Annotated in this window: 112 protein-coding genes, 4 pseudogenes, 2 riboswitches and 1 other annotated feature (2 of these 119 cut by a window edge); of the genes and pseudogenes, 24 read left to right on the top strand and 92 right to left on the bottom strand. The window is 33.9% G+C overall.

Features of this window, described 5'->3' with window-relative positions; all coding sequences use genetic code 11:
- A protein-coding gene (locus tag COI44_RS07930; RefSeq protein WP_098427441.1) for a glycine--tRNA ligase crosses the window boundary here: on the bottom strand, window positions 1–789 show its 5' portion. Its footprint begins 597 nt before the window's first position; the window shows 789 of its 1,386 coding nt (coding positions 1–789); the start codon lies at window positions 787–789; the stop codon falls past the left edge of the window.
- 80 nt (window positions 790–869) lie between these two features.
- Window positions 870–1,049 (bottom strand) — a binding site (T-box leader).
- 211 nt (window positions 1,050–1,260) lie between these two features.
- Here COI44_RS07930 and COI44_RS07925 point away from each other — a divergent pair.
- A complete protein-coding gene (locus COI44_RS07925; RefSeq protein WP_098427440.1) occupies window positions 1,261–1,689 on the top strand; it encodes a hypothetical protein in 429 nt (142 codons plus the stop codon).
- 519 nt (window positions 1,690–2,208) lie between these two features.
- Here COI44_RS07925 and COI44_RS07920 read toward each other — a convergent pair.
- From COI44_RS07920 to COI44_RS07870, 11 genes are all read right to left on the bottom strand, one after another.
- Window positions 2,209–2,916 (bottom strand): ABC transporter ATP-binding protein, encoded by a 708-nt coding sequence (locus COI44_RS07920; RefSeq protein WP_069032386.1) that lies wholly within the window; start codon window positions 2,914–2,916, stop codon window positions 2,209–2,211.
- A gap of 18 nt (window positions 2,917–2,934) precedes the next feature.
- The gene (locus COI44_RS07915) at window positions 2,935–3,705 is read right to left on the bottom strand and encodes an ABC transporter ATP-binding protein (RefSeq protein WP_098427439.1); all 771 of its coding nucleotides are present in this window, start codon (window positions 3,703–3,705) and stop codon (window positions 2,935–2,937) included.
- 16 nt (window positions 3,706–3,721) lie between these two features.
- Window positions 3,722–4,990 (bottom strand): ABC transporter permease subunit, encoded by a 1,269-nt coding sequence (locus COI44_RS07910; RefSeq protein WP_098427438.1) that lies wholly within the window; start codon window positions 4,988–4,990, stop codon window positions 3,722–3,724.
- A gap of 9 nt (window positions 4,991–4,999) precedes the next feature.
- The gene (locus COI44_RS07905; RefSeq protein ID WP_098427437.1) at window positions 5,000–5,983 is read right to left on the bottom strand and encodes a branched-chain amino acid ABC transporter permease; all 984 of its coding nucleotides are present in this window, start codon (window positions 5,981–5,983) and stop codon (window positions 5,000–5,002) included.
- Between the two features lie 141 nt (window positions 5,984–6,124).
- Window positions 6,125–7,306: a branched-chain amino acid ABC transporter substrate-binding protein gene (locus tag COI44_RS07900; protein ID WP_098427436.1), complete on the bottom strand. Its 1,182-nt coding sequence runs from the start codon at window positions 7,304–7,306 to the stop codon at window positions 6,125–6,127.
- A gap of 317 nt (window positions 7,307–7,623) precedes the next feature.
- The gene (gene parC / locus COI44_RS07895; protein WP_098427435.1) at window positions 7,624–10,056 is read right to left on the bottom strand and encodes a DNA topoisomerase IV subunit A; all 2,433 of its coding nucleotides are present in this window, start codon (window positions 10,054–10,056) and stop codon (window positions 7,624–7,626) included.
- Window positions 10,056–12,029 carry a DNA topoisomerase IV subunit B gene (parE, locus tag COI44_RS07890; protein ID WP_098427434.1) on the bottom strand — a complete coding sequence of 658 codons (1,974 nt, stop codon included), beginning with the start codon at window positions 12,027–12,029 and terminating at the stop codon, window positions 10,056–10,058. The genes parC and parE overlap by 1 nt, the downstream gene beginning before the upstream one ends.
- Before the next feature lie 542 nt (window positions 12,030–12,571).
- The gene (locus COI44_RS07885) at window positions 12,572–12,982 is read right to left on the bottom strand and encodes a CoA-binding protein (protein WP_098427433.1); all 411 of its coding nucleotides are present in this window, start codon (window positions 12,980–12,982) and stop codon (window positions 12,572–12,574) included.
- Between the two features lie 243 nt (window positions 12,983–13,225).
- Window positions 13,226–14,419: a S1C family serine protease gene (locus COI44_RS07880; protein ID WP_098427432.1), complete on the bottom strand. Its 1,194-nt coding sequence runs from the start codon at window positions 14,417–14,419 to the stop codon at window positions 13,226–13,228.
- A gap of 81 nt (window positions 14,420–14,500) precedes the next feature.
- Window positions 14,501–16,291 carry a sensor histidine kinase gene (locus COI44_RS07875; protein ID WP_098427431.1) on the bottom strand — a complete coding sequence of 597 codons (1,791 nt, stop codon included), beginning with the start codon at window positions 16,289–16,291 and terminating at the stop codon, window positions 14,501–14,503.
- 3 nt (window positions 16,292–16,294) lie between these two features.
- On the bottom strand, window positions 16,295–16,969 hold the full coding sequence (locus COI44_RS07870; RefSeq protein WP_098427430.1) for a response regulator transcription factor: 675 nt from the start codon (window positions 16,967–16,969) through the stop codon (window positions 16,295–16,297).
- A gap of 176 nt (window positions 16,970–17,145) precedes the next feature.
- Here COI44_RS07870 and plsY point away from each other — a divergent pair, with 176 nt between their 5' ends.
- A complete protein-coding gene (gene plsY, locus COI44_RS07865; protein WP_098427429.1) occupies window positions 17,146–17,748 on the top strand; it encodes a glycerol-3-phosphate 1-O-acyltransferase PlsY in 603 nt (200 codons plus the stop codon).
- A gap of 92 nt (window positions 17,749–17,840) precedes the next feature.
- Here plsY and COI44_RS07860 read toward each other — a convergent pair whose 3' ends face one another.
- Window positions 17,841–18,263: an acyl-CoA thioesterase gene (locus tag COI44_RS07860; protein WP_098427428.1), complete on the bottom strand. Its 423-nt coding sequence runs from the start codon at window positions 18,261–18,263 to the stop codon at window positions 17,841–17,843.
- Window positions 18,264–18,403: 140 nt separating this feature from the next.
- Between COI44_RS07860 and COI44_RS24075 the strand changes: the two genes are divergently transcribed.
- From COI44_RS24075 to COI44_RS07850, 3 genes are all read left to right on the top strand, one after another.
- Window positions 18,404–18,565 carry a hypothetical protein gene (locus COI44_RS24075; protein WP_165347184.1) on the top strand — a complete coding sequence of 54 codons (162 nt, stop codon included), beginning with the start codon at window positions 18,404–18,406 and terminating at the stop codon, window positions 18,563–18,565.
- A complete protein-coding gene (locus tag COI44_RS07855) occupies window positions 18,552–19,439 on the top strand; it encodes a prohibitin family protein (protein ID WP_179887045.1) in 888 nt (295 codons plus the stop codon). The genes COI44_RS24075 and COI44_RS07855 overlap by 14 nt, the downstream gene beginning before the upstream one ends.
- Before the next feature lie 316 nt (window positions 19,440–19,755).
- Window positions 19,756–21,042, top strand: coding sequence for a glycosyl hydrolase family 18 protein (locus COI44_RS07850; protein ID WP_098427426.1), 1,287 nt, complete (start codon window positions 19,756–19,758; stop codon window positions 21,040–21,042).
- A 54-nt stretch (window positions 21,043–21,096) separates the two neighbouring features.
- On the opposite strand, the gene tlp is transcribed toward COI44_RS07850, so the two are convergent.
- From tlp to COI44_RS24535, 10 genes and pseudogenes are all read right to left on the bottom strand, one after another.
- Window positions 21,097–21,330, bottom strand: coding sequence for a small acid-soluble spore protein Tlp (gene tlp, locus COI44_RS07845; protein WP_098427425.1), 234 nt, complete (start codon window positions 21,328–21,330; stop codon window positions 21,097–21,099).
- Window positions 21,331–21,373: 43 nt separating this feature from the next.
- A complete protein-coding gene (locus COI44_RS07840) occupies window positions 21,374–21,514 on the bottom strand; it encodes an acid-soluble spore protein N (RefSeq protein WP_069032371.1) in 141 nt (46 codons plus the stop codon).
- Between the two features lie 140 nt (window positions 21,515–21,654).
- On the bottom strand, window positions 21,655–21,798 hold the full coding sequence (locus tag COI44_RS07835) for an FbpB family small basic protein (protein ID WP_098427424.1): 144 nt from the start codon (window positions 21,796–21,798) through the stop codon (window positions 21,655–21,657).
- A 72-nt stretch (window positions 21,799–21,870) separates the two neighbouring features.
- Complete coding sequence (locus COI44_RS07830; protein ID WP_098427423.1) at window positions 21,871–22,422, bottom strand: TlpA family protein disulfide reductase; 552 nt, start codon at window positions 22,420–22,422, stop codon at window positions 21,871–21,873.
- Window positions 22,423–22,849: 427 nt separating this feature from the next.
- Window positions 22,850–25,576 (bottom strand): aconitate hydratase AcnA, encoded by a 2,727-nt coding sequence (acnA, locus tag COI44_RS07825; RefSeq protein ID WP_098427422.1) that lies wholly within the window; start codon window positions 25,574–25,576, stop codon window positions 22,850–22,852.
- 637 nt (window positions 25,577–26,213) lie between these two features.
- The gene (locus COI44_RS07820) at window positions 26,214–26,837 is read right to left on the bottom strand and encodes a class I SAM-dependent methyltransferase (RefSeq protein ID WP_098427421.1); all 624 of its coding nucleotides are present in this window, start codon (window positions 26,835–26,837) and stop codon (window positions 26,214–26,216) included.
- 394 nt (window positions 26,838–27,231) lie between these two features.
- Window positions 27,232–28,335, bottom strand: coding sequence for a GerAB/ArcD/ProY family transporter (locus tag COI44_RS07815; protein ID WP_098427420.1), 1,104 nt, complete (start codon window positions 28,333–28,335; stop codon window positions 27,232–27,234).
- A 341-nt stretch (window positions 28,336–28,676) separates the two neighbouring features.
- Complete coding sequence (locus COI44_RS07810) at window positions 28,677–29,717, bottom strand: acyltransferase family protein (RefSeq protein WP_179887042.1); 1,041 nt, start codon at window positions 29,715–29,717, stop codon at window positions 28,677–28,679.
- Window positions 29,718–29,985: 268 nt separating this feature from the next.
- Window positions 29,986–30,096, bottom strand: a pseudogene (locus tag COI44_RS24540) (peptidoglycan-binding domain-containing protein); the annotation flags it as partial.
- Between the two features lie 108 nt (window positions 30,097–30,204).
- Window positions 30,205–30,594: pseudogene (locus COI44_RS24535) on the bottom strand (M15 family metallopeptidase); the annotation flags it as partial.
- Window positions 30,595–31,038: 444 nt separating this feature from the next.
- Between COI44_RS24535 and sspO the strand changes: the two are divergent.
- The 3 genes from sspO (at window position 31,039) to COI44_RS07785 (ending at window position 32,175) form a co-directional block, all read left to right on the top strand.
- Window positions 31,039–31,185 carry a small acid-soluble spore protein O gene (gene sspO, locus COI44_RS07800; protein ID WP_069032362.1) on the top strand — a complete coding sequence of 49 codons (147 nt, stop codon included), beginning with the start codon at window positions 31,039–31,041 and terminating at the stop codon, window positions 31,183–31,185.
- A gap of 664 nt (window positions 31,186–31,849) precedes the next feature.
- Entirely contained in the window at window positions 31,850–31,984 is a 135-nt protein-coding gene (locus COI44_RS07790) for a small acid-soluble spore protein P (protein WP_084006741.1), read from the top strand.
- 32 nt (window positions 31,985–32,016) lie between these two features.
- Window positions 32,017–32,175, top strand: coding sequence for a YfhD family protein (locus COI44_RS07785; protein WP_286163817.1), 159 nt, complete (start codon window positions 32,017–32,019; stop codon window positions 32,173–32,175).
- Window positions 32,176–32,216: 41 nt separating this feature from the next.
- Here COI44_RS07785 and COI44_RS07780 read toward each other — a convergent pair whose 3' ends face one another.
- From COI44_RS07780 to COI44_RS07760, 5 genes are all read right to left on the bottom strand, one after another.
- Window positions 32,217–32,921, bottom strand: a complete 705-nt coding sequence (locus COI44_RS07780; RefSeq protein ID WP_098427415.1) for a DsbA family protein — start codon at window positions 32,919–32,921, stop codon at window positions 32,217–32,219.
- A 407-nt stretch (window positions 32,922–33,328) separates the two neighbouring features.
- Window positions 33,329–33,880 (bottom strand): NADPH-dependent FMN reductase, encoded by a 552-nt coding sequence (locus COI44_RS07775; RefSeq protein ID WP_098427414.1) that lies wholly within the window; start codon window positions 33,878–33,880, stop codon window positions 33,329–33,331.
- 695 nt (window positions 33,881–34,575) lie between these two features.
- Window positions 34,576–34,812, bottom strand: coding sequence for a hypothetical protein (locus tag COI44_RS23865; RefSeq protein ID WP_142329238.1), 237 nt, complete (start codon window positions 34,810–34,812; stop codon window positions 34,576–34,578).
- Between the two features lie 419 nt (window positions 34,813–35,231).
- Entirely contained in the window at window positions 35,232–35,381 is a 150-nt protein-coding gene (locus COI44_RS24070; RefSeq protein WP_098427412.1) for a hypothetical protein, read from the bottom strand.
- Between the two features lie 314 nt (window positions 35,382–35,695).
- Window positions 35,696–36,166, bottom strand: a complete 471-nt coding sequence (locus COI44_RS07760) for a hypothetical protein (protein ID WP_098427411.1) — start codon at window positions 36,164–36,166, stop codon at window positions 35,696–35,698.
- 186 nt (window positions 36,167–36,352) lie between these two features.
- Here COI44_RS07760 and COI44_RS07755 point away from each other — a divergent pair, with 186 nt between their 5' ends.
- On the top strand, window positions 36,353–36,784 hold the full coding sequence (locus tag COI44_RS07755; RefSeq protein WP_098427410.1) for a DUF2621 family protein: 432 nt from the start codon (window positions 36,353–36,355) through the stop codon (window positions 36,782–36,784).
- Between the two features lie 28 nt (window positions 36,785–36,812).
- Here the strand turns inward: COI44_RS07755 and COI44_RS07750 are convergent, their stop codons facing one another.
- Together COI44_RS07750 and COI44_RS07745 are read right to left on the bottom strand one after the other, a co-directional pair.
- The gene (locus COI44_RS07750) at window positions 36,813–37,292 is read right to left on the bottom strand and encodes a CcdC family protein (protein WP_098427490.1); all 480 of its coding nucleotides are present in this window, start codon (window positions 37,290–37,292) and stop codon (window positions 36,813–36,815) included.
- A gap of 198 nt (window positions 37,293–37,490) precedes the next feature.
- Window positions 37,491–38,198: a cytochrome c biogenesis CcdA family protein gene (locus COI44_RS07745; RefSeq protein WP_098427409.1), complete on the bottom strand. Its 708-nt coding sequence runs from the start codon at window positions 38,196–38,198 to the stop codon at window positions 37,491–37,493.
- 615 nt (window positions 38,199–38,813) lie between these two features.
- Here COI44_RS07745 and COI44_RS07740 point away from each other — a divergent pair.
- Window positions 38,814–39,554, top strand: coding sequence for an AzlC family ABC transporter permease (locus COI44_RS07740; RefSeq protein WP_098427408.1), 741 nt, complete (start codon window positions 38,814–38,816; stop codon window positions 39,552–39,554).
- On the top strand, window positions 39,551–39,856 hold the full coding sequence (locus tag COI44_RS07735) for an AzlD domain-containing protein (RefSeq protein WP_098427407.1): 306 nt from the start codon (window positions 39,551–39,553) through the stop codon (window positions 39,854–39,856). The genes COI44_RS07740 and COI44_RS07735 overlap by 4 nt, the downstream gene beginning before the upstream one ends.
- An 86-nt stretch (window positions 39,857–39,942) precedes the next feature.
- Here COI44_RS07735 and COI44_RS07730 read toward each other — a convergent pair whose 3' ends face one another.
- The 3 genes from COI44_RS07730 to COI44_RS07720 form a co-directional block, all read right to left on the bottom strand.
- Complete coding sequence (locus tag COI44_RS07730; protein WP_098427406.1) at window positions 39,943–41,832, bottom strand: S53 family peptidase; 1,890 nt, start codon at window positions 41,830–41,832, stop codon at window positions 39,943–39,945.
- A 703-nt stretch (window positions 41,833–42,535) separates the two neighbouring features.
- Entirely contained in the window at window positions 42,536–44,320 is a 1,785-nt protein-coding gene (locus tag COI44_RS07725) for an ABC transporter ATP-binding protein (RefSeq protein ID WP_098427405.1), read from the bottom strand.
- 1 nt (window position 44,321) lies between these two features.
- Window positions 44,322–46,073 carry an ABC transporter transmembrane domain-containing protein gene (locus tag COI44_RS07720; RefSeq protein WP_098427404.1) on the bottom strand — a complete coding sequence of 584 codons (1,752 nt, stop codon included), beginning with the start codon at window positions 46,071–46,073 and terminating at the stop codon, window positions 44,322–44,324.
- 245 nt (window positions 46,074–46,318) lie between these two features.
- On the opposite strand from COI44_RS07720, the gene COI44_RS07715 reads away from it, so the two are divergent.
- The 3 genes from COI44_RS07715 (at window position 46,319) to COI44_RS24065 (ending at window position 47,698) form a co-directional block, all read left to right on the top strand.
- Window positions 46,319–47,206, top strand: coding sequence for a type II toxin-antitoxin system SpoIISA family toxin (locus COI44_RS07715; RefSeq protein WP_098427403.1), 888 nt, complete (start codon window positions 46,319–46,321; stop codon window positions 47,204–47,206).
- Between the two features lie 71 nt (window positions 47,207–47,277).
- Window positions 47,278–47,475, top strand: coding sequence for a hypothetical protein (locus COI44_RS07710; protein WP_098427402.1), 198 nt, complete (start codon window positions 47,278–47,280; stop codon window positions 47,473–47,475).
- A 79-nt stretch (window positions 47,476–47,554) separates the two neighbouring features.
- Window positions 47,555–47,698: a hypothetical protein gene (locus COI44_RS24065; protein ID WP_179887041.1), complete on the top strand. Its 144-nt coding sequence runs from the start codon at window positions 47,555–47,557 to the stop codon at window positions 47,696–47,698.
- A 197-nt stretch (window positions 47,699–47,895) separates the two neighbouring features.
- Here COI44_RS24065 and COI44_RS07705 read toward each other — a convergent pair whose 3' ends face one another.
- The 28 genes and pseudogenes from COI44_RS07705 to COI44_RS07575 all read right to left on the bottom strand — a co-directional run bounded on the left by COI44_RS07705 (window position 47,896) and on the right by COI44_RS07575 (window position 77,016).
- Entirely contained in the window at window positions 47,896–50,187 is a 2,292-nt protein-coding gene (locus COI44_RS07705) for an FIMAH domain-containing protein (RefSeq protein WP_286163816.1), read from the bottom strand.
- 923 nt (window positions 50,188–51,110) lie between these two features.
- On the bottom strand, window positions 51,111–51,323 hold the full coding sequence (locus COI44_RS07700; protein WP_056476721.1) for a YneF family protein: 213 nt from the start codon (window positions 51,321–51,323) through the stop codon (window positions 51,111–51,113).
- A gap of 85 nt (window positions 51,324–51,408) precedes the next feature.
- Window positions 51,409–51,846 (bottom strand): sporulation inhibitor of replication protein SirA, encoded by a 438-nt coding sequence (gene sirA, locus COI44_RS07695; protein ID WP_056476717.1) that lies wholly within the window; start codon window positions 51,844–51,846, stop codon window positions 51,409–51,411.
- A 192-nt stretch (window positions 51,847–52,038) separates the two neighbouring features.
- Window positions 52,039–54,042, bottom strand: a complete 2,004-nt coding sequence (gene tkt / locus COI44_RS07690; protein ID WP_098427401.1) for a transketolase — start codon at window positions 54,040–54,042, stop codon at window positions 52,039–52,041.
- Between the two features lie 187 nt (window positions 54,043–54,229).
- Window positions 54,230–54,469 (bottom strand): DUF896 domain-containing protein, encoded by a 240-nt coding sequence (locus COI44_RS07685; RefSeq protein ID WP_098427400.1) that lies wholly within the window; start codon window positions 54,467–54,469, stop codon window positions 54,230–54,232.
- Between the two features lie 223 nt (window positions 54,470–54,692).
- Window positions 54,693–54,949 (bottom strand): annotated as a pseudogene (locus COI44_RS24530) (YneB family resolvase-like protein); the annotation flags it as partial.
- A gap of 447 nt (window positions 54,950–55,396) precedes the next feature.
- A complete protein-coding gene (locus COI44_RS07680; protein ID WP_098427399.1) occupies window positions 55,397–56,197 on the bottom strand; it encodes a HoxN/HupN/NixA family nickel/cobalt transporter in 801 nt (266 codons plus the stop codon).
- A gap of 213 nt (window positions 56,198–56,410) precedes the next feature.
- Entirely contained in the window at window positions 56,411–57,274 is an 864-nt protein-coding gene (locus tag COI44_RS07675) for a GHMP family kinase ATP-binding protein (protein ID WP_098427398.1), read from the bottom strand.
- A gap of 19 nt (window positions 57,275–57,293) precedes the next feature.
- Window positions 57,294–58,262: an adenosylcobinamide-phosphate synthase CbiB gene (gene cbiB / locus COI44_RS07670; RefSeq protein ID WP_098427397.1), complete on the bottom strand. Its 969-nt coding sequence runs from the start codon at window positions 58,260–58,262 to the stop codon at window positions 57,294–57,296.
- Window positions 58,263–58,403: 141 nt separating this feature from the next.
- Entirely contained in the window at window positions 58,404–58,940 is a 537-nt protein-coding gene (gene cobU / locus COI44_RS07665; protein ID WP_098427396.1) for a bifunctional adenosylcobinamide kinase/adenosylcobinamide-phosphate guanylyltransferase, read from the bottom strand.
- A complete protein-coding gene (gene cobD, locus COI44_RS07660; RefSeq protein ID WP_098427395.1) occupies window positions 58,937–60,040 on the bottom strand; it encodes a threonine-phosphate decarboxylase CobD in 1,104 nt (367 codons plus the stop codon). Before cobD ends, cobU begins: the two co-directional genes overlap by 4 nt.
- Window positions 60,040–60,597: a cob(I)yrinic acid a,c-diamide adenosyltransferase gene (gene cobO / locus COI44_RS07655; RefSeq protein WP_098427394.1), complete on the bottom strand. Its 558-nt coding sequence runs from the start codon at window positions 60,595–60,597 to the stop codon at window positions 60,040–60,042. Before cobO ends, cobD begins: the two co-directional genes overlap by 1 nt.
- Window positions 60,598–60,612: 15 nt before the next feature.
- Window positions 60,613–61,182, bottom strand: a complete 570-nt coding sequence (locus COI44_RS07650) for a nitroreductase family protein (protein WP_098427393.1) — start codon at window positions 61,180–61,182, stop codon at window positions 60,613–60,615.
- Window position 61,183: 1 nt separating this feature from the next.
- Entirely contained in the window at window positions 61,184–61,969 is a 786-nt protein-coding gene (cobA, locus tag COI44_RS07645) for a uroporphyrinogen-III C-methyltransferase (protein ID WP_098427392.1), read from the bottom strand.
- Window positions 61,970–61,988: 19 nt separating this feature from the next.
- Window positions 61,989–63,029, bottom strand: a complete 1,041-nt coding sequence (gene cobT, locus COI44_RS07640) for a nicotinate-nucleotide--dimethylbenzimidazole phosphoribosyltransferase (protein ID WP_098427391.1) — start codon at window positions 63,027–63,029, stop codon at window positions 61,989–61,991.
- Complete coding sequence (locus COI44_RS07635; protein WP_098427390.1) at window positions 63,022–64,542, bottom strand: cobyric acid synthase; 1,521 nt, start codon at window positions 64,540–64,542, stop codon at window positions 63,022–63,024. The genes cobT and COI44_RS07635 overlap by 8 nt, the downstream gene beginning before the upstream one ends.
- Window positions 64,535–65,905: a cobyrinic acid a,c-diamide synthase CobB gene (locus tag COI44_RS07630; protein WP_098427389.1), complete on the bottom strand. Its 1,371-nt coding sequence runs from the start codon at window positions 65,903–65,905 to the stop codon at window positions 64,535–64,537. The genes COI44_RS07635 and COI44_RS07630 overlap by 8 nt, the downstream gene beginning before the upstream one ends.
- 17 nt (window positions 65,906–65,922) lie before the next feature.
- Entirely contained in the window at window positions 65,923–67,044 is a 1,122-nt protein-coding gene (locus COI44_RS07625; RefSeq protein ID WP_098427388.1) for a cobalt-precorrin 5A hydrolase, read from the bottom strand.
- Window positions 67,044–67,817, bottom strand: coding sequence for a precorrin-4 C(11)-methyltransferase (cobM, locus tag COI44_RS07620; RefSeq protein WP_098427387.1), 774 nt, complete (start codon window positions 67,815–67,817; stop codon window positions 67,044–67,046). Before cobM ends, COI44_RS07625 begins: the two co-directional genes overlap by 1 nt.
- On the bottom strand, window positions 67,814–68,515 hold the full coding sequence (cobI, locus tag COI44_RS07615) for a precorrin-2 C(20)-methyltransferase (RefSeq protein ID WP_056465461.1): 702 nt from the start codon (window positions 68,513–68,515) through the stop codon (window positions 67,814–67,816). The genes cobM and cobI overlap by 4 nt, the downstream gene beginning before the upstream one ends.
- 2 nt (window positions 68,516–68,517) lie before the next feature.
- Complete coding sequence (gene cbiE / locus COI44_RS07610) at window positions 68,518–69,708, bottom strand: precorrin-6y C5,15-methyltransferase (decarboxylating) subunit CbiE (protein WP_098427488.1); 1,191 nt, start codon at window positions 69,706–69,708, stop codon at window positions 68,518–68,520.
- Between the two features lies 1 nt (window position 69,709).
- Complete coding sequence (locus COI44_RS07605) at window positions 69,710–70,813, bottom strand: cobalt-precorrin-5B (C(1))-methyltransferase (protein WP_098427386.1); 1,104 nt, start codon at window positions 70,811–70,813, stop codon at window positions 69,710–69,712.
- 3 nt (window positions 70,814–70,816) lie between these two features.
- The gene (locus tag COI44_RS07600) at window positions 70,817–71,464 is read right to left on the bottom strand and encodes a precorrin-8X methylmutase (protein WP_098427385.1); all 648 of its coding nucleotides are present in this window, start codon (window positions 71,462–71,464) and stop codon (window positions 70,817–70,819) included.
- The gene (gene cobK, locus COI44_RS07595; protein ID WP_098427384.1) at window positions 71,465–72,277 is read right to left on the bottom strand and encodes a precorrin-6A reductase; all 813 of its coding nucleotides are present in this window, start codon (window positions 72,275–72,277) and stop codon (window positions 71,465–71,467) included. It lies immediately after the preceding gene.
- Window positions 72,274–73,182, bottom strand: coding sequence for a sirohydrochlorin chelatase (locus tag COI44_RS07590; RefSeq protein ID WP_098427383.1), 909 nt, complete (start codon window positions 73,180–73,182; stop codon window positions 72,274–72,276). Before COI44_RS07590 ends, cobK begins: the two co-directional genes overlap by 4 nt.
- A 63-nt stretch (window positions 73,183–73,245) precedes the next feature.
- Entirely contained in the window at window positions 73,246–74,871 is a 1,626-nt protein-coding gene (gene cobJ / locus COI44_RS07585) for a precorrin-3B C(17)-methyltransferase (protein ID WP_098427382.1), read from the bottom strand.
- Between the two features lie 53 nt (window positions 74,872–74,924).
- On the bottom strand, window positions 74,925–75,308 hold the full coding sequence (locus tag COI44_RS07580) for a (2Fe-2S) ferredoxin domain-containing protein (protein ID WP_098427381.1): 384 nt from the start codon (window positions 75,306–75,308) through the stop codon (window positions 74,925–74,927).
- Between the two features lie 128 nt (window positions 75,309–75,436).
- A riboswitch (cobalamin riboswitch) is annotated at window positions 75,437–75,620 on the bottom strand.
- A 175-nt stretch (window positions 75,621–75,795) separates the two neighbouring features.
- Window positions 75,796–75,982, bottom strand: a riboswitch (cobalamin riboswitch).
- 374 nt (window positions 75,983–76,356) lie between these two features.
- The gene (locus COI44_RS07575) at window positions 76,357–77,016 is read right to left on the bottom strand and encodes a YneB family resolvase-like protein (RefSeq protein WP_098427380.1); all 660 of its coding nucleotides are present in this window, start codon (window positions 77,014–77,016) and stop codon (window positions 76,357–76,359) included.
- A 594-nt stretch (window positions 77,017–77,610) separates the two neighbouring features.
- Between COI44_RS07575 and lexA the strand changes: the two genes are divergently transcribed.
- Together lexA and COI44_RS07565 are read left to right on the top strand one after the other, a co-directional pair.
- Complete coding sequence (lexA, locus tag COI44_RS07570; protein WP_056476647.1) at window positions 77,611–78,258, top strand: transcriptional repressor LexA; 648 nt, start codon at window positions 77,611–77,613, stop codon at window positions 78,256–78,258.
- 105 nt (window positions 78,259–78,363) lie between these two features.
- Entirely contained in the window at window positions 78,364–78,990 is a 627-nt protein-coding gene (locus tag COI44_RS07565; RefSeq protein WP_098427379.1) for a GyrI-like domain-containing protein, read from the top strand.
- A gap of 114 nt (window positions 78,991–79,104) precedes the next feature.
- Here the strand turns inward: COI44_RS07565 and COI44_RS07560 are convergent, their stop codons facing one another.
- From COI44_RS07560 to COI44_RS24375, 3 genes are all read right to left on the bottom strand, one after another.
- The gene (locus tag COI44_RS07560; RefSeq protein WP_098427378.1) at window positions 79,105–79,545 is read right to left on the bottom strand and encodes a hypothetical protein; all 441 of its coding nucleotides are present in this window, start codon (window positions 79,543–79,545) and stop codon (window positions 79,105–79,107) included.
- Between the two features lie 360 nt (window positions 79,546–79,905).
- Window positions 79,906–80,322, bottom strand: coding sequence for a GNAT family N-acetyltransferase (locus COI44_RS07555; RefSeq protein WP_098427377.1), 417 nt, complete (start codon window positions 80,320–80,322; stop codon window positions 79,906–79,908).
- Window positions 80,323–80,455: 133 nt separating this feature from the next.
- A complete protein-coding gene (locus COI44_RS24375) occupies window positions 80,456–81,097 on the bottom strand; it encodes a glucosaminidase domain-containing protein (protein ID WP_098427376.1) in 642 nt (213 codons plus the stop codon).
- A gap of 196 nt (window positions 81,098–81,293) precedes the next feature.
- Here COI44_RS24375 and COI44_RS07545 point away from each other — a divergent pair, with 196 nt between their 5' ends.
- On the top strand, window positions 81,294–81,629 hold the full coding sequence (locus COI44_RS07545; RefSeq protein WP_098427375.1) for a L,D-transpeptidase: 336 nt from the start codon (window positions 81,294–81,296) through the stop codon (window positions 81,627–81,629).
- A gap of 117 nt (window positions 81,630–81,746) precedes the next feature.
- On the opposite strand, the gene COI44_RS07540 is transcribed toward COI44_RS07545, so the two are convergent.
- Entirely contained in the window at window positions 81,747–83,018 is a 1,272-nt protein-coding gene (locus COI44_RS07540) for a sensor histidine kinase (protein WP_179887040.1), read from the bottom strand.
- A 110-nt stretch (window positions 83,019–83,128) separates the two neighbouring features.
- Window positions 83,129–83,773, bottom strand: a complete 645-nt coding sequence (locus COI44_RS07535; RefSeq protein ID WP_098427373.1) for a response regulator transcription factor — start codon at window positions 83,771–83,773, stop codon at window positions 83,129–83,131.
- A gap of 171 nt (window positions 83,774–83,944) precedes the next feature.
- Here COI44_RS07535 and COI44_RS07530 point away from each other — a divergent pair, with 171 nt between their 5' ends.
- Entirely contained in the window at window positions 83,945–84,814 is an 870-nt protein-coding gene (locus COI44_RS07530) for a metallophosphoesterase (protein ID WP_098427372.1), read from the top strand.
- 499 nt (window positions 84,815–85,313) lie between these two features.
- Window positions 85,314–86,081: a divergent polysaccharide deacetylase family protein gene (locus COI44_RS07525; protein WP_098427371.1), complete on the top strand. Its 768-nt coding sequence runs from the start codon at window positions 85,314–85,316 to the stop codon at window positions 86,079–86,081.
- Window positions 86,082–86,114: 33 nt separating this feature from the next.
- On the opposite strand, the gene COI44_RS07520 is transcribed toward COI44_RS07525, so the two are convergent.
- The 12 genes from COI44_RS07520 to COI44_RS07465 form a co-directional block, all read right to left on the bottom strand.
- Window positions 86,115–86,666 carry a shikimate kinase gene (locus COI44_RS07520; protein ID WP_098427370.1) on the bottom strand — a complete coding sequence of 184 codons (552 nt, stop codon included), beginning with the start codon at window positions 86,664–86,666 and terminating at the stop codon, window positions 86,115–86,117.
- Window positions 86,667–86,842: 176 nt separating this feature from the next.
- Window positions 86,843–87,214: an iron chaperone gene (locus COI44_RS07515; RefSeq protein WP_098427369.1), complete on the bottom strand. Its 372-nt coding sequence runs from the start codon at window positions 87,212–87,214 to the stop codon at window positions 86,843–86,845.
- A gap of 163 nt (window positions 87,215–87,377) precedes the next feature.
- The gene (locus COI44_RS07510; RefSeq protein ID WP_098427368.1) at window positions 87,378–87,653 is read right to left on the bottom strand and encodes a DUF4190 domain-containing protein; all 276 of its coding nucleotides are present in this window, start codon (window positions 87,651–87,653) and stop codon (window positions 87,378–87,380) included.
- Between the two features lie 218 nt (window positions 87,654–87,871).
- The gene (locus COI44_RS07505) at window positions 87,872–88,108 is read right to left on the bottom strand and encodes a hypothetical protein (protein WP_098427367.1); all 237 of its coding nucleotides are present in this window, start codon (window positions 88,106–88,108) and stop codon (window positions 87,872–87,874) included.
- 68 nt (window positions 88,109–88,176) lie between these two features.
- Window positions 88,177–88,581, bottom strand: a complete 405-nt coding sequence (locus COI44_RS07500) for a DUF5412 domain-containing protein (RefSeq protein ID WP_483295472.1) — start codon at window positions 88,579–88,581, stop codon at window positions 88,177–88,179.
- Window positions 88,582–88,679: 98 nt separating this feature from the next.
- On the bottom strand, window positions 88,680–89,093 hold the full coding sequence (locus COI44_RS07495) for a hypothetical protein (protein ID WP_098427366.1): 414 nt from the start codon (window positions 89,091–89,093) through the stop codon (window positions 88,680–88,682).
- 88 nt (window positions 89,094–89,181) lie between these two features.
- Window positions 89,182–89,868, bottom strand: coding sequence for a Dph6-related ATP pyrophosphatase (locus COI44_RS07490; RefSeq protein WP_098427365.1), 687 nt, complete (start codon window positions 89,866–89,868; stop codon window positions 89,182–89,184).
- A 344-nt stretch (window positions 89,869–90,212) separates the two neighbouring features.
- Window positions 90,213–90,740, bottom strand: a complete 528-nt coding sequence (locus COI44_RS07485) for a dihydrofolate reductase family protein (RefSeq protein ID WP_098427364.1) — start codon at window positions 90,738–90,740, stop codon at window positions 90,213–90,215.
- A gap of 280 nt (window positions 90,741–91,020) precedes the next feature.
- Window positions 91,021–91,740 carry a metallophosphoesterase family protein gene (locus tag COI44_RS07480; RefSeq protein ID WP_098427363.1) on the bottom strand — a complete coding sequence of 240 codons (720 nt, stop codon included), beginning with the start codon at window positions 91,738–91,740 and terminating at the stop codon, window positions 91,021–91,023.
- A gap of 519 nt (window positions 91,741–92,259) precedes the next feature.
- Window positions 92,260–92,937: a DUF975 family protein gene (locus tag COI44_RS07475; protein WP_098427362.1), complete on the bottom strand. Its 678-nt coding sequence runs from the start codon at window positions 92,935–92,937 to the stop codon at window positions 92,260–92,262.
- Window positions 92,938–93,341: 404 nt separating this feature from the next.
- Window positions 93,342–94,220 (bottom strand): alkaline phosphatase family protein, encoded by an 879-nt coding sequence (locus tag COI44_RS07470; protein ID WP_098427361.1) that lies wholly within the window; start codon window positions 94,218–94,220, stop codon window positions 93,342–93,344.
- Window positions 94,221–94,431: 211 nt separating this feature from the next.
- Entirely contained in the window at window positions 94,432–95,688 is a 1,257-nt protein-coding gene (locus COI44_RS07465) for an alkaline phosphatase (RefSeq protein ID WP_098427360.1), read from the bottom strand.
- Window positions 95,689–96,219: 531 nt separating this feature from the next.
- Here COI44_RS07465 and COI44_RS07460 point away from each other — a divergent pair.
- The 4 genes from COI44_RS07460 to COI44_RS07440 all read left to right on the top strand — a co-directional run bounded on the left by COI44_RS07460 (window position 96,220) and on the right by COI44_RS07440 (window position 99,570).
- Window positions 96,220–96,627, top strand: a complete 408-nt coding sequence (locus tag COI44_RS07460; protein ID WP_098427359.1) for a hypothetical protein — start codon at window positions 96,220–96,222, stop codon at window positions 96,625–96,627.
- Window position 96,628: 1 nt separating this feature from the next.
- A complete protein-coding gene (locus COI44_RS07455; protein WP_098427358.1) occupies window positions 96,629–97,189 on the top strand; it encodes a VanZ family protein in 561 nt (186 codons plus the stop codon).
- Window positions 97,190–97,954: 765 nt separating this feature from the next.
- Entirely contained in the window at window positions 97,955–98,704 is a 750-nt protein-coding gene (locus tag COI44_RS24950; protein ID WP_483295471.1) for a YARHG domain-containing protein, read from the top strand.
- Entirely contained in the window at window positions 98,701–99,570 is an 870-nt protein-coding gene (locus COI44_RS07440; protein ID WP_286163815.1) for an N-acetylmuramoyl-L-alanine amidase, read from the top strand. Before COI44_RS24950 ends, COI44_RS07440 begins: the two co-directional genes overlap by 4 nt.
- Before the next feature lie 771 nt (window positions 99,571–100,341).
- Here COI44_RS07440 and COI44_RS07435 read toward each other — a convergent pair.
- From COI44_RS07435 to COI44_RS07410, 6 genes and pseudogenes are all read right to left on the bottom strand, one after another.
- A pseudogene (locus COI44_RS07435) lies at window positions 100,342–100,590 on the bottom strand (FGGY-family carbohydrate kinase); the annotation flags it as partial.
- Window positions 100,591–100,639: 49 nt separating this feature from the next.
- Complete coding sequence (locus COI44_RS07430; RefSeq protein WP_098427355.1) at window positions 100,640–101,302, bottom strand: DUF2642 domain-containing protein; 663 nt, start codon at window positions 101,300–101,302, stop codon at window positions 100,640–100,642.
- Window positions 101,303–101,338: 36 nt separating this feature from the next.
- Window positions 101,339–102,694 (bottom strand): arsenic transporter, encoded by a 1,356-nt coding sequence (locus COI44_RS07425; protein WP_098427354.1) that lies wholly within the window; start codon window positions 102,692–102,694, stop codon window positions 101,339–101,341.
- A gap of 416 nt (window positions 102,695–103,110) precedes the next feature.
- Window positions 103,111–103,776 carry a DUF2642 domain-containing protein gene (locus COI44_RS07420; protein ID WP_098427353.1) on the bottom strand — a complete coding sequence of 222 codons (666 nt, stop codon included), beginning with the start codon at window positions 103,774–103,776 and terminating at the stop codon, window positions 103,111–103,113.
- 227 nt (window positions 103,777–104,003) lie between these two features.
- A complete protein-coding gene (locus tag COI44_RS07415; RefSeq protein ID WP_098427352.1) occupies window positions 104,004–104,696 on the bottom strand; it encodes a DUF899 domain-containing protein in 693 nt (230 codons plus the stop codon).
- Window positions 104,697–105,045: 349 nt separating this feature from the next.
- On the bottom strand, window positions 105,046–106,281 hold the full coding sequence (locus COI44_RS07410) for a sulfite reductase subunit alpha (RefSeq protein WP_483295470.1): 1,236 nt from the start codon (window positions 106,279–106,281) through the stop codon (window positions 105,046–105,048).
- A gap of 188 nt (window positions 106,282–106,469) precedes the next feature.
- Here COI44_RS07410 and COI44_RS07405 point away from each other — a divergent pair, with 188 nt between their 5' ends.
- Window positions 106,470–107,744 carry an MFS transporter gene (locus COI44_RS07405; RefSeq protein ID WP_098427350.1) on the top strand — a complete coding sequence of 425 codons (1,275 nt, stop codon included), beginning with the start codon at window positions 106,470–106,472 and terminating at the stop codon, window positions 107,742–107,744.
- 121 nt (window positions 107,745–107,865) lie between these two features.
- Here COI44_RS07405 and COI44_RS07400 read toward each other — a convergent pair whose 3' ends face one another.
- The 8 genes from COI44_RS07400 to COI44_RS07365 form a co-directional block, all read right to left on the bottom strand.
- Window positions 107,866–108,039, bottom strand: coding sequence for a hypothetical protein (locus tag COI44_RS07400; protein ID WP_025671792.1), 174 nt, complete (start codon window positions 108,037–108,039; stop codon window positions 107,866–107,868).
- 360 nt (window positions 108,040–108,399) lie between these two features.
- Window positions 108,400–108,693 carry a putative quinol monooxygenase gene (locus tag COI44_RS07395; protein WP_098427349.1) on the bottom strand — a complete coding sequence of 98 codons (294 nt, stop codon included), beginning with the start codon at window positions 108,691–108,693 and terminating at the stop codon, window positions 108,400–108,402.
- 36 nt (window positions 108,694–108,729) lie between these two features.
- Window positions 108,730–109,368: a nitroreductase family protein gene (locus COI44_RS07390; protein WP_098427348.1), complete on the bottom strand. Its 639-nt coding sequence runs from the start codon at window positions 109,366–109,368 to the stop codon at window positions 108,730–108,732.
- 37 nt (window positions 109,369–109,405) lie between these two features.
- Window positions 109,406–109,846, bottom strand: coding sequence for a MarR family winged helix-turn-helix transcriptional regulator (locus COI44_RS07385; protein ID WP_286163814.1), 441 nt, complete (start codon window positions 109,844–109,846; stop codon window positions 109,406–109,408).
- A 553-nt stretch (window positions 109,847–110,399) separates the two neighbouring features.
- Window positions 110,400–111,614, bottom strand: coding sequence for a DUF418 domain-containing protein (locus COI44_RS07380; RefSeq protein WP_098427347.1), 1,215 nt, complete (start codon window positions 111,612–111,614; stop codon window positions 110,400–110,402).
- A 349-nt stretch (window positions 111,615–111,963) separates the two neighbouring features.
- Window positions 111,964–112,104, bottom strand: a complete 141-nt coding sequence (locus COI44_RS24810; RefSeq protein WP_098427346.1) for a tryptophan-rich sensory protein — start codon at window positions 112,102–112,104, stop codon at window positions 111,964–111,966.
- 59 nt (window positions 112,105–112,163) lie between these two features.
- A complete protein-coding gene (locus COI44_RS07370) occupies window positions 112,164–114,668 on the bottom strand; it encodes a cyanophycinase (protein WP_098427345.1) in 2,505 nt (834 codons plus the stop codon).
- Between the two features lie 175 nt (window positions 114,669–114,843).
- Window positions 114,844–115,343 carry the 3' end of a sigma-54 interaction domain-containing protein gene (locus COI44_RS07365; protein ID WP_098427344.1) on the bottom strand. 1,558 nt of this gene lie beyond the right edge of the window, so the window shows 500 of its 2,058 coding nt (coding positions 1,559–2,058); the start codon falls outside the window, past its right edge — the gene reads right to left on this strand; its stop codon occupies window positions 114,844–114,846.

Below are 115,343 nucleotides of genomic sequence, written 5' to 3'. Positions count from 1 at the left end.
TTCACGTAAACGAAGATTTTCTTCATTCATACCTAAAGCTAAAAGCCATTTATTAGCAGTATCTTTCCAATAAGAATACCATTCTAACTCTTCACCTGGTTTACAGAAGAATTCAAGCTCCATTTGTTCAAATTCACGAGTACGGAACGTGAAATTTCCTGGTGTAATTTCGTTACGGAAGCTTTTACCAATTTGAGCAATACCAAATGGTACTTTCTTTCTCATAGTACGTTGAACATTTTTGAAGTTTACGAAAATACCTTGTGCTGTTTCTGGTCGTAAGAAAATTTCATTCGTACTTGACTCAGTAACACCTTGGAATGTTTTAAACATTAGGTTAAATTGACGAATATCTGTAAAATCATGGCTACCACAATCAGGACAAGCAATTTTATGTTCTTCAATTAATTTAGCCATTTCTGAAAATGGAAGACCATCAACGATAATTTCCATTCCTTTTTCTTCAAGTGCATTTTCGATTAATTTATCTGCACGATGACGAGCTTTACAATTTTTGCAATCGATCATTGGATCATTAAAATTACCAATATGACCTGAAGCTTCCCATGTACGTGGATTCATTAAGATTGCAGCATCTAATCCAACATTATATGGACTTTGTTGAACAAATTTTTTCCACCAAGCTTTTTTCACGTTATTTTTTAATTCAACACCAAGTGGACCATAATCCCACGTATTTGCTAAACCACCGTAAATTTCAGATCCTGGAAATACAAATCCTCTGTGTTTAGCATGACTTACTACGACATCCATTGATTTTTCTGACATTTCATCTGCCTCCAATTTTCAATTGTTTTTTGAAAATGCAAGAATGAAATAAAAAAGCTCTCATCCTTAGGCATTTTCTGCCTAGGGACGAGAGCTGTATATGCACCCGCGGTTCCACCCTAGTTGACAATTAAAAAAATTGTCCACTTTAAGAATTAACTCAGGAATGCCTTTCGCTAAAGGTTTTGATTGAGCTCACACCATCCTCAATTCGCTAGTCAAAATAATCTTTAGGTACTTCTTTCCGTCAACGTTATATGTAATAAATAATATGTTGTTATTTTAACAAAGTGACAATGATTAAGTCAAATATTATTATGAACAATTTTGATAAAAAAATACCGTGAATTTTTTGAATATTTTTTGGAAAGCTAACATGTAAAGATAAAACCTTTACAGTATGAGCATTACTTGGTATGATAGAAAAGTTGTTTTATTTATATACTATACTATCAGAAGGGAGTGCTAGTTTTGAGTAGCAGCATTTTTTTAAAGAAAAAGAAACGTTCAGCAGTATTGCTTGATAAACATCATTCCATTCGTTTATTAAAGACAAACAAAAAGCGAATCGTGAACAAAAGAAACAATAAAATAAAAGGGTTCGAACAATTACTTGTTAAAGAATTAAACGAGGAAATGATTTCAACTTCAAACAGTACGGTAAATGAAATTTCTGAAAATGTAAATACAGTAGTGATCGAAGGACTTCCAGTAACATTTCTTCTAAAGCTTGGAAAAGAGTTTTTCTCAGATTTAGAAGCAGTGAAGTACTATTATAATAGTAAATATGAAGATTTTTACAAGAATCGTAGTTTACTAGAGGAATCACTTCAATCTTCAATTAACAATGCGTCAAGTGAAGAACAATTAAAAGTTTCGGAATTTATTTCTAATAAATAATAATTTCATATTAATGAGGGAATCCATATGGGGTTCCCTCTTTTTATTAGTGTTGAGAAAATCGTAGTAATTTACCGACCGACTGAAACTGCAAATAAGCCTTTGATAGCAGCAAATAAGAGACCTATCAGTGCAAACAAACGTTGAAAACTTGCAAATGAATAGTGAACTGCAATTAAAATTAGCGAATCTGCAATAAAAATCAGCATATCTGCAAATAACGTAAAAAAGTACCTATACCAGTAAAGGTATTCCACTGAATTATTAGATCATTATGGGTACGATGGAGTGTAAAACTAGCATATTTCTTCTTAAACATTAAAATTTCAATTCAAATCTGCCAATTTTCTTTAAGAAAAAGGCAGAAAAATACACTTAAAATGATCAGTGCCTCCTAGATCCCCTCTCTCTATAATTTTCACACTCATTTACATCAAAAAAGGGATGTTCACATGTCAGTTGACCTGACTTATGATACATCCCCTTTTTTCCTTTAGCTATTTTTGATTTACAGAATCATTAAGCTAAATAGGCTTTTTTCACTTCTTCATTATTCATTAATGTCTTACCTTCACCAACCATTTGGATTTCTCCAGTTTGAATTACATAGCCACGGTGAGCAATTTGTAATGCTTGGTATGCGTTTTGTTCGACTAGTAAGATTGTCATTCCTTGTTTGTTTAGTTGCTCAATGATTTCAAATATTTGTTCAACGATAATTGGGGCAAGACCCATTGAAGGCTCATCTAGCATTAGCAATGATGGTCCCATCATCAGTCCTCTACCAATCGCTAGCATTTGTTGTTCTCCTCCACTCATCGTACCGCCTTTTTGGCTTAAACGCTCTTTCAGTCTTGGAAAATAATCAAATACCATTTCCATGCGTGCAGCGATTAGTTTTTTATCTTTAACTGAGAAAGCGCCCATCTCTAAATTTTCTTTTACACTTAATTTAGAAAAGATTCTTCTTCCTTCTGGTACATGGGCGATTCCTTTTAAGGCAATTTCATGAGATTGTAGCTTTATAATTTCTTCACCTTTATAAATCAGCGTTCCAGATTTTGGTTTAACTTGGCCACAAATCGTTTTTAGAGTAGTAGATTTTCCCGCACCGTTACTTCCAATTAATGTGACAATTTCACCTTCATTTACTTCAATGTTAATATTTTTCAGTGCTTGAATACCACCGTAAAAAGAGTTAATATCTTTTAATTGTAATAGCGTCATCTTTTCGTACTCCTTTCACTATGCAGTAGTCACTGCACTTTTTCCTAAATATGCTTCAATTACTTTTTGATTATTTCGAATTTCAAGCGGTTTTCCTTCTGCAATTTTTTCGCCATGATCGAGTACAAATAGATACTCAGAAATTTCCATAACAAGCTTCATATCATGCTCGATTAAGACGATTGTTAAGTTAAGGTCATCTCTCATTTGATAGATTAAATCAGTCAATTCTTTCGTTTCTTTCGGATTCATCCCTGCAGCTGGCTCATCTAAAAGTAAGATTCTTGGTTGAGATGCTAATGCACGAGCGATTTCAAGTCGTCTTTGTGCACCGTATGATAGACTCGATGCTTCCTCATTATAAACATCAGCCAATCCTACGTATTCTAACCATTTATATGCTTCTTTCATTGCCGATTTTTCTGCTTTTTTAAATTTAGGTAAATGGAATATTGTTGAGAAAACACCATATTTTAAATGCTGATGCATTCCTACCATAACATTTTCTAAAGCAGTCATACTATTAAATAAACGAATATTTTGGAATGTACGCGCGATCCCTTTTTTATTAACTGTATGTGGCTTTAACCCTACTAAGCTCTCATTCCCTAGCAAAATTTCACCACTACTAGGAGTATACACACCTGTAATCATATTAAAAAATGTTGTTTTCCCAGCTCCATTTGGTCCAATTACCGCTGTAATTGAGCCTTCTTTAATTTCAATATTTACATTATTAACAGCTGTTAAACCGCCAAAGCTTTTCGTTAAATTCGTTGTTTTTAACATTTGATAACCTCCTCTCTTAAAATGAAACTGTGCGTGTTTTTTCTTCGACGACAGTTTGATCTATGACGTCTTCTTTTGGAACAACCTTATTTTTGGCAGGCAATAATCCTTTTGGCCTGAAAATTGCTGCAAGTACTAAAATAAGTCCGAAAATCATACGTTGCATTTTAGAAGGTGATAGAGCCGGTGGTAAATTAATAACTCCATCTAATGTTAATTGATTTAAATAGTTTGTTACTTCTGTTAATACTTGTAGATTTAAGATTGTTACAAGTGCTGCTCCAAGAATAACACCTGGAACACTACCCATTCCGCCTAAAATAACCATTACCAAGATCGTAATTGATTCAAGTAGTGTAAAGCTTGTTGGGTCAATGAACATTTGCTTTGCAGAGAACACTACTCCCATCATTCCTGAGAAAGATGCACCGATTGCAAATGCAATTAATTTCGTACGTACTAAGTGAATACCTGATGCTTGTGCTGCAATTTCATTCTCACGTACTGCCTTCCAAGAGCGTCCAAGCTTAGAATCTTGTAATCTAGTAACAGCTAAAATGACGATTGCTAAAACAACTAACACGACATAATAAAATTGCCCAGAATTATCAATCTCTAATCCAAAAATAGTAGGAGCTGGAATAGAAGAAATACCTTGTGCTCCTCCAGTAATATTTATTGGTTTATCTAAGTTATTAAATACAATTCGAATAATTTCTCCAAATCCTAGTGTTACGATTGCTAAATAATCACCTTTTACACGAAGTACCGGAATACCTAATAATACACCTGCAATTGCAGCGATAATTCCACCGATTATTATAAATACCCAAAATGAGTTTCCTGAAAACGGAAGGAAATCAAAATGTAAGAAATTCGTAACTTGTTTAGTCGAAAAAATTGCATAAGTATATGAACCAATTGCAAAGAAGGCAACGAATCCTAAATCTAATAGACCCGCTAAACCAACTACTACGTTTAATCCAAGTGCCATTGCAACATAGATTCCAACTAAAGTCGCTACACCCATATATGATTCAAATGCTGTACCTTGTGATGCAACATAAGGCATAATCACGGTTAGAACTAGGATTCCAATGCTCCATTTTAATTTGACTGGAAAATTAGTTTTATATAATAAGTAAAGTGAGAACAAGATTAATAAAAATGCCGTGACGGATTCTTGCAATAGGTATAATCCTAATGATGTAACAACGATATAAGCTCCTAAGAAAATTCCTTGTAGTTTATTTGATTGTTTTAACCCACTTAATAAGCTCTTCATCTAATTCACCTACACTTTCTCAGCTACAGGTTTACCTAATAAACCTTCTGGCTTGAATATTAGAACTAGAATTAAAATTCCAAATGAAACAACATCTTTATATTCTGATGGGAAAATGCCATGTGTTAAAGTTGATAAATTTGTTGCTGCAAACACTTCGATTACACCGATTAATAAACCGCCAAACATTGCACCACGGATATTTCCGATTCCACCTAATACTGCAGCTGTAAATGCTTTTAGGCCTAAAATAAAACCGATATACGGATCAATTGTGCTGTACTGTAATGCAAATAGTACGCCAGTTGCACCACCTAATCCAGAACCTAAAAAGAATGTTAAAGAGATGACTTTGTTAACGTTTACAGACATTAATGATGCAGTTTCACGATCCTGTGCAACTGCACGCATCGCTGTACCCCATTTTGTTTTATTGATGAAGTAATCTAATGAAATCATCATTACAACTGCAACGACTAAAATAATGATTGATGCTGATTTAATTTGTGCATTTCCAAATGAAGAAAGAAGTGAGCTAGTTTTAATTTGGTGTTGTCCTGAAAATAGTGATGGGCCAGTAATAATGTAATTTCCTTCTTTTAATTCAGCAATAAAACGTACGATATCTTGTAGTAAAAATGAAATACCGATTGCTGTAATTAATGTAATTAACTTTGGTGCTTTTCGCAATGGACGATATGCTACTCTTTCGATCCCCATTCCTAGGAAACCAGTTGCTAATGAAGCTACTATTAAAACAATTGCTAACACGATAATTGCAGGTAAACTACTTAATAAACCTAAACCAGTAAATGTAATTAATACAGCAGTACCAATAAACGCACCCACCATGAATATTTCACCATGTGCAAAATTGATTAGTTCCAATATCCCATAAACCATCGTGTAACCGAGTGCTACGATTGCATATACTGCTCCTAAAACAAGACCGTCTATTAAAACTTGAGGTAGTGTTTGGATTACTTCATTCATGTATAAGACCTCCTATAAATAATGTAGTTCATTTTCTATCAACTTCCAAAATTTTACAATTTTCTCATCTTATTGAGAGAAAAAGAGTATCTCGTTTTTTACGGGATACTCTTTTCTTTTTCTGGTTGGCATAGTTTCTAATTAAGGTTTAGTAACTTCGCCTTCTTGAGTACCAGGATATTTAGCTTCTTTAAACGTATAAATAAATACTTTCGCGTATTTGTTGTCTCCTTTATCGTCGAAGCCAACCTTCGTTACTACACCATCATAATCTTGGATTGCACGTACTGCTTTTTCAACTTGTTCACGTGTTGGCGTTTTTCCTTTATTATCATTGATCGCATTTTTTAATCCTTCTAATAAAACGCCCGCAGAATCATAACCGTAAGATGAGAATGATTCGATGTTTTTATTAAATTTAGATTTATATGCGTCTGCAAATGCTTTACCTTTATCCGTTTTTAACGTATCACCAGCTACTGAAGTATAGTAGAAGTTTTTAACAGCATCTCCAGCAATATCAACTAAACCTGAAGAATCCATTCCATCTCCACCCATGAATGGGATGTTTAATCCTTTTTCACGCGCTTGTTTTAATAAAATTCCACCTTCAGCATAAAGTCCACCGAAGAATACTAAATCAGGCTTTTTCGCAATTGCATTATTTAGTACCCCATTAAAGTCTTTATCTCCAACTGAGATCCCTTCTTCACCTAAAATTTTAGCCCCTAATTTCTCAGCAGCAGCTTTGAATTCATTCGCTAAACCAGTTCCGTAAGGTGTTTTATCTTGAATGATAAAAATATTTTTAGCTTTTAAAGTATTAACAGCGAAATTTGCACCTGCTGGACCTTGGAAATCATCACGAGCACAAATTCGGTTAACTACTCCTAATCCGCGATCAGTTACTTCATTTGCAGTATTTGAAGGAGATACCATTACGATATGGTCTTTCTCATACTTTACAGAAGAAGGAATTGCTACACCAGAGTTTAAGTGTCCTACAACACCAAGGATTTTATTGTCTGCAGCTAACTGCTCAGCATTTGCTACACCTTTTTTTGGATCCCCTTGGTCATCATAAGGTACAATCTTTAAATCAAAGCCTAATTTTTTGAAAGCTGCTTTTTGATCCTCTAATGCAAGCTGAGCTCCAAGTTTAATGGATTCACCTAAAATTGCATTATTACCTGATAATGGTGTATTTGTCGCAATTTTAATGACCTGGTTCCCATCCTTTGAACTACTATTACCACAGCCTGCTAAAATCCCCGCAGTTAACGATACTGATGCTAAAATTGCAAATCCCTTCTTAAAAACCATATGTACGCCCCCTTAAAAACCTATTTTTTGAAAATTTAAAATTCTTAAGAAAATAGTAAGCTATATTTTTTCGTTAGACAAGTTCTTTTGATTCAAAATATTTCGACAATTATGTCGATTTATTGTTATTTTAGGTAATTATTCCCATTAAAAAATCATTAAAAATCTTTTTTCCTTATTTTTGAAATATAAAATTAAAAGATTTTAATGAATTTTACTAGGTTAATCCTAAAAAAATATTTTCCTAGTATCATTTTACATTTTGCGACAAATTCGACAAAAAAACCTATTCCAAAAAGCTTGGAATAGGCCTAATTTTAATTATTTTCTTCTTTTTTATATCGAATGATCGTCTTTATTTCACCAGAATCATCTGTATCCATAACAAATGATCCATTACTATATTGATCACTATTTCTTAAATCAGTTGGGTCAACTGTCTCAAATTGACCAGATTTACTTAATAAAGCAAACATATTATTTTCATTTATTGCGTATACCCCTATTAACAAATGAGGATTATTTTTCAAATCTCGAAGTACTTTAACACCACGTGTACCTCTAGAACTTTGAGGGATCGTATCGAGCTTCATTTTCTTAATCGCCCCTCGATGAGTTGCACAGAATATTTCTTTCACTTCATTACTAACCGTGTCTGCAGAAACAACAAAATCATGATCCTTTAAGTTAATTCCTTTAACTCCACCAGCTCTTAAGCCTTGTATACTAATCTCTTCAACAGTAAATAACAATGTATATCCTGAACTTGTAGCCAATAACACTTGATCAGTTTCTGAAGTGACACCAGCAAAAATTAAGGAATCATCAGATTTAATTGACATACCGACAAGTGGTTTAGAATATCGTTGTACTTTTAATTGCTGTATACTTGTACGCTTTACAACACCATTTTTAGTGACAAATAAAATATAATCTTTATTTTCTTCAAAATTATTTACGACCGTAGCAGAAAGAATTGCTTCATCTCGTTCAATTGGAATAATATTAGCAACATGTTGCCCCATATCTTTCCATCTGATATCCTGCATTTCATGAATTGGTAAATATAAATAGTTACCTTTTGACGTAAATAAAATAAGTGTATCCGTCGTTGTACTTTCTATTTGATAAATTAAACGGTCGCCTTCTTTCATACCGTAATCTTTACCATTTGAAGCTGAATAAGATCTTGGACTTGTTCGTTTAACGTATCCTTCACTTGTAACTGTTACAATCACGTCTTCTTGAGCGATAATATCTTCTCTAGAAATTTTAATTTCTTCGATCTCTTTTTGAATTGTTGAACGTCTGTCGTCTGCATATTTTAACTTAATTTTCTTTAAGTCTGTTTTGATCACTGACAATAATTTTGCTTCACTGTTTAAAATTGCTTCTAGCTGTTTAATCTTTTTATCTAACTCATCTGCTTCTTCTTGTAATGCAGTAATATCAGTATTTGTTAAACGATATAACTGTAACATAACAATCGCTTCAGCTTGTAGTTCAGTAAACTCAAATTGAGCGATTAGCTTATCTTTTGCATCACGTTTATCATTTGCAGAACGGATTGTTGTAATCACTTCATCTAAAATTGATAAAGCCTTCATTAAACCTTCTACAACATGTTGGCGAGCTTTCGCTTTTCTTAAATCAAAATTTGAACGATTTGTAATGACTTCTTTTTGATGTTCAATATAAGCATCAAGAATTGCCGGTAATGACATCTGTTTTGGTGTACGATTATAAATCGCAACCATATTGAAGTTATAAGGTATTTGAAGCTCAGTATTTTTATATAAATAATTTAAAATCGCTTCGTTATTTGCATCTTTTTTCAGTTCAATGACAATACGTAGTCCTGTACGATCTGTTTCATCGCGCACTTCCGTAATGCCATCTACTTTTCGATCAAGACGAACCTCGTCCATTTTCTTTACTAAATTCGCTTTATTCACTTCTGAAGGAATTTCTGTAATAATTAATGCCTGTTTTCCACCACGTAAATCCTCGGTATGAACTCGGCTTCGAATAATGATTTTTCCTTTTCCTGTTTCATAAGCTTTTTTAATACCATCTACACCTTGAATAATCCCTCCAGTAGCAAAATCAGGACCGTGGATTACGGTCATTAATTCATCTACTGAACAGTTTTTATTTTCAATGCGCATAATCGTCGCATCGATTACTTCTCCAAGGTGGTGCGAAGGTATTTCAGTTGCATATCCAGCAGAGATTCCAGTACTACCGTTGACTAATAAATTTGGAAACATTGATGGTAAAACAACTGGCTCCATACTCGTATCGTCAAAGTTGGGCACAAAATCAACTGTTTCTTTATCAATATCTCTCAATAGTTCACTTGCTATTGCTGATAACCTAGCTTCCGTATAACGCATAGCTGCTGGCGGGTCTCCATCAATACTACCGTTATTTCCATGCATTTGAACTAATACATTTCTTAACTTCCAATCTTGACTTAGTCGTACCATTGCATCATAAACAGAAGTATCACCATGAGGATGGTAATTACCAATTACATTTCCTACTGTTTTAGCAGATTTACGGTAAGGCTTATCTTGCGTGTTTCCTTCAACGTGCATTGAATATAAAATACGGCGTTGAACTGGCTTTAATCCGTCACGAGCATCAGGTAATGCTCGTTCTTGAATAATATACTTACTATATCGACCAAAGCGGTCACCTATTATATCTTCTAAAGGGATATTATATAACTTTTCCGATGATTGCATCAGATATCGCTCCCTTCTGACTCTACTTCAACTTGCTCATTGTTTAAAATTTTATCCTCTTCATCTAAATCAAATACTACATTCGATTCAATCCACTTACGTCTAGGTTCAACTTTATCACCCATTAATGTAGTTACACGACGATCCGCTCTTGCGGCATCATCAATTTTCACACGAATAAGCGTTCTCGTTTCTGGATCCATCGTTGTATCCCAAAGTTGGTCAGCATTCATCTCACCAAGTCCTTTATAACGCTGAATCATATACCCTTTACCAACTTTTTTGATTGCATCTTGTAGATCTACCTCTGACCAAGCGTATTCGATTACTTCTTTTTTTCCAGTACCCTTACTTACTTTGAATAAAGGAGGTAAGGCAATATAAACTTTACCAGCCTCTACTAGTGGCTTCATATAACGGTAAAAGAATGTTAATAAAAGTACTTGAATATGCGCTCCATCTGTATCAGCATCGGTCATAATAACGATTTTATCGTAATTAACATCTTCAATTTCAAAATCACTACCTACTCCTGCACCAATCGCATGAATAATCGTATTAATCTCTTCATTTTTCATTATGTCCGCTAGTTTTGCCTTCTCGGTATTGATTACCTTACCACGTAAAGGCAAGATTGCTTGGAAACGTCGATCACGACCTTGTTTAGCACTACCACCAGCTGAATCACCCTCAACTAGGTATAACTCATTTTTCTGTGGGTTGCGTGACTGTGCAGGTGTGAGTTTACCGCTTAATGAAGTTTCTGAGCGTTTTCTTTTTTTACCACTTCTTGCTTCTTCACGTGCTTTTCTTGCAGCTTCTCTAGCTTGAAAAGCTTTAATAGATTTCTTTACTAATGAAGTTGCAATGTCTGGATTTTCTTCCAGGAAATAAGCTAATTGATCCGAAACAACTGAGTCAACAGCCGATCTTGCTTCACTAGTACCTAATTTACCTTTTGTTTGTCCTTCAAATTGAAGCAGCTCTTCAGGAATTCGTACTGATATAATTGCAGCTAATCCTTCACGAATATCCGCTCCATCTAGATTTTTATCTTTTTCTTTTAATAGACTTACTTTTCTTGCATATTCATTAAATGCTCTTGTTAAAGCGGTTTTTGCACCAACTTCATGCGTACCACCATCTTTTGTACGAACATTGTTTACGAAAGAAAGCATCGTTTCCGAATATCCATCATTAAATTGGAACGAAAATTCAACCTCTATTTTATTTTGTAATCCGTCAAAGAATACCACAGGATGTAATGCTTCTTTTTCTTCGTTTAAATACGATACAAATGCTTCGATACCGTTTTCATAATAAAACTCTTCGAACGCATCATGTCGTTCATCTTTAATTGTAATTTTTAAACCTTTTAATAAAAATGCTGACTCTCTAAGTCTTTCACATAAAGTATCAAAGTTAAAATTTGTAGTGCTAAAAATAGTTGGATCTGGTTTAAAATGGATCGTCGTACCAGTTCGTCTTGTCTTACCAACGATTTCTAATGAAGTTACTGCTTTACCTCCATCTTCAAAACGTTGCTTGAAAATTGTTCCTTCACGGTGAATTTCAACTGTTAACCATTCTGATAAAGCATTTACAACTGATGCACCAACACCATGTAGACCACCACTTGTTTTGTAGCCGCCTTGTCCAAATTTACCACCTGCGTGTAATACAGTTAAAATAATTTCTGGAGTTGGTTTTCCCATTTTGTGCATTCCAGTAGGCATCCCACGACCATGGTCTTTTACACTTAAGCTATTATCTTTATGAATAACCACATCTATTTGAGTCCCGTGACCAGCTAATGCTTCATCTACAGAGTTATCTACGATTTCATAAACTAAATGGTGCAGACCTCTACTATCTGTGCTGCCAATATACATTCCAGGTCGTTTACGTACAGCTTCTAAACCTTCTAGTACCTGTATCGCATCTTCGTTATATGTTGTTTCATTCTTTGCCAACACCATTTCTCCTTTCTAACTAAACACTTACATAAGAACATTTGTTCCATTATATCATATTATAAATAAAATGTTTCTTCTAATCGTTCATGTTAATGGTTTTTTTCCTAACTTACAAGTCGAACATGAAAAAAAAAATCGGACATGTTCATAAAAAGCTGGATTTTTGAATCAAGAAAATGCAGGTTTAAAGTTGAATATTGATAAATTAACTTACAAAATTCAATTTTTCAGATCGTACAAACTGCCATTAAAATTACTAATCTATATTGATGCATATCAGTACAATTTCCCGATTACCCTAATGTTCTTATTCCCTACTCGATATTCCGTTAAAAAAACTCACTGATTAACAGTGAGCCAAATTTTAAAACAAATTAAAAATTTGATTTTCAGACTGATTGTAAGCGCTTGACTTTCGAGGCACGAAGGCAAGTTTTGACCCAAGTTACCCTAGCGGTAATGAACATAAGCAGGCCTAGCAAAACAACGAAGAAAACGCCTCTAATGGCCAGCCTGAAACAGTGAGCTTTTTTAACGGCCTATCTTGTCATAGCATGCTCAACTTTAATACAACGATCCATAATGACCGTTTTACCATTTTCCTTTAACAATTGATATGCTTCTTCGTTTTCGATTCCAAGTTGTGCAAAGAAAACATCGCAATCAATTTTAAGAAACTCTTGTGCTACAGGTAATAGGTGTTCAGGTCTTCTAAATACATTTACAATATCAACTTTTTCTTTTATTTCTGTTAAACTAGCTACTGCTTTTTCTCCTAAAACAGTATCAACTGTTGGGTTTACTGGAATAATTTTATATCCAGCATCTTGCATTGCCTTGCTTACCATATAAGACGTTTTAGAGGGGTCCCCTGATAATCCAACAACTGCAATTACTTTACTTGATTTTAAAATTTTGCCAATTTCTTCTCTTGATGGGTATTTACTCATTTGCTATTCACCCTTTCTGTATAAAATAAGCGTTTCAAACGGTTAAAAACGCTCGCTTTCTTCGTTGCTTCGTCTGACTGCGGTGCTCATTACCTGTTTAGGTAACTCCGCTCCTCATCAACCTTCGCGCCTCGAAAGACAAGCGTTTTCAATCAGTTTGAATAATCAAATATATGTTACATTTTAAAATTTTCGCTTATTTATTATTCTTTTATCATATTTCCTAAGTCAATTGCCTGTCAATCATTGACTAGATGCTAATGTTAATGTTGAATTAGTTAATTTACCATCACGGTAATAAGTAATCTTTAATTTATCTCCAACTTTTTTGTGTGAATATAGGTATTCTCTGACAGTAATTACGTCACTTACTGGTTTGTCATCAAGTGCAACGATAACATCTAATTGTTTCATTCCAACTTTCGCAGCAGGAGTATTTGGATCAACATGTGTAACAACTGCACCTTTAGTCACTGAACCAGGTAATTTTAATGTTTCTTCGATATTAAATTGTGGTATTTCATCAAGTGATTTTAAGCCTACACCCATTACAGGTCGAGTCACTTCACCAAATTTTTCGATTTGATCTAAAGCTGGCTTTGCAATATTCATTGGGATTGCAAAGCCAATTCCTTCAACAGCTTGTTCGGCAATTTTACTTGAATTAATCCCGATTACTTCACCTTTTGCATTGATTAAAGCGCCACCACTATTACCAGGATTAATCGCTGCATCCGTTTGTATTACTTGAGTTTGGTAATCTGCAACTCCATCTCCATCAATATCTTGTGGTATTTCACGAGCTTTACTACTTACAATTCCTTCTGTTACAGTACTTTCTAAAAATCCAAGTGGATTTCCAATTGCAATAGCAGTTTCACCTACGTTAATTTTTTCCGAATCACCTAATTTAGCAATATTCGTAACATATTTTGCATCAATTGCTACAACAGCTAAATCTAATAATTCATCTGTTCCAACAAGTTTAGCATCAATTAATTGACCATCTGCCATTTTTACTTTTAATTGTTTTGCACCAGCAACAACGTGGTTATTTGTCGCTACTAAAGCTTTATTTCCTACTTTTTTATAAACAACACCTGAACCCGATCCAGCTTCTTGCGTTTCCATTGAAAATGGATTTGATGATTGATAATTATTAACGCCTACTACAAACTTGCGAGCATTTTGAATCGTAGTTGTTAAATCTTCCCTTGATACATTAATAACTTGTGTGGGTACAGTATTCGTATCATTTGATAAGTTTGCATTTTTATTTGTTAAGTTAAAAATATCTGGGGATACGATTGAGATCGTTACAGCTCCAATTATCGCTCCAATAAAGCCTGTAACAAGCGGATACCCTCCACGTCTACCTCTCTTTTGTCTTTTATGATTATTTTCATCGTATAAATCTGTTTCATCATAATATCCCATAATTCATTCCTCCAATATGTAGGTAACTTTGATTGATATTAATTTAACCCACTCATGTGTATTTGCTGTGAACTTTTTGATTTAATTTAAATATTTTTTCAAATTAAAAATAAATTCAACTCCGTCTTCCTTATTATGAACTTTTATAGTCGAATGATGTAAGTCAAGGATTGTTTTTACGATTGCTAAACCTAAACCTGTTCCACCATTTTGTCTATTTCTAGATTCATCAATTCGATAGAAGCGATCCCAAATTTTATCAATTTTATCAGCTGGGATTGGATTACCTTCATTAAAAATAGAGATATTTACAGAATCCCCTTCATCTAATAAATTCATTTTTATGACACTACCTGGGTTACCATAATGGATTGCATTTGAAAGAATATTAATGATTACTTGTTCTATTTTTCTTTTTTCACCTAATACGAGCATATCTTCATCTAGATTAAAATTGAAATGACAATGATTATTACTATTTTCAAACATGCGAATAATCACATTTTCTATGCACTCCACAATTAAGAAAGGTTCACTTTTAAGTGTGTATGTTCCAGATTGAAGTTTGGAAAGTTCTAGCATATCGACAACTAACCCGTTCATCCGATCAACTTCTTCAAGGATTACATCTGCATAATAACCATTTTTTTCAATATTTAATCCATCTTTTAAACCTTCTGCATAACTTTGCACGATACTCAATGGCGTTTTCAGCTCATGGGATACACCACTAATAAACTCTTTTCTTATTTGTTCTAACTGCTTTTCTTTTTCAATATCCTTCATTAATTTAACATTTGCCTGCTGTAAATTTTCAATCGTACTAGCTAAATTCTCGGATAATGAATTAATTGATTTGGATAATTGTCCAATTTCATCATCGGATTGAATATCGATTTTTTCATTAAAGTTTAACTTTGCTAATTGATCTGTTACAGAATTCATTTTCAATAATGGTTTCGTAATCAATTTCGAATAGTAAAAAGAAACGATGACAATCAATAATAAAGCAATAATAAAAGCGTAAATATAAAAATCTTTTAAAACGTACATTGCTTCATTTACTGGTTGAAGTGATGTAATGGCAAAAATAACTTCTTTTGAACCTTTATTAGTATTAATTGGGTAAATAAAAACTTTATTTTCTAATCCATTTACACGGTCTAAGTAACGATAAATTAATGGAAAATCCTTCTCAGTATAGTTAGAAAAATCTTCATTACTCTTTGTCCAATCAGTAATTGCACCCATTAACGAATTCATTTGAGCTGAATATGTATATTGATTTGCAATTGGTAAATGTAAATTAACAACTTTCCCTTTAATTTCAATATTCACCATTTCCTGAAGATTATCTTTAGTTGACAATTGAATTGTGTTAGACGGTTGATTTTCCTCTTGCCACACACCTATATTCGTTTTTATATAGAGTGGAATAAAATAATCATCTTGAACATAACCTCGGATTGTAATCCTTGAATTTTCTTTAATATTAAGCCCTAAAATACTGTCTATTTGATCCGAATATAATAGATTATTTAAAGGTACATATACCTTTTTTCCTTCATTCGTAAGAACGGTTAAATCAAAATTATTCTCAGCTTTTAGTACCCCTCTTTTATCTAAAACTGCTAAAGTTGTATTGTATTTGGAATATAGTTTGGATAGTTCTTGCTGAAACTGATTGTTGTTAAATTTCCCCACTTTATACCCTTTAGCAAATTGTGTAAGTTCATCTGTTACAATATTTACTTTCTTATTCGTATAAAAAGATTGCATAAAGATTGATTGACCAACAAATACAATTAATAAAAAAATAACAAGTAATAACGTTATGGATAAAAAAAGTTTACGAACTATACTATTTTTCATCTTCTACTCCTCAAACTTATAGCCAACTCTAATTACTGTAGCTATATGCTTTGCTTTGTCTCCCAATTTATGTCTTAGTTTTTTTATGTGTGTATCGACGGTTCTTCCATCACCAAAATAATCAAAGCCCCAAATATTATTCAATAATTGATCTCTTGTTAATACGATGCCTTTATTATCAATTAAATAACATAGTAATTCGAACTCTTTATTCGTAAGTTGTAATATTTCATTATTAATTGAAGCTGTCCTTGATGATGTATTTATCGTAATTCCACATATCGTTTTAGTTTCTTTATCGTCTTCTTTCGGATCAGCTGTTCTTCTAAGTACACTCTTTGCTTTTGCTACTAGAATTTTAGGACTGAATGGCTTTGTCACATATTCATCTGTTCCAATATCAAAACCAAGTAATTGATCTTCTTCTTCTGAGCGGGCAGTGGTCATAATGATCGGAATACTTGATTGCTCTCTAATTAGCTTACAAACTTCCCAACCATCTAATTTTGGTAGCATTAAATCTAGAATAATTAAATCTACTTGATTTTCGTTAAATTTCTTTATGCCTTGTTCTCCATCTTCTGCTTCGATTACTGTAAATTGATCGTTTTCAAAATACTCTTTTACGATTTCTCTTAATCTTTTTTCATCTTCAATGATTAAAACTGTCGGGTTCATATTTTTTTCCTTCCATTAAAATTGATAGATATAAGAACTTTTACCTGAAATAAAATGTCCTTTGTTTCCTCATTTGAATTAATAATCTAAAGCAACTATCTATATATTCGCTTAAAATTGTGATAAAATCATATGATACTGCACTAATTTATTATTGTTTGAAAAGGAGCTAGAAAATGAGTTTGGTCATTATTGTACTAGCCTATTTAATCGGATCAGTACCATTCGGTTTAGTAGTTGGAAAAATATTTTACGGAGTAGATATCCGTCAACACGGTAGTGGAAATCTTGGTGCGACAAATACATTCCGCACATTAGGAAAAAAAGCAGGTATTATTGTAACACTTGGAGATATTTTAAAAGGAACACTAGCAGCTTCATTACCTGTATTATTCCATTATCATGGAATTCACCCATTAATTATTGGTCTAGTTGCTGTTTTTGGTCATATGTATCCAATATTTGCCGGTTTTAGAGGTGGTAAAGCGGTAGCAACCTCTGCAGGGATCTTATTATATGCATCGCCACTACTTTTTGCCTGCTTAATTATTATCTTCGCAATTAGTTTAAAAACAACAAAATACGTTTCACTTTCGTCTATGTTAACTGCTTTTTTAGGTACAATTTTAGCTTTTATTATGGAATACACGGGACTAATTAAAGACAATGGGTACATAATAACTTATATTTTAATCGTACTTACAATCTTTGTCGTATATAAACATCGTCCAAATATAAAAAGAATTAAAGACAAAACTGAGCCAAAAGTAAAATTTTAAATGCAAGATTAGCTAAAGATTAGAGATTGAAGATTAATGATCTTCCCTCTCTAATCTTTTATTTTTTCATGCACTTTTTGTCCTCTATACCTTTAAACCTGCCCCATCGCCTTCTCATATGCCTCATACCAATCAGGGAACATTTTCTTAAATTTAATCGGTCTAAATGTTTCTTTATGAACAAGGACATGTGTTGAATTTCCTATACAGCAAATATCGCCTTCTTCATTAAGAATCTCATATTCGTAGATCACTTTAAGTGGTGTAAGTGATTTTATTTTTGTTTTTACTTTAGCTGTTTGTCCATATCGTAGACTTTTCTTGTATGAAACATTCAAATCGATCACTGGAGAAATGACACCTTGTGATTCCATTTCTGCATAATTAAAGCCCAAATCTTTTATTAATTGAGTACGGCCAATTTCAAACCATACTAAATAATTTGCATGGTATACTACACCCATTGCATCTGTTTCTGCATATCTTACTTCAACTAATTTTTCTGAAATAAACATAAATTCACCTCTTATTCTTCTACAGAATACTTTACCAAAAAATTAATAATTGTTCTATTTTTTAACTTATCCTAAATGTTATAATTTTCTTATAATAAACTAATGATTTTCTAATATTAGAAATTTGGAGGTCGATCTTCTTGAAGGTTCTAGTGGGCTCAATCTTAATCATCCTTCTTTTTTTATTCGGAGTATGGCTTCTTCTTTCTCCAACATTTGAAAAAATTGGTGAGAAATCAGCTAAAGTAAAAAATATTTTAAAGGATAAGGGGGACAAAAATAATGGAAATTCGTCCAAATGAAAAAAAGAATTCATTTTTCAGCCGTAAACTAATTGGAGGAATCATCGCGGGTATTGCACTGATCATAATCGCAACAATTCCAACACTATTTATTGAAAAAATAACACCTGGTTATGTCGGAGTTGTCTATTCACCAAATGGGGGTATACAGAAAAATACATTATCTCAGGGCTGGAATTTCGTTGGTTTATTCGATAAAGTTACAGAATACCCTGTCCGTCTTCGTACTGTAGAATATAAAGACGTTGCATTAGCTACTTCAGACGGTAAAAGAATTGAAATGGATTTATCATATACATATAAAATTGATCCTTCTAAAGTAGTCTCAATGTTTAACGAGTTTGGACCTGTGTCTATTGAAGAAATTGAAGATACATATTTGAAGAAACGTTTACAAGATGCAGCTCGAATTGCCGTATCAAAATACACAGTTTTACAATTATACGGTGAGAAATCAAGTAATGCCTCAGCTGATATTGAAACACTCTATAAAGACGATGTAAAAGTACTTGGTTTCTTTGTTGAAAATTTAACGTTAGGAACGCCAAAACCAGACGCAAAAACGCAGGATGCAATTGATGCACGTGTTCAAGCTGCCCAAGAAAATGATCGTAAAAAAATTGAACTAGAAACGGCAAAAATTGAAGCAGAAAAGAAAAAAGTGGAAGCAAAGGCTGATGCTGATTCACAACTAATCCGGGCACAGGGTCAAGCAAAAGCGAACCAAGTAATCCAACAAACGTTGACCAATGAATTAATTGAATACAAAAAAGCAGAGAAATGGGATGGTAAACTCCCTACTGTCTCAGGCAGTAACTCAAATATCATTCAATTCCCACTTGATCCAAATAGCGATAAAGAATCAAAAAAATAAATATTTGTCCTAAAAACCTAGCTTTGGCTAGGTTTCATTGCGTTTACGAAATCCTAAAAACTTGATTTTCAAACTGATTGCAAGCGCTTGTCTTTCGAGGAGCGGAGTTACCTTAGACGGTAATGAGCACCGCTTTAGCAGGCGAAGCAACGAAGTAAGCGAGCGTTTGGCGGGCAGTCTGAAACCTAGCTTTGGCTAGGTTTTTTATATTCAAAATCAATTTCAATTTGCTTTTCCACCTAACCTCTTCTAATCCAAACTCTTTGGCATATATTTAATAGAGACGAATATCTACGATTAATGGAAGGAGATAAACTTGATGCAAATTCATGTTGTAAAAAGTGGAGAAACAGTAATGAGTATTGCAGATTTTTATAGCGTTGAACGCCAAGCACTCATTAATTCAAATGCTCTTGTAGCTCCTTATAAAATAATAAAAGGTCAATCGCTTGTTGTACCAACTACAGGAAACGAATATTTTGTTCAACCCGGTGATAACTTATATGATTTAGCTTTAACCTATGGTGTAACATCAAGTCAAATTGCAACTTTAAGTGGAATTAGTCCATATGCATCATTAAATGTCGGTCAAAAGCTACATCTTCCACCAAGAAAGAAAAGAAATATCGAATCAATTGGCTATTTACAACCTACTTCAAACCCAATTAAACCAGCGCTTGAAGAATCAGCTCGAACAGAAAGTAAGTTTTTAACTTATTTAGCACATTTTAGCTTTGATGCAAAAAGAGATGGTACACTATCAGAACCGCCGCTTGGAAACATTCCTCAAATCGCAAAGGATAATCGCTGTATATATATGATGGTTGTCTCTAATCTTGAAAATGGACAGTTTTCAACATCTCTAGCAACTGATATATTACAAAGTCCAGCTGTTCAAGATAAACTGATCAATACAATTATTAGTACTGCTAATAAATACGGATTTCGAGAAGTAAATATAGACTTTGAAGATGTTGCTTCAACGGATCGTGTAGCTTATATTAATTTTTTAAATAAAGTAAAATCAAGGCTACCTCAAGGATTCATATTGAGTGCTACTTTAATACCAAAAACAAGTTCACACCAAAAAGGTAGATTTTACGAAGCTCATGACTATGCTAACATAGGTAAAGTTGTGGACTTCGTTGTTATCATGACATATGATTGGGGTTGGCAAGGCGGTCCTCCTATGGCCGTATCACCGATTGATCAAGTTCGTAAAGTAATCAACTATGCCAAGACCGTAATTCCTGTACCAAAAATTGTAATGGGTCAAAATTTATATGGATTTGACTGGAAAGTTCCATTTAAACAAGGTACCATGGCTAAAGCATTAAGTGCTGAAGCTGCTACAAATTTAGCAATTCAAATGACAAACGAAATCCTTTTTGATAACAAAGCTAAAGCACCTCATTTCCGATATACAGAATCAAATGGTCAAAAACATGAAGTTTGGTTCGAAGATGCAAGATCAATTCAAGCCAAGTTTAACTTAATAAAAGAAGAGAATATACGAGGGATATCCTATTGGAAATTAGGATTACCTTTTATTCAAAATTGGGAGCTTCTTGAAGCTAATTTTAATGTAGTTAAAAGAGCGTAAAGAAAAGCTAGGTATTTATGAGGCTTACTCTAAATACCTAGCTTATTTTTTTAATTAGTCATTTGTATTATTAAATGCTTGTTCGTCTTTTAGTTCACTTTCTAATGCTGATATAGCTTCCTCACGACGTTGATTTTTAGCTAATGCATTTTGACGATCTTGTTCATTTCCGAATTTCATTGAAGCTTCTGCTTCTTTCATATTTTCCTTCGTATTGTTTATATTATCTTGAATTTTTCTTGCATTATCACTACGATCATCTGGCTTCGGTGTATTTGTATATTCCATCATAAATCACTCCAATTCAAAATTTGTTTTTGTGTTTTGGATTTTACCCGTTATCTACAATTGGTTGTTTGCCAGTAGGATCTTTATACTGCATTTGTTTACCCTTATTCCCACCAGCTGCTTTGTTTTGAGTACCGACATGATTTGGTACAAAATCTTTAGGATGTTTTTTTGGATTTCCCATTTTATCGCCCCCTAGCGATAGTATGAGTATTGTTGCTGTAAATATGTAAAAGGAAATTAAAAAATGACCAATTTTGACAACAAAAAAAGAAGGAAATAATTCCTTCTCTTGTATAAAACAAAATCGATTTTCGAAACTGACTAAATTACTTCGCTTTTAGCTTTTCTTTCTAAACGTTCTTCCAGTCGATCATATATTTTATTTAAAGCTTCTTCATCATTTAATAGTGAATTTTTATTTTCAAGAATTAATTCTTGAAAGGATTTATGTCTTTTCTTTCTCAAAACAATCACCTCTTCTTTTTATGTTAGTATTGCCAAAAAAAAGAGTTTTCTTACATTTTAGTAAATTTTTTCTTATTTTAAAAATGCATTTAATTGTTTTTCAGTTAATGGTCCAATTTGCTTAAAAACTACTTCTCCATTCGGATTAATGAAGTATGTAGTAGGTATTGAAATCACACCATATTTTCGAAAATTATCACCGTTTTCATCAATTAAAATCCGATAATTCATACTATTTTTATTAACAAAGTTTTTGATAAAATTTAAATCCTTTTTCTCGCCAATATAATCCGCAACACCAATCATTTCAATATCCTTATGCTCTTGATGGAATTTCTCTAATGCTGGAATCTCGTCTTGACAAGGAGGACACCAAGTAGCCCAGAAGTTTAAGATTACTTTCTTACCTTTGAATGAAGACAAATTAACCTTCTTTTCATCTAAAGTCATCAATTGAATATCAGGTGCCTGTTGTCCAACTTGAACACCTAATTTTTGAATTGAAGCAATATAAGCATCATTATTATTACTAACTTTTTTCTCTTCTTCTTTTTTCTCATATAATTGAAAAATTGAATATCCTAACGCTACTAAAAGAATCAGCAAAGGAATTACTTTTTTCATACAAATCACCCTTTTAATGAACTATCTCTATTTAACCATAATAAATACAAAAGTGGAACAAGCTCGCATATGTTCTTAGACAATATCTATTTTGATTACCTTTTACATACTATTTTCCATTCAAATTATCTTAAATAGATCCACTTTTTATATTTTTTACAGGAATCCCCTATTAATTCGTAAATTTTTTATCCATTTAGTACATTTTGGTGTATGGCTGATCGATTCTGTCTGTTAAATTAGGGATCTTCGGATTTTAATTGTGATTCTAGAGATTTAATTGTACTTTCATCATTTTAATTGCGATTTCTGGTTTTTATTTTCAGTGCCATCATTTTTTTGCTATTCAACAATCTTATTCGCAATACCACTTACCCAAAATCAAAAAAAAACACGGTCCAATAAAAGACCGTGTTTTCTATACAAATTAATGAGTTACTTTAGAATTATTTAATTTGTCACGTAATACCATTTGTAAGATACCACCATGACGGTAGTAGTCGATTTCAACTTCGCTGTCGAAACGAGCAACTACTTCAAAGTCAACAGTTGTGCCGTCTTCTTTTGTTGCAGTTACTTTTACAAGATCACGTGGTTTAACATTCTCATCTACATTAACAGCAAATACTTCTTTACCTGTTAATCCAAATGTTTCAGCATTTTCACCATCTTTAAATTGAAGTGGTAAAACACCCATTAATACTAAGTTACTTCTGTGAATACGCTCAAAGCTTTCAGCAAGAACTGTTTTGATACCTAAAAGATTTGTTCCTTTAGCAGCCCAGTCACGAGAACTTCCCATACCGTAGTCATTTCCAGCTAAGATCATTAATCCAGTACCATCTTCTTTATAACGCATTGCTGCATCATAAATTGACATTACTTCGCCAGTTGGCCAGTAAGTAGTGTACCCACCTTCTGTACCTGGAGCGATTTGGTTACGAATACGAATATTAGCAAATGTACCACGCATCATTACATCGTGGTTACCACGACGAGAACCGTATGAGTTAAAGTCTACAGGTTTAACACCTTTACTTTGTAGGTAAAGTCCTGCAGGCGTTGTTTTACCAATTGAACCAGCTGGTGAGATGTGGTCAGTTGTTACTGAATCACCGAATTTACCAACGATTTTTAAACCAGCTAATGGTTTAACTATGCCTGGCTCTTTTGATAATCCTTCAAAGAATGGAGGATTTGCGATATAAGTTGATTCGCTATCCCATTTGTATAAAGAATCATCAGTTGTTTGAATTTCGTTCCAACGTTTGTTATCTTCAAATACTCTTTCGTATTCTTTTTTGAATAATTCAGGAGTAACTGTAGATGCAACTACTTCTTGAACTTCTGCAGATGTTGGCCAAATTTCTTTTAAGAATACATCGTTTCCGTCTTTATCTTGACCGATTGGCTCAACTGAGAAGTCGATATTTACATTACCTGCTAACGCGTAAGCAACTACTAATGGTGGTGATGCTAAGTAGTTACCTTTAACTTGAGGATGAATACGTCCTTCGAAGTTACGGTTACCAGAAAGTACAGATGTTACTAACATATCATTATCAGCAATAGCTTCTTCCATTTCAGGAGCTAATGGACCTGAGTTACCGATACATGTAGTACATCCGTAACCAACAATGTTAAATCCTAATTGATTTAAGAAAGGAATTAATCCAGCTTCTTGTAAATATCCACTAACAACTTTAGATCCAGGAGCTAATGAAGTTTTTACATAAGCAGGTACTGTTAATCCTTTTTCAACAGCTTTTTTAGCTACTAAACCAGCACCTAACATAACGTATGGGTTTGAAGTATTTGTACAACTTGTGATTGCTGCAATTGCTACTGCACCAGTTTTAAAAGTTGTTTCAGTACCGTTTTCAAATTTAACGTTTACCTCTTTATCTAATGTTTCATCAGTTAAACCGAATCCTGCATTACCCATTGGAGCAGAAACTGCTGCTTGGAATGCTTTTTTCATTTCAGATAATGGAATTAAATCTTGTGGACGTTTTGGACCAGAAAGATTTGATTCAATTTCTGAAAGATTGATCTCTACTAAATCAGTAAATGTAGGATCTTCTAAGTCAGCTGTATAGAATAAATCATTAGCTTTGCAGTATGCTTCTACTAATTGAATTTGCTCTTCAGAACGACCTGTTAAACGTAGGTAGTTAAGTGCTTCAGCATCAACTGGGAAGAATCCACATGTTGCACCGTATTCAGGAGCCATGTTTGCAATTGTAGCACGGTCTGCTAAAGGCATGCTTTGTAAACCTGGTCCAAAGAACTCAACAAATTTATTTACTACACCTTTTTTACGTAAAACTTCAGTAACTTTTAACGCAACATCAGTTGCAGTTGTTCCACTTGGTAAAGCACCAATTAATTTAACACCGATAACTTCTGGAACTGGGAAATATGATGGTTGACCAAGCATACCTGCTTCAGCTTCAATACCACCTACACCCCAACCTAATACACCAATACCATTAATCATAGTAGTATGTGAGTCAGTACCAACTAATGTATCAGGGAATGCAACAACTTCACCATCTTCATTTGCAATTGCATGTACTACATTTGCTAAGTATTCTAAGTTAACTTGGTGTACGATACCAGTTGCTGGTGGAACTGCACGATAGTTATTAAATGCTTTTTGAGCCCAGCTTAAAAATTGGTAACGCTCTTCGTTACGAGAAAATTCTAAATCCATATTGAAATCTAATGCATCCACTGAACCAGCTTTATCAACCATTACAGAGTGGTCAATAACTAGATCTACTGGAATTTCTGGATTAATTACTTCAGGGTCTCCACCCATATCTGCCATTGCCTTACGTAATGAAGCTAAGTCAACTACTGCTGGAACACCTGTGAAGTCTTGTAAAATAACACGAGAAGGTTTAAATGGAACATCTACATCTTGTAACTCGCTTGTTCCCCATTTTGCTAAATTTTCAACATGATCTTTTGTAATTACTCTTCCATCTACTTGACGAAGAACTGATTCTAGTAACACTTTAATCGAATAAGGTAATTTACCGATTTTAGCTACACCAGCTTCCTCAATTGCTTTTAAGCGATAATAATGATAAGTTTTATCGTTCGCAGTAAATGTCGAACGAGATTGGAAAACGTCATTTTTCCCCATGTTTTATTCCCCCTATTAAGCAAAAAATGTCTGAATATATTTTATATCCAAACTTTTCAATACCTTACAATAATATATTATTACAATGTACATCATAAGTAAATAAGAAGTAACTTATCATTTGTAATAAGTATTACTTATGACCTTTTAAATCAAATAGTTCATTTAATAATATTTTGCTCAATTATATCATTGTTTATTTCAATATAATTAATATAAGTTTGTAAAAGTTCATGAACGATTTGTGAACAAGCGGAATGAAAAAAAATGAAGCATTAAAAATGCTTGGAAATATGCTAGATGCCCAGTGATTAGTAAAAAGACGAAGAAATCTGTTCACGTTAGATTCTCTTCAGCTATGGAAATGAATCTTATACGGATCGATGGTTAGGTACAATTGCTTTGAGGATTGAAAACGGTGTTGTGAAGAAATCGGCTATTAGTGTTCCTAATGAGAAAAAGACCCCGAAATTACCATAAGTAGTTCAGTACTTGTGCTGAAGATTTTAAATAATAAGCTAGATTCTATTTAAATGCAAAGGTTAAATTACCGTGTATTACACTCAAAAAGCTCAGACTTTATGCTCTGAGCTTTTCTTATTTATTTTTCCTTATAGCTTCCTATAATGAAATATCATTACCATTCACTTTTTTTTATAATAATCTTTCTGTACATCCCATCAAACATTATTGAAATATCTTCTTTAACAGATAAATTAACATTATTCTTCTCATACAATTTTTCAAAGTTAACTCCGATGTCAGTACCTAATAATTTAATTAATGGTCTAATTGCTTTTTTAAACGGCGAAAGTCCTTTGTTTTTTGGAGCAAATTTATCAAAGATAATAATTTCTCCACTTGGTTTCAATACTCTCAACATCTCTTTAAGACACTTATCTGCATCTGGAACAACTGATAATACAAGACTTCCTATAACTACATCAAAATAACAATCACTAAAACTCATGTCTTGAGCGTCCATTTTTAAAAATTTTATTGATGAGTCTTTAAATTTTTCTTTTGCTTTGTTAAGCATATCATCAGAATAGTCAATAGATGTAATATCTAATTCTTTGTGATTAATCAGTTCCAAATCTGCACCGGTTCCTACTCCAACAAATAGTATCTTTTGATTTTTTAAAAAATTAGTTTTGCTGAAAATCTCTTTCCTTGCTTTTAAGAATTGCCCAGTGTTAAAAAACTTATCATATATACGAGACCAAATTTTGTATATTAACTCATTCCAACGATTGTTCATATTCCCCCCCCAATTTTTATACAATATACCTTGAAACAACCCATTAAAGGGAAAGAAACTACTTTAATTTCTAAATTTAATATTCTAACATAAATTTCCAATTCCTCTTTTTTTATTTTTTATCTTAAAATTTATAATTACTAGGGGTTCTTAGGTTTTGAATTAATAATTTTTTTCAAGGTTTTTTAATGGACTGATATACACTACTAGGATCAATTTTAGCGAAGGCAAAGTTTTTTCTCCCTAAAAAATAAGACTCTTTATATTTATTTTGAGCAAAAGAAAAAGACCACAAAAATTTGGTCTTAGCTATTTTTTCTTCAACTAATGCAAAATTAGTTACATAAAAAATTTGTTTTATTAAGAATGCATCTCCAAATCCAGGTATTTTCTTTTATAAGGCTGGGTATTTTTTTCTCCTTTTTACTAGCACTATTAGTAGTAAACAAATTGGGATAATAATTTGAAGAGGTATTTGTAGTAAAAAGGGGACAACATCACTTGCTTCATTACGTAATGCAAGATAATTCGTTGTCATCCACATTGAACAAACTAACATAATAACGGAAGTAGGATAAACTAATTGCTTACTTTCCTTAATGCCAAATAAATCTGCTGCTCCTGACACGGCACAATAGAAATAGATCGTAATCTTCACGAAATAATTACATACCGATATTACTATAATAAAGGTATCCAACCTTTGAACAAAATCAGCAATACTAATATAACTAACAGCTGTAAGAAGTGGATAGATGGTTCTTTCTATTTCAGAAACACCCATTATGGAAGTATTTAACATTGATAATAAAGTCAATATAAGCCCAGAAAATAGTAATGATGCTATACCTACTTTTACTACTTTCTTTTGTTTATTTAAATATGGCAAAATCATTGTAAAGGTAAATATCTCGCCAAAAGGATTTGCAATTAATATCGGAGTTGCCTTTAACACCGGTTTCCATCCATTTTCTAATACAGGTCTTAAATTATTAATCTTGATTAAGCCAGAAACAATTTCTAATCCAATAATTATAAAAGTAATAACCATAATAATGAAAAAAATAAATTCATTTGCACGTGCAAATGTTTCAATTCCTTTATGACTTGCATATATGACTAAAATCATCATTAATATGCCAATCGAAATACGTGATGAAGCATTATAAAGAGTAATAACCATTAACTCCTCAAAATTACGCAAAACTCGTGCACCTATATAAATAAAATAGCTTATATAGATTAGTGCTAACAATTTTCCAACATATTTACCTAAAATATATTGTATATATTTTGTAAATGGTACATCAGGAAAAAATGAATATAACTTTATATATACAATAAATAATAGACACCCCACAGTAAGTCCTATTAATAAACTCATCCATGAATCTTGCTTGGATAAAGAATAGATTTCAATTGGTGGCGATGTACCATTAATAAACATAAAAATCATACATAATAATTGAAAACCACTTACTTTCAGTTTACGATTCATTTCTGTACCTTCATAATACTTACTTCCTCTATTTTCTTTTTATAGCATGTTTATTTTTACCATTTAGAATCTAAATTATGATTTATATTACAAATCTTTTACCCAATTATATTAAAGTTTATATCAATATCATTAATTTAAGTTTTTAAATTTGGAACTTGAAGGTTTTTTAAGGAGTGAGACTGTAAAACGTGTGAATCAAATACATTGAAAGTGATGAAAGTTATATAACTGAATTACAAATAATTAGCCCTGTATCTGAAGAGGACACAGGGCTTTATTTTGAAAAATTGTTTTTGACCATTAATTTGAAATTATTTTTTTAGCGCTTTCACTTTTTATCATGAGGCCTTTAGTTGACTGATTGTATTTTCTGTAATGACTGACTTACCTTTCCCTTTAAGTAATATGTTTAAAATTGGGATCTTTTTAATAAATACCGATAGTGAGATTGAAATTAGTAATCCAAATGCAAAGTATAATGTCCAATGTATGGTTCCTTTAACAAAAAGAATATCGATAAATTTCAATGTAGCAATTACAAATCCACCATGGAAAATTAAAATTATTAATGATTCTCTACCTAAAAAGGTAAAAAACTTTGTCGGAAATTTCATTTTAGACAATAATTTTGCAATCGATAGTGTTGCTATGCTACCGGAAATGCCAGCTGTATAAAATACCAAAAGGTTATCATAAATCCTATAATTCATATCTGCATTGTTGAAATACGTTGCGATTCCGAATATTAGGAGAGATAAAATTGATACAATACCAAATGGTTTCAGTTTATTTAGTAATTGATAATATTTAAATTTATTCCCAAAATGCATAAATAAAAGAGCGACTAAAGCGATATCTAATCCCCACGGTAAAAATACAAAACGACTTATCGCATAGCCCGCATACCCTAAAATTAAGTAAATACCTATTTGTATGTAAACGCTAAATCCGCCAATGATTTTTTGAGAGTAACAATAGAGTAATTGAACGCAAAATAAACAAACTAAAAACCATATAGGTGCATTGAAACCTAACCATCCATTAACTCCATTCCCATAAAAAATACCAACAAGAGGCTTGTACCATAAAAATTCATATTTTAAAGGGTTTACTGCGTTTAAAATTAACCAGTAAAAATAAGATAATATCCCTGCTGTAAAGTAAGGTATTAGTAAAGCATAAAATTTGTTGATCCATAATAGTCGCGTATCATTTAAGTACCTATGACTACTAAAAAGATAACCTGATACAAAGAAAAACAAAGGCATTCTAAAGTCTCTAAATATGTTATTTAACCAGATTGGAATTGCCGTATGTCCCATTACAACCAAAAATATAGTTACCCCCCTCGCGATGTCTATTTCGATAAATCGTTTCATCCGTTTCCTCCTGAAATGCTTGAAGCAACAATAAGTTTTTTGTCCATTAATCATCATATTGGAGGATGTGAATTTTTACAATCTTATATTTTTTAAGCTCTTTCCGTTAAGAACCCTTTTCTACCAATAAGATTTATCAAATATTAAAACAAACCCTGTACAATACTGATACAGGGTTTGAACGTAGTTTTATTTTTACAATTTGAAATTTTGAATGGTAAATTTAATTTAATCTAAACTAAATTTACTAATGAGATTTTACCTTTTCTTAGTCAAATAATTTTGCCCAAGTTTTTGTGCCTACTTTTCCATCTACGGTCAGGCCATTTTTCTTTTGAAAATTTCTTACTGCTCGATCCGTAATTGGACCGAAAATACCGTCTGCGGTAATTCCTAATTCTTTTTGAACTAATTTAACACTATTTCCTTTTGAACCTGATTTTAAAATCGTTCCTGGATATGCAGGAGGTTTAGCTTCTAATACTTTATCAGTTCCATATCCTTTGTACTCAAATTGTAAATGTGGCTGATCTACAAAGCCACTCCAGTCCCCACCCCATGTGAAGCCAATGGATTTAGCATATTTAATAGCCGATTTAAAGGGTTCAGTATCGTATGAGTTCCACCCTTCTTTACCATTTACAATTGGAACAAAGTCTAATGCTTGACCTACAAGATGATATGACTTTCTAGTTTGGGACTTGCCATTATCAACTAGTTCTTCTTGACGTTCTTTTGTTCGTGTCGTTTCGTAAATTAAAACATTGATATTGTTTTTTATACAATAATTGTACCATTTTAAAGCTGCTTGCTTTGTATTAGGAGCTAGCTTATTTATATTTGATAAATTTCTTTCGTGATAAGTTGGATTTGTCATATATGTTGTCTCCTTTTAAATAAATTTAAAAAGCCAACCTACTTAGGAAGACTTATCCCGTAAATAACATCACTTGCTTTCATACTTTGAACACTTCTAAATAACCATTAAATCGTATACACAAGCCAATATATTCATAAAGTTGAAAGATGGTTTGAATATATAGTCCAAAAGTTCTCGGTTTTTTCTACCGGACAAGTCTTTACTCCTGTTAGCTTTTGAAACCTTGTTATATCCCTGACAATTCCAGAACTACAAACATAAAAAATTCCTATTGTAAGGTGCAGACATTGAACAATTTAATAATGACACTCACATTATTTACCAATGAAATTTTAGGGTACTTAAATAAATATAGGATAGAATATCGATTATAAAAGGCAGTTTTCAAACCAATTCATTAAAATTGTTGACGAAAATAGCCTTATATAAGGAGGAATAATCATGTCTAGACGTAAAAATAATTCTGGTAGTGGAATGTCAGCTTCAATCGAGCAAGGGAAAGCTGCTGGTTTTAATGAAGAAACAGCACAAGAGCCACTTTCAGCTGATTATAAGTTAAACAATAAAAAGACAAAAAAAAGACAATAAAAAAATAGCAAGCAATTTGTACGGATTGCTTGCTATTTTTTATATTTATTGATCATTACTCAAAATCATCTTTTCGCTTTCTTAAAATCCCTTTGTTCAACGTCGATTGAGGCATTAAATAAATAATATCTCCTGTTCTTTTCGTATCTCTATTAACATTACTTTTTCTTCGATTATAGTATAGGAAAAAATTAATCACATTTTTTTGTCTCTTATTATATTGAACTTTCTTGAACAAGAGATAGAGTACGATCACACCGGAATATATAAGACAAACTGTTAGTATTTGCATAATCAGTATCAGTCTCCTCTTTCATTTTGACTATTACTAGTATTGGTCAAATTACTTGTTTCATACATCAAAAGAGTCAGACAAACTAAAAAAATTAACTTTTACTCTATTAATTTCTTAGATTTAATTGTTGTTTGTCGTTTTTTATTATGAAAAATAATTTTCTCAACAATTTTTTTAATTAATATAAGATGAATTAGATCATAAGAAATACCTCCCTTTCATTAATTTATTTATATATATGGAAAATGGTTATCGAAAATTATTAGAAAAAAATGATTAAAACGCTTTCAATTATAAATTAGTAAATATTTCATTTTGGCATATTTTTTCGCATACAACTAAAGCTATTTGTAAAGGAAGGTGACAAGAATGACAAACAAATCGTCAAAAAGAAATAGCCCAATTGACCATGAAAGTGGACAACCAAAACCATTAAGCGGTTCTCATAAAGTGAAGAACCAAAATCATACAAGACAGAAAAAACATAGCCACCACGATATGTAATTTAAATTAATTAGATAATGGAGGGGTTTAATTTGAAAAAGAAGAAAAGTACTTACAACTCTAATTTTAATAAGAATGTAAAGCCTGATGGACTTGATGTCGAGTATTCAGCGGAATTAGCAGATCAAGATGATATGGAAGCACAAGAACGTTCAGCTCAAGCAGATGCACGTGTAAAGAAAAAAATGTAAACAAAAAAGGGTATGCGAATACTTCCGCATACCCTTTTTAATTATTTGTTTATTTCAGCGTCAATAGCTGCTTTAATTGATTCTAAGCTAGGGTTGTCCACTGCTTTACCATTTACAAATATTGTAGGTGTTCCGTTAACACCATAATGGTTAGCAATTGCAACATCGTTAGCAACTTGTTTCATTGCATCTTTTTTGTATAAATCTTTTTTAAATTGTTTTTCGTCTAAATTCGGAATAACAGATTTTGCAATACTTGCTAGTTTATCAGGTGTAGCCCAAGTAGTTGTTTCATCTTCTTGTTTTAAATAGATTTGCTCTTGAAACTTCCAAAATGAATCTTTATGAGTTTTATAAACTACTTCTGATGCAAGTGCAGCTAAATTTGAATCTTTCGAAATAAATGGATAGTTAATAAATGAAAAATTGATTAAACCATTATCAATATAATCGGCTTTAAGTTGAGGAAAAACTACTTTATTCCATTGAGCACAAATTGGACATTTATAATCACCAAATTCAACTACTTCCACTTTTGCATCTTTATTGCTAAATGTTGGTTGATCCTTTGTGTCAAACCCATCAACTTTCACTTGATTTACGCCAGCAATTGTTGGATAAACTTCTTCAGTCTTTTTATCTTGCAATTTAGAAACTAAAAATAATGCTCCAACTAAAACAACTATTCCAACAAATACAGAAATAGCGAACGTTTGATTACTATTAGATTTTTTCTTTTTACTCATTAGTGCTATATTCCCCCTACAATTATGTACTGTAGATTATTGTAACATAAACTAAAGTTGCCTAACTATTCATAACCCTCGTAATTGAAAATTATTCTTAATATAAAGATCATCCATATTCATAAAGACCTATTTAAGTACATAAGTAGTGTTTTTGTTTTTTAAGATCATAATCATTTTGTACACTCACAAGCTTTTTTATATTGTTATTGGAATATCTTTTTAATTTTGACAATAATAAAAAGCATTTCTCATTACAAAAGAAATGCTCTTATTATAAACTATTAAATTTACCACTTGTTCAATTAAACTTTCATAACGCAACGCATGTGACAGGATAGTGTTAAATGAGAATATCAAACACTTTTTAGCGTCTGATATTCTAAGCATAGTACACTTAATAATGACTATTGTCTCAAGGTTTTTAATGCACCACTCCAAGCAGCAACTTGGTCAAGCATTGCACTTACATTATTAAGGTGTAAATCAGCTGGTTTGAAAGTAGTATAGTTTTCAAAATCAGTAAATAAGGATAGTGTAGGGTGAACACGAACATCTGCAATCATTAGCTCACCCATTATTCCTCGTAAATGTTCAGCTGCACGGGCACCGCCAGTTGAACCATAACTAACGATACCTGCTGCTTTGTTATTCCAAGCTTCACGAGCGAGATCAAGTGCATTTTTTAAAGCTCCAGTTATACTGTGATTATATTCCTGAACGATAAATACAAATCCATCCAAGCTGTTAAGTTTTTCGTTCCAAGCTGCAATTCCTGGCTCAGTTCCATCAGTAGTTCCTAAAAATGGTAATTGATAATCTGCAATATCTACAATTTCATAGCTTGCATCTCCACGTTTGTCAGCAATCCCTTTAACCCATTCTCCTACTTGGGGGCTAACTCGTCCTTGTCTTGTACTGCCTAAAATAATACCCACATTTAATTTTTCATTTAACATCGTTATTTCCTCCTATTTAGCTTATTAAAATTTATTTTTCCAAATTTTTTGTGAACCAATTCCAATTCTCTTACATAATCAATTAGCTGATCTTTTTCATCATTCGAGATAAATGATAAATTTTGAGAAATGGTTGGAACGTGTCGTGTTTGGGAAAAATCTCGTTAAATAGTGCTCTTCCTTTTTCTGTCAGTACGACAAACGAAGCCCATCTAGCATTTGGGTTAGGTTGTATGCCCACATGACCTTTCTTTTCTAACTTATTACGTATAAATAGCTGTTGGCTTTATCGCTGCTTAAATGTAGCTCGAACCATATAAGTAACCCTCAGTCCTTTATGTATACTCATAGTTTTTAAATTCTTCGGTGGATAATCTTACCATAAAATAAAGATTTCTCTATCATAAGTAAATATCCCTTTTTATTCAAAATCTTTATTAGTTTACTACTTTGGGTAAGTATTAAACTTTCCTTCACTGTGGTGAATTCTTGATTGGCTAACGCATACACGCAAGATTCTTTTCGAGTCTTTTTTTCTTAAGAATATGTTAATAATTACTAGTCATGTGAAAGCCCGTTCACCTGTATAATGGAAAATGATTTGGAAAATTGGAGGAAAATTATGTTTAAAATTATGCTATCAAGCTTTCAGCCGAGTAAGTACAACGAAGTGCTTCATTCGAAAAAACGAAGCATCATCGGTTACTATTTACTGGCAAGTTTCGTGTTAAGTGCGGGGCTATTTGAGCTCTTGATGAATTTCGATATAGCATCGGATACGACTTCGTATGGGCGGTATTAGAAAATGGATTCGGAGACAATGCTGAGCTGTTTCTACTGATTGTCATCCCGCTCATTGTACTAATCATTCCCGTGATGATGCCAGTCTTGTTTTCACTTGTATATAAGTATGCTGCACGAAAAAAGGACATTCATTTAACGTACCGCCAGTGGTACAAATTATTTTTCGTTGGAGCGATCTCATTTACGTTCGTTTCATTTATCGTTGAAATCATTGCCTTTTTGTTTGTGAACTTTTCTTTGACATGGATTGAACGCGTTATGACCCTTCTGTTTCTTACCTTTATGTACAAAGCGGGAAAAGCCGCGTCAACAAAAAAAGAAACAGCCCATTAAAGGAAAAATTTCTGTTGGAGTTTACTGAAATATCCAAAATAATCAGCTAGTCTATTTGATACTTCTACTGAAATTTTAGTGAGGAATGGATATCTAATGAAGAGTTTTTTGTCACCGAATCTGAAATTTATGAGAATAATAAACTCTATTGAAAAAAGAACTTCAAATTAGAAAAACATAGGGAGATTTTAGTCTTCCTATGTTTTCATTCATATTATTTATCTGTTTGTTTTTGCTTATTTTTCAAATACTCCGAACGCATTTTTTCAAGTTGCTGCTTTTTATCAAATTTGGCAGGCGTCTGTTTTTCATGAAACTTTGACACAGCCATCTGCCCTTTTGTATCTAATTGATATTTTCCCACTTTACTCACCTACTTTTCTGTCTTTAAAGAGAATCTATTCAACAAATATAATATACCTTATTTTACTGAAGAAAACCCTATTACTTTATTAGTGTAATGCTTTACTTAGCATATATCACTAAAAACATTAAAAACTTTCCATTTTATTTTTAAATAAAAGTTTAATTTTCCTCTTGCAAAATGAGAAGGCAAAGACCCCAAAGGCGCAAATGAGGAGGCTCCATGGAAAGCGAGTACACTGCAGTGGAAAGATAGTGAAAAATATTAAACGAGAAAAGCCAAGTTTACAATTAAATAAACTTGGCTTTCATTTATTAGTTATTTTTATTGACTAAAATAATCAATTCCTCATCAAATATAATGTCAGAATTTAAAATTAACAGTTCTCTTATAAAAGCTTTTGGATTTTCGAGGGTTAAAATAATTGGTTGTACTGACTCGTTAATATGAATTAATAAAGTAATTATTTCCTTATTTTTTCCATAAACTTCGACTAGTTGCTTTATTTCTGTAATATCATTGATCTTAAGTTTAACTGTAAGAATGCCTTTATGAATAATAATTTCATCCTGGATTAATACAATATCACTTCTTATTAGGCGGAAAGCTGTAATACTTAATACAATTACGACTACAGCGATTTGCAGATAGGTCTTTACATCATTTCCGCTTCCTACAAGCATTGATATTAACTTGTACAGAATGACTAGGAATACTGAACTGGCAGCCATATAAAATAAAACACTTAGAAAAGTAAAGTGAGAAGAGAATTTAGTTTGTTTCACATTCTTTCGCCTCCTCTACGACTTTTTTCTTTATTTTTTCTACTATATGATTCAAATACTTAAAATGAAACTAGTACTTAAAAATAAATGGTCATTTTTTGACAAAAAACATATGTACTTGCTTGATACTTGTCATATTTTCTTACTATAATAGTGGTATGTTTACCTAATACAAGGAGGATACATATGTTTTCGTTCTTTTCTCAAATTATGATTGTCTTATGGACAATTTTCTTGTTAGGAATGATGTCAATCGGCGGATACTTTATGTTCAGAAAGTTTCTGAAAAGATTACCAAAAGAGGATGGGAGATCGATTCTAGATTGGCAGGAAGAATATTTACAAAAAACAAGACATTTGTGGTCGACTGAACAGAAAGAATTACTTGAAGAATTAGTAAAACCTGTTCCATCTTTATTTAGAGATATAGCTCGAGATAAAATAGCTGGAAAAATTGGTGAATTGGCGTTACTAAATAACGCTTCGCAAATTACACAAGGCTTAATTATTGAAGGATATATTAAAGCAACTCCTAAGCGAGATCATGCATTTTTAGTTAAAACACTAAAGAAAAAAGAAATCGATTTTGCTGATTTTAAGCATTTACTTGCAAAATAAAACGTGTACCCAAGAGGTACACGTTTTTTCATGTGATAATTGTATTTGAAGGAAGCTGTCTTCTCATTTTTTGATAAGATTTGTACATTGCTAAGCGCCAAGGAACAATCATTGAAAATGCTAATAAGAAGAACATACCACTTAATTGGCCTACATCAATTGATGAACTTAAATATAACTTCATCACGATTCGAACCACTAATAAACCAAGTAAGATAAAGACAAATGCTTTTGATCTTTTTAAGTAAATTTCATTATCTACAATTTCAAATTTAGATGTTTTAATCAAAAATAACGAAAAGAATACTCCCATACAAACAGCTTCTAATACTTCAGAACCTGTCAATCTAAACTCAGGTATTAAGTACATTAATGCTCCACTACTCATAAAAAATGGAGGTAAAATTATTTTTTTAAGGTTTGTCGGCTTTTTAGCAGCTTTTAGTCTAACGACAATTACACCTAAAGCCATACAAGTTGCTAATACCGTGCTAAAAATTATACTCATATCTTTACTCATTTTTTCACTACCTTTTTTCTCAATCTTAAAGAATAACAATACTTTTATGCATTGACTAATATAGTTTTTGTGAATACAAAGCACTTTTTTTATCATATAAACTGATTATATAATACTGCTTCTACCACATCGATGCAAATCCAATAAATTCAAATCCTGCATTTTTTTACATTGGAAAAATAATGGTTAAAACCCAGTAAATCCACCAAAAAATCTAGTAAAATAAATTGTTATTTTAGTCAACCAATCAAAATATAACATGATTCCCATTATGATCATGATATATCCACCAAAAACGACGATTTTATGTGAATACTTTTTAATCCAACTTAGTGATCCTAAATAAAACGACAATACAAAAAATGGAATAGAAAATCCAAGTGTATAGGCTAACATATAAAATAGACTTGAACCTGGGTTACTTACTGCAAGTGCAAATACTGAAGTTAAGATTGGTCCAGTACAAGGTGTCCAACCTGCTGCAAATGCTAATCCAATTAAAGTAGAACCTAGAAATCCTGAAGGGCGTTTTGAAAATTGAACCCTTCGATCATTCATTAAAAACTTCGGTTGAAAAATACCCGTTACGACTAATCCTAAAAATACAATTAAAATCGCACCAACTTGACGAATAAAATCTTGATAACGCATAAAAAAAGAACCAATTATGGAAGTGCTAAAACCTAAAACAATAAAAATGATTGTAAAACCTAGTAAAAAGAACAAAGTATGTAGTAAAGTTTTACTTTTATGTATTCTTTTTTCATTTTGTAAATCACTTAAAGATACCCCTGTAATATACGATAAAAACGCTGGATAAATCGGTAGACAACATGGAGAAATAAAGGAGAGAAATCCCGCTCCAAATGCAATACCAATATTTAAATCCCCCATTAACTTACATCCCTTCTTATCTTTACATTCTAGTTAACATTATAACAGAATTGCTTTTTATTTAGTATTAAAAGTAGTTAATAGACCGCATCATACACATATTTTAAGAACCTCTAATCATTCATTCATTACCAAAAAATTGAAGAATAGTGATTAAAATGGAATATTTTCTCTAAAATTTCGGCACACTTGTTAATAAACTAAATTATGATTAAGGTGGAAAAATGTTTAAAAAAATATGGCCAAGTATGTTTTTATTATTAATCCTTATCATTTATTACTGGAAAATATTACCTATAATTTATAAATTTCATGAATAAGTCAAAATTTTTTATGGCATTTCCAAAAACTCCTCTTTTAACTTCAAATGCTTTAGTTTTATTAATGATCCCAAATATTAAACAAATTAAATTTTTAGTATTATAAAAATTTTCTTAATTTTATAGTATAATCATATGACCATCTTTGATGGCCAATTGTTTTCCTAACACTAAACAAGTATGAATAAGGAAATATAAAGTGTCTGAAAACATTTTCTGCCATCTCAACTATAGAACACTTTATTGTTTTATATTACTAAAGGATATTTTTAATGAAGGGAGTTTCTAACTTAAGATGTCTACTGTTTTGCAAGAATCAAAAACTACACTTACTAAAGCGAATCGTAGTAAGGAAATGAAGGAAGGATTTTTAGCGTCTGTTCCTTTAATTATTGGCTATTTGCCTGTTGCTTTTACATTCGGATTAATTACAAAGCAAGCTGACATTGATGTGCTAAATACTATTTCATTTAGTGCGCTAGTTTATGCTGGTGCTAGTCAGTTTATGGGTTTAACAATGTATTTGGCAGGTGTGAGTTTTTTCCAAATCTATATTGCTACATTTATTTTAAATTTCAGAAACTTTGTTATGAGTCTATCATTTAATCATCAATTTAAAACTCTACCATTTTGGCATAGAGTCTACTTGTCTATTACACTAACTGATGAAAATTTCGCTGTAACTACTTTAGGTAAAAAAAGCAGTTCAGCAAGTTATTCTTCCATTTATCTGATTACATTACATACAATTGCTTATTGTACTTGGATAAGCGGTACTATTTTAGGAGTAGTTTTTTCCAAACTTATTCCAAAGATTATTAGCGAAAGCATGGGAATATCTTTATACGCTATGTTTATCGGGTTATTAACCCCAGCCATTCGTACAAATTGGAGAGCATGTTTCATCGTATTAGTGAGTATGCTATTAAATTTCATCCTTTCATCTTTTTTAAGTCAAGGCTGGTCATTAATTTTGTCTTCCATCCTTGCTAGTTTACTTGCAATTGTATTAATGAAAGGAGATCGCAAAGAATGATTGTCTTTTTACTTGTTTTAGGTATGTGCCTAGTGACAATGATTCCTCGAATAATTCCGGTATTTATAGTTGATCGGATTCAATTTCCAAATTGGGTATCCTCCTGGCTAAAAGGTGTTCCATATGCTGCATTGGGTGCATTAATTTTCCCAGGAATATTAAGTGTTCAAAAAGGAAATATCATCGTAGGACTGATTGGTGGGTTAGTTGCAATTATCTTATCGTTACTTAGATTACATATCATTTTCGTTGTTTTTGGAGCAATCGGAACGGTTTTAGTGATGAAGCTTTATTTTATTTAGTTATTTTTCTATATCTATAAGTTAGTTTCAACAATTTAGTAAATACAAAAAAAGTCGCAATAATATGCGACTTTTTCTTTTGAAATTTATTTTACTGGAGTACTGAAATTATCAGCTAATTTTGCTACATTAGGTATTCCAAGTCCTGTAGCTTGGTTATAAAGCGTACCTGGTGTACCAGAATAGAATAGATTATCGTTTTCAGCACCTGATTTGTTTAGTGGCGTGAAAGGCGATGAGCTTTGTTGTGCAAAGCGATAAATTTGAGGATTCCAGAAACCAACTTGAGTTTTATCTGCACTATTAATTAACGCCGATAATCCATTCAGTTGAGGTGATACGAAACTAGTTCCACCAAATACAGCATAACCGGAATTTGTTCCTGGTTTACCTGGTTCACTTAAATACACATAATATCCAGTGTATGGATCTGCAGCCATTGATAAATCTGGAAGGTTACGGCCTGTACCTTGTCCTGAAATAACAGTAGGTTGTTTGTATGTGACAGTTGATAAATCTGGTGAAATAGTAAACTCATCAACTGCAGTAAAACTGTTAACCCCACTTACACCTTTTTGATAATCTGGTGTTTCAAAATAAGTACTGAAACCACCACCACCACCATTAACTAAGTGAGCATCTGGTAGTTTTCTAGCTTTGTAATAATCATGTAGATAATCCCAACCCCAAGCACGTTCTTCACCAACTTTGACATCGACACCTGTTGAATTAGAGTGGAATTGGAAAGGTAATGTGGTTCCACCTGCTACTGTGATGTACGGACTTGCTGCTGGGAAATCAGCAGTAAGTTTAAATACTTTATCTGAACCTCTAGTTTCATCATAAGCACCTGCATCACCAGCTGCTGCAAACATCGATATACCTTGTGCTGCTGCTTGCATAAACAATTGATTAAATGTGTCTTCATACTCTGGTGCTTCCATTTGTTGCTGTACGTATGAATCAATACTTAGTTCACTTGATCCCCAACTTACTGAAATTTGTTTTGCTACATTCTCATTAATTGCATTCGAAAACGCATCCACAAATCCAGTATCTGAGTTAGGACCTACATACACATTAATATTTGCATCAGGAGCAATTGCACCTGCTTGTTGTATATCTAATGTAGTTTCTTCATAACCATCCCAACCAGAACCGCCATCTACATCTTTTACTGAAATACGATTAGGCTTAGTTTTAATTCCCATATTATCCCAGAATTTATATGCATCATCAGTATTAAATTCCGCTAGAGTTACTATACCGATTGTTTGGCCAGCACCAGTTGCTCCCTTTTTATAAAGCGGATTAACATTGTAATGACTTTGTAAATCTTGTGGTGTTAAACTAAGTGGACCAGTTGGTACATCCTTTTTATCAATTATTGTTGGTTGTTTAACCGCTCTTGATTCTAAATTTGAATAATTATTTAAACCTAAAATACATAAAATATTATCTGAAATTACTTTTGGTAAAGTTGGGTTCTTTTTAGTAGCATGAATGCTTTTACCTTTAAAACTAGCATATTTTAAATCGACACTTAAGGCTTTATTCAATTGAGCAACTGTTCCTGTTGCAGTAATCGTTAAATTATTTGCATGAACATCAGTTTTAATACCATATGCTTGCAGGTATGACGTAACAGAATGGATATAAGCAGGATTTGGTGCATATTTAGCTTTGAATTCATCAACACTCAAATATTTTCGATAATGAGGAGAGTATGGTGTAACTGTTTCCTTAATATATTTTTCCAAAGCATCTTTGTTTTGAAGTTTCAAAACAAAATCGATTGATAAAGTAGTGGTAGGATCCATGTCTCCAAAATAATTTGTTCCATCTAGTACAGCTGCCCCTGTACCTTGGGCTACTTCCTTATTTACTTGTGCGGCTACTTTAAAAGTTGGTGCATTAACTAATAATAAAGAACTTGCCGCTGCTACAGTCATTAATGGTTTTTTCCAATTTTTCAAAACATATTCCTCCTTGTTGAGTACGTAAAACTCCTAAATTAAAATATTAATATTGTAGAATAATAAATTTAATACCCTTTCATTTTCATCTTTAATTTTAAAAATACTAAATTTATTCTCTGATATCGATTATAATTCTCGAAATAGTCTTAAAAAAGAAATATCATTCGATATAAAATGCTAAAAAATTTCAATTTTCGAATAATTTCAACAAATTCCGTATAATTTTTAGTAATATTTTCCTTTTTCAAACAATGCATAAACAACCTTAATTAGAAAAAATTAATTAAGTTTTTACTTAACATTATTCAATTTAACAAAAATTTAATTATTTAAAAATAATAAATAACAAGTGTATTAAGCGATTTTTAGTAAAAATTGGTGCTTTCACACTAAAATATTCTTATTTATCTCTACCTTCCTGATCTTCGAGACACCCCATTATTGAACTATTATTGTGATCTTTTCCTATTCATTTTGGTACGATTCTACTATTTGTAAATTAAATCGTTTTATTATCAACTAAATAACTTATGTAATGTAGAATTTACTAGGATAATTTAACACATAAAACTGTTAACTTCAGATTCGATTAATTTAGCTCCACTTTATGAATATATTAATAATGAATTAATTTTTACTAATATCCTCCTGAATATAGTTCTATATAAAAAAGCAGCTAGAAAATCTAGCTACTTTTTCACTACTCGGCCAATAATAAAGACCCTTTATTTTGTAATAGATACATATTATAGTACAATCCTTGTTTTGCAAGAAGCTGTTGATGGTTGCCTTCTTCTACGATTTTCCCTTTGTGCAATACATAGATGCAATCAACATCTTGAATTGTTGATAAACGATGAGCAATGATAACAGTCGTTCTACCTTTTCTCATCTCTGTTAAAGCTTCTTGAATTGCTTCTTCTGTTTCGCTATCAATATTTGCAGTTGCTTCATCTAAAATAAGAATAGTAGGTTTAGCTGCGATCGTTCTTGCAAAAGTGATTAATTGGCGCTGTCCACTTGATAAAGTTGAACCTCTTTCAACAACTGCCTCATCATACCCATTTGGTAATTTTTCAATAAATTCATTCGCTCTAACTAATTCGGCTGCTTCTTTAATTTCTCTCTCAGTTATTTTGTTATTATACATTGAGATATTTCCTTTTATATCTCCAACAAATAAGTATGGATCTTGTAAAACTAATCCGATATTAGAACGTAATTCACTTTCTTCAAATGTTGATAGTTTTTGATCATCAATCTGAATTTCCCCGTCTTTCACATCGTAAAAACGTAATAGTAGATTCATGATTGTTGACTTACCACTTCCTGTATGACCAACAAAGGCAACTGATTGACCAGGTTTAACGGAGAATGAAATATCATGAATGACATTGTGCAATCCGTCATACGCGAATGATACATTTTTAAAATCAATACTTCCTTCTTTTACTTTTGGTAAGTCAGTTCCAACTTTAGTAGGAGCTTTTTGTTCTTCATCCATTAAGTCAAATACTCTGGATGATGATACGACAGCTTGCTGTAACAAAGATAATTTCATCATCATTTGCGTAATCGGTTCAAAAAATCTTTCTAAATAACTTACAAATGCATAGACTGTACCAATCTCAACTGGATTACTAAAGGAAGTAATGCCAAAGAAGCTAAGAACAAACATTATTCCAATTGTATAAATTAAATCTGTTGCCGGTCTTAAAAACAGAGAATCTAATCGGATTGTTTTTACACCTGCATTATAGTGAGACTTATTAACTCCCTCAAATTCATTTTGTAATCTTTTTTGTTGGTTAAATGCTTGTATGATTGACATACCTTGTAGGTGTTCGTTTAATTTCGCATTTAAATTACTTAACTGCCCTCTAGTTTCCATAAAAAATGGAAAACTCTTTTTACGATAGGTTAGTATAATAAAATAAACAATTACAACTAACCCTACACAAATCGTTGCTAATTTAGCGTCTAATGAGTACATCGCAATAATGATTCCCACTAAAAAGACAATTTGTTGGATAAACGTTGCCAGTACACTAACGTAAAAATCTTTTATAGCTTCTGTATCATTCGTAATTCTTGATACAATACTTCCAATAGGCGTTTTATCAAAAAACGAAAAAGCTAATGAATGTACATGCTCATAAACTTTCATTCTTATATCTTGAACAACTTTAAAAGCAATTTGTTGAAAAATTAAAAGCTGTAAATATGATAAAACAATTTTGCCGATTGTTATTGCAACATATATAGAAAATAACGTTATGATTGTATCTTTTGGAAAATACCTTTTCATTAAATGATCATCTAGAAATCTTTTAACTAAAATTGGACCATACATTTCACATGCTGTTGCAAGGAATAAGAAAATAAATGCAAAAGTCAGTAAAACTTTATATTTTTTTAGAAATGAAAGAAGTCGTATTAAATCTTTTTTCTGCCTTTTAGCATCGATTTCAATCTCTTGATTCATTTTATCTCCCTCCTTGCTCTACTAGTTCTTCAAGTTGTTGTCTTTCAAACATTTCTTTGTACCAACCATCAATTTGAACTAAATCTTCATGTTTACCTCTTTGAATAATTCTTCCTTCGTCTAAAACGATGATTATATCACTATGCATGACAGCACTCATACGATGAGAAGTAATAAATGTTGTTTTCCCACTTCTTTCATCTTTTAAAGAGTGTAAGATTTTTTCCTCTGTTTTTGCATCCACCGCTGATAAACAGTCGTCTAATATTAAAATATTAGGATTTTTAATTAAAGATCTAGCAATTGAAATTCTTTGTTTCTGACCACCAGATAATGATACCCCTCTTTCTCCTACAATCGTATCGTAGCCTAATGGGAATTCTAAAATATCCGCATGAATATTAGCAATCTCGGCAGCTTTATGTACTGTTTCGATTGAAGAATCAATTTGGCTAAACGCTATATTTTCCTTAACTGATGATGAAAACAAGAAATGTTCTTGAGGTACATAACCGATATGTGATCTAAGAGATAATAAAGTTGTATCTTTAATATCTAAATCGCCTACTGAAATACTCCCGTTAACTACTTCATACTCTCTCAATAAAAGTTTCAAAAGAGTTGTTTTTCCTTGACCAGTTTTACCAACTATTCCAATTGTTTGACCTTCCTGAACATTAAAATATATATCCTTTAATTCAAAATTTGATTTTTCATTAAACTTAAATGAATCAATTGAATAAGTAATTTCACCCATCGGAAGTTTTTCTAATGCATTTTTCTTATTTTTAATTTCAGGTTCAACACTTAATAAAGAACGGATTCGATCATAAGAAGCGCGGCCTCTTTCGACTATATTGAATAACCATCCAATTGCAAGCATTGGCCAAATTAATATTCCTAAATAAGTAACAAATGTAATTAATTGCCCAACAGTAATATCATCTGCAATAACTAATCTAGAACCATAAACAACTGCAATAATGTAGCAAATCGAAACAACTAACATGATTGTTGGATCAAAAAGTGCATCAATTCTAGCAACTCTCATATTGTATTTCACTACTAAATCTGCTTGCTTTTTAAAAGCGGTTACATCTTCTTTTGTTTGCCCTAAACTTCTGATAACCTTTAAACCACTCATACTTTCTTGAACTTTATTATTTAATTCCGAAAATGATTCTTGCGCTAAATGAAAACGTTGATGTAATAATTTACCATAATATTGAGTCAAAATGGCCATAACTGGTAATGGTAATAGACTAATAAGCGTTAACTTCCAACTTATTGAAACTGCCATCATTATGAGTACCGATCCACCTAAAATAATAGAATCAACAAAAGTTAAGATTCCAGCCCCAGCTGTCTCGCGTACTGCTTGAACATCGTTTGTTGCGTGAGCCATTAAATCTCCTATTCTATTTTTTTGATAAAACGATGGAGACATTTTCGAAAAATGATTATATAAATCATCTCTAAGCTGTCTGGCTAACTTTAAAGAAGAACCAAATATTAATCTCCTCCACCAATATCGAAATGTATAAAGAAGTAACCCATTAATAAAAATTAAACCTACCCAAAAAAGTAAGTTTTTACTATTAAGTGAGTTTTTTACCATCTCATCAATTACATAACCAATAACTTTCGGAGGTAGTAGCTCTAAAATTGCAACGATTACTAAAAGAGATATTCCCCATACATAGCTTCTTTTTTCTTGTTTAAAAAACCAAAACAAATCTTTAAAAACTGACATTCCTTCACCCCCGCAATGCTATCATAATTAATTTTACAATATTTAGAAAACTCAAAACACAGTGTTCATTATAACATAAAAATTAAATATTTTTTAATAATCTGCTTATTTAAAATGGTTGTTAATTTTCGGGAATGCCAAAGTTATGCAACTCTATAAAGATTAACTGGAATGACAAAAAATCGTTATAAGTAGATATAATAATCATTCCTCTTTATGGTAAAATTTATATATGGAGGTGGATTATGGAAAATACTCAAGATGAATCTAAAACTCTATTAACTACGAAAAAAAGAATTTTGATCCCAGTCATTCTAATATTGCTACTATTCCTTTTAAATATGGTTTTTGGAGAATATATAATTAAATTTTTTCAACAAAATAAATGGATTATTCTTACCGTATTTTTAGCCATCATATTATACACAAGTTGGACATTTAAAAAGTTTTTTAATAATCAAAAACAAAACCTAAGGAGAACATGGTATTTTTTTTTCATTTTAGGAGTTGTGTTATTTCTTAATCAAAGAGGTTTCAATGTAAATGAGTGGCAACACTTCACATTATTAGCAGGAATGTTCATCTTTGTAGATTTAGCTTTATTTCTTACACCTACCATTAAGAAAATAGGTGGCACTGAAATGGAACAAATCAATGAGGTAGAAAACGTTAATGATGTAATGAAAAAAATTATCGTTCAAACTCAAAATAGAAGCCTACAATTCACAGAAATACTTGATATGATGAAAATATCCTCATTTGAGACACAAGAATGGAATGAGATTGAAAGCTATCGGAAAAGTTTGGAAGACTTTTTGTTTACTTATGGTGAAATTTGCAGACATAGTATTACTGTTTTTAAGAAAGACAAAGACGTTAACTTTAAACAAGAAATAGGTGCTGTTCTGGGAATTAACATTACTGAAGAACAACTCACTTCAATTAATGAAAAAACGGTAATTCAAATTAACGAACAGATTGCTCTCATCCCATATCTAGAAAAAATATTCCCAGTAGTAATTTCTATAGTCTCGCAAAAAGAGCCTATATTAGATATTGATGTTGATCACGTAATTAATTTGTCTCTGATACATAGTTGGTTAAAAATGCCTAATAAAAGTGATTCAGAGTAACAAAGAATAATATAGATTATAAAATATAAGTTTGATAGAATTATGTTATTAGCTTGAAGAGGAGTGGGAAAATGCCAAATAAAACAGGATCAACAAATACAAATTTAGTGGCGAGTGTAAATGGTCACGGTAGAGTTAAGTCTCCCTTCTTACATGAAAAGGCTACTCGAACTACCCCAAGAACATCTCCATCTTTATTCACTAGAGAAATATTTAAAAGAAGTGACGAAGCCTTAAATCGCTTAAAAGCTAGTCACATCAACGAATAGATATAAAATGTTTTAAACTTACATAGATTGCCCATACAAATAATATATTTGAACAAAGCTATGTATGGGAGATGGTGTAATGAATGATAAAAAACAAAAAAGCCCCTTTTTAACGAACAAGCCCACAGGTACTTTACCAAAACGTAATATAGAAAATAGTTTATTACTAAATTTGAATAGAAAAATAAAGGATGAAATTGATAAATTTAAAAAAAACAATTAATGGTTGATCTCACTAGGTGTCTAAATAGTTCATAATTAGTAAAGGCCCCGAAAATTAATCGGAGAGCCTTTTAATTATGTTAATTTATCACAAAAAAACACTTTCCATTGTTTACCAATAGAAAGTGTTTTAGTTTGCTACCACCCGTACCAGCTCATCCCCTGCACAGGCAATCTATCCTGAATAGTGAATCTACCCTATTTCCAGACCTCAATCATTGCATCGGCATACGCTTTTAAACTGTTATACGCTTTTGCCGAAACCTTTTTAGAAGCATTTTCATTATCTAAAAATCCTTTAAAATCATTAATGTGTTTGACGACTTTATCCGCAGAACCTTTCATTTCAAATTGCTCTACAGATCTCAAATGTGCCTTTAATGCTTGCGCTGAACCTGCTTTGAAAGCTCCTGAATTGTCGAAGCTGTCGATTATAGAACTTACTCCAGCTGCATTTAGATTGCTCAGTAAAAGATTGTTATCAGTAGCGCTTTGATTTGAGTCTGTTTCTGAAGTTGCCGTAAAGTTTATATTGGCCGAAGCTGTCATACCCTTAGGAATCTTCACGTAGACAGGTACATCAACGGTTTTACCCGGTTCAACTGCTACAACATTGTTCTCAAGTTGAACAGTCCAATCATTACCTGCAGAAGCGTTAACACGAATAAGGTCCTTCGCTTCGCCGGTATTCGTAACATTAAAATGGTAAACTGCCACTTTGCCCGATACAGCAGGTTGGATAGGGCCAGCGCTAACATTTACCCCACGTTTATAGGTACCTGAGCCCTCCGTATTACGAACGGCAACCTGGTAATGTAGTACACCGTCATTGCCTTTGTACTTCCCTAAAATGTAGAATTGAAGTTTATTGTATGGATCGATGTACTCACTGACAACATCGTCTTGGTTAATAGCACCATCGAATTTACCGCCAACTAAACTAGTACCACTCCCTGCATGGAATAATGAATCTAGGGCTTGACGCGGGTCACCTTTTGTAACCGCTACGGTTTTACCGTCAGGCTTAGTAAAGTCCTTTAGAGCGATATCTTCAGGATGTGAATCAACCGGCCAAATGAATGGGGCAGTCTCTGCATTTTTCGTTTTTGAAATCAATACACCTGAATCGGCTGCAAAGGAATCCGCACCAACTCGGTCTACCACTTCTAGGGTGTAGTTATTGTACTTAGCGTTGTTTACGTTGCCGATCATATCGTTACGCCAATCACCACTTAGGTAATTGTTTGGTGTTAAATCGGTCATACTGATGTTGATACCATGAAGTCCGCTTCGGCCGAATTTACTGCCAATTGGTACTTCACGCGCGATAATATCTGCAAACACAGGTCCAGACTCTTTTAATTCATCACGGTTGAGCTGCAGGACTTCATCATTGGATAGAAATCCTTGTTTCATTTTATTTCGAAGCGTATGTGGTGCCGGTAAAGATGATCCAAGGGTTGCCGGAATCATCCAGCGGGTATGTGTTCCACCGGGACCATTGAATGACCCACGACTCATCGTTTCCCAATAACCCGAATATGTTCGAGGGTCTAGGGCTGCGTTATTATAATTATCGCCCAGACCTTTTAGATGACCAAATTCGTGAGCAAATGTAGACATGCCATCACTTTCACCTTGAATCGAAACACGAATCGATTTGCCATTTAATGTTGCACTCGATGCAGCAGACCAAATAGATTTTGCTGCAAACCAAGAAGTCCATGGTACATAACGAGTTTTTGCCCAGTTTGGCATAGTCTCAAATCCAGTTAAATTCGGTGGCCCAAATTCAGCTGGCACCGCATTCTGATTCATAAACTTCATTTCGCCCAGTTCTTGCCATACGGTTGATTCATCATAGCCAGCATGTACAATGAACGCAAAGTCATAGTTTTTTCCTGATGCGACTATGTCTGCTGTTGCCGCATTTATGCCGTCCTGGAAGAGGTTTCCGGTTTTATAATTACTCGGCAGAAAACCAGAATTAAAACTGTCAAGCCCATACTGAAATTCGTATTTATCCAAGCGATAAGGACCGTAAGAATCAAGGGATACGCCCCATTTTCCATATGAGTTCTCTTTCCAAAAGCCATCGATTGTCTGATAATGATTTAGCTCACTTGGAACATTCAAGTAATTCGTCCAAAACTCCCCGAGTTTTTCGCGAGGAACTGCATTGACTTGTGGATTACCGATAGGATCTTTCCCCTTAGGCAAGGTTAAGATAAAATCCTGACCCGGAAAATCAACCAAGATCAGAGCTCCTTTAAGGTTTGTTTCCGGTTGAATACTCTTATCGGTACTCCATTTTATACCAGGGACTGGTTTATAATCATTCCACGTCATATCGTCTGGATTCACCCATGATTGAGGATCCACTGGTCCGGGCATTTTATCAAGCCCCGGTTCAGCAGCGAATGCGGATGTTGAATACATCGTAATCATTAAAGTGGTCAATAATGCAGCAATCTTATTTCTACGCTTCAAAATGATTCTCCTCTCACTTGTAAACTATAATTATGTAGCTTCGAATGTGATGTCATCATTTCTTTTCGGCCTTTTTATCGTCACCCCCTGATTAAGCCAAGAGTCTACTTATATCCCCCCTTTAAACCTAAAAACATAAATTATAAATCGGAAAACAATCTGACAAATTCCTCCTCCTTCTTGAAATCTATCTTTTAGGTAAACCCAACAATTTACTAATTAATAGACTTCATTGATAGTTTACTAGATGCACTAATATGCTGAAGCACAATAAATTATTTAATAGTTTGTTAACAATTCTAATCTTTTAATAATGAATGCTTTGACAAATATTGGAACTACCTTAAATTTTTTTATCGACTTTCTTCTTCGTGTTGTTTGTTAAATAGATAAGAATCGACGAATTAAACGATTAAATTTCTAAAAATTTGTCAACTGTATGTGGATTTCGGCATGTTCAGTATAAAAATATTTGTTCTAAAATAATTTACCAATGTACTAAATGATTAAATAAATTTTTAATAATGAATACGCATTTCTTTACCAAGTACTGTACTGTATTGTAGTGTTGTATTAAAATTTGTAAGAAAATCCGAATTCTTATAAATTCAAAATGAAGAAAAAGATATAAAAAACACCAACTTTTCGCGAAAGTCGATGTCTTAAATTTTTTTTATTTTCTTCCATTATTTAGGGTTAACTTCTTTTGGTATTCATTAAAATTCCCTCTAAAAACATAAAAACCACTTTCCTATTGGTTAATCCCAACAGAAAAAGTGGTTTCAGATTAGTATAATGATTCATGATTTAAATAATTACAAATTCTTAGTGAAGAATTCACTTAAAAGAGCTGGTTCCAGAAAGAATATGTTCAATATTTATTTCAAAACAAGCTATAAAGCCTTATATTTTAAAAGGATTTATTATTTTGTTTGGTTGTTCATAGCCTTCATCATTTGATTAATTTTCTTTTGTGAAGGTTTTTGTCCCATTTGAGCCATCATTACTTTTAACATTTGTTCATTAATTGGTGGATTTTTCTTTAGGTAGTTCATTGTATATTGACGAGCTATGAAAAATCCAATCGCTACACCTGCAATTAATGCTAAGATGCCGACTAGAAAGTATACCCACATTTTATTGCTTCCTCCTTAAAATCATCTAGAAACAATTTTACTAAAACTAACCAGTTTATACAAGAGCAAACTGTAATTTAATCGTTTAAATATACTTTTGATAGGCAATAGGTCTTAGCCAGCCAAATCGCTGATCCTTCACATCAATTGCAATGAATGTTGAACGAAACTTTCTTAATAGCTCAAAGAATATTGTTTCTGCCTCTAATGATCCTTCTGCATATAATATTAGTTCGTGAGGATAAAGTTTTAGCTGAGCCTTTGCACCATCAACAAGTTCGAGAAGATACTCTCCAGTTTCCTCATAAAAGTAGATCTGTTGAGAATCAAATTTTCGAATAAATGTATGTAGCTCGAATAATGGAATTGGTTCTGTTATATATTCTAATTGTTTTTCAATAATTTTCCTTAGTTCAATAGATGAGTAATAATACTCATATACTAGTTGATATATTTTATGCTCTTTCCCATAAAATTCTATAGACAGTGGTTCTCGAATTAAAAAAATTTTATATTCCCTCATATCTTGTCCACTCCCAACAACTATCTGTAAGGAAGATTATATAAAATTCCATTCAAAATATTTGTCATTTTTAAGGAGTGAAAATCAACTAGTTTTGTCGAAAAATCTTTAATAAAGTATTATATTGAAAAAAGGTTTAGGAAATAGGAAAAGAATTTAAAATTCTTTCCCTACTTTCCCCATCTTTACCTTTTATTGTAATACTTTTTTTGCTACTGAAACGACATGATCAACAGTAAAACCGAATTTCTCCATTAATAAGTTACCTGGAGCAGATGCACCAAATGTATCAATTGAAATAACTTCTCCATCGAATCCTACATATTTATGCCAACCGAATGAAGAGCCCATTTCTACTGCTACTCGTTTCGTAACTTCTTTTGGTAATACTGATTGTTTATATTCATCAGATTGCTTTTCAAATAAGTCCATTGAAGGCATTGAAACAACCGATGCAGAAATTCCTTCTGCCGCTAGTTTTTCTTGTGCTCCAACTGCTAATTGTACTTCACTACCTGCTGCAATTAATACGACATCAATTTTATCTTGTTTAGCAGGAGAAATAATGTATGCACCTTTCGAAACTTTATTATAAATATCAGTAGTAGTTCCCTCTAAAGTTGGTAAATCTTGACGAGACAATACTAACATTGTAGGAGCGTCTTTAGCTTCTACTGCCACTTTCCATGCAGCTGAGCTTTCATTTCCGTCTGCTGGACGAATTACATTTAGATTAGGCATTGATCTGAATGCTGCTAGTTGCTCAACTGGTTCATGAGTAGGTCCGTCTTCACCAACAGCGATACTATCATGTGTAAATACATAAGTAACAGGTAAATTCATTAAAGCTGCTAAGCGAATTGCTGGTTTTAAGTAATCAGAGAAAACAAAGAATGTCGCGCCAAACGCATGAACGCCACCATGTAGCGCCATACCATTTAATGCTGCACCCATTGCAAATTCACGTACACCGAACCAAATATTACGGCCATCGTAGCTTTCTCTCGTAAAGTCACCTTTGCCATTCATATACGTTTTGTTAGATCCAGCTAAGTCAGCAGATCCACCAAAGAAACTAGGTAATACGTTTGCAATAGCATTAATTGCTTCACCTGAAGATGAACGAGTTGCAATTTTTTTACCTACTTCATACTTAGGTAATGCAGTTTCTAAATCTACAGTAATTTTACCTTCAATCGCATTCTTTAATTGAGCTGCTAATTCAGGATATTTTTCTTCGTATTTTGCAAATGTAGCATCCCATTCTGCTTCTTTCTTTGCACCAGCTTCAACGATTACTTTATTAAAATGTGCATACACTTCTTCTGGAACGTAGAATGCATTTTCATAACCCCAAGCATACGCTTGTTTCGTTAAAATCGTTTCTTCTTTTCCTAATGGCTCACCGTGAGATTTTGATTTACCAGATTTATTCGGAGAACCGTAACCGATTGTTGTTTTCACTTCGATTAAAGTTGGTTTTGATAATTCTTCTTGAGCTTTTTGGATCGCTGCAGTAATTTCGTCTAAGTTATTACCATCTTCTACTCGGATTACTTGCCATCCATAAGCTTTAAAGCGGTCTTCTACACTTTCAGAGAATGAACGATTTAATTCTCCATCTAATGAAATATCATTCGAATCATAAAGAACTACTAAGCGTCCTAATTGTAAATGCCCCGCTAATGAAGCTGCCTCTGCAGAAACACCTTCCATTAAATCTCCATCACCACAAATTGAGTATGTAAAGTGGTCAACTACATTTAAATCTTCTTTATTATATGTACCTGCTAAATGACGCTCTGCTAAAGCCATCCCAACAGCCATCGCAATACCTTGTCCTAATGGACCTGTTGTAGCTTCAACACCATGTGTATGTCCATATTCAGGATGTCCTGGAGTGTTGCTTCCCCATTGACGGAAGTTTTTAATATCTTCAATCGAAACTTCATAGCCTGATAAATGAAGCATGCTATATAGTAACATTGAACCATGGCCTGCTGATAACACAAATCGGTCTCTGTTAAACCATTTTGAATTTTTTGGGTTATGATTCATAAATTTTGCAAACAATGCATATGCCATCGGTGCAGCGCCCATTGGCATTCCTGGGTGACCAGAATTGGATTTCTCGATTGCATCAATTGATAATGTACGAATCGTATTAATTGCTAATTGTTCAATATTATTAGACATAAATTTCGCTCCTTTAGCTTATTCATAGATATTATCATATAATTTACCATGATTTATTACAATAACTAACACTTAGTTTTGACATTTTTAACAAATTCTTTCCAAGAAATAGAAAAAAGCAGAATATTCTTCTGCTTTTTTCTGTTATTTTAAACAAAATATGAAATTTTATCTTATTAAAACCTTTTTAATGTAAGTTTTTTTTACGCATTGCTTTTTCATATTTTAACTTTGCAGGTGTAATATCATTCCCTTTTTCATCAACAATTTTAAGTGAAGTTAATTCATCCATCATACGAGAACGGAAATCTGCTAAATATTCTTTCCTTAATTGATCTTGTTCAACTTTCTCTTCTGGACTTAATCCTTCTTCTTTTGCTTTTTTTGATAATTCATTTATTCTATCTAAAGTTTTTTTAGTAACCATTAATAACCTCTCCTTTATTTGTATCTTATCTATTCATTGTTAGTTCCATTACTTTGAAAACAGACGATTAATTGCCTGTTCATTCTTTTCGAGAAAGTCTGACTTCGAGCTGTTTTAATAGGTGTAAAGAGCACCGCACTTAGCAGGCTAAGCAAAGTAAATAGCAATCGTTAGTCAGTGTCTGATATTCTATTCAATGTATCTCATCTTACAATAAATTGCATTAGCTTTCAATATTGGAGATTTCTTTCATATGTTCATTATACCTTCTATTGACAGTTGCCTTTGAAACGTTATATCCAAATCCTTTTAAGATAGCTGCAATTTCTTCAAATGTTAGGTCTTTTGACGTAATCTTACAATTTCGGAAATCGGTAATTCCAACTTATCTCTACCACCTGCGTTTAAACTACCTTCTAAGTTTTTTTGAGGCTTATATCCGTTTTCAACCGCCTTTATTATTCCTCTTTTTATTTTCACAGTTTAGCTACTTATAAAAAGAATTGTTAATAAGCAAAAACCTCAATTTTTTTTTAGGAACAAACGATTTATTAATTTCAATTTCTCATTTGATTTATTGAATAAAGTCAATATTTAAAAATATATTTACTTGTTAATAAATAAAATAAGACCATTTTATTTTTATAGACTAACTTAAATAGTATGAGTAAAGATTGTAAAGCGGAATGTACATTCTTTCTAAGTGGACAAAGACTCCTTGTGAGTACAGAACACCACAGACCGATAGTTCGAGGATCGTAAACTTAAGGAATTTAAAGGAGTTAGTAAATGAAACGATCACAATTAACACAACAATTAAACTTAGTTAGCGCTCTTATTCGTTAAAACAATACTCATACCATTCGATCGTTTTGTCAGCCTTTATAAAAGAGCTCTGACACTATAAAATAGTCAGAGCTTATCTAATTAATTCGTAGTATTTATTTCGTGTTTGTGTTTTTTGGAATAAACGGTTATAAAGATAAATGATGCGACTAAGAAAATGAAAAGAATGACTCCCACTATTTCGAAATCTAGTTCTGCCCAAGGGTTAAAAAAAGTAAATGCAAGATAGAAGGAAACCCCGTATGCCAAGACGACAATCACCCAACCCATTAGTCTTGACGCAGCTTGACCGATTTTGCTGGACTGGTTCACCATTTTATAGACAATCATCGAATCAATTGTATCCGTAATCATCATCCCAAACATAAAAACTAGCCCTAAAAATAAAGGGGTATATTCACTTACATTTCCTGCCGCCAAAGACCAAACGGCGGTTTGACTTACTGTCTCGGCAGCCAAGGCAAACAAAGCCCCTACTAAAATAATAAGAAAAGGATTTGTAGTCCCCTTCGCAATTTTTGGAATAAACTTTCCCTTTAGTCCGCTAAGTTGAAACTCTTCTTGATTGTTTCTAGTTCGTAAAAGATTATATGTATTTAACGTTCCAATAAGGAATAAAGAAAAAATCGATACCCATGATGCAATATTATCAAAATAAGCTGGGAATGAAAAATTCTCTATCACCATTCCTAAAATACCCGCTGTTAATGCTACCATTCCTCCGTGACCCAATGAAAATAATGTCCCCACCCAACGTGCAAACGAACTGCCCATTCTCCAATTAAAACGAGTTTGTCCATCAATAAAGGCAAGATGATCAGCATCCAATCCATGCCGAAGCCCCAGTACAAAAACAAGTAAAAACAATGATACAGTTTCCATTAAAAAATTCCTCCTATTTTAAACAGTTGCAAAATAAAAAATCAATCCTAACTGACAGATTGAGGATTTTTGAGGACGTGCAAATAGTCGACAAACTAGGGTGTCTGTAATTACCACCCCAAGCTTAAAAATGATCCTTTAATACAAGCCTCTTGACTAAACACGTTCCCCCCCTTTTTGAAATCAAACTTTGTAAATTTTTCAAATCATTATCTATTCCTTGCTTTCATAATGAAATAAATTTATAGGTACACCCTTGTATGCGAGTGACATTTCCCTAATTAAGTGTGAAACCACCAATTCACTGTTTGGAAGATTTCCATCTAGTAAAATACCAGCGACCGTTCCACTGTGGGCGACAACGATTCCGCCATGATAGCGATTGGCCAACTGATCTAATAGAGGAAAAACAGGTTTTGGCAATATTTTTTGATTCACCCGTGCACTGAGGGTTGCTGCCTCCCCAATATAAGTTATATTTTTTTCCTTAAACCCTTTTGTAGCTAGATCAAATGCTTTAATAAATTGCTGTTGATCGTCCTGGCTGTACACTTTCGGAACTTCATTAAATTCTATTGTGTTGATCATACCCCCAAGATCGATACCAACGAGGATGAATGGGGGTAAGGTCCCAAAGCTTGCAATTAACTGACCGTGAATATATTCATAGACCACGACTTCCTCATACATTACCCCATCGGTAGGTTCCACTTTTGCGGCAATCATCGAGATCATTTCATTTGTGAGAGTAATACTATAGCTGTCAGCAATTGCTCTTAATGCAGCAACAATATCCGCCGAACTGCTAGCCATCCCCTTGCCGGCAGGGATATTGGAAAGTATTTCGAGATACCCACCTCCTCTTATCCCAAAAAGTTGGAGTAACGTTTCACCCGCTTTCTTCGCTTTCATTTTGGAATTTACGACCCTTATTCGGGAAACGGCTGTGTCTGGAAAAAATCTAGCCTCACTTCGTAAACTCCGGATAGGCAAAGTAATTAAAAACGGACGCTCTTCCATGATACCTTGGACCAATTCTCCAAATGTGCCATTGCAGCTTCCTCTTCCTAGTTTCATTGTTCAGGCTCCTATCCCCTTACTTCATGCCCAGCTCCACTAATATCGAAAGTACCATAAATAATACGACACAGATAATGGAAGTAGTTTTCATAACTGTTACTGTAAGTAAAATATCATCTGCTTTGATCTTCCGTAATGGTTCGCCCATCTTTGCCCGTTCAGAGACTTTACCGAAATAATAATTCGTTCCTCCAAGTTGTATCTGAAGCGCTCCTGCGATTGTCGCTTCTGGGATACCGCTATTTGGACTCGGATGAAGTTTAGCATCCCGTTTCATCATTTTCCAAGCGCCTAGTATATTGAGACGTTTAATCGAACAAGCAAGCAGCATCATTCCAAACGTTAACCGAGCAGGCAAATAGTTTAATAGATCATCTAGTCGGGCCGAGGCCCAGCCTAGGTTTTGATATTTTTCATTCTTATATCCTACCATCGAATCTAACGTATTAACCGCTCGGTACAACATTGCAAGCGGGGCACCCCCGATAAGGGCAAAGCATAACGGTGATATAATGGCATCGACAATGTTTTCGGCTACAGTTTCCACTGCCCCCCGCGAAATTTCACTTTCCTCAAGGTTTTCTGTATCTCTTCCGACAATCATTCCCAGACTTTTTCGTGCAGCCCTTAAGTCCTGATTTTTCAAGTGTTGGAATACTTCCAACCCTGCATCAGCCAATCCTTTTGTCGCGATGGTCGTTGAAATTAACCAGATTTCCGCAATGACAGCAAGAACGTGATTCACCTGATTGAGGCCACAAAGCAGCAAAGCAACGATTAAATAACTGCCGCCAGCAATCAAAATAGGAAATAAGAGTCCTACCAGTTTCAAATACCTTTCCTTTACGGTGAAAAAACGAATCGCTTTTTCCAAACGACTAATAGACTTCCCAATGATGACCACCGGATGTAGCAGCTTTCGGGGGTCACCAATGATTCGATCAATAAAATAAGCAATAACAATATTAATGGCATGAACTAACATCGAATTCTGAGACCTCCTGATTCCTTACTGCTTCACATGTGGACCCATAAATAAGGCAGCCAATCGTATTCCCAATGGAGGTGGTGGTACCGGTAAAAAAATGGGTTGAAAGATAGTTTACTTGAATGGTAGCCAGTTTCATCATTTTAGCCTTAGTTGCAGACCGGAAAAAACGGTGTATGCTTCATCTGCATTGGCTGCCAATAATTGATTGATCTTTCCTAGAACATCCTGAAAAAAACGACCCAACGACGATAACGCGACACCACCTAGACCTACCTCATTTGAAACAACAATCACATGCTGCTGATTTTCTTGTATCACCTTAATCCAAAGTTCCACTTCCTCTATTAAACTGGTTTTCTTGTTTTCTTCCTTGAGTTCCTGATCTGTTAACCACATACAATGATTGGACAGCCACGAAGAAATACAATCAACTAAAATAACATCGTAGCCTTGATAGACGGTTTGAACAGAAGTTAGTTCGTTCGGTTCTTCTAATAAGTCCCAATCACTTGGGCGCCGCTTCTTATGGCTATCAATTCTTTTCTCCATTTCTTGATCGGCTTGAACTCCGAATGCAACATAAAGGACTCTACCTGCATGACTGTAGGCCAAGCGTTCCGCAAATTCACTCTTCCCGGAGCGAATTCCTCCAGTGACATAGGTTAAGGTCATGATGGATTCACCTCTTTTTTTAATTCAATTAAGGCTTGGATCAAGCATTGATTTTCTTCTTCGGTTCGAATCGCAATCCGAAAATCCTGATCCGTTAGCCCCGGATACATGTTACAGGAGCGTATTAAGATTCCTTTATGACCCATGCGCCACTGTAATTCAGCCGCCGTGATGCCAGCTGTTATCCTAACTAACAGAAAATTGGCTTGACCGGGAAAAACCTTCCACCCAAGCTTCTCTTCAATGGCTAGTTTAACAAAGCTTCTTTGCTCCTGAATTAGGGAAATCGTTGCTCCCTCGTATACCTTTTCGTTTAGGACCGCTTCACCAACCAAAAGTGCAATTTGGTTGACACTCCAAGTTACTTGTTTCGCCTGAAGCTTTACTATTAGGGTTGGATCGGCCACCATATACCCCAGCCGAAGACCAGGGATCGCATAGAACTTTGTCATCGAGCGAACTAGGATTACTTTATTCCAACGTTGTAAATCCTTAAGCAGCGTGATTTGTGTTTCAATCGGAAGAAAATCAATAAATGCCTCGTCTATAATCAAATATGTATTTGTCTTCTTTGCCTGTTCTGCCATCTCGACAAGTTCTTCCTTTGAATATGTTACACCAGTGGGATTGTTGGGATGTCCAACAAATACAAGATCGGTTTTCGCTATTAATTGAAGGAATTCCGATTGATCAGGCTTAAAATCATTTTCTGCTCTGCCGACCAATGAATTGACGGTAGCACCATAAGCTCTAGCAAGCTCTTCGTATTCCGAGAAGCAAGGATATACAACCCCTACTGTTTCAGGCTGCAATCCTAAAATCGCAAGGGCGATACACTCTGCTGCTCCATTTCCTATCAAAATCTGTTCTGGTGAAACGGAGTGTTTTTCCGCCAGCTTTTGTTTAAGAACACGATGGGCGGGATCGGGATAATGGACGATCGACTCCAGTTGCTCCTTTATCAACTCAATTACACTAGCAGGTGGACCGAGTGGATTGATATTCGCACTGAAATCCAACAGCTGCGATGCATCTTTACCAAACAATTGTTGGGCCGTCAGTAAATCGCCACCATGTCCAAATTTTTCAAGATAGACCATTAAAACTCAATTCCCTTCACGGCAGGAATTCCTTCGTTATAATAATGCTTAACGGGCTTCATTTCGGTTACTAAATCCGCACAAGCGATGATTTCCTCTTTGGCTGACCGTCCGGTAATCACCAAATGCATCCCCTTAGGGCGCTGCTGAATCAACTCAATAACTTCTGTAAACGGAAGGACATCGTCAATCGGGAATTTATCAATTGCGAGCGCATTATTTAATTCATCTAAAATGACAACATCATAGCCGCCAAACTGGACCTTTTCTTTTGTAAAAGACCACGCGGTTTTTAGGGCTACCCGATGTTCATCTGGTGTTTTCGTCCACGTAAAGCCGATTCCTGTCTGCACGATTTCAATCCCTAATTTTTCGAATGTAATTTTTTCCCCGTACGTTCGATCAGGCGATTTAATAAATTGAATCATAAGCACCCGTTTTCCCCGACCCGCGGCACGAACTGCGAGCCCAAGGGCTGACGTCGTCTTCCCTTTTCCATCACCGGTGTAAACTAGTGTAAGACCGCGCTTTGCTTTGTTTTCAGTTACCTCTTCCATACACTTCACTCCTCTTTACAACCAGACTGTCTTTTCTTCAAAGGATGACCGAGCCGGAACTTTCGCCTTTTTTAATACTTCTGAATCAGGATAACCAATAAACAAATTCCCGATGATTTTCTTGTTTTTGGGTGAGCCAATAAACTCATACATTCGTTGGTCACGAACAAGTCCGACTCCCCTTGTCCGCCAAACCAAACCTAATCCCAATTCTTTGGCGGAAAGCCACATCGAATGGATCGAACAGCATACGGCATATTCATTATCGGCAGATGCCTCTTCATCGTCTGGAACGATGTCAGCGGTAACGACAATATGGACCGGTGTTGTTTTTAGTACCTTTAAGGAGCTTTCGATTAAATTTGGTTTGGTTGGAAAGCGTTCCTGTAGATATTCATAGGCCAACGCTTCATAGCGTTTTTTTGCTTCGCCTTTAATCACATAAAAGCTCCATGGTTCACGCATCCGGTCATTCGGTGCCCATGTCGCTGCTTCTAATAAGGTGTGAATCTTTTCGTCCTCTACCTCTCGAGCCGCATAATCACGGATTGCTCTTCGGCTTTTGATTTCCGCTAAAATCGACATCTTAGACCCTCCCTATTCCAACTAATTGTTTTTCTTCTGCTTCTTGAAACCAGCGTAATTTCTCGCGAAGACCGACCACATCACCCACGAGAACAATCGCAGGATGAGTAATCCCGGCTTCTAGAACCCGGACTTCGATATCCTTTAAACTTCCGGTAACCGTTTTCTGCGTGGCCGTGGTCCCCCATTGGATAACGGCTGCTTTCGTATCAGGGCTTTTTCCGTTCTCTATTAATCTCGAAACAATATAAGGTAAATTCCCAATTCCCATATAAAAGGCAATTGTATCGATTCCTTGAGCGAGAGCTGACCAATTTAATTGATCCTCACCCTTTTCCGCACGGCCGTGGCCTGTGACGATCGCGAAGGTGGAAGCATAATCGCGGTGGGTAACCGGAATTCCGGCATAAGCAGGCGCTGCAATACCAGCTGTAATCCCTGGTACTATTTCATAGTGAATCCCATGTTCTGCAAGAATTTCCGCTTCTTCACCGACACGGCCGAAAATGCAAGGATCGCCTCCTTTTAATCTGGTGACAGTTTTGCCCTGACTGGCTTTTTCAATTAACAACTGGTGAATGTGATCTTGAATGATCTGATGTTTCCCTGGTAGTTTTCCGCAAAATATCAACTCTGCCTCCGCCTTTGCATACTTGAGCAGTTCCTCATTTACTAAACGGTCATATAAAATCACATCCGCCTGTTGGATACACTCCATCCCGTAAACCGTGATTAGCTTAGGGTCTCCCGGTCCAGCACCAACAAGATACACTTTTCCATTTATCATCTTCTAACTCCTCCCTAAATTACTCATTTGAAATTCCAGCCGATGTAAAAGTGGCCATTTCTTTTAACATTAAGGTTGCTGATTGTAAGATTGGAAAGGCCACTGCTGCCCCACTTCCTTCTCCTAGCCGCAAATCTAAATCAAGAAGTGGCTTTTTGCCTAATAACTGCAGCGCAATTTCATGTCCGGGCTCGACGGAACGATGGCCGACAATCATATACTCCGCTGCTGTCACACAGATTTCCCTTGCCAAAAGAGCTGCAATCGTGCAAATAAACCCATCTACCAATATCGGAATCCGATTTTGAGCGGCGGAGAGCATTGCACCTGTCATTCCGGCAATTTCCAAACCGCCAATTTTTGCTAAGATATCGATGGGATCATTCCGGTCAGGGTTCCTTTCCTTTATCGCCCTTGTGATGACATCTTGTTTATGACGAATTTTTTCTTGTGCAATCCCTGTTCCACGGCCAACGAGTACATCGATGTCCTGCCCGCTTAAAACCGCTGCAATCGCACTGCTTGACGTCGTATTACCGATCCCCATTTCACCAACAATTAGGCATTTGATTCCCTGTTTAATCATCTGTTCCGCCCGTTCATAGCCAACTGCGATGGCTTGTTCGGCCTCTGCTCTTGTAATTGCATCTTGTTGGCAAAAATTGTTGGTTCCATAGCGAATTTTTCGATTCACAAACCCGTCAGCCTCAATATCTGCTGCCACACCGATATCGACGACTTCAAACATGGCTCCGATTTGCCGGCTAAAAACATTGATGGCCCCACCGCTGTTTAAAAAGTTTATGACCATTTGCACGGTAACTTCCTGCGGGAAAGCGGACACTCCTTCTTCGACTACACCATGATCAGCGGCAAAAACTATAACACCGGGCGGTGATACGACTGGGAATGATTCAGATGTCATTTCCGACAGATGAATGGCTAATTCCTCTAATTTCCCCAAACTGCCCGGAGGTTTGGTTAACGTATCAATATACTCACGAACTTGCTGTCCCATTTCTCTATCAAGTGGCTGGATTCCTGTTATAACGCTATTCATTGGGTGATCTCCTTTTTTGATAATCCTTCATTAAATGTTCAATGACATTCAGTTTAACGTGTGCCCTTACATGTTCTGCCAGCCGGTCAAACGCTTCTTCCCGCAATTGGTTAAAAGATTGGCGCATGTGGATGGGCTCCAAACCCTTTTTACGGCGGAGTTGATTAAGTAATTCCTCACGAAATTCATCATTATGGAATATCCCATGAAAATAAGTGCCAATGATGGTTTCATCTGGAGAATGACAACCATCCCATTTTTCATTCGTAAAAATAAGCCCTTGGGACGCTCCTGTTGCCACGGTTTCACCCATATGAATCTCATAACCTGTTACATGAAAGTTTTTTCCAAAAAGATGTAACTTCCCATTTGATAGGATCGTCGTCTTATCTTTCGTAATGGTAGTTCCAATTGGAAGTAACTGAAGGCCTTCGATTTCTTTATGGAGAGACTCTATCGCCAACGGATCCTCAATTTTATCACCGAGCATTTGATAACCGCCGCAGATCCCGAAAAGAACGGAGTGTTTCTTTTTATGTAATTCCGCTATTTTTTGAGCGATGCCGCTCTTTCGTAAAAACAGTAAATCTTCAATTGTATTCTTGCTGCCCGGAAGAATGACTAAATCTGGATGGAGCAATTGATCCGCTCTCGTTATAAAACGGACATGACAATCCGGCTCAGCAAAAAACGGGTCGACATCAGTGAAATTTGAGATTTTCGGATACTGAATCACCGCGATATCCAATTCTTTTTCAGTATTTTGAGTATATGTATATTGATTTAAAATAACGGAATCCTCGGCATCAATATTTAAATTCTCCAAGTAAGGAATCACGCCGAGAATGGGTTTTCCTGTATACTCCTCAAACCACGTTAATCCAGATTCTAGCAGGCGGAGATCGCCGCGGAATTTATTGATGATTACACCAATTACTCGATCGCGGTCCTCGGGTTCCATCAGCTGGAGGGTTCCTACTAAACTAGCAAACACTCCGCCTTTTTCGATATCCCCAATTAAAATCACGGGGGCATCCGCCATTTTGGCGACCCGCATATTAACCAATTCCCGGTCATTCAGATTAATCTCGGCCGGACTACCAGCCCCTTCAATTACAACTCGTTCATAATTTTGGGACAGGTTGGACAGTGATTGTTGAATAAGTTCCAATCCAGTTTGAAAGAATTCCCGGCGGTACCTTCCTGCTTCCATATTTTTATATGGTTTACCATGGACGACAATTTGGGATTGGTTATCCCGGTTCGGCTTTAGTAAAATCGGGTTCATATCGGTGGTTGCCTGAATACATGCTGCTTCGGCCTGAACACCTTGTGCTCTGCCGATTTCTTTTCCATCAACTGTGATATAGGAATTTAACGCCATATTTTGTGATTTAAATGGAACCGTTTTATATCCGTCTTGGGTGAAAATCCGGCAAAAGGCGGTCACGACAACACTTTTGCCGACATCCGAATTGGTACCTTGAAACATAAGTGGTATGGCTTTAGTCATTTTGTTTATACTCCTTACATTTCTTCACCCAATTTTCCACAAGCTCAGGGCATGAGCCAAAATGAAAATGAGTATAACCTGCAATTAAATTCCCTTTCCTATAGCCCTCCTGCTTAAATCCACGAATTCCTTGCGTTTGGTAGGCCGGTTCAAAAACCGTTCTCGCATGAAAGGTGGAGTAGTGAAATTCATGGCCTCTTGCAGTCAGATTTCCTGCTAACAAGAAATTTTCTTCTTCTGCAGTGATTTCCCGGTATCCCAAAGCAGCTAGTTTTGTCTGCATTTTCACCTTTCCAGGAATGATCCCGACCATTTTGTAACTCGTTTCACCCGTTGTTTCCAACGATTCAGTTAAGTACATAAACCCGCCGCATTCCGCCAAGGTTGGAAGTCCTTTTTCAATGGCCGTTCGAATCGAGTTTTTTACCTCTGTCTGTTTGGTCAGCTCTTCCGCAAATTCCTCTGGGAAACCGCCACCGATATATAAGCCATCGACATGTTCCGGCAGGCATTCACCTTTTAATGGAGAGAACTCGATTAGCTCGGCTCCGGCGGCTGCTAACATGTCGAGGTTTTCCTGATAGTAAAAATTAAAAGCGGCATCTCGTGCGACTGCAATTTTTACAGTTGCCTGCTCCGCTCTTTTAAACTGGGATTCTTTTATTTTTAAAAGCGGGGCTTGTGCCAAGTCATATATGGAATCTACATCAACGGTTTCAAGGACTAATTCACCTAGTTGCTCAAAATATGGATTCAATTCTCCCCGTTCAACGGAGGGAATCAACCCTAAATGCCGTTCCGGAATCGAGAGTTCCTCGTTTCTTTTCAAATAGCCAAGGACGGGAATACCGCATTCTTGCTCAATCGCGGTTTGAACGATTTTAAAATGCCCTTCGCTACCCACCCGATTGGCGATCACCCCGACAATATTGGCTTCCTTCGAAAACGTTTGAAATCCCTTCACAATGGCCGCAGCACTACGGGCCATGCTGGCACAATTCACGACCAAAATGACCGGACTTTCGGTGACGAGACCGATTTCGGCAGTTGATCCCGTATTATTTAGAGGATTTTTCCCATCAAAAAATCCCATAACCCCCTCGATGACGGAAATATCCGCGCCATTACTTGCACGGTTGACAATTTCTTTGACCATCTCGTGGTTGAGCATCCAGCTGTCAATGTTTCTTGACGTTCTCCCCGTGACCGCCGTATGATAGGTCGGATCAATATAATCTGGACCGCATTTAAAGCCCTGGACTGTATAGCCCTTTTTCCTTAAAGCAGACATCAGCCCGATTGTCAGCGTCGTTTTTCCGACACCGCTGCCTGTCCCTGCAATCACAAGTCTACGAGTAGACATTCTATTTCCCTCCTCTCTCAATAGGGTATCACCGCTACTGAAATGGTAACATTACCTGATTTCTTCTTTATCAACGTTAGATGTTCCGCTGCGCTGTACAATAAAGCAGCCGGCTCACTGACGCCGTATGCACCGGTAAATTTAAAGACTGTTTCAGAAGGGTTCTGAAGTTTAATCGAATTCAATTCAGCTGGGGTGTAAAAAATAAACTCCCAGTGGTTTTTTTTCGCTACTTCAAGCAGTCCCGCCTCATCCTTTTTTAGATCAATCGTGCAAATCGCTTTGACACTTTTTTTTGAAAACCCTAATTCTTCAAGCGTTTCGTCGATTACTGCTTCGATTTCCGCTGCAGTGGTCCCACGGTTGCAACCCAATCCAAGGACGATCACCTTTGGTCGATATAAAACACCATTCTGTAAAATCTCCGTTTCTTCTTCGGATAAATTCCGGTGGGTTACTACTAAGGCAGCATCTGGCTTTGTGGCCAGCGCTTCTTGGATCGATGAATACGGCTGAATATTTCCTGGTAGCGGTCGGTCATATGACCACCAGTCTTTTTCACCTGACTCCTGAACCACGGCGATTTTTTCTTCGTTCACAACCGAAGCGCTAACGGGCGTCAACTTATCAGCCGAGTCCCAAATCCAGCCAAATCGTTTCCCGAACAAATCAACCGCAATCGTTTCCTGTACATCAGAAGCTGTGGTAATAATGGGACGGGCCTGTAGAGAGGCCGCCACTTCTTTCGTTAGTTCATTTGCACCACCGATATGGCCTGACAGCACGCTGATCACATGTTCGCCCTTATCATCGATAACGACAACCGCAGGATCTGTTTTTTTATCCTTTAAAATAGGTGCAATCATTCGTACCACGGCTCCAAGGGAAATGATAATTATCAGCCCCTTATAGGCCTCGAAAAGAGAGGGCAGAAGAAGGCGAACGCTCCCGGTAAATAACTGGATGTCCTTGTTCCTCTCATCTCCTTTTTCAAACTTCGCCATATAGTACACATCGGCATTTTGAAACGAATGTCCCAGCTTACGGGCCAGTTCGACCCCATGCTTTGTAATGGCGACAACCGCATAGTCCCCCTTCTGCTGGATGACCGCCCTTTGCGCTTCTTGGAGCTCGATCATTACGATTCCACCCCCTTGCGGAATCCGTGTGTAAACGTTTTGTCATACAGCTTGGAACGATAATCTTGTTCGTGGATGTTTTCATCTAGCGCCCATCCGGCTAAAATCATCGCCTGTTTACGAATTCCGTTTACCCTCATATCCTCGTCCAAGTGTTCTAGTGTGGTCCGGACAATTTTTTGATCCGGCCACGACGCTTTATAAACAACTGCAACAGGAGTATCCTTTCTCCAGCCTGCCCCGGTCAATTCCTTGACAAGTTTCTTCGTTAACGTCGCACTTAAGAAAAGCGAAATCGTGCAATGATGTTTTGCTAAATCTGCTAGCTTTTCAAATTCTGGCACAGGTGTCCTACCCTCGGCTCTTGTCAGGATCACTGTTTGGGTTAAATCAGGAATCGTCAGCTCAGCTTGAGCGGCCGCGGCTGCCGCAAACACAGAGCTCACACCTGGAACAATCTCTATTTCGATTCCTCTTTTCTTTAACAAGACGATTTGTTCCATAATTGCCCCATAGACAGCCGGATCGCCCGTGTGTACACGAACAACCTTTTTCCCTTGCAGGATTCGTTCAGCCATGACGTCAACCATTTCTTCTAAGTGCATCCCGGCGGTTTTCAATATTTCGGCGGAAGGTTTTGCTTTTGCAATTAAGTCTTCATTTACAAGAGAATCCGCATATAGAATAACATCTGCCTCCTGAAGATGCTGAAGACCTTTTACCGTGATTAAATCAGGATCGCCCGGTCCGGCACCAATGATATAAAGCTTCATTTTCTCACCACCATTAGTGTTAAATATTCAAGCTCAGCTCCTTCGAGCTCATCTGCCCTCCAAATAATTTCTTCATCAGATGTTACCTTTGTGACGACTGAAGCCTTGTCAAGCAAATCTAAATCTCGTAATACTTCTAGCATTAAATCAATCACTTTCGCTACTTTTATAAAAATGACACAATCATTGTCTTGAATGACTTTTTTCATGGTTTCATAGTCATCCCGTGCTGGAACAATCGCCACATGCTCATCCCCATCTGCCAATGGAATTCCCAGCCTAGAAGCCGCCCCATTGATGGACGAAATCCCCGGAACAACTTCAATCGGAACCTGCGGATACTTCTGCTGCATCAAACGCATCATATGAATAAAAGTGCTGTATAAAAGAGGGTCCCCTTCAGTTACAAAAGCAACATCCTTTCCCTCCTGCAGCTTCGCCCATACATTTTCCACGGTTTCCGTCCATTTTCTTTCTAATGTGGCTGGATCCTTTGTCATTGGAAAAACAAGGCCCAGCATTTCTTTTTCGTTCGATTGAAAATAAACATCAATGATTCGATGGGCATAACTTTTGCTGCCCTTTTGTTTTTTCGGATAGGCAATCACTGGTGATTCCTTTAATTTACGAAACGCCTTAACGGTAATGAGCTCTGGATCCCCTGGGCCAACCCCAAGGCCGTATAATGTACCTAACATGTTTACTCCCCTTCCTTGCGCCATGCTTCGATTATGTAAATCGGATTTAATGCATCAAATCTTGTCAAATTCAAAATGGGCTTACTTCTGGATATTTGAGCAAGAGTAATGTTCGTCTCATATCCCCGCTCTTTAAACACAAGCATCGCTTCTGATAGATTTTCAATTGTGACGGCATTTAAGACAATGCGTCCACAAGCTTTCAAGCGGCTACAGCAAATATCCAAAATGTCTTCCATCCCACCTGCCGTCCCGCCAATAAATACCGCATCCGGATCCGGGAAGGTTTCTAGTCCCTCTGGTGCTTTCCCATGGACGAGTGTTGCATCCACACGAAACTTTGCTAAATTTTGCTTACAGTTTTCTAAGTCGCCCTCGTTCTTTTCGATGGCAAACACTTGTCCTTCCCTGGCGATTTTCGCAGCCTCAATCGCAACAGAACCTGTGCATGTCCCAATATCCCAAACCGTGCTATCTTCTTTTAACCTTAGGCCACTAATGCTTAGTGTGCGAATTTCTTTTTTTGTAATTAAGCCCTTATCTGGTTTACGCTGTAAAAATTCCGAATCGTCAATGCCAATCGGCCAATGTGGGCTTTCCCCCTTTTTCTTAAGAATTACTACATTTAGCGGTGAAAACTCCTCATCTTTCATTTCAGCAAGGGGAAACCAGCGGCATCGTTCCTTATCACCGCCAAGGTTCTCGCCAACAAACGCCTCATATTCAGTCATGCCAAAGGAAAGTAAATACTGAGCGATTTTATTTGGGGAATTTTCTGTGTCGGTTAAGATTGCGATTGTTTTTTTCCCATCGACTCGCTGTGCCAGCCCTTTTATACTCCTACCGTGAACACTAGTAAAATAAGCATCCTGCCATCTTTCTTTCATTCTGGCAAAAGCAAGCTGGATTGAACTTATATATGGATAAATATCCAAATCGATTTTAGAAGATAAATAGCTTCCAATTCCATAGAATAACGGGTCTCCTGAAGCTAGAATCACTACGTTTCTAGTCTCCGACTGCAACCGTTCCACTAGGGAATAAAGCCCACCTTCAATCGGCATTTTTTCGCCGGCGAATTCAGAAAAAAAAGCAAGCTGTCTTTTTCCTCCTATTAATAGTTCACTTTCATTAATCCACTTTTCGTACATCGGGAGTAGGCTGACTTTCCCTTCGTCCCCAATGCCGATCATTTTAATTGATGCCACTCTTTCGCACCGCCTTTCCTAACAATTGCCCCTTCATGGTATAAAGGGTCGTATCTATGTCGATCCCACCATCGACTTCCTTTAACGCAGCGACGCAGCAATAGTCGCTAAGCATTTCGAAAAAGGATAGGTGGCCCTGTGCTGTCATCAAATCACCAACCTGTGATGCCGTATTGGCAGTTCGAATTTCCTCGACCAGGGTAGCATCAGCACCGGTACGACTTGCCACCTCAGCTAAAAAATCAAAATCTATCGGGGCACTTTTTGAGTGGACCATCATGATCCCCATAGCCACTTTTGAGAATTTCCCCATCATGCCGACCATCGAAACTCTCTTTACCTCTTGCTTCTTGCATTGTTTAAGGGTAAACCCCACAAAGTCACCCATTTCGATAAAAGCTTCTTCAGACAGCTCGGGGAATTGCTTCATGGCATTTTTCTCGCTCCGCCCGCCTGTTGTAATGACAACGTGCTCGCAGCCACTTGCCCGGGCAACACTAATTGCCTGGATGATACTGGCTTTATACGCGGCTGTGGAAAAAGGAACGACAATCCCGCGGGTACCGAGAATAGAAATCCCGCCAATGATTCCTAAGCGTCCATTGAGTGTTTTTTTAGCGATTTCTTCACCCGCTGGTACGGAAATGACGATTTTAATGCCTCTTGTAATCCCGAATTCTTTTAATATCCCTTCGGCTGTCTCCTGGATCATCCTGCGGGGAACGGGGTTAATCGCGGCCTCGCCGACAGGAACGGGCAAGCCGTCCTTCGTAACGCGGCCAACTCCAATTCCACCATCAAGCACAATGCCTGGTTCATCGAGCCATGACACAGTGGAAACAATCAAGGCCCCATGGGTTGCATCTGGGTCATCCCCCGCGTCTTTTATCGTACTGGCGGTAGCCATTTGTTCCGTTACTTCACAGCTTTCTACCTGGAAGGTTGCAAACCGCTTAACGGGCAAGTATATCGTTGATTCTGTTTGCGGTTCACCGGTAATTAATGCCGTCAGCGCTGCTTTGGTGGTTGCTGTTGCACAAGCCCCAGTCGTATATCCTTCCCGCAGCTTTCCTTTTGGTACTTCCTGCATGGGTTATCCCCGTTCAGCCATAATGGAAATGGCATTTAATGCAGCAACGGTCACTGTACTGCCACCTTTCCGGCCAATATTGGTGATGAATGGGATATCGAGCTTAGCTAGTTCTTCTTTTGACTCAGCCGCAGAAACAAACCCAACAGGCAATCCAATGACAAGACCAGGTTTTGCTTCTCCTTCTTTAATCAGACGGATAAGTTCGAGTAAGGCAGTTGGGGCATTCCCAATGGCAAAAATACCGCCATCTGCTTCTTTGATCGCCTTCCGCATCGAAATAATCGCCCTTGTTGTATTCAGCCGTTTGGCTTCCTGGATGACATCTGGATCGGAAATATAGACTTTGATTTCTCCTCCGAATTTTTGAATTCTCGCTTTATTTGCCCCACTTTGAATCATTTGAACATCCGCAACTACCATTTTCCCGCTCCGAATCGCCCGAATACCGGACTGAATAGCGTCAGGATGGAAGAGGACGCTTTGCCCAAGTTCAAAATCAGCGGATGCATGGATGATACGCTGGACAATTGGATACTGTTCCTCGGTGAAAGGGTGCTCACCAATTTCTTCATTAATCATTTCAAAACTTCTACCTTCAATCTGTTCCGGTTGGACGGTTAACGGTTTAAATTCGGTACGAAAATCCATTTATCTCACTCCTGTATTAAAATGATTGTTCTGTTGTGACGTTGGTGTGGAACCAATCTTTTTATTTATTTCTGCGATGACATCGATAAAATTAGCATAGACGGTGCCATAATTCAGTTTCGGGCGGCCAATAAGGATAACCTCAATCCCCAGTTCCTTGGCGGCTTCCACCTTTTCATCGACCGATCCAACTTTCCCACTCTCTTTAGTCACCATTAAGCTCACCCCATATTGCTTATATAGGGCTTTGTCGAACTCTTTTGAAAATGGGCCCTGGATTGCAATAATATTTTTCTGCGGCAGCCCTAGTTGCTCACATTTTTCCATATTATCCACACGAGGCAGCATCCTGGCGATTAAGCGAATGTCCGGGTTACCTAATAGTTTTTCTGTGAAAATTTGAAGCGTCTTGCTACCTGTCGTCAACATCACCACACCTTTATTGGTCAATGCAAGCTCTGCAGCTTCCTTGTAGCTTTCGACGACTTTCATTTTGTCATATTGGAATTTTTGTGACTCCCGTTCATACCTAACATAGGGGATTCCCGCCTTTTCGGCAGCCTTGATTGCGTTTTTGGAAGCTTCTTCAGCAAACGGATGACTGGCATCGACAACCGCTAGAATTCCATTTGTGTCAATCACCCCCACCATGTCTGCATCCGTTAATCTTCCTACTTGAACACGTATCCCTGACTCCCTTAATTCAACTGCTGCATTTTCTGTGACTACTGAGGCCAGGAGATCGAAGCCTTCATTTTTTATTTCTAAAGCAAGGGCTCTTGCATCACTTGTTCCGGCTAACACGAAGATCATCCTCTATCTCCAGCCTTTTGAACCGCATGTTCGTGATCATGGTGATGGTCATGGCCATGATGATGATCGTGGTCGTGATCATGGTGGTGGTGATGATTGATATGTTCCATCACATTAAGACGGTATTGGCAAGTATCGCAGTTCATCTTCACCTCATCACGTAGGGCTTCTTCCACCCGATCGATTAAAATCGTCTGTAATTTTGGATGATAACCAAAATAGTCAGCCAACTGAATTTCAACCGCGGAATATTGATTTTGAATAGGAACCATCATATCTTCTAAGCGTTTAATTAGGATGCCGGTGAATAAAAAGTAAGGCAGGATTACTACTTTTTTTGCTCCAAGCTTAATACAGCGCTCAATCCCTTCGTTCACTAAGGGATTGGTCACCCCCATAAAAGCAGGTTCGACGATTTTATAGTTTGTTTTTTCCCATAGTAATCTAGCAATTTTATATAAATCACTATTCGCATCGGGATCGCTTCCGCCCCGTCCTAACAAAAGGACAGCCGTATTGTCTTCGATGGATTCTACATTCTCGCCAATTTCCATTAATCTAGTTTTTAGAATTTCAAATGTTTCCTCATGAACACCAATTGGCCGGCCATAAGTAAATTGAACAAGTGGATATTTATTCTTTGCCTCATCAATAGCTGCTGGAATATGAATTTTTGAGTGTCCTGCCTGTAAGAGCATGATCGGAATCACGACAATATGGTCGGCCCCTTTCTCCACACATAGATCGATGCCTTGATTCACTGTTGGTCGTTCAAATTCTAAAAAACACGTCTCGACCAGAAAAGAACCTTCCCAAGTCTTTCTCATCTCGCGGATGAACTCACGAACCTGCTGATTTCCCTCTTGATCTTTACTTCCATGCCCCACAAATAAAATTGCTCTCAAAATATTTCCTCCCCTTTGTTTGTAAATTTCTTACCTTCCAATTACCGCTTAGTCTTCTCTCCTTTATTCCCCGCAAACAGCCGCTTCGATTTTAAGGTTTGGTGTGATATCCTGGTACACAAAACCTTGAACCTCTTTGACCCGTTTAAAAAATTTATAGAAACGTTCATTTGGATAGGCCTTTTGTTGGTACTCTTGAACAATCCCCTCTATGACCCCGACAATTTTGTCCGGTGCGATTCCTTCAGCTACGATTTGGCCAGGATGTGCGGTTCTTCCAGCTGTCTTGGCTCCTAAAAATAAATCAAACGCTCCCTTACGATAGACAATGCCAATATCTTCTTTTACGGCTCCATAACAGGCCATGCCGCAGCCATTCACACCTAGTTTCAATTCTTTTGGGAGTTCAATGCCGCCAAGCTTTTCTTGAAGCTCATCGGCAAAAGGGATGGAATCCTTCTTTTCTCCGTCACAAAAATCACAAGCTTTTACGGTTAATACGTCGCCAACAGGAGCAATCAAAAAGTTGGCTGCCGTTAGTTTCTCAATAATCTCATCAGGCTTAGAGGTTAAAATTTGCAGCTTCATAAAATGGTCTTGTGTGTATTCCATGACTCCTTCTTCTCCGACAATTTCGGAAAGAATGACCATCTGAACCGCGGTAAATTTTTTATTGGCGACACCAGGGCTGACAGCTACCTCAAAAATAGATTGAAAGTCTTGCTTCACAATTAAATCTTGGGTTTTTCCATAGGACTCACCAAGGACCATTTGCAAGGCTTCCTCAGCCAACTCTCTTGGCGACTCTTTCACTGAGGTTGGGGTGACTAGTTTCTTGTTTAGCTGCGTTACATCTTCCATTTGCTCTAGTGCCCATGGTTCAGCCTCCTTTTGCAGACGCTGATGCGGTTTCAACGGCTGAATTGCCTGATTTAATGTATACTTCCGCTGATAACCGCGCGGCGTAATCATCAATCCATCGTAGAAAAATGTTGAAGAGTTGCCAATTAAAACGGTGGTTAACATGCCAATTTCATGTTCTAACATCTCTTGCAAATTGGTTAAGACGATCTTTTGACTATCACGAAATGCACTCTTTACCAATCCTACAGGGGTGTCTGGCGAGCGATATTTTAATAGAATTTTTTGTGCTTCCATGATCTGCCGTGTTCTTCTTCCGCTTTTTGGATTATATAGGGCAATCACAAAATCAGCTTGACCGGCTGCATCGATTCGTTTCTCGATCAAGCTCCAAGGTGTTAAATGGTCACTTAAACTAATCGTACAGGCATCATGCATGACCGGCGCTCCTAATAAAGCAGCACAGGAATTGATGGCAGAAATGCCAGGGATCACCTCAACTTTTACCCCTGAGTCTTTTTTCCAGCCTTTTTCAATTAGCACTTCGTAAACAAGTCCTGCCATTCCATATACACCGGCATCACCGCTCGAAATGACAGCTACCGTGTAACCGAGCTCAGCTTGTTTTACAGCCTCCTGGGCACGGCTCACTTCTTCTGTCATTCCTGTACTGATGATTTGCTTTCCAGCTATTAATCCCTTGATTAAATCAACGTAGGTTTTGTAGCCAATGATGATATTACTTTCTTGGATGGCTTCCTTTGCTCGTCCGGTAATATGTTTTTCATCACCAGGGCCAAAACCTATAATCAATAATTTGCCTTTCACTCTATTACGCCACCTTCCACAATTTCAAACTAGTATCCAGTTACTATCCGCTGTTAAATGTTTTCTTTAACCGCTTTTTGTACTCCTTCGATGCATTCCGACCCTTCTGGATGTATGAATCCAGCTTCGGAATATTGATAGATCGAATGCTCTTGAAGGCAATGACCTTCCGCCAGATGATGCTTTACAATCGTAGTTCCCACTTCTGGGGTTACGTTTTTATACCAAGTCCCTGATGGATAGACGATGGCAACGGGAGCATCCTTACATCTCCCATTACATCTCGTTCTTGTTGTATGTATGATTGGATCTAAGCTTAAATTGGTGATTTCATTCCGGATCGCTTGTGTCGCTTCCTCCCCACCCTTTCTCATACAGCTGCTGCCGTTACAAATTAAAACATGGTGTTTCGTCCCTTGTAAATTCCAAGTAGTCATGTCACACACTCCTTTTAGTTTTTTTCAAAAAAAAAGCACCCCTATGGAAATAGGGGTGCAGAATAATATACACACAAAAAAATAGCGATGTAAGTTCAGCACTTCTACCTATGTTCCCGTAGGTTGATTAAAGCTATTAGGTATAGGCAGGTCTCCTGACTTAGGTTCATCATTCTATTGCGTCTTCCCGAATTACTTCAGTGACATCTGCAATGAACTCCCCCTTACAGTGGCGGGTACCGTGACGGATTTAAACCGTACTTCCCTATTAAGCACTAATTTTCAAAGTGCACCAATCCTAATCTATTCAATTTTTAAAAGACTTGTTTCTTCTAGGGCATACTATAAGAATTAAAAATGATTTAGAATCATTAAAACGAAAAAATCCGTTCAACATAAGTTGAACGGATAAAACGTCAGCACAAAGAAAGTAAATAAATCATCCTTTTTGTCCAAACGTTTCATCTTCTCAACCCCCGAAGAAATCGAAACTTTAAAAGCTAAGACAGGTCTCCTGACTTGTGTATCTTCCTACTTTAGACCCTTCCCGTAACGTCCATATAAACGTTTCAGTGGTTTGTCTATTTCGTCCACACTTACAGTTGCGGGGACAGTTCTGGTATTGCTCCAGATTCCCTATTAAGCCCTAAGGCATCTTAACTACTTGTTAACAAATTAGTATTTAATTTATTAGATATTAATATACTAGTCTATCAGATTTAATATATCAAGAGTTTATTAAACTACTTATTAGAATATTTTTTCAATTAATACTATAAACTATCTCTTCAATTCTTCTACAAATGAATCTTAGAAAAGTAATATGAACGACATGTGAACATCCAATTGCAATAAATTTACAATAATCAAAAAATAAAAAAACTGACCCTTAACTTATAAAATATAGGGTCCATTCTAAGAAGTTATCGTCAACAATTATTAAGCATTAAAAGAACTATATCATTTTAAAAGCCTATTTATGTATTTCTTTTTGATTATTAGAAAAAGCTAACTGATATACTTTTAAATTACAACGTCTAAATTTTCTTTAATTCTTAATAGAATCCTGATTTAGTTCATCGAAATATTCTTTATACCTTCTATGAACAGTAGCCCTACTTACTTCATAACCTAAACCTCGTAATGTAGCTGCTATTTCATGAAAAGTAAGTTTCTTGTTTCTAAGATTTATTATTTCTTCCACAGGCAGTTCTTTTTTTTCCCTACCTCCTAAATGATTATTTGATATATTCTTGTGAGGTTGAAAACCATTCTCGACAGCTCTGCGCATCCCCCTGCTTATTTTATAATTAGCAATTCTTCGTTGAAACTCTTCTACTGTACTTAATATTTCCAAGACCATTAAATCCGCATCCGATAAAGAAATCTCCCCATGATCTTGTATTGTAAAAACTTTTATTGCCATTTTGCGTAATTCATGAATAAGTGCAATTTTCGAATGTCCCCTTCCTAATCGGGTATCGTCTTGTATAAGTAAGATCTCAGCCTGCTTATCCTTAAATATTGCTAAAGCTTCAATAATTCCTTCCCGTTCTATGTCAAAGCCACTATGTCTTTCTTCAATTATCTTAATCACTTCAAGTTTATTAATATTTGCTAATTTTTCTAGTTCTTCCCTTTGTCTTTTTAATGAAGTATCTTGTGTATTTTTTTCTGTACTAACTCGGCAATATATAACTGCTTTCATATTTTCTCCTCCTCTTAATCTACGAATCTGACTTAATCAATTTGTGATAGTAATTTAAAAAATTAATTGTATAAATTATAAACAACACCACTAAATTAAACTGATTCTTAATGTATTTAATAGATTTTCTACAAATATTTAAGTTTTTTATTCGCGCGATTCTCTTCGTCATATGAATTTTCCGTTGATATTCCTCGACAGTACTTAAAATATCTAAAACCATTTAATCACTTTCACTTAATTGAAACTGACCATTTTGAGAAGATGTAAATAATCTAACACCTTCTTCCTTTAAAAATGTATCTTCCTACCCACTGGCCTGTTCGCCTATTGTTTCTAGAATACACATTCCCATCCGCTCACCTAATTCGGTTAGTTCACTTATTTGTCTATGTAATGATGTTTATTTTGAATCCTTTGCTGTACTTACTCTCGCGTAAATTATTGCATTCATTAACTGTTCCCTCCATACGAACACGAAAACTACTTTAATAAAAAATAGAACTAACGTTTGTATATCATATCCTATCATGATATAATGAAAAAAATAAAGAGGAACGTATTATCTACTTTATAGGTAAGGGGGAAATTCGAATGAACAAACTATCGAAAAGGCAAGCAGAAATTTTAGCTTATATTAAAGACGAAGTAAAAATTAAAGGTTATCCACCTTCAGTTCGAGAGATTGCTGAGGCTGTTGGTTTAGCTTCAAGCTCTACAGTACATGGTCATTTAGAGAGACTAGAACAAAAAGGCTATATTCGAAGAGACCCTACGAAACCGCGTGCAATAGAGATTCTTGGCGATACAGCAACGGTTGTGAATGAAGTACAAGCATCATACAGTGAAATCTATAACGATATTATTAACATTCCCGTAATCGGTAAAGTAACTGCAGGTATTCCAATTACTGCAGTCGAAAACGTAGAAGAATATTTCCCTTTACCGACATCTGTCGCTCCATCTAACGAACAAGTTTTTATGCTACGTGTAGAGGGAGATAGTATGATCAATGCTGGTATTATGAATGGCGATCTTGTAATCGTTAAAAAGCAATTCACTGCTGAAAATGGCGAAATTGTTGTTGCCATGACTGAAGATAGTGAAGCTACTGTAAAGCGCTTCTATAAAGAAAGCGACCATTTTAGACTTCAACCTGAAAATGATGCACTGTTTCCTATTCTATTAAAACAAGTATCAATTTTAGGAAAAGTAATAGGAGTCTATCGTACATATCATTAAACCTTTTAAAAGCAATGACATATTTATGTGATTGCTTTTTGTTTTTAACAAGCATAGTCACAACAAAATAAACCAAACTGACTTATTATTAAGGGAGTTTTTTTAGTGAGTAAACTTGAGTGGAGAAAAAGTTTAAAAGAAATTTATTTACCAAAAAGTAAGCCTAGTAAAATTAACATACCAACCTTTAAATATATAACGATTGAAGGCAAAGGCAATCCAAATAATGAATTATTTAAAGAAAATATCGAAGCACTTTATTCTTTAGCATATGCCATTAAAATGTTGCCCAAAAAAGGCATTGTTCCAGAAGGTTATTTTGACTACACAGTCTTCCCTCTTGAAGGTGTTTGGGATTTAGATGAAGAAGGTCGAAAACTAGACTATTTAAATAAAGAACATCTTCTTTATAAATTAATGATTAGACAACCCGAATTTGTTACAGAAGATTTAACATACATCATTTTAGATCAACTTAAACAAAAAAAGAAAAATCCATTAATAGCAAACGTAAAACTCGAATCAATTACAGAAGGCTTATGTGTACAAACCATGCACATCGGAAGTTATGATGACGAGCCAAGAACTTTTAAATTAATGGAAGAGTTCTGTATGGCGAATAATCTACAAAGAATTCAAACAACACATAAAGAAATCTATATTTCTGACGCAAGAAAAACTCAACCTGATAAATTGAAAACTGTTTTAAGGTTTCAAGTGACAGAACTATAACAAATTAAAAGAGCTTGGAATTTCCAAGCTCTTTAGTGTGGTTGAAATATGATACATAAACTCCATTTACGAAAATTTGAACATTAATTTTTTCATCAACGTGAAGAGCTTCTATCATTCACTATAACTCTCAAAATTCTTCTCTAAATCATCTCTAAACGCAATTGCTAAATAATTATCGATTATATTTCTAGTAATAGGTGATTGAAATACTTGACTCTTGTATGCCCCACCATCATATTCAATTATATCAATCTTATTTTCAACCTGTTCATTTTGCACTTCATCAAAATATTTAATACTAACTACTACCCCAGCGTCATCAATCGTAATTAATAACTCTCTTTGATTTAATAAGACCTCAATAACATGATCTTTATCAATCATAATATCAAACTCACCATTCGAAACTTCAATTTCCTTTTTTAAAGACTCCTTTAAATCAACAAAATATGATTCAAATTTTTCACACATCTTACTGTAAGCCATATTTTCTGTAACAGTTTCTTTATATATTGCTTTTGTTTTTAAGATGAATTCCCTTTTAAAATCCATATTTCCACTCCTTGTAGTGATATAATTGGAGCATTTATATATTATTACTATTCATCATGCATTGAAAAATAGAATAACAGGAAGAATGTATTTAAAAATTTTTTATATCGATTAGCCTAAAGTAACAAATCAATCAATCCATCAGGACTTTTTACACACTCTTTCGTAATTATTGTGAATAATAGTAAACGTTTTCAATTTAACTATGAAAAGATAGGATTATTTCGAACATAGTTTGAGAACCGGTTGAGAGTAAATTTATATAGTATTGAAGATGGGTATTTGGGAGTGGCTAATGATAATTGGGGTAATAAAAATATTTTTATTCTTCTTCAAAAAATAAATTACCAAAAATATCGTTTAATCTATTAATTTAACATAAATAATTTCAGGATCTCCTTTATCCAAATTATCGATAAATCCACTTTCAATATATCCTAGAGATTGAAATACTTTTTGCATTGAGCTATTAGATTTGTTAGTAGATGAAAATAATTTCTTTTCTGAAAAAACCTCAACATATTTAATGAGATTTTTTGCTATACCAAGCCTCCTCGTTTCTGGTGGGACAATTATTAATTCAATAAATAAATGGCCAAAGAAAAATTTATGATAAATCATAAAACCTACTATCCTATTATTCATTTCACATACAATGCATCGATTTTCTTCAATTGATCGTTTAATTTGATGTTCCCTAATTCGACTTTCAATAATTTGAGAATCTAGAATTACGATTGATTCACAATCATTCTTTACCGCATTTCTAATTGCCACTTTCGTTCTCCTTTTCTTAAATGGTTATAGTTAACTTTCTATAAAATGCTTTCAAACCCTCTTATGTAGTAGGTTAAAATTAAAAAACCTGTATTTAAAATCATACAGGTGATTTAATAAATGATTAAATATCTTATAGATTTGTTGGATTGAAAAGTTTGCTCCATGTTTTTACCCCAACAATTCCATCAACTACTAAATCATTTTTTCTTTGAAATTCTTTAACCGCTTTTTCGGTTAAAATCCCGAAAATCCCATCCACTTTGACGCCTATTTTTTCTTGAATTTTCTTTACTTGCACTCCCCTTGATCCTTTTTTTAGGATTCCTTTATAAGGATATAACTCAATTTGAATAATCCTTTTATATAATTCATTTTTAATATTTGCATTATTAACTGAGATGAGCACATCTGCATAATTAGGAGCTACTGCCCAACCTGCCTCAGCGATCGCTTTAAACTGTTCATTAGCAGTTTCGAATGTTTTAACTTTACTGTACCGCGGATTACTCAAAATAAAATCAACATAGCCCTGAACTGGATCATTATATTTTATATAATACCCACCTTCATTTTTAGGTCTAGCTGTTCCCCTACTACTAAGAGGTAAGCCTGGATACCATGTTTGACCTGCGATATTGTTATTTTTCTTAAAATTTTTAGACGTAAAATGTGCTGTTTCTACTTGCCATTGAGTATAAATTACTTCGGGTAGCCAGCCAATTTTCTTTGAAACTTCTTGGGCATATTGGAAATATTTAATTGTATTAGACACTATAGACTAATCCTCTCCTTAAAGTGCTTGTCCTATAGAGTATTCATTTGCTCCAAACTTGGTACTAAGGAAATAGTAAAAAAGTAATAGAAACCTACTATTTTTTCTATTTAAAATTCATATTTCTAATACTCCTCTTGTATTTAACAACTATTAAACTTTCTTCATACGATAGTTAAAAACTGGAGCTGATAAAATGACTAATTGGATCTACATTTCTACATCAAACCGCCAACTAAAACTTTTCGACGGCAACAATCTGCTAAAAACTTACCCCATCGGTGTAGGAAAAATGCTTACTCCTACTCCTACAGGCACTTATACAATTATTAATAAAGATCCAAATCCTGGAGGACCTTTTGGAGTACTATGGATGGGACTTTCAGCTCCACATTACGGAATTCATGGAACTGATAATCCTGCAACAATTGGTCACTTTGTTTCACATGGTTGTATTCGAATGTACAATCAGGATGTTCTTGAATTATCTTCAATGGTTCCAATTGGTACAGGTGTAGTTATTCATCAATAAATGTAAATGGATTTTTCATAGCTTAATAGGTACTTCTATGTAAATAAATTTACATTCCCATCATGCTGCTTCTTGGCTTGAAAGTTTTCACTAATAAAAATCTTAAAAACCCTTACTTTACTGTAAGGGTTTTGGAAAATGGATTGAAAATTGAATGTTTCCATCTATTAATTTCACATCATGTTTTAACTGGTGACGGGTTAAAATGGATTTTACAATCGCTAGACCTAAGCCTGTACCTGTTAAATGTTTATTTCGGGAAGCCTCCATAACATAAAACGGTTCCCAGATTTGCTTAATTTGAGTAGAATTTTTAAGATTTGTTTCATTTTTAAGTATGAATACAATTTCCTTATTTTCCTCGTAAATCTTAATGTTAATTTCCGGATTTTTTGTATATTTAATTGCATTACTAATTAAATTATTAATTACTTTCTCCATTTGGTCGCGATCTACTTCAATATTTAGTTGGTTCGTTCTAATATATTCTCTTGTTAAAATGATATTATTTTGATTTAATTCGATTTCAAAGTTTTCCAAAGTAGATTCAAGAAGCTTAATTAAGTCAAGTTGCTCTAGATGTAATATTTCACGTTCAATTCTTGATAACTCTAATAATTTATCGATTAATCGGTTTATTTGATCTGTTTGCTTAATGATTGTATCAACATAGGTTCCATCATCTATTCCGTCTTTAATGCCTGCAGAATAAGCTTTGATTAAAGCCAGCGGAGTTTTAAGTTCATGAGAAATATCTGATATGAATGTTTTTAAATTTGTATTCCGTTGATTTAAATCATCATGGGCAATCCTCAATTTGTCACTCATTTCATTAATACTTTTCGCAAGTTCTTCGATTTCATCATTTGTTGAAATTTTTGCCTTTTTAAATTCTAATTGAGCGATTTCTTTAGAAATATCTTTTAATTCTTTTAATGGATCTGTTATTTTTTTTGACCAAATCCAAACCATTAAAATCAACATTAAAATCAAGAAAATCATAATATAAATAGTAAACTTATTAACGATTTGAACAGCATCACTTAAATATACAATAGAGACACCGACTACAATAAATACATTATCCTTTTGAATAAAATCGACTAAAAAACTAGATTTCAATTTACCTTGATCATAGATTTTACTAATTCTTTTACCACTTTTTACTTGGTTTAATGTTTGTTCTGTAACCCAAAATTTATTTAAAGTTACTCTTTTATGATATAAATTATCTCTTAATAAACCATTAAACTGGTCTAAATTTGTTTGAATTGGTTCATAAGCGATTGTTACATTATTTTTTTGTTCCAAATGATTAATTGACTGTTTAAACTCAGCCATTGGCATCTTGTTTATCGCTGTTGAAAGGTCATGTACTCTATTTTTCATCTGAAATAAATAATATTTAGGTAATAAAAACGAATTGATAATTAGATAAAAAATAAAAACAAAAAGAATACATACGGTAATTGTTATCGATATTTTTCTTCCTAATCGATTCATTTTTCTTTTATAAGACTGTATCCTAAACCTCGATGTGTTTGAATAAGATCTTCTCCTATTTTTTCTCTTAATCTTCTTATATGGGTATCCACCGTTCGATCATCTCCATCGTAATCAATACCCCATACATTAACTAATAAATCCTCACGTGATAAAATATTTCCGCGATTACGAACAAAACAGCTTAATAAATCAATTTCCTTTTTCGTTAAATTTAAATTTCCCTCGTTTTTAAATGCTATTTTACCTTTAAAATCTACTTTTATATTACCAATTACAATATGATGCTCTTCTTTTAATAATTTTTTAGCTCTAGTAATTAGGACACCCGGATGAAATGGCTTTCGTACATAATCGTCAGCACCTAGTATTAGAGCTTGTAATTCGTCTTCATCATCACTTTTAGCTGTTAGCATTAATACTTTTGTTTCACCATTTGTCTTTATTTCTTTACACACATTAATTCCACTATTTAAAGGCATCATCCAATCTAAAATAGCTAAATCAATTTTTTCACTATAAAAGATTTCGATAGCTTGTTCTCCATCTTCCGCTAAAAAAACGTTATATCCTTCCCTTTGGAAATATGCTTGTAAGATCTTTAACATATCTTTTTCGTCATCTGCGATTAAAATATTGATTTTTAATTCCTCCGTTCATTATGTTATTTTGTCACGTTCATGTAACAAAAGGAGCTTATACTGTTCTAGGGGAGTGAAAACATGAGGATAATTGAAATTTTAGTCAGTGCTCTATTTATTTTATTTACAATCTTAATTGTATCAATTCATTCATAAAGGCAGGTTATAGACATGAAATATACCATAATACGAAGGATCGTTAGAAGATTAATAGTTTTTACGTTGATATTATTAATTTTCCCTATTTTTTTATATAGTTATTCAAAAAGTATTGAACCAAAAATGATAGATGTAAATCAAATAACGATCTCATCAAATTCCGTTTCAAAACAGATGGAAGGAATGAAAATTGTTCAATTTAGTGATACTCATATCGGTGCTCATTATACATTAAAGCAATTAAATAATGTTGTCGATCAAATTAATAAAGAAAACCCTGATTTAATTGTGTTTACTGGTGATTTAATTGATAATAGCGCTTTATACAATAAATTAGATCAAATCCCTGCTGTACTTCAACAATTAAAAGCAAAATATGGTAAATATGCTATTTACGGTAATCATGACGTTGGAGGAGCAGGGAAGAAAATCTCATCTTCTGTTTTCATAAAATCTGGTTTTACAGTTTTAGAAAATGAACAAAAAGAAATTGTCTTAAAAGATTACAGTAAACTTAATATTATTGGTTTGGATGACTATCTTTTAGGAAGACCAAACCCCGCTGAAGCATTTAAAAATATACAAAAAAACGCTTTTAATCTCTTACTAGTCCATGAACCTGATGTGGCAGATCGACTTAAAGAGTATCCAATAGACTTACAACTTTCTGGTCATAGTCATGGTGGACAAGTTAAACTTCCATTTCACGAAGCAATTTATACTCCGCCATTAGCAACTATTTATACTGAAGGGTTATTTAAAATAAACCATCATATAAAACCTATGAACTTATATGTTAATCGGGGTATAGGAACAACAAGGCTTCCGTTTCGATTTTTTAGTGTACCAGAAATTTCAGTTTTTACTTTAACGAATAAATGACAAAACCCGCAAGGAAATATGAATTCCTTGCGGGTAAAAATAATCCTTTATAACCAATTTCACGAAAATTATCGTAAAGTATATGAATCATATTGCAATAAAGATGTTATGACATTGGACTAAAATCCTTCCAGGAAGTTTTATTGTATAGTATCGTGAATGAATAACCTAAAGAATAAAGAGGATTGAATTAGGTAGTATTCTAAATTAATCCTCTTAGAAATTGAAAAATGAACAAATCTAGGGCATTACATTCTCCAACAGAATTAAAGTTCCTTTTTTATAAAGCAAATCTGGAACTAAAATAAAAAAGTGTGAAGCAATAGGACTCATACTACTCAACTATTTCATTTAATTGAACTTTTATTTTTTATATGAGCACAAAATAACATTTAGTTGTATTTAAACATTTTAGTTTCTTTTCAATTTTTACGGTTATTTTCTTTATAATCACAGAAAATAGTAGAGCATAGTAATTAATGGAAAAGGAGATTTACCGATGAAGCTTTGGATTACTTCAATTTTCTCTATTTTAGTAGCTCTATCTACTACCTGCTCTTCAGTATTTGCTGAGCCTAATCATAAGCTTGCTATAGTGATTGATGATTTTGGTAATAACATGAAAGGAACGGACCAAATGCTTTCACTACCAATCCCATTAACAGTTGCAGTGATGCCTTTTTTACCTTCTACTAAAAAGGATGCTACTGTCGCCCACTCTAAAGGTTATGAAGTAATAGTTCATTTACCAATGGAACCAAGGAAAGGGAAAGCAAGTTGGTTAGGTCCAAATGCGATTAAGACCAACTTAAGTGATGACGAAATTCGAAGAAGGGTTCTAGCCGCTATTGATGACGTCCCATACGCAATAGGTATAAATAATCATATGGGTTCAAAAGCAACTTCCGATGAGAGAGTAATGCGCATTGTCTTAACTGCTTGTAAAGAAAAGGGCCTATTTTTTTTCGATAGTAAGACGAACTATCGGAGCGTAGTTACTAAAATTGCAGATGAGATAGGCGTGCCGGTCATTGAAAACAAGTTATTTTTCGATGATTTATACACCTATAAACATATAGAAAAGCAAACTCGATTACTATTAGAAAAAGTAAGAGTCGAACCAACTATGATTGCGATTGGACATGTTGGCGAACCAGGAGAAATTACTTCAAATGTAATAAAGGAATACATACCTAAAATTAAAGAAGAAGCTAAATTTGTATTTTTATCAGAATTAGTAGAAAACCTTCCGATCCCATTACATTAAGATCTTGCTGCTAGATACAAAAATTAGGAACCGCTATTTTGCGATTCCTATATTTTTTGATCTGTGTTCGTTAAAATAATCTTCAATCTCACTTTTATTATTAACGACTAATATTTTATCATTGTAATCTTTAAACATTTTAAAAAATGTTGGTTTCCCCACTTCTTCAAAATACTTATTCCATTTAAACATTTTGAAGAATATTTTAAGTGTCGGTTTATAATTTGACTTCTCTAATTTAAGTTTTTGTAAGAAATATCTTTTAATGATTCGGTAGGTTCTAACAGAATAGCGAGTATCTAAAAAAATAATCAAGTCTGCATTTTTAAAACTATTACCTACCCATTCTTCATTATGAACACCTTCAATAATCCATGTATCCGAACGAATGAGTGTATCTAAATAGCATTCTCTTTCTTGTTCGGAACGCCTAATATCTTCATGAACCTTTTGCCTTTTCCATACAACATTATCTAACTCATAATAAGGTATATTTAGCTTTGTTGACATTTGCCTTGCTAATGTCGTCTTACCACTTCCAACAGAACCAATGATATGGATTTTCTTTGGTACTCTTTTTTTCACTTAAATCACCACTTATCTTAAAACATTGATTCTATATTATTCGATTTAGTACTTAAAATGACCTTGTTTAAACTTAAATCTTTATGAATAAAAAATAGGAGCTGAATTAATCAGTTCCTATTTTTATTTAGTTCCGCTATTAATTTAATCTTTAACTATTTACTAAACAAAGATCATTATTTACGCCAAAAAGTCGTAAATTCTGCTTTATCTTGAATATTGAACTCAATCATTTTCTCAAGTAATTCATAATTAACCGGGACTTTCCAAGGAATACGAAACAATCCTTTTGTAGCACTATAACCAGCATTTGCAATTTCATCGGCAAATTGAACAATACCCTTTTCTTCAGGTGATACACTCATATGTTGCTTTGCAGTCGATATGCCAATAATGAATGTACCATGATTGGAAAACATAGGCGTATTCCATTTAATTTGCGGCTCTAGGCTAGGAAATTTATTCGAAATCCAATCCAAAATTTCAGCAGTCCGCTCACGGTGGTCTGGATGATCAATACCTGCTAAATATTCTGCAAAAACTTCCATGTCCGTCCCTCCTTAATCAAAAATTATGTAGATACGTAAAACTATAATTTAAACTATATACATTTAAATCCAAACAGTCAAAGTGGCATCAAAGTTTTATTATGATTAAAAGCTATTTATCTACTTTTTTTCATTCGATAACCCTTGTTCTATTTTGTTCTCATTAAAAAGTCATATTATCATTCATTGAAAAAAATGTAATAATTCCTAAAACTAAAATGATAATCAAAATTGCCTGTATGCAGATTCCAACAATACTGCAAACCCTTCCTGAAATCGCTAGACCTTTCCCTTTTTCATTCGAGCGATTAATTTCGGCAATACTTTTACTAGAAATAAATAAACCTATTATACCAAGTATAAACCCGATATAAGGAATGATGATCGATAATACGCCTAATGTTAATGAAGAAATAGATTTACTATTTGTTGTAACCACATCAAAACCCCCATGAATATAAAAATATGAATAAAATAACTTATAAGATTAATTCTAAACTTATGTAGCATTACATTAGAATTTATAATTCTATTATAATACTACACTAACAACTCCTATTTGTAATTTGGGGTAATTTCAGCAAATCTTTATAAAAAGTAAGACCCATTTTAAGAGTAAGAGTATATAACAAAAAAGGATCGAAATAAATTCCATCCTTAAATGTTTATTTCTTTTTCTCTCAAATAGTTTGCATAAGCTTCTTTTACCTTATCAGATTTCGGTACAATTGGAGCTACTTTTGAAAGTCTTTTGCTTAAATCGTTTAAAAGATATACTCCTCTAAACAAAGTACCAGCTAAAATTCCAAAACTTATAATGATACCAACATCTCCTATCATCAAAAGAATTATGCCTAAAATGGTTGCTAATACGATTGATAATAACAATTTCATAGGATTGCCCCTTCCCTAGTTTTTCTTATCATCTCAAAATCTTTGTATATTCCCTTATAAAACTATATTTAATTATGTCGAAAATCAAATTTATCATCAGGTATATTTAGAGTGTGACCGTTAATAACAACTGTATCATTATCGATCCATTCAATGTCTGCTGCGCTCTCACGATAATTCCAGTATACAGTTTTACTCTTCTTTTCCTTGTTATATACTAGTTCTCCTCTAACAGCATATCCAGTTGTTGCTCCTCCATTTGTTACGAATGCTTTTAAAGTATAATTTCCGTTTGGAGATTTTTCTTCTTTAAGATAATCTCCTTTTGGTAATCGATTCATATCAAAAAATACCCAGTATACTCCATATCCGATTAACACCAAAAATAATACGCTTACAGAAATTAGTATTTTAAATGATAATCGTCTTCTTTTCTGCCAATTTTTTTTATTTTCTAGTATTATAGTAGACAAATTACAAACTCCTTTAAGAACCCTATGAAATTTCTATATTCCTGAAACTGAAATAATAATTAATATAGGTATAATTTGATTTATAAAAACTTTAATTACTATTTTCTTCTAACTCCCTTTTGCTTAAGAATCTTAAAAGGAATAATAATTGTTATATCCAAAAATGATAATATTCCCAAAGTGCAAACTAGTAAGCAGATTATAACTTTAATAACCTTTATGGACTTAAAACCAACTGAAATCAAGAAATGAAATAAAATGTGATATACACATACAAATAATAAACAAATAATAATTCCTTTAATACTTTCCTTCCAATTTACTTTTTTTGATTCAAAGTAATAGATAATACTCTTTCCAATCTGATAAAGTACAAGATAAATCAATACCTCTTTAATATTCATATCAAATCCACTTAAGATTAAAACGGCAGATATTATTGCTATCAAAACTATAGGTTTTAATCCAATTTTCATATATCGTTGTTTTCCTTTTTGAAAAAAAGAATGCATAGGAAATTCTCCCTGGAGGATTTTTTGTTATCTGAATTTTACCATAATAAATTTAGTATTTTATATACATTCTTAATTCCTAAGTCAATTATGCAAGTTCTAAAGGCAAATAAGCATATTCTCCGTCCCTAATAATCTCACACTTTTTAACTAAAATCGGATACTTAAAAATCGGTCCATCTACCACGGTAGTATGGAACTCACCACTTTCTCCGCATGGATCAATCCCTCGAGTTTCAAGCTCCTTCACATATTCATGGGTTAACGTTCGTCCTAAATCTTCTTCCCGCATTCCTAACGTTAAGTTGACCGTTACAACAATGGTTTGAAAACCTCTATTTATAAACTCATCGACAGCTTCACGGTGATTCATTTCCCATAATGGCATACCAAGATTTAATCCAACATTTTTTGTTACCTTATCATGCCAGCAATCTTGAATAGGCATATCAATGTCACCCGTTACTAATAAATCTGCTCCTTGATTTTTTGCATTCTCTAATAGCTGTGTAAATACTTTTTCATATTCCGACCAACTTGCCACCCCTGTATAAACAGGTAAACCTATTGATTCAGCTTGAGCGCGTATTATTTCGGGAGGCATTCCATGGGATCTAGAACGGTTCCCTTCTTCCTCTAGCATAACGATTAATCCGACCGCTTCCCCTAATTTCATAGCTTTATATAAAGCTAGTACACTATCTTTCCCTCCGCTAAAAGAAGTTATAAATTTACGTCCAATAGCATTATTTTTCCAGTTTACTGTTTCTACCATTCAACTCACTCCTTTTTCTTAATGACTTTTTCACTATTTATATTAAAATTTTTCAGAAATCCATTAAATTTACTTCGCATTAGTCATCTCCTATTACCGAAAATATTTTTAATCTTATCTTAATATTCGACAAAATATTCAACCTCCCTTGTTATTTATTCAACCAATTGTTACAAAAATAAGAAGATCGACAAAAGTGGATTTTTTCATGGAATTAGCCAATATATAAAATTAAGCAAATAAAAAGATCTGCTAATGCAGACCACTAATAAAGGACTGTAAAGTTTAATTGTAATTTCTAATAAACAGCGATCTACTCTATTAAATAGGAACATTCATAAAGATTATTTCCTAACATAATGAAGCATAGCTAGTTGACCTAATTTTTCTACTTTCGTTAAAGTGTATTTTTGGGTAATGTCATCACCAGTGTAAAGAGAGATTCCTTTCCCTAAAACAATTGGAGCGATTGCTAGTTGAAATTCATCAATCAAATTTTCTTTAAAAAATTCTCGAGCTAGATTGCCTCCACCGACTAACCAAATGTCTTTACCAGGTTGTTGTTTTAAATCTTGTATAAAAGTTTTAATATCTTCGTCTATAAAAGTAGCATATTCATCAGATCCGGATGCAGATTTTGAAAACACATAGTTTTTATATGTACTATATGGATACTCCATATCAAATCCACGAACGACGTCATATGTTCCTTTTCCCATCACAACCGTGTCAATTCTTTCTAAAAGTGTATTATAGCCAGAGTCTCCTTCTACTTCAGTTGTTTCTAACCATTCTAACGTTCCATCATTATTTGCTATATATCCATCAATAGAAGTACCAATGTATAATATAATTTTACGTTGTTTTTCCACATTAAATCTCCTATCTTTATTTTTGAAGTTTTTATTTGTTCATTACCTATTCATAAATCTAGTATAAGTGAATGTAACAATAATATGCTCTTAGAAATAGATGGAATCGAAATGCCTTTATAAGGGAAAATGACTATTGTTCAAATGATTGGTCGGACAAGTTGCATATTTGTAAGTGAAAACCATTCATTGAGACTGTCAAAACCATTTTTGAAAAAAACAGTTAAATAATAAAAGAAACAGTAGGAAGGTACGCTTTCCCACTGTTTTTAATTTTAGATTATGAATTTCTGTACTTAGCGAACATTATTTCATCATGATATTTTTCGAGATCAGGCAAATTTAAATCTTCGGCAATCATAAGTTCAGCTTCTCTATCATATTCCACCCTTACAAATTGGATCGAATTAGTTGAATAAGAACCATCAAGAATCGCATACGACGCTGAAGTTAAATCAAGGGAATTTCCAACACTTCCTACATTGCATAAAATTCCGTTTTTGAAAGTTTCCAGAAAAGTAGTATGTATATCTCCATAAAAGATGATATCAGGAGTTTTATCGTTTTTGTTTGAATTTGTTATCTCACTATTTTCAAACATACTTAACCGTTTTTCAATTGGATGAAATGGTAATATCCTCTCAAATTCACTCCTTGGAGAAGCGTGAAAAAACCTGATTAATTGTCCATTTAATTCAAGGTCAATATGAAAAGGTAATGAAGCTAGAAATTGATAATCTTCTTCTTTTAATCGGTCTCTAAACCATTGAATAAAATCATTTTCTGCAGGTGACTGAATAAATACATCCCAATTGCCACGGACTACTTTTTCGCAATTTTTTTGAACGAGCTCTATACATGCTGAGCCTTGAGGCCCTTTACCAATTAGATCACCTAAGCAAAAAATCCTCTCAATTTCTCTAGAGCGAATGTCTTTTAAGACTGCTTCTAACGCAGTTTTATTTCCGTGGATATCTGAAATAATTGCTATTTTTGTCATGATGCTTCCTCCTGTTCCAAACATTTGCATTTTACATCAAAGACCCAATCTAATTATGCCTTATAAACTAGCAAATATTTATTTGTTTTGAAATTGTTAAAGAGAACTTCTCATAATTATTAACCATTAAAATATTCAATTTAAAAGAATATTTATCCTTCCTTATTATGTTACCAATAAAAGAAAAAAGGAGCTATTTTTTAGCCCGAGTCAGTAAACGTCAGATTAGAAGTTCTATTATAAAACAAACTTTGTTTATATTCGGATTACCACTAATAGTAGGAATTGGTCATAGTCTCGTCATTTTACGAGCATTAGGTACTTTATATGGATCTATAGATAACAACATCATTATTCCGATTTTCACATCGATTATTGCCTATGTTGTTATTTATCTCGGTTATTTTGTTTTAACGGTTCGTACTTCATATCAGATTGTTAATAAGTAAAAAAAACGGCTGTCCTTTATCGATTTGATTAGGACAGCCGTTTTTAATTTTAAAACCATTAACCTTATACTCAAATATTAGAGTCATTTTCATTATTTTTTAATTCATGATAAAAATGTGCCTCACTTGCACTCATATAAGGTACCAACCATAAAAACCCAATCCCAACCGTTAAAATGCATAATATGATCCAACCAATAAAAGAAAAGTCTAAACAAAACAATTTCCACTTATATCCATCCATCATTCTTCTACTTTTTGTAATAGCCTCATTAGGAGCCAAATGTGGTTCTTCAATAAATATGTATGGCGCCATTCTATATGAATATGATTTAATAATACCAGGAACAATCAACAGCAATGTCCAAAGTGTAGAATATAAATAAGTTAAGAAATTTAGTAAAAATGCATTTAAATAGAGGTTCAAGTTTGTAAAATAATAAAATATTGTTTGTAAAGAATAAGGTTGCCCATCTTCCTTTGTCGCAAATGTAAAGAGCCGTGTACCCCCAATCGTAATTATTGCCGTAATGAATAAACTATAAATAAACGTTAGGTAGTCATCCCAGTTAATTACAAAAGATATGTATTTCGTCAATTCATTTTTTATGGGATTTGGGAAGTATACAGAAAGTCTATTCTCAACTAATGTAGTTAATAGATGTATGATGATCGCATATCCAATAAATTTTTTCCAATTCCCTCTCAAGGTATCCTTTGCTCTTGAACGTATTTCTTCTAAGTACATGAAAACACCTCCTCTCTGATTATGAATATAAAATTCTACATTTTTCTACAAAACCCTTTTTTAAAATTTTGTCAACTTTTTTAAAATTAAATTATCCTCTTTATTTTTGGCGCAAAAAAACATTCCATAAAAAATGGAATGTTTCTTAAAATCCTAGTTTATTTTTTTAAGTCGATTACTTGTTTAATAGCTTCGTAGATCTAAGTGTTTTCATATGTTCCTGATAATAGTTCTGCTCCATCACCAATTGTTGTTAAAGGAAAAGATACACCACCTTAACGACTTTTTGTCTAGTCAATCCTGTACTAATTGCTACTGTTTTCCACATTAAATAGACCATTCTTTAGAAATCACATCACTAGACTCTTCTTTGTTATCTACTTCAGCTATTAATAAGCCACTAATTATTTCCATATATTTTTAATAGTTTTAACAGATTTATTTGCCCCTGCATGTTTTAATCTGTAAATATCCTCTATTGTATGTAACAGATTAAAATGGTTTAAATTTTCGTTAAATTGTCCTTTTTTTACCATGGGTCCGACAAAAACGGTAGGAATTTTGTTATTATGTGAAAAGTCATCTTCATCCCATGTTACAATTAACAAACTATTATTCTTTTTAGCCCATTTGACATAATCATCAATTTGTTTTTTTAACCACTGGTCTCCTTGTTTAATTGTTCCATCGTGCATGTCATTTTGGAGATTAGGTATTATAAACGAAACAGTTGGCAGTTTACTAAAATTTGTTGGGAATTTTTCCAATGGTTGATTTGCTTTTTTTGAGACATTTGTAAAATTAACCCAGGGATTGTGCCTGCGTGCATAATCTTTGTTGTATTCTCCATTAAAACCAATTGAAGGCAAATCTTCAGAATAACCGGCAAATGTTAGTTTTTTTTCATTAAGTTCACTTGCTAAATTATCTGTTGAGAATTTTGATTTTGGTAAATCATCGTCAGTGATACCTTGATTTGATCCAGAGAACAAGTCCAAATAATTCGGCTGGCTAGGATGTTCTATTGCATGATAGTTAATCATGTTTGCACCTTGGGTCATTAGTGAATTAATATATGGTGCAGAATAATTCCCCATAATTTGCTGTTTCGCATGATTCTCCTCAATTACGATTACAATGTGATCAATTTTTGGAATTTCCGATTCTGTTAGCGAATTGAAATGAAATAATTTAAACCTATGCTGTTTTTTTGTATTAATCTGTATACAAGCAATTAAAACAAAACAGATTAAAAAAAGTACTATAACCCATTTTCTCAACATAACACTACCTTTTTCTTAATTATTTTATTGTTTCAATGTAATCTTCCGTAATTTTCCTTAAACCATTAATTCTCCTTGTAAATGTAATTACCCTTCATAGATTATCTCTTTCATTTAATAAATAATGATAATCTTCTTTTTGTTGTTTAGCCTGCGGAGCGCGCAATAAAAAAACATCCCATTAAATAAATGGAATGTTTTTTTGCAAAAATTATTTTTTCAAGCCCATTGCTTGTTTAATAGCCTCATAGATATAAGTGTTTTCATATGTTCCTGATAATAGCTCTGCTCCAGCACCAATTGCTGTTAAAGGCACAGATACGCCACCGTGACCACTTGTTGTCCAGTCAATCATGAATTGATTGCTACTGTTTGCTACATTAAATGGTCCGTCTTCTTTCGAAATTCCATCGCCCGACTCATCTTTGCTGTCCACATCTTCAATTGATAAGCCGCCACATTCATGGTCTGCTACAACTAGAACAAGAGTGTCAGGGTGGTTCTTTGCGTATTCCTTAGCTATAGATACTGATTTATCTAGTTCTTGACCAGCTTTGATCATTTTTTCAGCATTGTTCTCATGAGACATTTCGTCTGTGCCTTCTTCCTCTACCATTAAGAAGAAACCTTTTTTATTATCCGATAAAGTATCGATCGCTTTTTTTGTCATGTCAGGAAGAGATACTACCGGATCATAAAGATCACCTTTCCCCTCTTCTCTTTGTTCGAACATTTCTTCATTCGCAAAAAGACCTAACAACTTACCGTTTTTCGCTTTTTCAAGCTCATTTGCATTCGTCACGTAATTGTAGCCAAGCTTTTTCGCTTCATCAATAAGATTTCCTTGTGTCCCTTTACTTTGTTCAGAAGGATCCTTAGCTGGGTGGTCTTCGTAGCTTCCAGCATTTCCTGCAGGATACCAAAAGTCTTCTCCCCCACCTAATAGAACATCGACTTTGCTGTTTTCAAGATACTGCTTAGCAATGTCACTTTGTTTTGAACGATCTGTCACATGGGCACCGAATGCTGCTGGAGTTGCATCCGTAATCTGGCTAGTTGTGACTAAACCAGTTGATTTCCCAGCTTCTTTTGCCATTTCCAAGACTGTTTTTACTGAATTCTTGTTTGCATCTACACCAATTGCCCCATTATACGTTTTTACACCTGACGCCATAGCAGTAGCCGCAGCAGCCGAATCTGTTATTGCAGTAGTTGAGCTAGTATGTACCAATCCAGCATAAGGCATATCATCCATTGCTAGTTTACCAGTTTGTCCAACAGTAACCAGTCGGATCGCCTCACGGTGTGCAGCCCCCATTCCGTCGCCAACAAAAACAATCACATTTTTAGCCTTTCCTTGTTTGTGACTATTATCGGATTCTTTTGCATCTACGAAATGATTAAATCCCAATGTTGTTGCAGTTGCAATTGTTAAAACAGTACTAATAATCTTTTTCTTGTTCCCCATGAATAACACTCCCTACTTGAATATTTTCTTACTTTCAATATAAAGGAAGAGTATTTAGGAACTGTATAGATACTGTAAATAAGGTATAAATTTGTATGAACATTTTGTAATCTTTGTTAAAGTGGTTCTTTCATTTTAAATTTGCTCCTTGTTAAATATTTGAATTGAAATAAATATCCTTTAAGAGAGCCAAATAAAAAAAGAATCAAATTGTAGATTCTTTTCTCTATCAAACTATGATCTTTTAGATTTCTTAACGATTCTATTAAATAATGCAAAAACAGCAACTAATATAATTAAGACTAAAGCAGGAAAAACGAAATTTAGCATTTTAGACCAGCCTCTCAGGTAGTATTTTATATTATTTCGTCATATAGTATGCATTTCCTTTTTTTGTAATCATTAACTACCCCACTAATACACTAAATTAGAGTTCAATTTTTGTTCACATAGATTACTTTATTTACTTTTAAATTCCCCGATTTAATAGTTGAGGGACTTTCCCATTACAAAATTTAAGGAGGATATACAATGATTAGAATTAAAAAAGCTTTAGCTATTTGTATAGTATCTTCAATATTACTAATATGTGGAACAGCTTTTGCAGCAAATGGTAAATACTCTACTACATATAGCATGACAGGTGGAGTCGAAAGCAAAAGACTTGATGTAGGTAGTAATCCTACCTTTACTGTTGCAGTTAATCCTACCAAGGGTATTTGGGTAGATACGAAAAAAACAAAACAAGCAAATATAGAACTACAATTAAAAATGGATGTTTTTGGTTTAGATCCGATCAAAGATGTATCAAATTTACCATCAGTAACTGGTGGAAACAAAACACTTACTAATAAGACTAAGGGAAATTATTACATTTATTACCGCAACTACACAGGCCTTTTAATGGAAGGAAAAACATCTATAACTTGGAAATACTAAGATGATTGGTTTTTCAGTAACTTTAGATCCGATTGAATTTTCATTTGTATTTTTGCTAGGATTAATAGCATATTTTCTAAAGATTAAATGGCTTAGTAAAACCTTTACAATACAAAGATACCTTCATTTTACAGTATGGTTTATTTACTACTTATCTTTAGTAAAAGTTGTTTTCTTTCCAATTACGTATTTCTATAACAAAAATCCTGAAATAACTAGTAAACTCTATTATCAATTTTCACCTTTTAAGACAATTCTTAAGTCGATTGAACATGATCTATGGATACAAGTAATTGGTAATATTCTTTTGTTGCTGCCAATACCAATTCTCTATGTAGTACTAAAAAGAAAAATTGTACAGTTTTATAAAAATTTTTTAATGGGTCTTTTGGTATCTCTATCAATTGAAATTATTCAGCTTGGTATCAATTATGTAACGGGATATCCTAATAAAGTGATGGATATCGATGATGTAATCTTAAACGTTAGTGGGATATCAATAGGTTGGTTTATTTCGAGAGTATATTCGTGTTGGTATTTAAAACAAAAAACCTCAGTTTAAACCCAACTTCTCCCCCATCACTTATTTTTTATAGAAAGAAAAATCACTCTAATAATTAGTTCACCGTTTTTTAGGATATTTTTATAATTTTTTTGTATGCATTATAGGAAGTAAATCAAATTTTTGTGCTTTGAAATAGTGATCAATCATCTATTTATTATTGTGTAAATTTCATTTATCTTCACAAAACGTTTATTGAAACTAAGCAAATAATTACAAAGCGACTAAAGAGAATCCTCTTAGTCGTTTTTTTAATAACTCTAGACAACCAATTAAATTCAACCAATGCTTATCTTGTCGGTGAATCATCTTTTTTATATTTTATCATTTCTACTTGCCACTTCTTTGCAACAGGATTTCCTACATTGCAACTCAGCCACCTTTTCGCATTTTTTCCTACAAAAAATAAATGAATTTTTCTTAAAGTCAACATTAGAATTATTTTAAATATTAAAAAAGGGAGTGAGAAAATTTGGCTTACTGTACTAAATGTGGTGGAAACTTAGAACAAGGGGCAATATTTTGTACAAATTGCGGAGAAAGATCTAGTAATCCTGAAGTGACTAAACAGGTCCAAACTCGTTCAGAAAATAGGAATTTTCATGAAAGTATTTATAAAAATAAGTATAATAGAATGAAAGGTATAATGATTTCTATCGCTTATTTATCATATTGGCAGTCGCAATTTATTTAATTTATCCAAAACTTACAAATAAAAATAAACACTCACAACATGTATCGAATCAGGTAGAAAAAAAAGATAAAGTGACAGAAACAGAAAAAGTGGAAGAAAAAGAAAAAGTTTCTGAAAAAAATCCAACTAATACCCAAACGATTCCTTCTTATATAAATCGATTAGAAAAATTAAAAATTTACGATGGGAGTAGAAGTCTATCTGTTGGTAGTTGGGACATAACACTAAGTGATGGTGTCATTAATATAACAGCGAATAATATTTCTCCACAAAATCTTCAATTAATATTTAATTTTTACGATAGTGGAGATATTTCTCCAATAAGGGACTGGGCTATTAAAGTAGCAAATATTGCAGATGAAGTAGCAATGTCTAAAAATACATCATGGTATATTTATGTAGGTGATCAATGTGTTGCACAGTATCCACATACGTTATCTAACGATGATTTAATGTATTATTCAGGCTCTTGCGGTGTTTCAATACCTGTTTTGGAAGGAAATTCGAAAGATGATTTAGCCATCGTAATCCATACAATGGTATATGGTGAAGGTTCTACTGCAAATGAGTTTATATTGCCAATGAGTAATATAAGAAAACTAACTCAAGATGATTTAGATTATTTGACGAAATATGAATTGGGTATAGCTAGAAACGAAATTTATGCGCGTCATGGATACATTTTTAAAAAGGATGATCTTCGTAAATATTTTTTAGCTAAATCATGGTATAGTCCAAATGTGAATTATAATGGCACTTTAAGTGAGATTGAAACTTATAATGTAAACCTAATCAAAGCTAGGGAGGAATCCATTCATTGAAGTTGGTAGTTAATAAAAAGGGCCTTATTTTTTTTATAATCTTTACAATCTGTATTTTAAGTTTTTTATTTTATCCAAAAGATCCTTCCGATATTAAAACGAAGAGAACATCACTAAGTCAGCACTCTAAAATAGAAAACGTTAAAGAAAAACCTAATAAAGTCATAAAAACATATGAAAAGAAGAAATCCACAAAACCGCTTTTAATCTGTATTGATCCAGGTCACCAAAGCAAAGCAAATACAGCACTTGAACCACTAGGTCCGGGATCTAGTGAAATGAAGATTAAAGTGGCTGGTGGTACAACAGGAGTAGTGACAAAGAAGCCCGAGTATGTTTTAAGCTTAGAGGCATCGCTTAAATTAGGTGATATCCTTAAAAAGAGGGGTTACAAAGTCATATTTACCCGTACAACAAATAATGTAAATTTAAGCAATAAAGAAAGAGCAGAAATAGCGAACAAAAACAATGCTGATTTATATATAAGAATCCATGCCGACGGGTCGACTGATCATTCTACAAAAGGATTTTCTGTCTTAACTCCGTCTAAAGAAAATCCATTTATTCCTTCACTTTATAAGAATAGTTTACTAATTTCACAGAATATTGTTGAGGAAGTAACTAAAGATCAATCTACAAAAGTAAAAGGGATTTCCTATCGTGACGATCTCTCAGGATTTAATTGGTCAAAGGTTCCTGTTACTTTAGTTGAACTTGGATTTATGACAAATCCCGAAGAAGATCGAAAACTATCGGATCAACACTATTTAACAAATTTGTTGATGAAGATAGCAGATGGGATTAATCGGTATAGTTCCGCTGTTATTGATGATGGGTCTAAAGTAGAAGTAGGTAAGAAATCTTAAGAAATGAAAATCACTCTAAAATCCTAATCTACGTTTCTAAAAGCTCTACATCTATACTCTTTTTCTGATATTTAAACAACTATCCGCTTATTCAGGTACAAAATATTAAAGGACCTTCCATTTTTTTAGAAGTTCCTTTGTCCAGTTTTTCGTTTTAGTTGAGGAGTTTGATTCTACTTTGCCACCAACAATTACCCCACTAGTATTGAATGCTTATCTAATATTGGTGGATGAGGTAATAATTTCTAATAGAAAAAGATGACGTCCAAAGTACCAGCCAGGAGGTCAGTACGATGAACGCCATCTTTCTCGGGATTTACCCCTAATTATATATGGTCATCTTAAAAGAACAATCTTCTAAGAAGTCCATATAATCGTTAAGAATGATTCGTTTGAAGGAGTCAATCTTAACTAGAAGATATTGTCTTGTAGACTATATCTATATAACAGTATTGCCATTTAGAATATCTTTATACATATTTTCAATAGTAGCTTCGGCATAAAATTCTGCGAGCTCTTTTTACTTTTCTACCTTTATGTTAATAAATTTAATTAATTGTAAAAACGAAGAGCTGAAAAATCCCTTAATGCGCTTTGATTTTATGAATTGAAAGGATTACCTCTTCAGCTCTTTCTCTCTTACTGTTTATTTTGTTTTTTATCATGAGGATAACGATATATCCCAAAAAGAAGTGAAACCGACTTTATCTTCAAAAAATATTTTGACAGCTTTCTTTTTCTTGAATATTTTCAAACAAAAGCTAGCCTAAATAATAATACAATCCCCCATGCTCCTCCTTCTCCTGCTGTATCCATTACCGAAACCGGAACATTGAGAGCAGAGGCCATGATTCTTTGTCCAACAACTTCAGTTTTAAACAAGCCACAATGACCTAGAATTTTATCCAATTTCAATACTTCTTGTTTGAGAAGAATATCGATCCCAATCTTCAGTGCTCCTAATGCAGTATATAAATGAACACGGATGAAATTAGCCAGGTTGAATTTACTCTCTGAAGAATTCTAATTCAACCCCTTTTATTCTTTCATTCTCTATTTAGTAAACCAACTACGGTAAGTGATACGATTTAATATGATTAAGCCTCAATAAAGTGACCTCTCCACTTGCTACAATTAATTCAATAACGCCTTCCTCTACACTCTTGAGTATTCCAATTTTCATTGGATCAATCGCCCCATCAAATACGACAAATTTTCCTTCTTCTTTTTTTAATTGTGTATCAAACAAGCGTGAAAATGACATATTTGCATTTTCAGGTAATAGATTGATTTTTGAGTTATAGGGATTGGCATTATGATTGTATGGTGTTAGCCATTTTAAATGTGATAAAGGGATATACAACATTTTAAATACTGGTGAATAAAACACGATATAGTCACTTAATACGTTTATAATATTCCCATGAAATGTGATATTACCAGTAACATAAATCTCTGCAAAGATTCCTTTTGCATTTGATAATATTTTACGATAAGAGACCGTTCCAATATCTTCTGCAATTGAAGGTCCTGTAGGTTGATCTATTTTGTCTTTATAATTGTTACTAAGACTAACCCTGTGAACATGAAGCCATGGAATATAATAGTATTTTTGTCCGTTATACAATACAAGGACGTCTCTACCATAATCTGTTAATATTCCTTCAAAATAATTACCACCTGATAATTGTACATAAATTTTTTCCCCAACTAATGATTGTACATCACTCACTTGCATCTCCTCTTTCTAATAGATTGAAATTGATTATTAGGCGAAAACTAATTGCACCCAATAATATAGTAAAAACAGCGTTACGATTGTTGTTAATGGAATGACAATTAATGATACATTTAGATAATCCTTCCATTTCACCTTAATTTTATTTTGTTTTAATATGTGCATCCAAATTAAGGATGCTAAAGTACCTACTGGAAGTAATAACGACCCAATGTCACTACCGATAATATTAGCTAGATAAATTGTCTTTAATGTAATTGGATCAAGCCCCATTTCTGTCAGTGTAATAGTTCCAACCATTAAAGCTGGATGATTATTAAACAGATTTGATAGGATTGAAACTAATCCTCCCATGATAAAGCTTGCTTGAAATAAGCCTTGATTAACGATTGGTTCACAGAATTTTACTAAAGCTGCAGTTAAGCCAGCATTATGGAGACCATAAATTATCACATACATTGAAAATGCAAAGACTAAAATATGCCAAGGTGTCTTTTTTAAGATATCAACAGGGCTTGTCCGTAAGTGATACCATCTCCACGTTAATAAGACGAGTGAACCTAAAACTGCTACATATTGAATCGGTATTCCAAGAAATGAAGCGACGAATAATAAGCAGCGCATAATGAAAACAAATCCCAATACCTTTAACATAAATTTTGTTCTTTTTTGTTTTGTTTCTACTGACATTTTCCCTTTTAAAGGATGAAAATTTTTCATAAAAAATGACTCTTCAATATCATCGGTAGACACCGGCAAATGTTTTGGTAATTTATTTCTTAATACCATATACATTAGCCATGACATAAATAGCAATCCTGTACTAGCAGGGACAAACATCATAGCTGTGTGCATATAAAGTGTCATATGAACAATTTTTAATGCGATTAAGTTTACGATATTACTTACACCGATTGGTGCACTTGAAGCTGTGGCAATTAATGCTCCGCTAAGAAGATATGGAATTTGTTGATGTGGTTTTAAACGTAAATTTTTTAATAGGAGAATTAAAATCGGAGTAGTAATTAAAATACTGCCATCATTATTAAAGAGTAATGTCATTAAAAAGCACAAAAGTTGGATATACCAATATAATCTGCGCCCTGACCCTTTTGCTAAACTTGCAAGTCTCGCAGCAGACCAATGGAAAAATCCAAAACTTTCTAAAATAATCGCCATGACAATCGTTGCGATAATTGTAATAGAAGCCTCACCTATTTTGTGAACAATATCGATTAAATTACTTTTTGTTACGATCCCAGTCACTAAAATAATTACTGCACCAATTGCAGCAGGCCATGCTTCATTAATACCTTTTGGTCTCCAAAAAATAACTGCCATCGTTAATAGAAACACAGAAGCACTCATTAGAATCTCGAAATTCATAAAACTCACCTTCTTATAAAATATTTTCCAATGAAACTTGTCCATTTGTTATATTATTATTCAAATATAATAATGATGTTTTAGATGAATTCATTATTTTATAGAAGATGGTTGTTTTACCTATCTAATGCAAATGTCCCCTAAAGATAAATAACTATAGTAACAGTTACCCACTAATCCTTATAGAAAAATTACAATAAATATCACATTTATTGGGTATTCAACTTACATTTGACATGGACTACTCCGATGAATATTTTTTCTAATTATATCGACTAGAAATTAACTTTTATAAATATTAATTATTTCAATATATTTTCCGTTATGAGAAACCGATAAAAAAAGGAAACTCTAGAATAATAGCTTCCCAATTAACAAAATCTGTCGGTTAGTATTTCATAAAAAAATAAATTCATTTAAGGCAAATGAACAGATTTAATATGATTAAGTCTTAAATAAACTACTTCCCCACTTGCAACCGATAATTCAATTACACTATTTTCAATCGTATTCAACAAACCAATTTTCATTGGATCATTCCCACCATCAAAAATAACAAGTTTTCCTTCTTCTTTTTTTAATTGAGATTCAAATGATCGCACAGGGGAGATATTCGATGGATTAATTGGAAAGTTTGCATTATCAATTGAATATGGTGTTACATTTTGATGATAAGGTGAGAGCCACTTTAGATGAGATAATGAGATATACATCATTTTAAATACGGGTGAATAAAAAACGATATAGTCACTTAAAACACTTGTAATATAGCCATGAAACGTCAAATTCCCCGTAACATATATTTCCGAAAAGATTCCTCTTGCATTTGTTAATACTTTTCTGTATGAAATTGATTCAATTTCATTTGCAATTGAAGGCTCGTTAGGAGTATCAATCTTATCTTTAATATGCTGACATAAATGTACTCGATGAACATGAATCCAAGGGATATAATAATATTTTTGACCATTATATAATACAAGTATGTCTTGTCCTGCATCAGTTAAAATACCTTCAAAAGCTATATCTCCAGATAGAAGGACAAATACTTGTCGATTTAGTAATGAATCGATATAACTCAACTTTTCTCCCCCCTTTATAATTTAAGATAAATCGATTTCTTCTAATAAAAAGAAAATACTGTCCTGCCTAAATCATACATTTATTTATTTCTACAGTTTTACTTTTATTCTTTTATTATTTAAGATATGCATTTAAAAGATGCTACATAACTTTTCAACTAATTCAATGCGTTTGTATAACAGAAAGGACTGCAGTTTATTTTTGCAGTCCTTTTAATATAAAAAATTTATACTTTTGGAACATATTGATCACTATGCCGTAGTCCACGATCGTCCTGCCTACCTTTCGGGACCAAATCGAGAAACTGGTATGTGTTATTCATCATGTCAATACCACGAGCATAAGTGGAGTATGTATGAAATATATTTCCCTCATCATCTTTATAAAAAACACTCACACCTTCTCTGTCGGAACTCATTGGATTTTGCATAGTATAGTTATAATATGCTAATTTATTCTCTACTTCGTCTTCTATAAAAGATGCTTGAAAATCATAATTAAAATCCGTGTGTCCTGATGAATACCATGGAAACGTCCAACCCATACGTTTTTTAAATGTCTCCAACTTTTCTACTGATCCACGGGAAATACAAACAAAGCTGACATCTCGGTGATTTAAGTGAGGAATCATTCCACTGTAGTGGTCGGCCCAAAAAGAACAATGTTTGCAGCCTTGATCCCAATTTGGACTGAACATGAAATGGTATACAATTAACTGACTTTTTCCATTAAATAAATCTGCCAATGAAACCGTACCGTTCGGACCATCAAATAGATAAGACTTGCTAACGGCTTCCCACGGCAAATCTCGTCTCTGCTGTGTAAGTTCATCCTTTAACTTGGTGAAATCTTTTTCTTTTTGTAAAAGTTCTTTCCTCGATTCAAGCCATTCTTTTCTTGGCAGAACTTTGTGATCCATAACAACACCTCGTCATATCGTTTTACTCATATGTTCTTTTTTGAGCTGAATTTAATAGTGACATTAAGACTTAATTCATATCTCTCACCCGTAAGATCGAGTATTAGTGTTCCATATTGTATAAGTACATATTCCTCACCTTTATGCTTTGGGATGTATGACTAAAACTAAACCGGGTTTTAGTATAAAGAGAATTGAGGAATCCAAATGTTGTAACTTCTGTCCTTGTTCAACAATCCATTCGTATGTTGTATAAAGAATGGGCTAAATGGAAAAAAAAGTAACCCCTCGTAACATCTGGAACAAAGGGTTACTTTTTGTTATAAAAAATACTTAATACCTTTTAATCTTAATACACATCACGTTGATAACGACCTTGCTTCTGCATATCTTTAAGATGCGCTTCAGCTGCATCGCGATCCATCGAACCTTCGTTTTCAAGAATCGTAATAAGCGCTTCGTTGACGTCTTTCGCCATATATTCCTTATCTCCACAAACGTAGAAATAAGCTCCTTTTTCAATCCATTCGTACAATTCTTTGCTATTTTCAAGCATTTTATGCTGCACATAAACTTTTTGATCTGAATCACGGGAGAATGCAGTATCAATCTTTGTCAATACTCCATCTTGTTGATATTTTTCTAACTCGCTTTTATATAGGAAATCCGACGCTTCATGCTGGTCTCCAAAAAATAACCATGAACGTCCACTGACTTTATTTACTGCTCTTTCCTGGATAAATGAACGGAATGGTGCAATACCCGTTCCAGGTCCAACCATAATAATATCTTTGTCCACAGACTCTGGTAAATAGAAGTGTTTATTTACTTGAACAAAGACTGGAAGAGTATCTCCTTCTTTAATACGTTCTGAACATAAAACAGAACAAACACCTTTACGCTCGCGTCCGTGTGCAGTGTAGCGTACAGCACCAATTGTTAGATGAACTTCATCTGGATTTGCAGCAATACTGCTTGCGATTGAATATAGTCTTGGTGTCATTTTTCTTAATAATGAAACGATCTCTTGAGTAGATGCACTCCATGGACCAAAATCGCGTAACATATCAAGTAAATCTCGTCCATAGCAATATTCCTTTAATTGAGTTGCATTTTCAACCAACACAAGGTTTTTCAGCTCTTCGTTTTCGGTAAATGCAGCTGCCTGTTGTAAGATTTTCTTCGTCAACAGTGTAATTTCACAGTAGGATGTAAGCGCTTCTTTTAAAGATAGTGTTTCACCTTGCTTACCAACAGTTACATTTGCTTCTTCATCCCATTTCATTTCATTTATAATAGCAGCAACTAGATCTGGATCATTTGAAGGAATCACGCCAAGTGCAGCACCTGGTACATAAGTAAGCCCTGACCCTTTCAATGATAATTCAATATGCCTTGTTTCCTTGTTTGAGTCTGTTCCATTTAAATTAATATTTTTGAGAACCTTCGCTTGAAATGGATTGGTCCTTGAATATGGTAGTTTGTCATTTGTAGTATCGTTTAAAGTAGATTTCATTACTCGTAACCTCCAAGAATTGTGTATATAACTAAGATAACATAGAAGTGGTAATTTATGTATTAACATCTACTACTTTTTTACATTTTTCGTGTTTTTCTTTAGCCTCGTGTCCAAAATCTTAAGGTTTCTCCTCTTGTCCACTGCTTATACAGGGAATTTTTAGATAATATACTGAAATCTGTAGAGGATAAATAAAATATTAGTAGTATCTAATCTATAAATAGCAGTTACTAATCTTTGGGAGGAAAAAACTCATGAAGAGTTTTACAAAGCAAGAAAATAGTTGGATTTTCTATGATTGGGCCAATTCAGCTTATTCTATTATTATTAGCACTGCCGTATTCCCTCTTTTTTATAAAGCTTCTGCTTCAAAAGCTGGAATAAGTGCTTCCGATTCTACTGCTTATTTAGGTTATACAATCGCAATTTCTACATTCATATTAGCTATGTTAGGTCCAATCCTTGGAACAATTGCGGATTATAAAGGATTTAAAAAGAAGCTATTTTCTTTCTTTTTTACTCTCGGTGTTTTTTTTACTGCACTACTTACATTTATCGCTAATGATAACTGGCTTTTACTATTGATTTGTTATACGATTACAGCTATTGGCTTTGCTGGTGCGAATGTATTTTATGACGCTTTTTTAGTAGATGTAACGTCAGAAGAACGAATGAATAAGGTATCCGCTCGAGGCTTTGGTTTTGGATATATAGGTAGTACAATTCCATTTATCATTAGTATCGCTTTGATTGTATTAGCTCAAAAGGAGATCCTTTCAATTTCAACAACTCTCGCAAGTAAAATTGCCTTTCTCATAACTGCTGTCTGGTGGGGCATTTTTACAATTCCTTTGTTACGAAACGTTCGTCAAAATTATTTTATTGAACCTGAACAAAATCCTGTATTAAATAGCTTTAAGAGGCTAGGAAAAACTTTTAAACATATCCGACAATATCGTGCTTTATTTATATTTTTACTTGCATATTTCTTTTATATCGATGGCGTTGGTACGATCATTACGATGTCAACAGCTTATGGAACTGACCTTGGAATCAGTTCAACAAATCTATTAATTATTTTATTTGTCACACAGGTTGTTGCCGCTCCATTTGCAATTATTTACGGAAAACTTGCAGATAAGTTTTCAGGTAAAATTATGCTTTATGTCGGAATCATTATTTATATGATTGTTTGTATATATGCTTACTTTTTAAATTCTACATTAGACTTTTGGATTTTGGCTATGCTTGTCGCCACCTCTCAAGGTGGAATCCAAGCTTTAAGTCGTTCTTATTACGCAAAACTCGTACCTAAAGAAAAATCAAATGAGTTTTTTGGCTTCTATAATATTTTCGGTAAATTCGCATCAATCATGGGACCATTAATCGTCGGCTTAACAGCTCAACTTACAGGTCATTCTAATATGGGTGTATTTAGTCTAATTATTCTATTTGTGATTGGTATTTTCTTTTTAACTCGTGTATCTGAACCTAATAATACAGAAGTAGCGAAAACTACTAATTACTAAAAAGATGATAAAAGGGTGTCATAAAAACCTTCCATCTTTATTAACCTAAAAAATTAGGCCAGTAAAAATGCTAATAATATAAGATTGAAAAAAGAGAGTGTNNACACTCTCTTTTTTCAATCTAACTTCGATGTTCAACTAAGTCAATGGCACCTAATACAATATGGGCTAAACCAAAACCAAAAACTGTATTGGCAATCATTTTATTCGTTCCTCGTTTTTGTTTTAAGGCATAACCAGTAGCTGTTACAGCAGAACCTAAAACTGTTGGAATTAAACCTTCACGAATATTCATATCAGTTTACCCCCACATCGAAGTTTATGATGTAATGTACACCATAATTTTAGTATCCACTATAATTATTCTATGTATGTAAGAATTCAAAAAAGCAGCATGAATCTAAAACAAACTAGGAAATTTCATGCAAATTCAGTAATGAGGAATCATATTTACCCATCTTAAAATATGCATGCTTTTTACTCTTAGAAATTTTTAATTTTGAGAAGAAAAAACCTATCTTACCACCAGGGTTAAGATAGGTTTAATTTACAATATGAACATAATTCTTTAGTGTCTATTATTGTTTAATTTATACAAGCAAACATGTTTTTGTCGTCTCTTATATTTTTTAACGCTATTCATTTTTTTGATAAATTACTTTATTTTATTTGCTTCAAAAAGATTTATTTGAATTGGCGCTGTAAGGTAATCTGAAGCTTTTTCAGCAAACGCTGTAAAATGAGCGCTTGTATTATGTGCATTTACAGCATTTAAATCTTGCCAAATTTCGACCATGATGTATTCATTTTCGCTATCGGTTTGTTTTGTCAAATCGTATGAAATATTACCTTCTTCTGCCCTTGATAATTCTAATAGCGAAGTCATTTCCTCTAAAAATTTCGTTTCTTTTGCTGAATCAATTGTCATTTTCGCATGAATAATAATCATAATATTTACCTTCTTTTCACTGATTTTTTTATATTTTTATTTCCACTCTGCAACACGTTCAACTGGTAAACGCACAGATTGATATCCTGCATCAACAGCTTTACCTATTGATATCAACATGACAGGGACATATCGGTCTTTATCCATACCGAATGCTTCTGCAATTTTGTCTTTTTCGAAGCCACCAATTGGACAAGTGTCATAACCATACGCACGAGCAGTTAGCATAAATTGCATTGCTACCAACCCACCATCAATTAAAACAGTATCTTTCATTTGCTCTGTGGTACTGTTTGCAAAGAAACCACTAAGTGTTTCTAGTTGCTTCTCTTTAACGTCTGCTGGCATATAACCTAATTCAACTGCACGACCATATATTTCTTCAGCATAGTCAAAATTATTTAAGTCCCCAAATAGAGCAATCATCGCAGAAGAAGTTTCAACTTGTGATTGATTGAATCTAGCTAATGGAGCTAATGTAGCTTTTGCTTCATCACTTTCAATTACTAAGAATCTCCACGGTTGCATATTTACTGAAGAAGGAGCTAAAGTAGCTGTTTCTATTATTTCATGCATTTCCTCCACTGGGATTTTAACATTTGGATCATATTTGCGGATTGAACGTCTTCCTTTTAAAATTTCATTAAAATTATTAGTTAATGTTGTTGTAGTCATTGTTGTATTCTCCTCTTTACTAATTTTTAAGTATTATTTAGTTATCGCGACCTGAATTTATTTGGTTCATATTTACTTGTATACGGTTTAAATATTCAATCGTTAAGTCAATTTCTTCTTCGGAAAAGCCAATAAGCATGTTATTCACAAACTCTACTTTTTCCTTCCATAAACTAGACATTTGATCTTGTCCCATTTGCGTTAATCTAACTAAGGTTATTCTGTTATCAGTCTCACACTTTCTTCTAGCGATCTTTCCATTTAACTCAAGTTGTTTTAAATGTCTAGTAATAGCAGCACTATCAATCTTTAATGTTTTTTGAAGCTGGGATTGACTAACTTCACCGTACTCAAACAATTGATTCAAAATTTCTAATCGCGATTGACTAATACCCATACACTTTTCAAATGTTGTTTCAATTTGAACTTTTAATTCTTTTAATAGTGATAGTACTTTTGTTTCTTTTGTATTAGGCACGCGCTACCTCCAAAAAAATATGATGAAATTTTATTACCAGTTACTAATTATTGACATATCAATAGTTGAGGGGTCAATCATTGATATGTCAATTAATATACACCGTAGTCCTACATGAATCAAGTATAAAATCTAAATTTAATATTGTTATAAATTTCAGACGATTCAATTTCATTACTTTTTTGATATTACAAACTTTGCATCTTTCCTTTAGCAGCAGTTTCTGGTCAAAAAAGGACAGGACTTTACCGATATTTAATGTATATATTTTCCAACAATGGATGATTTCATCTGGTTACTGACTATTTTGTTCAATCTATTAAAAATATGGTTAATCAGCCTCTTTTCTATTTTGGGCAGTAAAATATAAGCTGTACTATGACTTAATTTTTCAGGTAAATTATATTACATTTTTTAACGAAAAATTAGGAATGATAACTTGGATATAAACTTTAAAAATATTTTCTTTTCAAATTACAAAAAAGGACAAAAACTCCTTTATTTAACAAGTTGATCCATCAAATAAGGGAGTTTTTAAATTTAATATTAATATTTATCTTTTTATGGGTTGAATTTCTAGTTTCGTTATTACTCTCCATAACCATTCTAAAAGTCCTATTCTAAAATATTTTAACCAAAGTTTACTTAAGTAAATCTGAATCGTATAAATGACAATCGTAATAGCAATTGCTTGCCAAGTACTTATTTTCCCATATAAACCTAAACCGTAACCATAGAATAAAATAGAATATATTATAGATTGGAAAATATAATTTGAAAGTGCTAATCGTCCTGTATACTCAAAGTTTTTTAATAATTTATTAAAACGCTTATTTTTAAATAATAAGATAAAACATGATGCAAAACTTAATGATAATATTGGACCTGTTAAGTATTGGTTGAAAAACAAAACAATTACACTTGATAACGGAGGAAGCATTTCAAACATAAAAATGATAATGGAATTTAAGGATAAACCAATGATTAAACCCCATTTTGCAATATTGGAAAAAAGTTGTTTATTGTTTTCTATATTATAAATGTATCCTTTTTCCCCTACAAAATAACCTAATAAAAACATAGATAATACCGAGGGGATTCTTGAAAATAGTAAAGGGAAAATTTCAATATAACCTACTATTCTTTCTTTAGCTGCTTGAAAAAAAGAACTAGTTGTTAAAGGGTTATTGGACGCAATTTGTCCTTTCCTAAATTCATTCAGAAAGGAAACATCAATATGATGTATTTGAATTCCATATTCTGGTATATTTCTCAACACTGTTATTCCAATCATTACTACTGTAAGTAAACACATAGGTATGATTAGTAGCCCACCTACCCATTTAATAAGTTTTTTTTCACTAGAATTCCTAAATAAAAGTAAGATCCCACCTACAAGTGCATAAAGTAATAAAATATCACCATCCCATAAAAAATAAATATGTGCTAATCCAAATAAAAATAATCCAAATAATCTACGAGTAAATAGTGGGATGAATAATTTATTTTTTTTATTCGCATTTATTAGTTGGATTGAAAACCCCACTCCAAATAAGAAAGAAAAGAGAGTAAAAAATTTTGATTCAACTAGTAATAGTAAAATTGTGGTCATCCAATTATCAATTTCATTGCTACTTTTAACAAATCCAGGTGGACCACCAATTGTAAATGAAGCGATGTTTATAGTAAAAATTCCAAATAAAGCAAATCCACGAATTGCATCTAATATGTCAATCCTATTTTCAGACGAAACCATTCGTTTTTCCATCTACTATACTCCTCTTTATAAAATTCTAAGAACAAACAGATCTACAAGCTATTTAGCAAAGAAGAGCACTCAAATATCACTTTACATTTTAATTTCTATAAAAAGAGCGGTCTTCATTTAGTTTTCTGTAAAGTACTATCAAGAAACAGTGAATTATCAAGATACTGAAATACCAAATTAATTGAGTATGTGTAAAAAAAGTAATGCCCCGAAAATGTTAGGCCAAGTAACATGTTTCGGGGTGTTTTTTTATCGCTAAATTTATTTCTTTTTTGAAAAACAAATGGGAGATCTTTGGGACAAATTTTCAAAATCTCTCTACTATGTAATTTAAAATTTGATAAACGTATTATTTATTTAAATAATACAGATTAAAGGATAGATAGGTTGCAAAGATAGTCCATACAGCATATGGAATTAATAATACAGCGGCTAACATCGAATAGGGTATAGTTAAAATGATTAATAAAACCGCTGTAACTGCTAGTATGAAAAAAAAGAGTACTTTATTAAATACTCTTTTTTAGGCAATACAATATTCAGTAAGTCCTATCGTATGACTACATTTATCGGTTTAATATCTAACGAAACATTTACCACACTATAATCATCTTTTTGACCATCCTTGTAAGTCCAGTAACCATTCGTTTCAGCTGTTTTTCTAAATGATAGTTCAAATCCTTTATCATCATTAAAACTATAGCTATGTACTTCTTTTGTTTGAGCATTATCAACTAAATTATATGCTAAGAAATTTTTTAGCAATCCATGCGGAGAACATACTCCTGTGTAAGGGGCTACTTTTGAGTCATAATATTCAAATCCTTTTGTTGATGACTTTAAGTTACTTACGCTTACCTCATTCGCTAATAAATTAACATGATCTCCAGGTGAAATAACTGAAACTATAACATTTTTATACTTGTTTGGCATATTTTTACTTGTTTTTACTTTCGATAAATCAATAACAGTTAATCCTCCACGTCCAACTACATCGACTTGATGTTTTTTGTTATTTACAACCATAGCCGTGTCTTCATCAACCCCATATGCTAATTGATTTTTCTTTCCTTTTTCATTTGCTGTAACAATTAAACGTCCTAATCTAGCTTTCTTATCAAAATGCTGATCCACAATTCCATCTTGAAAGAAATTCAATCCTTTTTCTAAGTAAACTGGTCCACCTTCCTGTTGTTCCATATCATCATAAGAGTTTGTAAATCCATATCTTAAAGACCAATAACTGTCACCTCCAGCGATCATCGTATTGCTCATAATAGCTGCTCCTGCACTTGTTCCACCTATTACAGCACCATTTTCATAAATTTTCCAGATGGCATCTAAAACTTTTGAATTTGAACCATATTCATTTAATAAAGATGAAGTAATTAAAGTCTGGTCCCCACCAACAAACCAAATACAATTTAATTTACTAATCTTTTTAACCAACTGGTCATCGTTCATATTGTTAATCCATTGCTTTTCGTCTACTGGAGTACCTTTAAAATCATGATTAGAAATTGGTAGAATCTCAATAGAATCTTTTTTAACTCCGTATTTAATTAAATCTTTTGTAAAATCATTCGAAGAAGTCAGTTTTGTACTCGCCGCAGGGATGATTCCTACTTTTGCATTTTCAGGTCCTCCTGCAAGTTCAATCAATTTATTATAAACTGCACTATTACTACTTCCCAACGCTCCACCGACAATGACTAAATTCCCTTTTATCGGTTCTTCGCTAGTCTGGTTGGATACTTTAAAATCTGACTTCTTATAGTCAATTTCCGAATCTTGTTCACTAAATACTAATTTTCTAGGATGAATATCCATTGTTACATTTTGAATCGAATAATCATCTTTTTGTCCGTCAGTATAGTTCCAATAACCATTTGTATCCTTTGATTTTCGAAAAACGATTTCGTACCCACTGCCTTCTTTATCATATAGATATGATTTTACTGCCTGTGACGATTCGTTATCAACAAGCGAGTAAGCTAAATAATCTTTTAACTTTCCATAAGGAGTTAGTAACCCGGTATTTGATAATGCTTGAAAAGAATAATACTCATATCCTTTTGTTTCATATTTATCTTTCGAAAAATCAATCGTATTAGAATCATAATGTATCTTGTTACCTTGAGCTAAGTAACTAATTTTTATGTTTTCTAAATTTCCATTTCTATTCGCTTCGTTTACATCGATAACTGCTACACCACTGCGACCTATAACTTCTATTGTTTTTTCTTTGTTGCTAACTACCATTGCAGTGTCTTCGTCAATTCCATAAGCAAGATTCCCATCATTTTCATACTGAATTGCTGTAATTGCTAATCTAGCGTAACGAGCTCTTTCATCCATATGCTGATCAACTAAACCATTTTGAAAGAAACCTAGTCCTTTTTCAACTGACAGAGGTTCATACTCTTTACCTTCTCCTTGGTTTTGATTTTTTTCATAATATCCCTTTAATGCACCAAGGCTATCTCCGCCTGTTATCATCGTGTTGCTCATTATTGCAGCTCCAGCGCTCGTCCCACCAATAACTGCACCATTTCGATAGATACCCCAGATTTCTTGTAAGACTATTGAATCTTTACCTTCTGATTGTAATGTATCAACTATACGTTGTTGATCTCCACCAACGAACCAAATAGCAGTCAGCCCTCTTATTTCCTTTGCAATTTCTGAACTATTAGCATGATCCTTCCAATTAGACTCATTTTCATCTGTATCAGAAAAATCATGATTTGATAAAGGTAAAATCTCTACTGATTCTGGACTTACTCCATAATTTATTAAATCCTGTCTAAAATCTATCGAAGACTTTAATTTACCGCTAGCAGCAGGAATAATGCCAATTTTAGCCTTTTTAGATCCGGCTAATTCAATAAATTTTTCATACACTACTTTATTCGAAGAACCTAATCCACCTCCAACAATAACAAGGTTTCCTTGAATATCTTCTTGTGAACTTTGAGCTCTTACATAAGAGAACCCTAAAACTGAAAACGTTAAAATAAAACTAACCAATAATGCAATAAATTTTTTTCTCATTTCTTAACCCCTTTACTTATTTTTTAGCTTACTTCTGAATATAAGCAAGTTTTATACCAAAAATAAGTAGTTTGACTCGACAAGGTTTCAAGACTATTTATTCCATTTAAAAACTAGTTTTGGGTGAATTATTACAACCAATTCTAACCAAATAGATAGGTATTATTTAAAGATCTTAAAGAAGTTTATTTTGTATGTTAGCTTTTAGAAAATGCAAGTATTCTATTCCATTAGTAGTAATCTTCGTACCTGCTCTTCCTCTCCCCTTCGTTATCAAGCCCTTATTCCCCATAATTTCTAATCGAAGTCTAATTTGCTGTGGAGATAAGTATCTACCTTTTTCCTCACTCGAGCTAGAAATAAGGTCTCTACTTGCTGCTTTACCTAAATCATTACAGTTCTTTATTGTTTCAAGAATTGTAACAGATTCTTCAATTTCAAGAACACTTGTAGGAAGTTCAAATTGATATTGATCTCTTTTTGGGTGTTCACTGTTCTCTGTATAGTTATAATGAGGAAAGTCATTTTGAGAAATCGTATTTCCCTCACAAACAGTAAGCATATAATCAATAACTGATTTCAATTCCCTAATATTACCTAACCAATTTAAGCCCATTAATTCATTTAAAGCTTCTTCCTCAATCGAAACCCCTTTTCCACTTTTAGAGATAAAGT

This window comes from Bacillus sp. AFS088145 (assembly GCF_002564465.1).
Taxonomy (GTDB): Bacteria; Bacillota; Bacilli; order Bacillales; family Bacillaceae_G; genus Gottfriedia.
The sequence above is the reverse complement of the archived record's forward strand: the minus strand, read 5'-3'. Positions and strand labels throughout refer to the sequence as shown.

Excerpts from the sequence above, each read along its gene's own strand:
- COI44_RS07650 (WP_098427393.1), bottom strand. The coding sequence starts at position 61,182 with ATGTCGATTTTAGCGGAAATCAAAAGCCGAAGAGCAATCCGTGATTAT.
- COI44_RS07900 (WP_098427436.1), bottom strand. The coding sequence starts at position 7,306 with ATGGTTTTTAAGAAGGGATTTGCAATTTTAGCATCAGTATCGTTAACT.
- cobA (WP_098427392.1), bottom strand. The coding sequence starts at position 61,969 with ATGATAAATGGAAAAGTGTATCTTGTTGGTGCTGGACCGGGAGACCCT.
- cbiE (WP_098427488.1), bottom strand. The coding sequence starts at position 69,708 with ATGATCGGCATTGGGGACGAAGGGAAAGTCAGCCTACTCCCGATGTAC.
- cobD (WP_098427395.1), bottom strand. The coding sequence starts at position 60,040 with ATGGTCTATCTTGAAAAATTTGGACATGGTGGCGATTTACTGACGGCC.
- COI44_RS07885 (WP_098427433.1), bottom strand. The coding sequence starts at position 12,982 with ATGAGTAAATACCCATCAAGAGAAGAAATTGGCAAAATTTTAAAATCA.
- COI44_RS07685 (WP_098427400.1), bottom strand. The coding sequence starts at position 54,469 with ATGGTTACTAAAAAAACTTTAGATAGAATAAATGAATTATCAAAAAAA.
- COI44_RS07480 (WP_098427363.1), bottom strand. The coding sequence starts at position 91,740 with ATGACAAAAATAGCAATTATTTCAGATATCCACGGAAATAAAACTGCG.
- COI44_RS24065 (WP_179887041.1), top strand. The coding sequence starts at position 47,555 with ATGAATGATAAAAAACAAAAAAGCCCCTTTTTAACGAACAAGCCCACA.
- COI44_RS07750 (WP_098427490.1), bottom strand. The coding sequence starts at position 37,292 with ATGAGTATAATTTTTAGCACGGTATTAGCAACTTGTATGGCTTTAGGT.
- COI44_RS07905 (WP_098427437.1), bottom strand. The coding sequence starts at position 5,983 with ATGAATGAAGTAATCCAAACACTACCTCAAGTTTTAATAGACGGTCTT.
- COI44_RS07425 (WP_098427354.1), bottom strand. The coding sequence starts at position 102,694 with ATGAATTTCGAGATTCTAATGAGTGCTTCTGTGTTTCTATTAACGATG.
- COI44_RS07755 (WP_098427410.1), top strand. The coding sequence starts at position 36,353 with ATGTTTTCGTTCTTTTCTCAAATTATGATTGTCTTATGGACAATTTTC.
- COI44_RS07815 (WP_098427420.1), bottom strand. The coding sequence starts at position 28,335 with ATGAATCGTAAACTGAAAGTAAGTGGTTTTCAATTATTATGTATGATT.
- COI44_RS07405 (WP_098427350.1), top strand. The coding sequence starts at position 106,470 with ATGAAGAGTTTTACAAAGCAAGAAAATAGTTGGATTTTCTATGATTGG.
- cobT (WP_098427391.1), bottom strand. The coding sequence starts at position 63,029 with ATGAATAGCGTTATAACAGGAATCCAGCCACTTGATAGAGAAATGGGA.
- cobO (WP_098427394.1), bottom strand. The coding sequence starts at position 60,597 with ATGGAAGAGGTAACTGAAAACAAAGCAAAGCGCGGTCTTACACTAGTT.
- tlp (WP_098427425.1), bottom strand. The coding sequence starts at position 21,330 with ATGGAATATACAAATACACCGAAGCCAGATGATCGTAGTGATAATGCA.
- COI44_RS07700 (WP_056476721.1), bottom strand. The coding sequence starts at position 51,323 with ATGTGGGTATACTTTCTAGTCGGCATCTTAGCATTAATTGCAGGTGTA.
- COI44_RS07740 (WP_098427408.1), top strand. The coding sequence starts at position 38,814 with ATGTCTACTGTTTTGCAAGAATCAAAAACTACACTTACTAAAGCGAAT.
- COI44_RS07725 (WP_098427405.1), bottom strand. The coding sequence starts at position 44,320 with ATGAATCAAGAGATTGAAATCGATGCTAAAAGGCAGAAAAAAGATTTA.
- COI44_RS07395 (WP_098427349.1), bottom strand. The coding sequence starts at position 108,693 with ATGATTATTATTCATGCGAAAATGACAATTGATTCAGCAAAAGAAACG.
- COI44_RS07390 (WP_098427348.1), bottom strand. The coding sequence starts at position 109,368 with ATGACTACAACAACATTAACTAATAATTTTAATGAAATTTTAAAAGGA.
- COI44_RS07370 (WP_098427345.1), bottom strand. The coding sequence starts at position 114,668 with ATGAGAAAAAAATTTATTGCATTATTGGTTAGTTTTATTTTAACGTTT.
- COI44_RS07840 (WP_069032371.1), bottom strand. The coding sequence starts at position 21,514 with ATGGGAAATCCAAAAAAACATCCTAAAGATTTTGTACCAAATCATGTC.
- cobU (WP_098427396.1), bottom strand. The coding sequence starts at position 58,940 with ATGACCTTAACCTATGTCACTGGAGGAATTCGCTCCGGGAAGAGTGAA.
- COI44_RS07635 (WP_098427390.1), bottom strand. The coding sequence starts at position 64,542 with ATGACTAAAGCCATACCACTTATGTTTCAAGGTACCAATTCGGATGTC.
- COI44_RS07490 (WP_098427365.1), bottom strand. The coding sequence starts at position 89,868 with ATGGTAGAAACAGTAAACTGGAAAAATAATGCTATTGGACGTAAATTT.
- cobK (WP_098427384.1), bottom strand. The coding sequence starts at position 72,277 with ATGATCTTCGTGTTAGCCGGAACAAGTGATGCAAGAGCCCTTGCTTTA.
- COI44_RS07920 (WP_069032386.1), bottom strand. The coding sequence starts at position 2,916 with ATGACGCTATTACAATTAAAAGATATTAACTCTTTTTACGGTGGTATT.
- COI44_RS07870 (WP_098427430.1), bottom strand. The coding sequence starts at position 16,969 with ATGAACCCGACAGTTTTAATCATTGAAGATGAAAAAAGATTAAGAGAA.
- cobM (WP_098427387.1), bottom strand. The coding sequence starts at position 67,817 with ATGAAGCTTTATATCATTGGTGCCGGACCGGGCGATCCTGATTTAATC.
- cobI (WP_056465461.1), bottom strand. The coding sequence starts at position 68,515 with ATGTTAGGTACATTATACGGCCTTGGGGTTGGCCCAGGGGATCCAGAG.
- COI44_RS07465 (WP_098427360.1), bottom strand. The coding sequence starts at position 95,688 with ATGGGGAACAAGAAAAAGATTATTAGTACTGTTTTAACAATTGCAACT.
- tkt (WP_098427401.1), bottom strand. The coding sequence starts at position 54,042 with ATGTCTAATAATATTGAACAATTAGCAATTAATACGATTCGTACATTA.
- COI44_RS07460 (WP_098427359.1), top strand. The coding sequence starts at position 96,220 with ATGATTAGAATTAAAAAAGCTTTAGCTATTTGTATAGTATCTTCAATA.
- COI44_RS07530 (WP_098427372.1), top strand. The coding sequence starts at position 83,945 with ATGAAATATACCATAATACGAAGGATCGTTAGAAGATTAATAGTTTTT.
- COI44_RS07880 (WP_098427432.1), bottom strand. The coding sequence starts at position 14,419 with ATGGGATATTATGATGAAACAGATTTATACGATGAAAATAATCATAAA.
- COI44_RS07830 (WP_098427423.1), bottom strand. The coding sequence starts at position 22,422 with ATGAAAAAAGTAATTCCTTTGCTGATTCTTTTAGTAGCGTTAGGATAT.
- plsY (WP_098427429.1), top strand. The coding sequence starts at position 17,146 with ATGAGTTTGGTCATTATTGTACTAGCCTATTTAATCGGATCAGTACCA.
- COI44_RS07580 (WP_098427381.1), bottom strand. The coding sequence starts at position 75,308 with ATGACTACTTGGAATTTACAAGGGACGAAACACCATGTTTTAATTTGT.
- COI44_RS07720 (WP_098427404.1), bottom strand. The coding sequence starts at position 46,073 with ATGTCAGTTTTTAAAGATTTGTTTTGGTTTTTTAAACAAGAAAAAAGA.
- sirA (WP_056476717.1), bottom strand. The coding sequence starts at position 51,846 with ATGAGGGAATATAAAATTTTTTTAATTCGAGAACCACTGTCTATAGAA.
- COI44_RS23865 (WP_142329238.1), bottom strand. The coding sequence starts at position 34,812 with ATGTCCTTTTTTCGTGCAGCATACTTATATACAAGTGAAAACAAGACT.
- COI44_RS07745 (WP_098427409.1), bottom strand. The coding sequence starts at position 38,198 with ATGGGGGATTTAAATATTGGTATTGCATTTGGAGCGGGATTTCTCTCC.
- COI44_RS07410 (WP_483295470.1), bottom strand. The coding sequence starts at position 106,281 with ATGTTAATACATAAATTACCACTTCTATGTTATCTTAGTTATATACAC.
- COI44_RS07600 (WP_098427385.1), bottom strand. The coding sequence starts at position 71,464 with ATGGATTTTCGTACCGAATTTAAACCGTTAACCGTCCAACCGGAACAG.
- COI44_RS07860 (WP_098427428.1), bottom strand. The coding sequence starts at position 18,263 with ATGTTTATTTCAGAAAAATTAGTTGAAGTAAGATATGCAGAAACAGAT.
- parC (WP_098427435.1), bottom strand. The coding sequence starts at position 10,056 with ATGCAATCATCGGAAAAGTTATATAATATCCCTTTAGAAGATATAATA.
- COI44_RS07680 (WP_098427399.1), bottom strand. The coding sequence starts at position 56,197 with ATGGAAACTGTATCATTGTTTTTACTTGTTTTTGTACTGGGGCTTCGG.
- acnA (WP_098427422.1), bottom strand. The coding sequence starts at position 25,576 with ATGGGGAAAAATGACGTTTTCCAATCTCGTTCGACATTTACTGCGAAC.
- COI44_RS07790 (WP_084006741.1), top strand. The coding sequence starts at position 31,850 with ATGACAAACAAATCGTCAAAAAGAAATAGCCCAATTGACCATGAAAGT.
- COI44_RS07820 (WP_098427421.1), bottom strand. The coding sequence starts at position 26,837 with ATGAACAATCGTTGGAATGAGTTAATATACAAAATTTGGTCTCGTATA.
- COI44_RS07470 (WP_098427361.1), bottom strand. The coding sequence starts at position 94,220 with ATGTTGAGAAAATGGGTTATAGTACTTTTTTTAATCTGTTTTGTTTTA.
- COI44_RS07630 (WP_098427389.1), bottom strand. The coding sequence starts at position 65,905 with ATGTCTACTCGTAGACTTGTGATTGCAGGGACAGGCAGCGGTGTCGGA.
- COI44_RS07735 (WP_098427407.1), top strand. The coding sequence starts at position 39,551 with ATGATTGTCTTTTTACTTGTTTTAGGTATGTGCCTAGTGACAATGATT.
- COI44_RS07715 (WP_098427403.1), top strand. The coding sequence starts at position 46,319 with ATGGAAAATACTCAAGATGAATCTAAAACTCTATTAACTACGAAAAAA.
- COI44_RS07775 (WP_098427414.1), bottom strand. The coding sequence starts at position 33,880 with ATGTTAAATGAAAAATTAAATGTGGGTATTATTTTAGGCAGTACAAGA.
- COI44_RS07915 (WP_098427439.1), bottom strand. The coding sequence starts at position 3,705 with ATGTTAAAAACAACGAATTTAACGAAAAGCTTTGGCGGTTTAACAGCT.
- COI44_RS07780 (WP_098427415.1), bottom strand. The coding sequence starts at position 32,921 with ATGAGTAAAAAGAAAAAATCTAATAGTAATCAAACGTTCGCTATTTCT.
- COI44_RS07495 (WP_098427366.1), bottom strand. The coding sequence starts at position 89,093 with ATGCATTCTTTTTTTCAAAAAGGAAAACAACGATATATGAAAATTGGA.
- COI44_RS07710 (WP_098427402.1), top strand. The coding sequence starts at position 47,278 with ATGCCAAATAAAACAGGATCAACAAATACAAATTTAGTGGCGAGTGTA.
- COI44_RS07380 (WP_098427347.1), bottom strand. The coding sequence starts at position 111,614 with ATGGAAAAACGAATGGTTTCGTCTGAAAATAGGATTGACATATTAGAT.
- COI44_RS07415 (WP_098427352.1), bottom strand. The coding sequence starts at position 104,696 with ATGGATCACAAAGTTCTGCCAAGAAAAGAATGGCTTGAATCGAGGAAA.
- COI44_RS07910 (WP_098427438.1), bottom strand. The coding sequence starts at position 4,990 with ATGAAGAGCTTATTAAGTGGGTTAAAACAATCAAATAAACTACAAGGA.
- sspO (WP_069032362.1), top strand. The coding sequence starts at position 31,039 with ATGTCTAGACGTAAAAATAATTCTGGTAGTGGAATGTCAGCTTCAATC.
- COI44_RS07575 (WP_098427380.1), bottom strand. The coding sequence starts at position 77,016 with ATGAAAGCAGTTATATATTGCCGAGTTAGTACAGAAAAAAATACACAA.
- COI44_RS07505 (WP_098427367.1), bottom strand. The coding sequence starts at position 88,108 with ATGAAATTGTTATTATCAATCGTATTAGCAACCATTTTAGGCATAATT.
- COI44_RS07605 (WP_098427386.1), bottom strand. The coding sequence starts at position 70,813 with ATGCAGGAAGTACCAAAAGGAAAGCTGCGGGAAGGATATACGACTGGG.
- COI44_RS07810 (WP_179887042.1), bottom strand. The coding sequence starts at position 29,717 with ATGAAACGATTTATCGAAATAGACATCGCGAGGGGGGTAACTATATTT.
- cbiB (WP_098427397.1), bottom strand. The coding sequence starts at position 58,262 with ATGTTAGTTCATGCCATTAATATTGTTATTGCTTATTTTATTGATCGA.
- COI44_RS07875 (WP_098427431.1), bottom strand. The coding sequence starts at position 16,291 with ATGAAAAATAGTATAGTTCGTAAACTTTTTTTATCCATAACGTTATTA.
- COI44_RS07540 (WP_179887040.1), bottom strand. The coding sequence starts at position 83,018 with ATGAAAAATAGAGTACATGACCTTTCAACAGCGATAAACAAGATGCCA.
- COI44_RS07400 (WP_025671792.1), bottom strand. The coding sequence starts at position 108,039 with ATGAATATTCGTGAAGGTTTAATTCCAACAGTTTTAGGTTCTGCTGTA.
- COI44_RS07525 (WP_098427371.1), top strand. The coding sequence starts at position 85,314 with ATGAAGCTTTGGATTACTTCAATTTTCTCTATTTTAGTAGCTCTATCT.
- COI44_RS07675 (WP_098427398.1), bottom strand. The coding sequence starts at position 57,274 with ATGAAACTAGGAAGAGGAAGCTGCAATGGCACATTTGGAGAATTGGTC.
- COI44_RS07515 (WP_098427369.1), bottom strand. The coding sequence starts at position 87,214 with ATGGAAGTTTTTGCAGAATATTTAGCAGGTATTGATCATCCAGACCAC.
- lexA (WP_056476647.1), top strand. The coding sequence starts at position 77,611 with ATGAACAAACTATCGAAAAGGCAAGCAGAAATTTTAGCTTATATTAAA.
- COI44_RS07625 (WP_098427388.1), bottom strand. The coding sequence starts at position 67,044 with ATGATCGAGCTCCAAGAAGCGCAAAGGGCGGTCATCCAGCAGAAGGGG.
- COI44_RS07455 (WP_098427358.1), top strand. The coding sequence starts at position 96,629 with ATGATTGGTTTTTCAGTAACTTTAGATCCGATTGAATTTTCATTTGTA.
- COI44_RS07560 (WP_098427378.1), bottom strand. The coding sequence starts at position 79,545 with ATGGATTTTAAAAGGGAATTCATCTTAAAAACAAAAGCAATATATAAA.
- COI44_RS07545 (WP_098427375.1), top strand. The coding sequence starts at position 81,294 with ATGACTAATTGGATCTACATTTCTACATCAAACCGCCAACTAAAACTT.
- COI44_RS07475 (WP_098427362.1), bottom strand. The coding sequence starts at position 92,937 with ATGTACTTAGAAGAAATACGTTCAAGAGCAAAGGATACCTTGAGAGGG.